The 115,343-nt window shown below is 26.9% G+C and carries 105 protein-coding genes, 3 riboswitches and 1 other annotated feature (1 of these 109 running past the window's edge); of the genes, 93 read left to right on the top strand and 12 right to left on the bottom strand.

The annotated features are described in order from the left end of the window. Positions 1 to 51: 51 nt before the first annotated feature. From ACYUEX_RS04410 to ACYUEX_RS04445, 8 genes are read left to right on the top strand one after another with little or no spacing between them, the layout of a single operon-like run. A complete protein-coding gene (locus ACYUEX_RS04410; protein ID WP_460286722.1) occupies positions 52 to 2,463 on the top strand; it encodes a hypothetical protein in 2,412 nt (803 codons plus the stop codon). Beyond that, positions 2,463 to 3,386 (top strand): ABC transporter ATP-binding protein, encoded by a 924-nt coding sequence (locus ACYUEX_RS04415; protein WP_460286723.1) that lies wholly within the window; start codon positions 2,463 to 2,465, stop codon positions 3,384 to 3,386. Before ACYUEX_RS04410 ends, ACYUEX_RS04415 begins: the two co-directional genes overlap by 1 nt. A 14-nt stretch (positions 3,387 to 3,400) precedes the next feature. Next, complete coding sequence (locus tag ACYUEX_RS04420; protein ID WP_460286724.1) at positions 3,401 to 4,294, top strand: ABC transporter permease; 894 nt, start codon at positions 3,401 to 3,403, stop codon at positions 4,292 to 4,294. 4 nt (positions 4,295 to 4,298) lie between these two features. Continuing rightward, positions 4,299 to 5,858 (top strand): pectinesterase, encoded by a 1,560-nt coding sequence (locus ACYUEX_RS04425; RefSeq protein WP_460286725.1) that lies wholly within the window; start codon positions 4,299 to 4,301, stop codon positions 5,856 to 5,858. A gap of 12 nt (positions 5,859 to 5,870) precedes the next feature. Continuing rightward, positions 5,871 to 6,854 carry an AAA family ATPase gene (locus ACYUEX_RS04430; RefSeq protein WP_460286726.1) on the top strand — a complete coding sequence of 328 codons (984 nt, stop codon included), beginning with the start codon at positions 5,871 to 5,873 and terminating at the stop codon, positions 6,852 to 6,854. Positions 6,855 to 6,857: 3 nt separating this feature from the next. Further along, positions 6,858 to 7,742 carry a DUF58 domain-containing protein gene (locus ACYUEX_RS04435; RefSeq protein WP_460286727.1) on the top strand — a complete coding sequence of 295 codons (885 nt, stop codon included), beginning with the start codon at positions 6,858 to 6,860 and terminating at the stop codon, positions 7,740 to 7,742. Between the two features lie 12 nt (positions 7,743 to 7,754). Continuing rightward, the gene (locus ACYUEX_RS04440) at positions 7,755 to 9,542 is read left to right on the top strand and encodes a BatA domain-containing protein (RefSeq protein ID WP_460286728.1); all 1,788 of its coding nucleotides are present in this window, start codon (positions 7,755 to 7,757) and stop codon (positions 9,540 to 9,542) included. A 14-nt stretch (positions 9,543 to 9,556) separates the two neighbouring features. Further along, the gene (locus ACYUEX_RS04445; protein ID WP_460286729.1) at positions 9,557 to 12,394 is read left to right on the top strand and encodes a VWA domain-containing protein; all 2,838 of its coding nucleotides are present in this window, start codon (positions 9,557 to 9,559) and stop codon (positions 12,392 to 12,394) included. Between the two features lie 46 nt (positions 12,395 to 12,440). Here the strand turns inward: ACYUEX_RS04445 and ACYUEX_RS04450 are convergent, their stop codons facing one another. Then, the gene (locus ACYUEX_RS04450; protein ID WP_460286730.1) at positions 12,441 to 13,190 is read right to left on the bottom strand and encodes a lysostaphin resistance A-like protein; all 750 of its coding nucleotides are present in this window, start codon (positions 13,188 to 13,190) and stop codon (positions 12,441 to 12,443) included. A 337-nt stretch (positions 13,191 to 13,527) separates the two neighbouring features. Between ACYUEX_RS04450 and ACYUEX_RS04455 the strand changes: the two genes are divergently transcribed. Next, the gene (locus ACYUEX_RS04455) at positions 13,528 to 14,235 is read left to right on the top strand and encodes a hypothetical protein (protein WP_460286731.1); all 708 of its coding nucleotides are present in this window, start codon (positions 13,528 to 13,530) and stop codon (positions 14,233 to 14,235) included. Between the two features lie 104 nt (positions 14,236 to 14,339). Here ACYUEX_RS04455 and ACYUEX_RS04460 read toward each other — a convergent pair whose 3' ends face one another. Continuing rightward, positions 14,340 to 14,495: a hypothetical protein gene (locus ACYUEX_RS04460; RefSeq protein WP_460286732.1), complete on the bottom strand. Its 156-nt coding sequence runs from the start codon at positions 14,493 to 14,495 to the stop codon at positions 14,340 to 14,342. Between the two features lie 322 nt (positions 14,496 to 14,817). On the opposite strand from ACYUEX_RS04460, the gene ACYUEX_RS04465 reads away from it, so the two are divergent. The 18 genes from ACYUEX_RS04465 to ACYUEX_RS04550 all read left to right on the top strand — a co-directional run bounded on the left by ACYUEX_RS04465 (position 14,818) and on the right by ACYUEX_RS04550 (position 37,386). Continuing rightward, positions 14,818 to 15,498, top strand: a complete 681-nt coding sequence (locus tag ACYUEX_RS04465) for a response regulator transcription factor (RefSeq protein ID WP_460286733.1) — start codon at positions 14,818 to 14,820, stop codon at positions 15,496 to 15,498. Continuing rightward, positions 15,485 to 17,038, top strand: coding sequence for a sensor histidine kinase (locus tag ACYUEX_RS04470; protein ID WP_460286734.1), 1,554 nt, complete (start codon positions 15,485 to 15,487; stop codon positions 17,036 to 17,038). The genes ACYUEX_RS04465 and ACYUEX_RS04470 overlap by 14 nt, the downstream gene beginning before the upstream one ends. Positions 17,039 to 17,141: 103 nt before the next feature. Beyond that, positions 17,142 to 18,041, top strand: coding sequence for an ATP-binding cassette domain-containing protein (locus ACYUEX_RS04475; RefSeq protein WP_411168749.1), 900 nt, complete (start codon positions 17,142 to 17,144; stop codon positions 18,039 to 18,041). Next, positions 18,013 to 18,816 (top strand): ABC transporter permease, encoded by an 804-nt coding sequence (locus ACYUEX_RS04480; protein WP_460286735.1) that lies wholly within the window; start codon positions 18,013 to 18,015, stop codon positions 18,814 to 18,816. Before ACYUEX_RS04475 ends, ACYUEX_RS04480 begins: the two co-directional genes overlap by 29 nt. Positions 18,817 to 19,152: 336 nt before the next feature. Further along, the gene (locus tag ACYUEX_RS04485; RefSeq protein WP_460286736.1) at positions 19,153 to 21,159 is read left to right on the top strand and encodes a YgiQ family radical SAM protein; all 2,007 of its coding nucleotides are present in this window, start codon (positions 19,153 to 19,155) and stop codon (positions 21,157 to 21,159) included. 48 nt (positions 21,160 to 21,207) lie between these two features. Continuing rightward, positions 21,208 to 22,005: a RelA/SpoT domain-containing protein gene (locus ACYUEX_RS04490; protein ID WP_460286737.1), complete on the top strand. Its 798-nt coding sequence runs from the start codon at positions 21,208 to 21,210 to the stop codon at positions 22,003 to 22,005. A gap of 234 nt (positions 22,006 to 22,239) precedes the next feature. Then, positions 22,240 to 22,587, top strand: coding sequence for an ArsR/SmtB family transcription factor (locus ACYUEX_RS04495; RefSeq protein WP_460286738.1), 348 nt, complete (start codon positions 22,240 to 22,242; stop codon positions 22,585 to 22,587). Further along, positions 22,584 to 23,912 carry an MATE family efflux transporter gene (locus tag ACYUEX_RS04500; protein WP_460286739.1) on the top strand — a complete coding sequence of 443 codons (1,329 nt, stop codon included), beginning with the start codon at positions 22,584 to 22,586 and terminating at the stop codon, positions 23,910 to 23,912. The genes ACYUEX_RS04495 and ACYUEX_RS04500 overlap by 4 nt, the downstream gene beginning before the upstream one ends. Further along, on the top strand, positions 23,896 to 26,202 hold the full coding sequence (gene gshAB, locus ACYUEX_RS04505; RefSeq protein ID WP_460286740.1) for a bifunctional glutamate--cysteine ligase GshA/glutathione synthetase GshB: 2,307 nt from the start codon (positions 23,896 to 23,898) through the stop codon (positions 26,200 to 26,202). Before ACYUEX_RS04500 ends, gshAB begins: the two co-directional genes overlap by 17 nt. Positions 26,203 to 26,397: 195 nt before the next feature. Beyond that, positions 26,398 to 27,435 (top strand): M42 family metallopeptidase, encoded by a 1,038-nt coding sequence (locus ACYUEX_RS04510; RefSeq protein ID WP_460286741.1) that lies wholly within the window; start codon positions 26,398 to 26,400, stop codon positions 27,433 to 27,435. 196 nt (positions 27,436 to 27,631) lie between these two features. After that, positions 27,632 to 28,234 (top strand): HAD family hydrolase, encoded by a 603-nt coding sequence (locus tag ACYUEX_RS04515; RefSeq protein ID WP_460286742.1) that lies wholly within the window; start codon positions 27,632 to 27,634, stop codon positions 28,232 to 28,234. 144 nt (positions 28,235 to 28,378) lie between these two features. After that, positions 28,379 to 29,827: a DEAD/DEAH box helicase gene (locus ACYUEX_RS04520; RefSeq protein ID WP_460286743.1), complete on the top strand. Its 1,449-nt coding sequence runs from the start codon at positions 28,379 to 28,381 to the stop codon at positions 29,825 to 29,827. A 91-nt stretch (positions 29,828 to 29,918) separates the two neighbouring features. Then, positions 29,919 to 31,985, top strand: coding sequence for a putative bifunctional diguanylate cyclase/phosphodiesterase (locus ACYUEX_RS04525; protein WP_460286744.1), 2,067 nt, complete (start codon positions 29,919 to 29,921; stop codon positions 31,983 to 31,985). 46 nt (positions 31,986 to 32,031) lie between these two features. Beyond that, positions 32,032 to 32,301, top strand: a complete 270-nt coding sequence (locus tag ACYUEX_RS04530; RefSeq protein WP_411168738.1) for an ATP cone domain-containing protein — start codon at positions 32,032 to 32,034, stop codon at positions 32,299 to 32,301. 94 nt (positions 32,302 to 32,395) lie between these two features. Beyond that, positions 32,396 to 33,202 (top strand): sugar-phosphatase, encoded by an 807-nt coding sequence (gene yidA, locus ACYUEX_RS04535; protein WP_460286745.1) that lies wholly within the window; start codon positions 32,396 to 32,398, stop codon positions 33,200 to 33,202. 430 nt (positions 33,203 to 33,632) lie between these two features. Beyond that, positions 33,633 to 35,471 carry an asparagine synthase (glutamine-hydrolyzing) gene (gene asnB / locus ACYUEX_RS04540; RefSeq protein ID WP_460286746.1) on the top strand — a complete coding sequence of 613 codons (1,839 nt, stop codon included), beginning with the start codon at positions 33,633 to 33,635 and terminating at the stop codon, positions 35,469 to 35,471. Positions 35,472 to 35,660: 189 nt separating this feature from the next. After that, the gene (locus tag ACYUEX_RS04545; protein WP_460286747.1) at positions 35,661 to 36,458 is read left to right on the top strand and encodes a DUF4037 domain-containing protein; all 798 of its coding nucleotides are present in this window, start codon (positions 35,661 to 35,663) and stop codon (positions 36,456 to 36,458) included. Positions 36,459 to 36,531: 73 nt separating this feature from the next. Next, positions 36,532 to 37,386, top strand: a complete 855-nt coding sequence (locus ACYUEX_RS04550) for a CorA family divalent cation transporter (protein WP_460286748.1) — start codon at positions 36,532 to 36,534, stop codon at positions 37,384 to 37,386. Between the two features lie 54 nt (positions 37,387 to 37,440). Here the strand turns inward: ACYUEX_RS04550 and alr are convergent, their stop codons facing one another. Further along, the gene (gene alr, locus ACYUEX_RS04555; protein ID WP_460286749.1) at positions 37,441 to 38,598 is read right to left on the bottom strand and encodes an alanine racemase; all 1,158 of its coding nucleotides are present in this window, start codon (positions 38,596 to 38,598) and stop codon (positions 37,441 to 37,443) included. Between the two features lie 122 nt (positions 38,599 to 38,720). On the opposite strand from alr, the gene pdxR reads away from it, so the two are divergent. The 5 genes from pdxR to ACYUEX_RS04580 all read left to right on the top strand — a co-directional run bounded on the left by pdxR (position 38,721) and on the right by ACYUEX_RS04580 (position 44,228). Continuing rightward, positions 38,721 to 40,115, top strand: coding sequence for a MocR-like pyridoxine biosynthesis transcription factor PdxR (gene pdxR, locus ACYUEX_RS04560; RefSeq protein WP_460286750.1), 1,395 nt, complete (start codon positions 38,721 to 38,723; stop codon positions 40,113 to 40,115). 77 nt (positions 40,116 to 40,192) lie between these two features. Then, positions 40,193 to 41,377, top strand: coding sequence for a pentapeptide repeat-containing protein (locus ACYUEX_RS04565; RefSeq protein ID WP_460286751.1), 1,185 nt, complete (start codon positions 40,193 to 40,195; stop codon positions 41,375 to 41,377). Between the two features lie 266 nt (positions 41,378 to 41,643). Then, positions 41,644 to 42,138, top strand: a complete 495-nt coding sequence (locus ACYUEX_RS04570) for a DUF2975 domain-containing protein (protein ID WP_460286752.1) — start codon at positions 41,644 to 41,646, stop codon at positions 42,136 to 42,138. Positions 42,139 to 42,152: 14 nt separating this feature from the next. Beyond that, entirely contained in the window at positions 42,153 to 42,359 is a 207-nt protein-coding gene (locus ACYUEX_RS04575; RefSeq protein ID WP_411170722.1) for a helix-turn-helix domain-containing protein, read from the top strand. A 15-nt stretch (positions 42,360 to 42,374) separates the two neighbouring features. Continuing rightward, positions 42,375 to 44,228: a DUF4153 domain-containing protein gene (locus ACYUEX_RS04580; protein ID WP_460286753.1), complete on the top strand. Its 1,854-nt coding sequence runs from the start codon at positions 42,375 to 42,377 to the stop codon at positions 44,226 to 44,228. 83 nt (positions 44,229 to 44,311) lie between these two features. On the opposite strand, the gene ACYUEX_RS04585 is transcribed toward ACYUEX_RS04580, so the two are convergent. Then, the gene (locus ACYUEX_RS04585; RefSeq protein WP_460286754.1) at positions 44,312 to 45,472 is read right to left on the bottom strand and encodes a glycoside hydrolase family 3 protein; all 1,161 of its coding nucleotides are present in this window, start codon (positions 45,470 to 45,472) and stop codon (positions 44,312 to 44,314) included. A gap of 230 nt (positions 45,473 to 45,702) precedes the next feature. Here ACYUEX_RS04585 and ACYUEX_RS04590 point away from each other — a divergent pair, with 230 nt between their 5' ends. The 8 genes from ACYUEX_RS04590 to ACYUEX_RS04625 all read left to right on the top strand — a co-directional run bounded on the left by ACYUEX_RS04590 (position 45,703) and on the right by ACYUEX_RS04625 (position 53,650). Further along, the gene (locus ACYUEX_RS04590; RefSeq protein ID WP_460286755.1) at positions 45,703 to 46,383 is read left to right on the top strand and encodes a hypothetical protein; all 681 of its coding nucleotides are present in this window, start codon (positions 45,703 to 45,705) and stop codon (positions 46,381 to 46,383) included. 59 nt (positions 46,384 to 46,442) lie between these two features. Continuing rightward, positions 46,443 to 46,669 (top strand) — a binding site (T-box leader). 61 nt (positions 46,670 to 46,730) lie between these two features. Then, entirely contained in the window at positions 46,731 to 48,392 is a 1,662-nt protein-coding gene (gene gltX / locus ACYUEX_RS04595) for a glutamate--tRNA ligase (protein ID WP_460286756.1), read from the top strand. Between the two features lie 381 nt (positions 48,393 to 48,773). Beyond that, positions 48,774 to 48,956: a MarR family transcriptional regulator gene (locus tag ACYUEX_RS04600; RefSeq protein WP_460286757.1), complete on the top strand. Its 183-nt coding sequence runs from the start codon at positions 48,774 to 48,776 to the stop codon at positions 48,954 to 48,956. 227 nt (positions 48,957 to 49,183) lie between these two features. Next, complete coding sequence (gene rsgA, locus ACYUEX_RS04605; RefSeq protein WP_460286758.1) at positions 49,184 to 50,218, top strand: ribosome small subunit-dependent GTPase A; 1,035 nt, start codon at positions 49,184 to 49,186, stop codon at positions 50,216 to 50,218. A gap of 1 nt (position 50,219) precedes the next feature. Further along, on the top strand, positions 50,220 to 50,672 hold the full coding sequence (locus ACYUEX_RS04610; RefSeq protein ID WP_460286759.1) for a GNAT family N-acetyltransferase: 453 nt from the start codon (positions 50,220 to 50,222) through the stop codon (positions 50,670 to 50,672). 144 nt (positions 50,673 to 50,816) lie between these two features. Continuing rightward, positions 50,817 to 51,389, top strand: coding sequence for a sigma-70 family RNA polymerase sigma factor (locus ACYUEX_RS04615; protein ID WP_460286760.1), 573 nt, complete (start codon positions 50,817 to 50,819; stop codon positions 51,387 to 51,389). Beyond that, positions 51,382 to 52,806, top strand: coding sequence for a DUF4179 domain-containing protein (locus ACYUEX_RS04620; protein ID WP_460286761.1), 1,425 nt, complete (start codon positions 51,382 to 51,384; stop codon positions 52,804 to 52,806). The genes ACYUEX_RS04615 and ACYUEX_RS04620 overlap by 8 nt, the downstream gene beginning before the upstream one ends. A gap of 334 nt (positions 52,807 to 53,140) precedes the next feature. Then, positions 53,141 to 53,650, top strand: a complete 510-nt coding sequence (locus ACYUEX_RS04625) for a hypothetical protein (protein ID WP_460286762.1) — start codon at positions 53,141 to 53,143, stop codon at positions 53,648 to 53,650. 95 nt (positions 53,651 to 53,745) lie between these two features. Here the strand turns inward: ACYUEX_RS04625 and ACYUEX_RS04630 are convergent, their stop codons facing one another. Further along, complete coding sequence (locus ACYUEX_RS04630; RefSeq protein WP_460286763.1) at positions 53,746 to 54,348, bottom strand: DUF445 domain-containing protein; 603 nt, start codon at positions 54,346 to 54,348, stop codon at positions 53,746 to 53,748. Between the two features lie 275 nt (positions 54,349 to 54,623). Beyond that, positions 54,624 to 56,282, bottom strand: coding sequence for a glutamine--tRNA ligase/YqeY domain fusion protein (locus ACYUEX_RS04635; RefSeq protein WP_460286764.1), 1,659 nt, complete (start codon positions 56,280 to 56,282; stop codon positions 54,624 to 54,626). A gap of 350 nt (positions 56,283 to 56,632) precedes the next feature. Between ACYUEX_RS04635 and ACYUEX_RS04640 the strand changes: the two genes are divergently transcribed. The 20 genes from ACYUEX_RS04640 (at position 56,633) to ACYUEX_RS04735 (ending at position 74,056) form a co-directional block, all read left to right on the top strand. Then, positions 56,633 to 57,526 carry a lysostaphin resistance A-like protein gene (locus ACYUEX_RS04640; protein WP_460286765.1) on the top strand — a complete coding sequence of 298 codons (894 nt, stop codon included), beginning with the start codon at positions 56,633 to 56,635 and terminating at the stop codon, positions 57,524 to 57,526. A 145-nt stretch (positions 57,527 to 57,671) separates the two neighbouring features. After that, positions 57,672 to 58,430 carry a DeoR/GlpR family DNA-binding transcription regulator gene (locus tag ACYUEX_RS04645; RefSeq protein ID WP_460286766.1) on the top strand — a complete coding sequence of 253 codons (759 nt, stop codon included), beginning with the start codon at positions 57,672 to 57,674 and terminating at the stop codon, positions 58,428 to 58,430. A 25-nt stretch (positions 58,431 to 58,455) separates the two neighbouring features. Beyond that, positions 58,456 to 59,241, top strand: coding sequence for an HAD family hydrolase (locus ACYUEX_RS04650; protein WP_460286767.1), 786 nt, complete (start codon positions 58,456 to 58,458; stop codon positions 59,239 to 59,241). Between the two features lie 18 nt (positions 59,242 to 59,259). After that, complete coding sequence (locus tag ACYUEX_RS04655) at positions 59,260 to 59,943, top strand: pseudouridine synthase (protein ID WP_460286768.1); 684 nt, start codon at positions 59,260 to 59,262, stop codon at positions 59,941 to 59,943. 196 nt (positions 59,944 to 60,139) lie between these two features. After that, on the top strand, positions 60,140 to 60,628 hold the full coding sequence (locus ACYUEX_RS04660; protein WP_460286769.1) for a hypothetical protein: 489 nt from the start codon (positions 60,140 to 60,142) through the stop codon (positions 60,626 to 60,628). Positions 60,629 to 60,769: 141 nt separating this feature from the next. Then, positions 60,770 to 61,879 carry a nicotinate-nucleotide--dimethylbenzimidazole phosphoribosyltransferase gene (gene cobT, locus ACYUEX_RS04665; RefSeq protein WP_460286770.1) on the top strand — a complete coding sequence of 370 codons (1,110 nt, stop codon included), beginning with the start codon at positions 60,770 to 60,772 and terminating at the stop codon, positions 61,877 to 61,879. Then, complete coding sequence (locus ACYUEX_RS04670) at positions 61,880 to 62,413, top strand: cob(I)yrinic acid a,c-diamide adenosyltransferase (RefSeq protein WP_460286771.1); 534 nt, start codon at positions 61,880 to 61,882, stop codon at positions 62,411 to 62,413. It abuts the gene before it with no gap. Beyond that, the gene (locus ACYUEX_RS04675; protein ID WP_411168710.1) at positions 62,410 to 62,961 is read left to right on the top strand and encodes a bifunctional adenosylcobinamide kinase/adenosylcobinamide-phosphate guanylyltransferase; all 552 of its coding nucleotides are present in this window, start codon (positions 62,410 to 62,412) and stop codon (positions 62,959 to 62,961) included. Before ACYUEX_RS04670 ends, ACYUEX_RS04675 begins: the two co-directional genes overlap by 4 nt. Next, entirely contained in the window at positions 62,958 to 63,719 is a 762-nt protein-coding gene (locus ACYUEX_RS04680) for an adenosylcobinamide-GDP ribazoletransferase (RefSeq protein ID WP_460286772.1), read from the top strand. Before ACYUEX_RS04675 ends, ACYUEX_RS04680 begins: the two co-directional genes overlap by 4 nt. 161 nt (positions 63,720 to 63,880) lie before the next feature. Beyond that, on the top strand, positions 63,881 to 64,282 hold the full coding sequence (locus tag ACYUEX_RS04685) for a bifunctional adenosylcobinamide kinase/adenosylcobinamide-phosphate guanylyltransferase (RefSeq protein ID WP_460287059.1): 402 nt from the start codon (positions 63,881 to 63,883) through the stop codon (positions 64,280 to 64,282). Continuing rightward, the gene (locus tag ACYUEX_RS04690; protein ID WP_460286773.1) at positions 64,275 to 64,892 is read left to right on the top strand and encodes a histidine phosphatase family protein; all 618 of its coding nucleotides are present in this window, start codon (positions 64,275 to 64,277) and stop codon (positions 64,890 to 64,892) included. Before ACYUEX_RS04685 ends, ACYUEX_RS04690 begins: the two co-directional genes overlap by 8 nt. After that, on the top strand, positions 64,889 to 65,833 hold the full coding sequence (locus tag ACYUEX_RS04695) for a cobalamin biosynthesis protein (RefSeq protein WP_460286774.1): 945 nt from the start codon (positions 64,889 to 64,891) through the stop codon (positions 65,831 to 65,833). Before ACYUEX_RS04690 ends, ACYUEX_RS04695 begins: the two co-directional genes overlap by 4 nt. Continuing rightward, entirely contained in the window at positions 65,833 to 66,906 is a 1,074-nt protein-coding gene (gene cobD, locus ACYUEX_RS04700; protein WP_460286775.1) for a threonine-phosphate decarboxylase CobD, read from the top strand. The genes ACYUEX_RS04695 and cobD overlap by 1 nt, the downstream gene beginning before the upstream one ends. Before the next feature lie 54 nt (positions 66,907 to 66,960). After that, positions 66,961 to 67,135, top strand: a riboswitch (cobalamin riboswitch). Positions 67,136 to 67,357: 222 nt separating this feature from the next. Then, positions 67,358 to 68,275: an ABC transporter substrate-binding protein gene (locus ACYUEX_RS04705; RefSeq protein ID WP_460286776.1), complete on the top strand. Its 918-nt coding sequence runs from the start codon at positions 67,358 to 67,360 to the stop codon at positions 68,273 to 68,275. Further along, positions 68,262 to 69,290, top strand: coding sequence for a FecCD family ABC transporter permease (locus ACYUEX_RS04710; protein WP_411168704.1), 1,029 nt, complete (start codon positions 68,262 to 68,264; stop codon positions 69,288 to 69,290). Before ACYUEX_RS04705 ends, ACYUEX_RS04710 begins: the two co-directional genes overlap by 14 nt. A gap of 10 nt (positions 69,291 to 69,300) precedes the next feature. After that, positions 69,301 to 70,056: an ABC transporter ATP-binding protein gene (locus ACYUEX_RS04715; protein WP_460286777.1), complete on the top strand. Its 756-nt coding sequence runs from the start codon at positions 69,301 to 69,303 to the stop codon at positions 70,054 to 70,056. Between the two features lie 15 nt (positions 70,057 to 70,071). Further along, entirely contained in the window at positions 70,072 to 70,737 is a 666-nt protein-coding gene (locus ACYUEX_RS04720; protein WP_460286778.1) for a Dph6-related ATP pyrophosphatase, read from the top strand. Beyond that, complete coding sequence (locus tag ACYUEX_RS04725; protein WP_460286779.1) at positions 70,730 to 72,235, top strand: cobyric acid synthase; 1,506 nt, start codon at positions 70,730 to 70,732, stop codon at positions 72,233 to 72,235. Before ACYUEX_RS04720 ends, ACYUEX_RS04725 begins: the two co-directional genes overlap by 8 nt. A 143-nt stretch (positions 72,236 to 72,378) precedes the next feature. Then, positions 72,379 to 73,086, top strand: coding sequence for a phosphatase PAP2 family protein (locus tag ACYUEX_RS04730; RefSeq protein ID WP_460286780.1), 708 nt, complete (start codon positions 72,379 to 72,381; stop codon positions 73,084 to 73,086). Between the two features lie 421 nt (positions 73,087 to 73,507). Next, positions 73,508 to 74,056, top strand: coding sequence for an NADH peroxidase (locus ACYUEX_RS04735; RefSeq protein WP_411168699.1), 549 nt, complete (start codon positions 73,508 to 73,510; stop codon positions 74,054 to 74,056). A gap of 35 nt (positions 74,057 to 74,091) precedes the next feature. Here the strand turns inward: ACYUEX_RS04735 and ACYUEX_RS04740 are convergent, their stop codons facing one another. Continuing rightward, positions 74,092 to 74,559, bottom strand: a complete 468-nt coding sequence (locus ACYUEX_RS04740) for a DMT family transporter (RefSeq protein WP_460286781.1) — start codon at positions 74,557 to 74,559, stop codon at positions 74,092 to 74,094. An 11-nt stretch (positions 74,560 to 74,570) separates the two neighbouring features. Then, complete coding sequence (locus tag ACYUEX_RS04745) at positions 74,571 to 74,993, bottom strand: DMT family transporter (RefSeq protein WP_460286782.1); 423 nt, start codon at positions 74,991 to 74,993, stop codon at positions 74,571 to 74,573. Between the two features lie 117 nt (positions 74,994 to 75,110). On the opposite strand from ACYUEX_RS04745, the gene ACYUEX_RS04750 reads away from it, so the two are divergent. The 3 genes from ACYUEX_RS04750 (at position 75,111) to trmB (ending at position 77,309) form a co-directional block, all read left to right on the top strand. Continuing rightward, positions 75,111 to 75,797, top strand: coding sequence for a cyclic nucleotide-binding domain-containing protein (locus ACYUEX_RS04750; protein WP_460286783.1), 687 nt, complete (start codon positions 75,111 to 75,113; stop codon positions 75,795 to 75,797). A gap of 89 nt (positions 75,798 to 75,886) precedes the next feature. Further along, positions 75,887 to 76,534: a hypothetical protein gene (locus ACYUEX_RS04755; protein WP_411168695.1), complete on the top strand. Its 648-nt coding sequence runs from the start codon at positions 75,887 to 75,889 to the stop codon at positions 76,532 to 76,534. 118 nt (positions 76,535 to 76,652) lie between these two features. Beyond that, positions 76,653 to 77,309: a tRNA (guanosine(46)-N7)-methyltransferase TrmB gene (gene trmB, locus ACYUEX_RS04760; protein WP_460286784.1), complete on the top strand. Its 657-nt coding sequence runs from the start codon at positions 76,653 to 76,655 to the stop codon at positions 77,307 to 77,309. Between the two features lie 95 nt (positions 77,310 to 77,404). Here trmB and ACYUEX_RS04765 read toward each other — a convergent pair whose 3' ends face one another. Then, positions 77,405 to 78,703, bottom strand: coding sequence for an aminotransferase class V-fold PLP-dependent enzyme (locus ACYUEX_RS04765; RefSeq protein ID WP_460286785.1), 1,299 nt, complete (start codon positions 78,701 to 78,703; stop codon positions 77,405 to 77,407). Positions 78,704 to 78,847: 144 nt separating this feature from the next. Between ACYUEX_RS04765 and ACYUEX_RS04770 the strand changes: the two genes are divergently transcribed. After that, positions 78,848 to 80,173 (top strand): hypothetical protein, encoded by a 1,326-nt coding sequence (locus ACYUEX_RS04770; protein ID WP_460286786.1) that lies wholly within the window; start codon positions 78,848 to 78,850, stop codon positions 80,171 to 80,173. 2 nt (positions 80,174 to 80,175) lie between these two features. Further along, positions 80,176 to 80,793, top strand: coding sequence for a DUF4397 domain-containing protein (locus ACYUEX_RS04775; protein ID WP_411168692.1), 618 nt, complete (start codon positions 80,176 to 80,178; stop codon positions 80,791 to 80,793). Between the two features lie 35 nt (positions 80,794 to 80,828). Here the strand turns inward: ACYUEX_RS04775 and zupT are convergent, their stop codons facing one another. Beyond that, entirely contained in the window at positions 80,829 to 81,605 is a 777-nt protein-coding gene (gene zupT / locus ACYUEX_RS04780) for a zinc transporter ZupT (RefSeq protein WP_460286787.1), read from the bottom strand. Between the two features lie 132 nt (positions 81,606 to 81,737). Between zupT and ACYUEX_RS04785 the strand changes: the two genes are divergently transcribed. From ACYUEX_RS04785 to ACYUEX_RS04810, 6 genes are all read left to right on the top strand, one after another. Continuing rightward, positions 81,738 to 82,568 (top strand): alpha/beta hydrolase, encoded by an 831-nt coding sequence (locus ACYUEX_RS04785; RefSeq protein WP_460286788.1) that lies wholly within the window; start codon positions 81,738 to 81,740, stop codon positions 82,566 to 82,568. After that, on the top strand, positions 82,556 to 83,584 hold the full coding sequence (locus ACYUEX_RS04790; RefSeq protein ID WP_460286789.1) for an acyltransferase family protein: 1,029 nt from the start codon (positions 82,556 to 82,558) through the stop codon (positions 83,582 to 83,584). The genes ACYUEX_RS04785 and ACYUEX_RS04790 overlap by 13 nt, the downstream gene beginning before the upstream one ends. 118 nt (positions 83,585 to 83,702) lie before the next feature. Next, positions 83,703 to 84,224: an ECF transporter S component gene (locus ACYUEX_RS04795; protein WP_411168688.1), complete on the top strand. Its 522-nt coding sequence runs from the start codon at positions 83,703 to 83,705 to the stop codon at positions 84,222 to 84,224. Positions 84,225 to 84,433: 209 nt separating this feature from the next. Then, positions 84,434 to 85,282, top strand: a complete 849-nt coding sequence (locus ACYUEX_RS04800; protein ID WP_460286790.1) for a patatin-like phospholipase family protein — start codon at positions 84,434 to 84,436, stop codon at positions 85,280 to 85,282. Positions 85,283 to 85,432: 150 nt separating this feature from the next. Continuing rightward, positions 85,433 to 86,602 carry an exonuclease SbcCD subunit D gene (locus tag ACYUEX_RS04805; protein ID WP_460286791.1) on the top strand — a complete coding sequence of 390 codons (1,170 nt, stop codon included), beginning with the start codon at positions 85,433 to 85,435 and terminating at the stop codon, positions 86,600 to 86,602. A gap of 1 nt (position 86,603) precedes the next feature. Then, on the top strand, positions 86,604 to 89,738 hold the full coding sequence (locus ACYUEX_RS04810) for an AAA family ATPase (RefSeq protein WP_460286792.1): 3,135 nt from the start codon (positions 86,604 to 86,606) through the stop codon (positions 89,736 to 89,738). Between the two features lie 52 nt (positions 89,739 to 89,790). Here ACYUEX_RS04810 and ACYUEX_RS04815 read toward each other — a convergent pair whose 3' ends face one another. After that, positions 89,791 to 90,678, bottom strand: a complete 888-nt coding sequence (locus ACYUEX_RS04815; protein WP_460286793.1) for a helix-turn-helix domain-containing protein — start codon at positions 90,676 to 90,678, stop codon at positions 89,791 to 89,793. 142 nt (positions 90,679 to 90,820) lie between these two features. Here ACYUEX_RS04815 and ACYUEX_RS04820 point away from each other — a divergent pair, with 142 nt between their 5' ends. The 15 genes from ACYUEX_RS04820 (at position 90,821) to ACYUEX_RS04890 (ending at position 105,805) form a co-directional block, all read left to right on the top strand. Next, positions 90,821 to 92,170: an MATE family efflux transporter gene (locus ACYUEX_RS04820; RefSeq protein ID WP_460286794.1), complete on the top strand. Its 1,350-nt coding sequence runs from the start codon at positions 90,821 to 90,823 to the stop codon at positions 92,168 to 92,170. 123 nt (positions 92,171 to 92,293) lie between these two features. Continuing rightward, a complete protein-coding gene (hcp, locus tag ACYUEX_RS04825; RefSeq protein WP_460286795.1) occupies positions 92,294 to 93,931 on the top strand; it encodes a hydroxylamine reductase in 1,638 nt (545 codons plus the stop codon). A gap of 85 nt (positions 93,932 to 94,016) precedes the next feature. Further along, positions 94,017 to 94,688, top strand: coding sequence for a Crp/Fnr family transcriptional regulator (locus ACYUEX_RS04830; RefSeq protein ID WP_411168681.1), 672 nt, complete (start codon positions 94,017 to 94,019; stop codon positions 94,686 to 94,688). Positions 94,689 to 95,056: 368 nt separating this feature from the next. Beyond that, on the top strand, positions 95,057 to 96,496 hold the full coding sequence (locus tag ACYUEX_RS04835) for an FAD-dependent oxidoreductase (RefSeq protein ID WP_460286796.1): 1,440 nt from the start codon (positions 95,057 to 95,059) through the stop codon (positions 96,494 to 96,496). 11 nt (positions 96,497 to 96,507) lie between these two features. After that, positions 96,508 to 97,761: an NAD(P)/FAD-dependent oxidoreductase gene (locus tag ACYUEX_RS04840; RefSeq protein ID WP_460286797.1), complete on the top strand. Its 1,254-nt coding sequence runs from the start codon at positions 96,508 to 96,510 to the stop codon at positions 97,759 to 97,761. 1 nt (position 97,762) lies between these two features. Further along, the gene (locus tag ACYUEX_RS04845) at positions 97,763 to 98,116 is read left to right on the top strand and encodes a DUF1667 domain-containing protein (RefSeq protein WP_460286798.1); all 354 of its coding nucleotides are present in this window, start codon (positions 97,763 to 97,765) and stop codon (positions 98,114 to 98,116) included. A 121-nt stretch (positions 98,117 to 98,237) separates the two neighbouring features. Next, positions 98,238 to 98,322, top strand: a riboswitch (cyclic di-GMP riboswitch). 49 nt (positions 98,323 to 98,371) lie between these two features. After that, positions 98,372 to 99,058, top strand: a complete 687-nt coding sequence (locus ACYUEX_RS04850) for a signal peptidase I (RefSeq protein WP_460286799.1) — start codon at positions 98,372 to 98,374, stop codon at positions 99,056 to 99,058. A gap of 6 nt (positions 99,059 to 99,064) precedes the next feature. Then, positions 99,065 to 99,148: riboswitch (cyclic di-GMP riboswitch) on the top strand. Positions 99,149 to 99,182: 34 nt separating this feature from the next. Then, positions 99,183 to 99,752, top strand: a complete 570-nt coding sequence (locus ACYUEX_RS04855) for a TasA family protein (RefSeq protein ID WP_460286800.1) — start codon at positions 99,183 to 99,185, stop codon at positions 99,750 to 99,752. A gap of 259 nt (positions 99,753 to 100,011) precedes the next feature. Next, a complete protein-coding gene (locus tag ACYUEX_RS04860; protein WP_460286801.1) occupies positions 100,012 to 100,677 on the top strand; it encodes an LPXTG cell wall anchor domain-containing protein in 666 nt (221 codons plus the stop codon). Between the two features lie 185 nt (positions 100,678 to 100,862). Continuing rightward, a complete protein-coding gene (locus ACYUEX_RS04865; RefSeq protein WP_411168674.1) occupies positions 100,863 to 101,132 on the top strand; it encodes an ACT domain-containing protein in 270 nt (89 codons plus the stop codon). 14 nt (positions 101,133 to 101,146) lie between these two features. Beyond that, the gene (locus ACYUEX_RS04870; RefSeq protein WP_460286802.1) at positions 101,147 to 102,502 is read left to right on the top strand and encodes a DUF711 family protein; all 1,356 of its coding nucleotides are present in this window, start codon (positions 101,147 to 101,149) and stop codon (positions 102,500 to 102,502) included. 346 nt (positions 102,503 to 102,848) lie between these two features. Continuing rightward, positions 102,849 to 103,694 carry a protein phosphatase 2C domain-containing protein gene (locus ACYUEX_RS04875; RefSeq protein WP_460286803.1) on the top strand — a complete coding sequence of 282 codons (846 nt, stop codon included), beginning with the start codon at positions 102,849 to 102,851 and terminating at the stop codon, positions 103,692 to 103,694. A 100-nt stretch (positions 103,695 to 103,794) separates the two neighbouring features. Beyond that, the gene (locus ACYUEX_RS04880; protein ID WP_460286804.1) at positions 103,795 to 104,550 is read left to right on the top strand and encodes a flavodoxin family protein; all 756 of its coding nucleotides are present in this window, start codon (positions 103,795 to 103,797) and stop codon (positions 104,548 to 104,550) included. Between the two features lie 20 nt (positions 104,551 to 104,570). Continuing rightward, positions 104,571 to 105,170, top strand: coding sequence for a hypothetical protein (locus tag ACYUEX_RS04885; protein WP_460286805.1), 600 nt, complete (start codon positions 104,571 to 104,573; stop codon positions 105,168 to 105,170). Between the two features lie 92 nt (positions 105,171 to 105,262). Beyond that, entirely contained in the window at positions 105,263 to 105,805 is a 543-nt protein-coding gene (locus ACYUEX_RS04890; RefSeq protein WP_460286806.1) for a hypothetical protein, read from the top strand. A 22-nt stretch (positions 105,806 to 105,827) separates the two neighbouring features. On the opposite strand, the gene ACYUEX_RS04895 is transcribed toward ACYUEX_RS04890, so the two are convergent. Then, positions 105,828 to 106,478 carry a TrkA C-terminal domain-containing protein gene (locus tag ACYUEX_RS04895; RefSeq protein ID WP_411168670.1) on the bottom strand — a complete coding sequence of 217 codons (651 nt, stop codon included), beginning with the start codon at positions 106,476 to 106,478 and terminating at the stop codon, positions 105,828 to 105,830. A 472-nt stretch (positions 106,479 to 106,950) separates the two neighbouring features. Between ACYUEX_RS04895 and helD the strand changes: the two genes are divergently transcribed. From helD to spoVAC, 7 genes are all read left to right on the top strand, one after another. Beyond that, a complete protein-coding gene (gene helD / locus ACYUEX_RS04900) occupies positions 106,951 to 109,230 on the top strand; it encodes an RNA polymerase recycling motor HelD (protein WP_460286807.1) in 2,280 nt (759 codons plus the stop codon). A 141-nt stretch (positions 109,231 to 109,371) separates the two neighbouring features. After that, positions 109,372 to 110,544: an FprA family A-type flavoprotein gene (locus ACYUEX_RS04905; RefSeq protein WP_460286808.1), complete on the top strand. Its 1,173-nt coding sequence runs from the start codon at positions 109,372 to 109,374 to the stop codon at positions 110,542 to 110,544. A 239-nt stretch (positions 110,545 to 110,783) separates the two neighbouring features. Beyond that, positions 110,784 to 113,093, top strand: coding sequence for an AAA family ATPase (locus tag ACYUEX_RS04910; protein ID WP_460286809.1), 2,310 nt, complete (start codon positions 110,784 to 110,786; stop codon positions 113,091 to 113,093). 207 nt (positions 113,094 to 113,300) lie between these two features. Continuing rightward, the gene (gene spoIIAA / locus ACYUEX_RS04915) at positions 113,301 to 113,636 is read left to right on the top strand and encodes an anti-sigma F factor antagonist (RefSeq protein ID WP_460287060.1); all 336 of its coding nucleotides are present in this window, start codon (positions 113,301 to 113,303) and stop codon (positions 113,634 to 113,636) included. Between the two features lie 13 nt (positions 113,637 to 113,649). Beyond that, the gene (gene spoIIAB, locus ACYUEX_RS04920; RefSeq protein ID WP_460286810.1) at positions 113,650 to 114,081 is read left to right on the top strand and encodes an anti-sigma F factor; all 432 of its coding nucleotides are present in this window, start codon (positions 113,650 to 113,652) and stop codon (positions 114,079 to 114,081) included. Between the two features lie 9 nt (positions 114,082 to 114,090). Further along, the gene (sigF, locus tag ACYUEX_RS04925) at positions 114,091 to 114,846 is read left to right on the top strand and encodes an RNA polymerase sporulation sigma factor SigF (protein ID WP_411168665.1); all 756 of its coding nucleotides are present in this window, start codon (positions 114,091 to 114,093) and stop codon (positions 114,844 to 114,846) included. A 359-nt stretch (positions 114,847 to 115,205) separates the two neighbouring features. Then, positions 115,206 to 115,343, top strand: the start of a protein-coding gene (spoVAC, locus tag ACYUEX_RS04930) for a stage V sporulation protein AC (RefSeq protein ID WP_322545759.1). The gene runs 333 nt beyond the window's last position; 138 of the gene's 471 nt are visible here — the first part of the coding sequence; its start codon is at positions 115,206 to 115,208; its stop codon lies beyond the right edge, outside the window.

Genomic DNA, 115,343 nt, shown 5'->3' on the forward strand with positions numbered 1-115,343 from the left:
TTAGGATATAATTATTACATATTATAAAAATTATGTAATCTAGGGGGAATAATGATGAAATCGTTTTTTAGAAATGGTATTATAACTACTCTTGTAGCTTTAATGATAACTAGTTTATTTTTTACTTCTGTAATAGTTGAAGCTAAAACTAATGATTCTGAGAATTATGAAGTGAAAATAAGTTATGGAATTCAAGGTAAGTATAGAGCTATGAAATATATACCTGTAACTGTCGAAGTTAATAGCTTAGAAAAGGATTTTACAGGTGAAATAGAAATAAGAGTGGCTAGTTCAAATATGGGAACTTATGATGCTTATAGTAATGAAGTTTCATTAACTAAAGGTGAAATAAGTAAAGTTGTAATACCTGTAAAAGTATTAGAAAATTCAAGCAAGATGACAGTTAATATCGTTGAAAATGGAAAGGTTTTAACTCAAAAGAAGGCATTAGTTTCAAGTGGAAGAGTAACAGAAACAAATATGTTTACAGGGATTCTAACAGATGATGCTACTTCACTTGGATATGTAGGAAGTGTAAAATTTAACACTAATAGAGGCTTTGATGGATTAATTGAAAATGTAACTTTAGATGAAAATATAATAGGCGAAAATAGTTTAAACATAGATGGATTAGATGTAATTATAATAAATAACTATAATATGTCTAATTTAAAAAAGGAGCAGTATGCTGCATTAAATTCATGGATTAATAAAGGAGGAACTTTAATTTTAGGTTCTGGGGCAAATGAAGCTAAAACTATAAGTGGAATAGATAAAGATTTCTTACAAATAAAATCTAATGGAGTTAAAGAAGAAAATGTAACTTTAGTTGAAGATAATCTAAAACTTATAACTTCTAATTTAGAAGTTAAAGGTGCAAAAATTAAAAGTGGGACATCAGAAAAACCATTAGTTTATTCTATTGAAAAAGGTAAAGGTGAAATATTAATAACAACTTTTGATTTAGGATTAGAACCATTAATATCGTCAAAGGATGCAAGTAAATTCTTAAGTGTAATGCTTACAGATACAGCAAATGGAATTTTTGATAAGAATATGAATGGTAAATATATGGGACAGGGATATTATAGAGCTACAGAGCTTGTTAGAAGTATCCCAATAAATGAAATAGTAGGAACAAAGCCATTAATTGTAGTATTTAGTTTATATGCTTTAATTATAGGAGTTGTACTTTATATAGTTTTAAAGAAGTTAAATAAAAGAGATTTAACTTGGATAGCTGTTCCAGTAATTTCAATTATATTTGCATTAGTTATTTATTTTATAGGTTCATCAACAAGAGTGAATGATGTAATTTTAAATCAAAATAATATAGTTTCAGTAGATAAAAATGGTAAGGGAGTAGCAAAGGGATATATAGGAATAGGAACAAAGTATAAAGAAGATGTAATTATAGAAAAGCCAGAAGATTTAACGATGAGTTATCTTACAGAGGATATGCATTATTACGGTGATCCAGAAGAAGAAATAAAGGATAGATTAAGGGTAAAAACAACTTATAAAGGAAATAATTCTTACTTTACATTTGCAGATAACGATGCACTAGATATTAAAGCCTTTGAGGTTGTAGGTAAAGAGCAAGTTGTGCCTAGGATTGATTCAAGCTTTAATTTATCTGATGGAAATTTAAATGGAACTATAAAAAATAATTTAGATACAAATATAAGTAAGTTAATTTTAGTTGCAGGACAAAATGTATGGGACTTTGGAGGACTATCTAAAGGAGAAGAAAAGAAAATAGAAGGAGCAACTGCAGCTGGAGGAGCTGGACTTCAAGCTTATTCAGATACTTTGAGGCAAAAGTACTATGATGCAAGATGGAATGATAAAGAAAAGATAAAAACAGAGGAATATAAAAATATTTTAAGAATATCAAGCTTACTAGCAACGATTTTTGAAGAGGTAAATATAAATAAAGAAATAAAGCTTATTGCTATTACTGATTTACCTATAGATTATGGAATGGATTTTGGTAAAAAATCTATATCAAAATTTGATACAACAGCAATACTACAAGAAGTAAATATTGATTTTAAGAGTAAAGATGGTATTTTAAACTTTCCTGATGGATTCTTCGCATATAAAGTTGATACTTCTAAATCATCTGCTAATGTTCATTTAGATGAATACAATGGCTTTATATATGGGCAAGGTGAAATGGTGTTTGACTATAAAATTGATGATAATATTGATGTTACAGAGATCATAGTAAAGTCTGGTGTTGATAGATATGGTTATAATGGTGGAGAAAACGGTGAAAAGTTTATATATAACTACAAAACTAGTGAATATGAAAAGATAACATTATCTCAAGGCTTTGAAAAGATAGAGGATATTGGAAACTACATTGAAAATAACACTGTGAAAATAAAGGTAGTTGTTGATGATATGAAAGGCCAGTCAATGGTTCCAAGAATAACTGTTAAGGGGAGGGAAAAATAATGCTAGTTATAAAGAACCTTGAAAAGTCCTATGGTAAGTTTAAGGCATTAAATGGGTTAAACTTAGAAATAGAAAAAGGTGAGATATTTGGATTTATTGGTCCAAATGGAGCAGGAAAAAGTACTACAATGAAAATAGTTTCTGGATTACTTTCCCCAGACAGTGGTGAAGTTTATGTAGATGGAATAGATGCAATAAAAAATAATAAAGTATTAAAGGATAAAATAGGGTATATGCCAGACTTCTTTGGTGTTTATGATAATTTAAGAGCTATAGAGTACCTAGAATTTTATGCTTCTATATACGGAATTGTTGGTGAAGAAGCTAGAAAGTTATCAATGGATTTATTAGAACTTGTTAACTTACAAGATAAATGGGATGCAAATGTAGATGGTTTATCAAGGGGGATGAAGCAGAGATTATGTTTAGCTAGATGCTTAGTTCATAATCCAGAATTATTAATATTAGATGAACCGGCTTCAGGTATGGATCCAAGAGCAAGATTTGAAATGAAGGGTATATTAAAAAATCTTAAAGAAATGGGGAAGACTGTAATAGTTTCTTCTCATATACTATCTGAACTTGGAGAAATATGTACTAGAATAGGAATAATTAAAAATGGATCTATAGTATGTGAAGGAACTGTTGAAGAAGTTATGCTTAGGGCATCAGGTACAGCCCCTATTAATATAACTGTTATGGAGGACCCTGAAAAAGCAATACAAGTTCTAAAGCAGATACCAGAGGTTAAAGAGATTTCCTTAGATGGAAATAAAATTACAGCAAGTGTAGCTGGAGGGGATAAAGAAGCTAAGGAAATATTAAAAGCTTTAGTTACACAAGAGATATCAGTTATAGGTTTTGCTAAAGCAGTGGGCAATTTAGAAGATGTATTTATACAAATAACAGAGGAAAATAATTAGAAGGGGGAGATAAAATGAGAGTAAATCCAGTTTTAAGAAATGAAAGTAAATTAACTGTAAGAACACCTAGATTTACAATTATGTTGTTTATTTATATAGCTATATTATCAGTAGGAACACTATTGTTTTACAATTCCTATAGTAATGAGATTTATGCAAGTGGATTGAATATGCAAGGTTCTGTAATGCTTTATATAGGTATGGCAGTAGCTCAAGCTGTACTTTTAATGTTTATAGTGCCATCATTAACATCAACTTCAATATGTTCAGAAAAAGAAAAGCAAACTTTAGATATATTACTTTCCACTAGATTAAGTCCATTTCAAATAATAATTGGTAAGTTATTAGCATCATCCCTTAAGGTAATAATGTTAATAGTATGTACAATACCATTATATGCAGTTTGTGCTTTAATTGGTGGAGTAAGAATAAGTAATATATTAGTGCTTATATTGTCATTTATAATTAACACAATATTTGTTGGAGCAATAGGAGTATTTGTTTCAACATATGTTAAGACATCAAAAGTTGCAACGGCTTTAACTTATGCAATAGTATTATTCTTATTTGTTGGTACTGTAGTAATAGCATATATAATTTGGATGATTACTATGATGAGATTAAATGGAGGCCCAATGTCTACAAGACCCACAATATCACCTATAGCATATTTAAGTCCAGCTATTGGTTTTATAAATATGTTATCAAATCAAGTAGGGTTTGGGGGAAGATTCTTTTATATGATTCCAGAACTAGGAATTTCAAAGTATGCTGAATATATATCAATAGGCATTCAAGGAGTGCTTAGTATTATATTGCTATATTTAGCATCAGTAAGATTAAATCCACTAAATAGAAAGAGAAATAAAAAGGTAAAGATTAAGACAAAGAATAAAGTAAAGGAGTAGAGCTATGAATTCTTTAAATAATGAAATATTAACCTTTATAAAAAAGGCGTCAAAAAGAATTAGAGCTGACTTTATAATAAATTTGAGCATAGTAGGTTTAAAATACCTACTATGCTTAATCTTATGTTTACTATTAATATCTTTATTTATAACATTTCCATATGTTGAAGAAGTTTCACTTAGTGTTTTAGTTGTAGGTTTAATTTCACTAATAATATATGGATTTATAAAATCACCTGATAAAAAGAGGGTTGCTTTAATAGTTGATTCAAAAGGATTAAAAGAAAGAGTTACTACTTCTTTAGAATTAATAAATGAAGAAGATAATATTTCAATTGCTCAAAAGAAGGATACTGTTTCCTTTATCAAAAATTTTAATATAAAAGATAATTTAAAGATAAAAGTAGATAGGAAGCAAGTACTTTTAGTTTTAGGGCTGGTTCTAACGTGTTTAATAACATCTTATATAGACACTACGGCAAAAAGGGCAGCGAATTCAATTAGAGAATTTAATAAATATCAACAAGAATTTATTAAAAAAGTTGAAGAAGAAAAGAAGTTAGTTGAGAAATCAGAAGAGTTAACTGAAGAAGAAAAAGAATCTATAAAAAAGATATTAGAAGATGCAAAAAAGGAATTAAAAGAAAGTGAGAAAAAGCTTGATATAAATAAAACTCTAGAAAGAATGGAAAAAAAGTTAGAGGATAAAAAGAATGAAGCTAAGAGTGATAAAAGTAAAGCTGCCATAGAAAAGACCCAGAAGAATTTATTAGATAAGTTTAATAAAGATAAAGAAGAAGGCGCAAAGAAGGACTTAAATAAATTAGTCAATGAGCTTATGAAAAAGAAAGAGGGAAAAGAGCTTTCAGATGCAGTATTGTCTAAGGATAAGGAAGCTCTAGAGAAGGCTTTAGGAAAGCTAAAAAAATCCCTGGGAAATATGAGCAGTAGTGAATTAAATAATTTATCAAAAGCTCTTGCAAATGCAGCTAATAGTGTAGATGATGAAAACCTTGCAGAAGCCTTAAGTGAAGCTTCAAATTCAGTTTTAGATGGAAAACTTGATGCAGAAAGCCTAAAGGATGCTATTCAAAATTCACAAAATAATAGTAGTGGAAATAAGTCAGGAGATAAAAAGGGTGAGGGTCAAGGTCAGGGAGAAGGTCAAGGTGAAGGCCAAGGGCAAGGAGAAGGAAATGGAGATGGAAGCGGAAACGGAAGTGGAAGTGGAAACGGGAATGGAAATGGAAATGGTCAAGGTGGCGGATGGAATACTGGAAGTAATGAAGGTACCGAAAATGATTTAGACAATAAAAAAGGAGAGCAAATATATATTCCAGGAAGAGAAGTTGGAAATGATGAGAATTTAACTGGAAATAAAAATCAAGACGGAAACTCTCAAACAATAGATACTCAAAATGGATTAAATTTAGATGGAAATAAAATTAATTACGATAAGGTAATAGGAGATTATACTAACAGTGCATTAGATGGGGCTAATAATAGTAATCTTCCAGAGAGCTTAAAGGATCTTATAAAAGATTATTTTGAAGGATTAAACTAAGAGGTGAGAAAGATGGAAATAAGTGAAAAAGAAATAATAGAAGTTTCAGAAAAAATAAGAAGATGTGAAGAAGAAATTTCTAAAGGAATAATTGGACAAAAAGAAATAATAAGAAGTGTTTTAATTGCTATTTTTGCAGATGGTAACGTGCTTTTAGAAGGTATGCCGGGAATGGGAAAAACTCAATTAGTAAAAACAATTGGAAAGGTACTGAACTTGAGTTTTTCTAGAATACAGTTTACACCAGATTTAATGCCAGCAGATGTAGTTGGAACAAACATAGTAGTTAAAGAAAATGATAAAACTTTATTTAAGTTCGAAAAAGGACCGGTATTTACTAACCTTTTACTAGCTGATGAAATAAATAGAGCAACTCCCAAAACTCAATCTGCATTACTTGAAGCCATGGGAGAAAAAACAGTAACAGTGGGTAAGACAACTTATGAAATGGCAAAACCATTTATGGTACTTGCTACTCAAAACCCAATAGAACAAGAAGGAACATATCCGCTTCCAGAAGCACAATTAGATAGATTTTTATTTAAGCTTAATGTAGATTTTCCAAATCTTCAAGAGCTTAAGGAAATTATGGATTTAACATTAACTAATAACAAAGTTGAATTTGATGCTGTTCTTGAAGGTGATGAAATATTAAAGATAAGAGAAACAATTAGAGAAATAAAACTTGCAGAAGCAGTTAAAGAATTTGCATTAAAGCTTATATTAGCAACTCATCCTGAAATTCCAGAAGGATCAGAGTTCGTTAAAAGATATGTAGAAGCGGGAGCTAGTCCAAGAGCTGCACAGGGGATTATAAGTGGTGCAAAAGTAAGAGCTGTTATGGAAGGTAGATTAAATGTATCCTTTGAGGATATAAAAGCATTAGCTTATCCTGTTTTAAGACATAGAATAATACTAAATTTTGATGCGATAACTGAAGGTTTAACAGAAGAAAGTATTATAGATAAGATACTAGAAGATTTAAAGGTTGTGTAGAGAATGAGCGAAAGGGTATTTAATGAAGACTTTTTTAAAAAGCTAAATAAAATAAATATGCATATAAATTTTAAACTTTCCTCAGGTACACAAGGGGGAAGAAAGTCAAAGGCAAAAGGAGTTTCTGTAGAGTTTTCTGATTATAGGGAATATGCTCCAGGTGATGATTTTAGACGAATAGATTGGAATGCATATGGTAGATTTGATAAGTTTTTTATAAAAGTTTTCATGGAAGAAAGAGAAGGAGTTTTTAATTTCTTTGTTGATAAAAGTAAATCAATGGATTATGGAAATGAAAACAAAAAAGATATTGCATTGAAAGTAGTTGCTGCTTTAAGTTATATTGCCTTAAATAATCTAGATAGAGTAAATATAAGCACTATGGATAGTGGTGATATACAAAGTATAAAATCAGCAGCTGGAAACAAAGCCTTTCAAAGAATATTAAGAGATCTAGAAAATATTGAATTTGATGGTAAAACAGATCTTACAAGTAGTATAAAGAAAAGGCCATTAACTCCAAGAGGTGTATCGGTAGTTGTATCTGACTTTTTAAATAATGAAGGATTAAAGGATTTAGAAGAGGCTCTTAAGTATTTAGCATTTAAAAAGCAAGATATAATATTAGTTCAAATACTATCAAATGAAGAAATTAATCCAGAGTTTAATAATGAAATTACCTTTATAGATTCAGAAACAGGAGAAAATGTGAAAATGAGCTTAACTCCAAGTTTAGTGAAAGAATATAAAAACACTTTGAAAGCTTATAAAAAATCTATTGAGGATATTACAAAAAAATATGGTGGTAAATTCATAAGTGTAAATTCATCTATGGAAATAGAGGAGATAATATTAGGTGAGTTTAGTAAGAAAAGAGTATTGTATTAGGGGGACGATGTTATGGGATTCACAAATTTATGGCCCTTATTCTTATTAATAACAATTCCTCTTTTAATAATACTTTATATATTAAAAAGAAAGTATAAAGAAGAGGTTATATCTTCAACACTTTTGTGGAATGAAGTTTATAAAAATACTAGAGCAAACACTCCATGGGAAAAGCTAAGAAAAAATATTATGTTACTTTTACAAATAATAATATTGCTTTTACTTATTTTTAGTTTAATGAGACCTTTTTTAAACTTTGGAGGTAAGAGTTATAAAAATATTATTTTAGTATTAGATAATACTGCAAGTATGAGTGCTGAATATGGCAATGATACTAGGTTAGATGAGAGTAAGGATTTAGCTAAAGAGTTTTTACAGTCAACCAAAGATGATACTAATACTTTTATAATAAGCTTTGATGGAAGTAGTAACCTACTTCAAAATGGAGACTTTAATAAAGAAATTTCTAATGAAATAATTGATTCAATACCTCAAAGTTATAATACTGGGGATATAAATGATACTTTATCTTTTATAAAAGCTATAGGTCAAGGTATTGAAGAAGAATATGAAGTTATATCTTTTACAGATAAAGAACTTTCATTAGGTGATATAAATGGTAAGGTTGTATCATTAGCTAATTCAGGAGTAAATGCATCTGTAGACAATGTATCTCATAAATTCCTAGAAGATAAGGTAAGAGTTATAGCAACTATAACAAATAGAGGATCAGGAGTTTATGAAGGTGATTTTTCTCTTTATGATGGAGAAGATCTTGCCGCTGTTGAAAGCTTACAATTGCAAGAGGGAGAAAATAAAACATTAACTTTTGATTTCCCTAACGTAAAGGGTGAAGTCTTAAAGGGCGAGTTATCTAGAAAAGATATGATTTATGGAGATAACACTTATAATCATGTTGTAGGAAAGAAAAAAGTAAATAAGGTACTTATAGTTACAGAACAAAATGTATTTTTAGAAAGATCCTTTGGTAGTATTGAAAATACAGAAGTGTACAAGACAAATAATATATCCAATTTAACAAGTGGAGATAATTATGATTTATATGTATTTGATAATGTTACTCCTGATATAATGCCATCTAAAGGAAGTATATTGTTTATTAATCCAACTTCTAATGAATTCTTTAATGTTGTTTCAGGTGGTGAAGGGGGAGAGGCTAAAGCTGTTATAGGAGAACTTTCAAAGTATCTAGAAGATACAACATTTACTGCAGCTAAGTATAATGCAATAGAAGTTCCTTACTATGGAAGAGGTTTCTTAAATATAGATGATAGTTATATAGGGTTTAAAGGAGAAGTTGATGGAAGAAAAATAGCTGCTTTATCCTTTGATCTTCATAATAGCGACTTTGCACTTAAAAAAGAATTTCCTATATTGATGTATGAGCTTGGAGAAAATTTAATATCAAGTGGAATGGTATATAAAAGTAATTTTAAAGCTGGAGAAAAGATAATAGCTAAAGGAGTATCATTAGATAACAATATTACTTTAACATATCCAAGTGGAAGTACATTAGAAATAAAATCAGGTGATGAGATAAAAGAAGAGAGTGAACTTGGGGTTTATAAGCTAAATGTTTTAGAAGAAAAGGAACTATTTTCAGTTAACTTTCCATCAGAAAAGGAAAGTAACACTAATATAAATAATATTGGTGAAAGTGAAAATATAAGTAATGAAAAAGCTGATTTAAAAAGAGGTTTTAATCTATCTCCATTACTTATAATATTAGCTATTTCAGTAGTAGCTTTTGAATGGATTATGTATAAGAGAGGAAATTAGGAGGCAAAGAAGAGATGAAGATAGAAATAGGAAATTTATACTTTTTAATATTGATTCCAATTATTTTTGCCTTTATGTATTATAGCTTTAAAAAATATAAACCATGGAGTAAAAATGAAATTGCAATATTTATAAGTAGAGTAGTAATTTTTACACTTTTAATATTAGCATTTGGGAATATAACTATAAATTTAAAGGGTAGAAATATATCAACGGTATTCTTACTAGATGTGTCAGAAAGTACAAGTGACTTTGAAGAATCAGGGAAGGATTTTATATCTACAGCTATAGAGTCAATGCCAAAAGGAAATAAAGCAGGAGTAGTTTTATTTGGTGATAACTCAAAAGTTGATAAGGTATTAAATAAGAAAAAAGAATATAAATCTATATATGATAAACCAATAAGGACAGCAACAAATATCCAAGAAGCAGTAGAAAGTGCTTTAGCTTTATTTGAAAGAGGTGGATCTAAAAGAATAGTTTTATTAACTGATGGTGAAGAAAATCAAGGTGATATATTAAAATCTATACCATTAATTAATGAACAAAAAATAGATTTTAAAGTTTATAAAATCACTGGAGAAAAAGGTGATGAAATTTATGTTGATAATGTAAAGGTGCCAGACAATATATCAGTAGGAGAGGAATTTTCAGTTTCTATTGATATAAAATCAAATTATGCAACAAAGGCTAAGCTCACATTGTTTTCAGGTAGAAATAAAGTAGGAGAACAACAAGTACAAATACAAAAAGGAAAAAACTCTTTTGTGTTTAAAGATAAGCAAAGTTCAGGAGGCTTTAAGGGGTATAGGGTATTAGTAGAAGCAGAAGGAGATACAAATAAAGTTAATAATGAATTTAGTACTTTTACAAATGTAATGGATAAGCCTAATATTCTTCTTATTAATGGAGTTAAAGGTGACTCGAAAGCTTTAGAAGAAATATTATCAAATTCAGGTGCTAATATTAAGAAAATAGTCCCAAGTTCAGCGCCAAGAACACTAAATGAGTTATTAGAATATAAATCAGTAATTTTAAATGATGCTCATAGAGATGATTTAAATAATGGGTTTATGGACAATATAGAAGCTTACGTAAAAGATTATGGCGGAGGATTAATTACCTTTGGTGGTGAAGATTCATATGCTCTCGGAGGGTATAAAGATACTTCACTTGAAAAAGTATTGCCTGTTTATATGGATAAGAGGGGGAAGAATGAAGTTCCTTCAATAAGTATTAACTTAATAATAGACAAATCAGGTAGTATGAGCGCTGAAGGTGGTGGAGTTAGTAAATTAACGTTAGCTAAGGAAGCTGCAATGAAGGCATTAGAAAATTTAAGAGAAGTGGATGAGATATCAGTAATAGCTTTTGATGATACTTATGACGAAGTTGTACCATTACAAAAGGTTGGAGATAAAGAAGCTATAAAGGAGCTTATTTCAGGTATTCAAATAAGAGGAGGAACTTCAATCTATCCTGCACTTGAACAAGGTTATAATATGCAAATGCAAAGTAGTGCAAAGATAAAGCACACAATATTATTAACAGATGGGCAAGATGGATATGGATTTGATAATTATGCTAATCTTCTTAAAAACTTTAATGATAATAATATTACTCTTTCAACAGTAGCAGTTGGGGAAGGAGCTAATGCAGATTTATTAAATCAATTAGCTTCAATAGGAAAAGGAAGAAGTTATTATACAGATATATATACTGATATTCCTAGAATATTTGCAAAGGAAGTTCTTTTATCAGCAGGGACATATATAATAAACGAAGAATTTACTCCTAAGATATTAAGTAACCATGAAATATTAGCAGGAGTAAAAACATCAGATGGAATTCCAAGTTTACTTGGATATATAGGAACCTCTATAAAAGAAAATGCAGTTGAAATATTAAGTTCTAATCATGATGAGCCAATACTTGCAGCGATGCAATATGGAATAGGAAGAACAGTAAGTTTTACATCAGATGTTAGTGGGCAGTGGAGTAAAAATTATTTGACATGGGAGCATGGACCACAACTTATAAAAAACATGGTTTACTTCACTATTCCGAAATACGGAGAAGAGGGAAAACTTAATATTAGCCAAGAAGGAAATGAAGCAAAAGTAGAGTTTTATAATGATAAGATATCTAAGGATGCTAAGGTTAAAGGGATATACAATGGGGAAAATGGAGAAGAAGGGGAATTCGAATTAAGTCAAGTTGAACCAGGAAAATTTGAAGCAAGGATACCTTTAAATTCATTAGGATTCTATAATTTTAATATAAGAGAAGAAGAAAGTGAAGAAATAAAAAATAACTATAAAGGAGCATTTGCACTTCAATATTCAGATGAGTATAAGTTTAATACTAATGGAGAAAAGTTAGATGTAGTAGTTAAGGAAACAAAGGGAAGCTTTATAAATAAGCCAGAAGAAGTTTTTGAAGGAAAGCTTCAAAGGGAATATAAAAAAATAAATTTAACTACTCCATTAATAATAATGAGTATTTTACTATTTATGATTGATATAGCTTACAGAAGGTTAAATATAGACTTAGTTAGATTCTTCAAAAGAAAAAAGAAAAATACATCTAAAAATAAAGAGCAAAAGAAAAAAATCAATGCTCAGGAGCTTAATGAAAATAGTAACATTTTAAGAGGTTTAAAAGATAAAAAATCTAAAAAAATAGTTACTAAAATTAAAAATCAAAGCCTTGAAAATAAAGTAGTTAATGAAGCTAAACCTGTTATTAAAGTGGATAATCTTAAGAAAGAGAATAAATTAAAAGAAAGTAAAAAGGAAACTTTAGATACTAGTGAACTTTTAAAGAAGAAAAGTGATAGAAAGAAAGTTTAGAAGAAATTTAGCCTTGGAGTTGAAAATAGGAAGTTAGAGTAAAATCTCACTTCCTATTTTTATTTTTAAAAAGTACTATAAATGATAGAAAGAATAATAAAGATATTATTATAAAGATAATTGGATTAATATCAAAAATAAAAGGTAAGAAATTTAATATAACTAATAAAAGGTTATAAAAGCTATGAATTAAAATTGATATTGTTAAATTATTTGTATAGTTATATATTAAAGCATAAATTATTCCTGAAAACATAGCTAGTAAGCTTTGAATAAGATGTCCAGAAAATGCTCCATGAACAATACCAAATAGAAAGCCTTGAATAATAAGGGCTAGGTATAGTGGCATTACTTCTTTGAGTTTTGAGAATAATATACCTCTAAAGAATATTTCTTCGCAGATAGGTGCTAAAAGAACTATATGAAGGATACTCCAAAAATATAGCGAAGTATTGTCATAAACATCAGTTGTAATAAATAGTTCTAGTAATTTACCAAGACTTAAGTCAAAGAATGTGATACTAATACTAAAAAGTAGTATTAATATAATGCAATTTAAATTTATCTTGTGTAAATTTAAAAATTTCAGTGGTGATTTATTTCCTCTTTTTAGTAGCAAAAGAAAACTAAATGTAGATAGTAATAATACTAGAGAAAATCCAATGTGATCATTAAATCCAATAGTATCTTGTAAAAAGAATATAAATATTAAGCTTATAAAAAAGGTAAAGAAATATTTAAATATATTTATAGCACAACTAATAGTTGTTTTTAGCTTGGAAAAAATATTTATCAATTATTACCACCTCTTATATAATTCTAGTTCATTAAATTATCTTACATTTAATTTATCTCCAAACTCATTAACGCTTAAAAGATATGTAAAATAATAACAAATAGTAGAATAACACACTTACAAAAATATGTAAATATATTAAAGGGTATATGTTAAAATAGGAGATGTTTTTATATAAATAAGAGTATATATAATAAACTTGATTGTGATAAATTAATTAATGAGTTTAAACTTCAACAAATTTAAAAATAATTTTTAAATAGTTGCTATTGGTGTATCAAAATACTATTGTTATAAATACTTATATAGTAACAATAATTTAATAGGAGAAAACCATATGCAAATGATGGACATGCTTTTTAAAGGGCTTATGGGAGGCGGAATGCCTAATATGGGTGGAGGAAATCCACTAGGTGGCTTAGGCGGAGGAAACCCACTTATGAATATGCTATTAGGATCTATAATGGGCGGACCTATGGGAGGTCAAAATCAAATGAATGGAGGCAATAACCCATTATCCATGTTAATGAATGGAATGGGAGGAATGAACGGTTCAGGCAATGGTATGAATGGACAAGGTAATGGAATGAATCAATTGTTAGGAATGTTAATGGGTGGAAATGGTATGAATATGCCAAATCAAAATAGAGGGAATATTAATAACAGAAATAATAGCAATAACCCAAACAATATAAATAATAATAATCCTTTAGCAGCGCTTATGAATGGAATGGGTGGAATGAATTCAGCAGGTGCTCAGCAAAGAAATTCTGGAAATGGTAGCGTAGATATGAACCAATTAATGAGTATGCTAATGGGTGGAGGTAGTCCTAATAGTTCCACTTCAAATAATAGTGCTAACAATATGGGTAATAGTGGAAACGGGGCTAATAATATGGGGAATAGTGGGAATTCACAAATGGATCCATTAGCTATGCTTTTTAATGCTATGAATGGTGGCGGTACGAATAATAATGTTAATTCTAATGCAAATAATAGTAAAAGACATTCTTCAAGTAGTAGGCATCATAGAAGTAGAAGATAATTTAATATTCAAGCATTAAAATAAGTATTAGCTCAAATTAGAGTTAATACTTATTTTAATTTACTTAACATAATATAAATAGGTATTAATCTAGGGATTTTATATTAAAATCCTTTTTTCTTAGCGTCAACACCACTTTCATTAAGAGCTGGTTCTTCAACAGTAAAATTATAATGATTATTAGCAAATTGATTTTGAGTTTTAGTACCGTTTTTCAAGTAATTTTCTTTAGAATGAACTTTTTTATTATGGTTTTTCATATTTTTGCCTCCTAAAATATATATGTTTCAATTAATAATTTATATAATTAAAAATAGTAGTATATTAAATAGTCGATATACTTATTTAAGTAAAATAGGAAAATTGAAATCATATATATTATTTAATATTACCTTTATAGTATTAGGAGATTAACAAAAATTATTAGTTAATTAAATTAAGAAGAAATGAACTAATAAAATAGAACTTATAAGTTAAAAAATTTCGATAATAAACTATATAAAGGTTATTTTTATATGAGAATTATTCCATTTACTGTATAATGATTGTATATAATTTTGTTTAGATACACTGGAGGTAAATATGATTAGAATATTATTTTTAGAAGATGAACCTAATATATTAGAAGTTACAACTGAATATATGAAGATGCAAGGATATGAAGTTACCTGTGTATGTAATGGAGAAGAAGCATTAGAAATTTTAAATAAGGAAGATTTTAATTTAGCGATATTAGATATAATGGTTCCTAAAGTTACTGGTTTAGAAGTGCTTGAATATATAAATAAAAGCAAAAAAAACATGGCAACAATTATGCTAACTGCACTTGGAGATGAACAAACTCAACTTAAAGCCTTTAATCTTAAGACTGATGATTATGTAATTAAACCATTTTCTCCATTATTATTATTAAAGAGAATTGAAGCAGTTTTAAGAAGAAGTTTTACAGAAAATACTACTGATAAAGAAAAAAATGGATTTTATATAGATGAGGATACTTATCAAGCTTATTATAATAATGAAAGTTTAAATTTAACATTAAGTGAGTTTTTGTTGCTACAAGCTTTAATGAAAGAGCCTAATAGAGTTTTTAATAGAGAACAATTAATAATGAAAATATTCAATGAGGATTATATTTCAAATGATAGAATAATAGATGCCCATGTTAAGAACTTAAGAAAAAAATTACCACACAATTATATTAAAACAGTAATAGGTATTGGGTATCAGTTTAACAAGGAGGCATTTGATGAATTTATCTAAAAAAACATTTACTTATAGTGCAATACTTTCGGGAATAATTATAACATTAATAATAGTTTATTTTGTACTTATGTTGCCTTCATTATATGTGGATTATATAAAAAAGAGCAATTTTAAATCTATGCAAAAAATTCAGGAAAGCTACATTAAAGATAAAAATTATAATAATGTGTATTCTCCTAATCCATCTGGAACAATGAGTATTAACATTCCTAAAGATGGAAATTATATATATGCATCTAATGGTTTTGGCACAGCAAAGCTTACTATTAAAGATGATGAGTTAGTTAAACTAATAGATAAAGTCAGATACTATTCAAATAATATTGATGAAGCTAAAGAACTTGAAAGTTATGATTTTAAATTTTTTGATGTCATAAAGGAAAGTTTTAATAAAAAAGTTTTTAATGAAGAGTTTCCTATAGAAGTTGAATTTACTAAAAGTAATAATAACAATATATTTAAAGATGGATCATATAAAATAAATGTTGTTTCAGAAGATACTATTATATATGAATTCAATAGCTTTGACGGAATAAATTATTATACAACATATTCTGCTATAAGTCTTAACAGTGGAGATATTGTACTTTCAATATTATCTGTGATGACACCTAAGATAGAGGAAGTTAGAGCTATAGTATTTCAAAGTTTACCAATGATTATATCTGTATCATTATTAATAATATTAGTATCGACTTATTATTTCTCCAGAAAGATTATAATACCTATTAAGAAGCTAGCAAATCATGCTGAATTTATTAAGAACAATAATATAGAGAATGTTTATCCTATAGATATTAAGGGTGAAGATGAGATAGCTATTTTAGGAAATACGTTAAATGAATTATATAGTAAGTTAAATGAAAGCTTTAAAAGTTTAGAGGAAAAAAATAAATTATTAATTGATGAAAATAAAAGACAGGATGTATTTTTAAGAGCTTCATCACATCAACTAAAGACACCGGTTGCAGCAGCATTATTACTAGTAGAAAGTATGATAGATGAAGTTGGTAAATATAAAAATACAAAAGAGCACTTACCAAAGGTTAAGGTTCAGCTTCAATCAATTAGAAAAATTATAGATGAGATATTGAATCTTAATAATAAAGAGATGAATAAGAAAATGATAAATATTAAAGAATTAGTAGATGAGATTTTAAGTCAGAATGAAATTCAGATGAAATCAAAATTTATAAGTATAGAAAAGGATATTAAAAACATTACTTTAGAGACAGATTATCATTTAATTTATAAGATTATAGACAATTTAATTACCAATGCTATAAATTATACAAATGAAAAAAATGCTATAGAAATAATATTAAATGAAAATAATATTAAAATTATAAATTATGGAGCTCATATAGACGAAGAACTTTTACCTAATATATTTGATGCTTTTGTATCAAGTAATTCAGAAAGTAGGGGAAGTGGCTTAGGGCTTTATATAGCATATTACTACTCAAATTTATTAGGATATAAAATAGAGATTAATAATATAAATAGTGGAGTTGAAGCAATAGTACATTTTATTTAAATATAAAATAAAGCTACAAAACATTTGCATATTAAATTCATAGGAAATTCATACCAAGATAATATACTTATAGTATAGAAGTCAGGAAAAAGGGGGAGCGATAATGCTTACTATAAATAATTTAGAAGTTAAATATGGAAAAGAGGTAGCTTTGTTAATAAAATCTCCTATTAAATTTGAAGAAGGAGATAGAATAGGAATAATAGGTTCAAATGGAGCTGGAAAAACTACTTTAGTAAAATCTATATTAGGACTTATAAACTATAACGGAACTATTCATACAAGTATAAAACCAGAAGAAATGTCTGCACATATGCAAAGTAATAATTATGTAGATACAATGCCAGTTAAGCATATTATTGAAGCTATTTTAGATACAAAAATTAAGAATAATAAAAAGTTGCAGGACTTAATTGACTTCTTCAATTTTAATGAGTGCTTAAATAAAAAGTATAGCGTACTTTCTGGAGGACAAAAGCAAAGGCTTACTATAATATTAGTTTTAATTCAAGATTCACCTTTAGTTTTCTTTGATGAAGTTACATCAGGCCTTGATTTTGAGACAAGACAGCAATTAATGAATAAAATTGAAGAATGGTATAGAAATAAAAAAACAACAATTTGTGTAGTATCTCATTATTATGAGGAACTAGAACAATTAACTAATAAAATATTAATATTAGAAAAAGGACGAGTTATTGATTTCGGAAGTAAAGAAGAATTGTTTAAAAAGTATTGTGGTAAATCAATAATAATTTTGGCTAATACAAGAGAAAATATTGAGATTACAAAAGATTTTAGAAAAATAAAATCACCAAAGCATTTAATAGCAATTTCTTGTTTAAGTGTAGAAGAAGAATTAGAAGTATCAAAGCTTTTAATTGAAAAAGATATAAGCTTTAAAAGAAGTAATTCAGATATAGAAATAATGAGTATTAATGCAAAGAATAAAAATGAGGTTTATAGTGAGGAGGATGAAAAACTTGAAAGCAAAATTAGTTAGATATAATTTAGTTAAATATGAATTTAGAAATTTAGTAGGAAATATATTTGCAGTAATATTTGGAGTTATCTTTCCAATATTTATGTCTATTTTTTTAGGAAATATAATTGGTGGAAAAGCTCCAGAAGAATTTAGAGAAATTATAATGACTAATATTTTTATAAGTAACAGTTTAATGATTCCTTTAGCTACTGTATTTATAGGATATTCAGCAACATTTTCACAAGAGCTTGAAAAAAGTATTCCTCTTCGTTTTAGGTTGTTTGGATATAGTGAAAAAAGCTTAGTTGCTTCCAAAGTATTGGCGTATTTAATTTTTATGACTATAGCATTAGCCATATATACAATAGCAACATTTTTAGCATTAAAAATACAAGTTCCATCATTAAGCTCAGCATTGATTTTAATAGTTTCATTATATTTTCTTGCTACGGTGTTTTTTGCATTGGCACATGGAATATCTTTATTTTTTAAAAAGTTTGGTCCAACCTATGCTATAACTATGATACTTTATTTTGCAATAATGATACTAAGTGGAATGTTTGGAGTTCAAGCAAAGGATTTTCCAGCTCCATTAATGAAGGTAGCATATTTATTTCCAACAACTTATATATGTGGTGAGTTCATAGATTTTTGGCAAAAGGGTAGTTATAATTTCATGCCATATATACAATCATTAGTATTATTTACTGCTATAGCTTTAATAATTTTATTTTTAGCTATAAATCATGATTCAAGATATAGCCATGGAGATAAAGTTTCAGTTAGTAAATAATGATGACTTTACTTTATAGTATGAAAATTTAAATGAAACTAAAAAAGGTTTTATTTATTAGATAAATATATAAAGATAATTTATGTTAATAAAGTTTGAAGAGAAGTGGATAATTGTTTTAATTACTCACTTCTCTTTAGTTTATTTAATTATATATAAAAATATAAATGTTAATTCTCTAGTAATATTATGTAATTTGATAAAATGCAAAAAAATAAATGATTTAATTGTTTTAAAATGTTATAATCATTAGACGTAATGTTAATATTGATATGTAGGGGATTAATACGAAGATTTCAAGTATCAATTGTCAATTTTTAAAAAGTGGGTGTTTAAATGTCAAATAACAGATTTTTACCAATCAGTAAAGAAGATATGCAAGAACGTGGATGGGAACAATGTGATTTCATTATAGTTACAGGGGATGCCTATATAGATCATCATAGTTTTGGAACAGCAATTATTTCAAGAGTATTAGAAGATGCAGGATATAAAGTTGGTATAATCCCACAGCCAGATTGGCATAGTACAGACGATTTTATGAAGCTTGGAAGACCAAGGCTTGCTTTCTTAGTTAATGGTGGAAATATGGATCCTATGGTTAACCACTATACTGTAAGCAAGCGAAGAAGAGAGAAAGATCTTTATACTCCTGGTGGAAAAATGGGAGCAAGACCAGATAGAGCGACAATAGTTTATTGTAATAAAATAAAAGAAGCTTATAAAAATATAGATATTGTTATAGGTGGATTAGAAGCAAGTTTAAGAAGATTAGCTCACTATGATTATTGGGATAATAATGTAAGAAATTCAATGCTTATAGATAGTGGTGCTGACCTTTTAATATATGGAATGAGTGAAAAGCAAATTGTAGAAGTTGCAAATGCTTTAAATGATGGATTTGAAGCAAAATACATAAGGCATATAAATGGAACTACATATACTATAGATTCACTAGATGAAATTTATGGTGATTATAAATTATTACCTTCAAGAGATGAAGTTACAAAAGATAAAATGAAATATGCTGAAGCTTTTAAAATACAATATGAAGAGCAAGATCCTGTAAGAGGAAAAGTTCTTGTACAAAAGCATGGGGATAGATATGTAGTTTGTAATACTCCAGAAATGCCGCTTACAAGAGAAGAGTTAGACAAGGTTTATGCTCTTCCATATACTAAAGAATGCCATCCTATATATGATGAATTTGGTGGAATTGCAGCTTTAGAAGAAGTTAAATTTAGTATAGTAAGCTCAAGAGGATGCTTTGGTAACTGTTCATTTTGTGCAATTACTTTCCATCAAGGGAGAGCTGTTCAAAGTAGAAGTGAATCATCTATATTAGATGAGGCTGTTGAAATAACTAATCTTAAGGATTTTAAGGGATATATACATGATGTTGGAGGCCCAACTGCAAATTTTAGAAAACCAGCTTGTAAAACTCAGCTTACTATAGGTGCGTGTAAGAGTAAGCAATGTTTAACTCCAAAGCCATGTAAGAATTTAATAGTTGATCATAGTGAATTCTTAGGACTACTAAGAAAGATAAGGAAGCTTCCTAAAGTAAAGAAGGCATTTGTTCGTTCAGGATTAAGATATGATTACATAATGGCAGATAAAAATGATACATTCTTTAGAGAGCTTGTTGAACACCATGTTAGTGGACAATTAAAAGTTGCTCCAGAGCATGTTGCAGATAATACTTTAAAATATATGGGTAAGCCTTCAGGTGATACTTACGATAGATTTAGAGAAAAGTTCTTTAAGATTAACAAGCAGTTAGGTAAAGAGCAATATTTAATTCCATACCTAATGTCAAGCCATCCAGGTAGTGGATTAAATGAAGCTATAGAATTAGCTGAATATTTAAGAGATACAAAATATCAGCCAGAACAAGTTCAAGATTTTTATCCAACACCAGGAACATTATCAACGGCTATGTTCTATACAGGTATAAATCCGATAACTGGTGAAGAAGTATATGTTCCAAAAACAAGAGAAGAAAAAGCTATGCAAAGAGCGCTTCTTCAATTTAAAAATCCTAAGAACTATAACTTAGTTTATGATGCTTTAGTAAAAGCAGGTAGAGAAGACTTAATAGGAAATGGTCCTAAGTGCTTAATAAAATCAAAAGCTGATAGATATATGGCTAAAATGAAAAAAGAAGAAGCAATATCTAGAGGAAATTCAAAATCAAGAAATTCAAATTCAAAACAAAATACAAAATCGAATTCAAAATCAAGTTCATCTTCAAAACCAAACTCAAAAGCTAAGTATGGAGATTTTAAAGGAAAAGGATCAAAGTCAAGAAGTAGCAATAGCAATAGTAGAAAAGGAAGATAAAAATTAAAACATATTATAATAATCCTATAGCCAAAGGAGAATAAGTAAATGAAGAAGAGTTTTAGAATAGATGAATTTATATTGAAATATCCACATGTAGAGGAAAAAATTAAAGATAATAATATAGATGTTGAAGTTTTAAAAGATATTTATAATGACTTTGTAGATTATGAGATGTCTTATGAGAATCAAGCAGATTTTATATCTAATATTTTACGTTCTCAGCCAATGATTCATTCAGTAAAATCAAGAATAAAGGAACCAGATAGATTAATAGAAAAAATTATAAGAAAAACTGAAGATAGAAAATTAAAATATGGTGAAGACTTCCAATTTGCTTTAGAGAATTATAAAAATCAAATAAATGATTTAATTGGGATTAGAGTTATACATATATTTAAAGATCAGTGGCAGGATATTCATGAATTTATAACTAAGACTTGGAAGGTTATTGAGGTTACTGCAAATGTTAGAGAAGGAGATAATACTAAGAAGTTTGAAGAACTTAATATTGAGGTTAGATCAAGAATATCAGGATATAGATCAGTTCATTATTTAGTTGAGTTTTATCCAACTAACGAAAAAGTTATAGCTGAAATTCAAGTTAGAACAATATTTGAAGAGGGATACGGGGAAATAGATCATAGACTTAGATATTCTCATGTGGAGATACCAGAAATATTAAAATCGAATCTTCTTTTATTTAATAGAATTGCAGGAAGTGCTGATGAAATGGCATCTTTAATTAATGATCTTAGTAAAGAATGGTTTAATAAAGAAGAAGAATTTTTAAAAATAATAAAAAAGCAAAAAGAAGAGATAGATAAACTAAAAAGTTTAAAGTAAAAAAATAAGCAGATTTGAATTATCAAATCTGCTTATTTTTTAATAATATATTACTATGTTATGAAAGAAGTGTATGAAGTTTATTTAATATTAAATAGGTATTTTTTCATTTATTACAAATTATATATTGACTAAATATAGATAATAATCTATATTAAAATGTGTTATAAATAGATAACTATCTATATAATTTATGTTTCATATATAGACAATTATCTATATAAGGAGGGTGTTATGATTAAGAACTATGAGAAGAATATAAAAATATTTAAAGCATTAGGGGAAATAAATAGAGTAAAAATAGTTGATATGTTAGCTACAGGGGAAAAATGTGCTTGTTTAATATTAGAAAGTTTTCATTTTACTCAGCCAACACTTTCTCACCATATGAAGGTCTTAATGGATTGTGGGTTAGTAAAGTGTAGAAAAGAAGGTACTTGGATCTATTATAGTTTAGATATTGATTTAGCTGATGAACTAATGAGGTTTTTAAATAGTATTTTAACTAATGAGAAAAAATGTATATGTAGTTCAAAATGTATAGATAAAAATAATGACTTTCAAATAGGGGAGTATAAATGAAGAAGGTAGATTTAACTCAAGGTAATGTACTAAAGGTGTTAATAACTCTAGCATTACCAATAATGGGAAGTTCTTTTTTACAATTTACTTATAACTTAGTAGATATGTTATGGGTTGGAGGATTAGGAAGTAATGCTGTAGCAAGCATAGGATCTTCTAGCTTTTTTATAGGATTAGGTTATTCAATTGGTTCCTTAGTAGTTATAGGAACAGGAATAAAGGTTGCCCACTCTATAGGAAGAAAAGATGATAAAGCTGTAGAAGAATATATAGCATCAGGAGTTATATTAAATGCAATTATAGGTGGAGTATACTGTTTAGTATTAATATTTTTTGGTAAGAACTTTATACAGTTCTTAAACTTAGATAATGCTATAGTTGAAAAAGAATCTTATATATATTTAGCTATAAGCGCACCAATGCTTTTCTTTTCATTTTTTAATACATTATTTATTAGAATTTTTAATAGTTTTGGTAATAATAAAAGTGCTTTTAAGATAAGTGCTATTGGAATAATAATAAATATAATTTTAGATCCTATATTTATATATACTTTTAAACTTGGAGTTACAGGGGCAGCACTTGCAACATTATTAGCAAACACAATAATGTTTTTACTATTTATTATAAAAGCAAAGTCTATATTTAATTTTAACTTCAAAAGTGGTATAGATTATATTAAGATTAAGGAAATTACAATATTAGGTCTTCCTATGACCTTTCAAAGAGTTTTGTTTACTTTAGTTAATATAATATTAGCTAGAATAATAGGTGGATTTGGATCAGATGCTATAGCAGCACAAAAAATAGGACTACAAATAGAATCTGTAGTTTATATGGTGGTAGGTGGATTAAATGGTGCTATTGCTGGCTTTGTTGGACAGAATTATGGAGCTAAAAGATATGATAGAATAAATAAGGGTTATAATACAGCTGTTGGAATAGGTATGGTTTATGCTTCAATTATAAGTATTATATTTATATTTATGCCTGAAATATTAGTTAAAATGTTTATTAGAGAATATAATACTATATTTATTGCAAGTAATTATTTAAGAATAATAGGATTTTCTCAAATTTTTGCCACTATGGAAATGGTATCTAACGGAGTGTTTACAGGAATGGGATATCCTAAGATACCTGCACTTATAAGTATTATTTTTACTATACTTAGAATTCCAATAGCATTAGTGCTTATAAATTATTTAAATGAAGATGGAATATGGTGGAGCATATCAATTTCAAGTATTTTGAAGGGAACTACAGCATATTTGATTTATAAATTGAAAATATGGAAGGAGTATAAAGATGTTAGATGTGATTAAATCACTTGAATATAAAAAGAGATTATTGAGAGGGAACTTCGGAGTTGAGAGGGAGACCTTAAGAGTAATAGAAAATGGAGAACTAGCTTTAACAAAACATCCTGAAGTATTTGAATGTAAAATTAGTCATCCATATATAACAACTGACTTTTCAGAAAGTCAAATAGAACTTATAACACCAACATTAAATACATTAGAGGAAGTTTATAGTTTTTTGAATTCTCTTTATGATATAACAGCATTAGAGCTTAAAGATGAATATCTTTGGCCACAATCAATGCCTTGTAGCATACCAGAAGATGATTTAATTCCTATTGCAGATTACGGAAAATGTGATAGTGGTGCAGGGGCAAGTGATTATAGAAAAAAGCTATTGAAAAAGTATGGTGGTAAAAAGCAACTAATATCAGGAATACATTATAACTTTTCATTTAATGAAGAACTAATAATGGACTTGTACAAATTAATTGGAAATGGTAAGGAATATAGAGAGTTTAGAGATGGAATATATTTAAAAGTAGTTAGAAATTACTTAAGATATAGATGGTTACTTATATACCTTTTAGGTGGCACAACTATAATGCATGAGACATTTGGTGAAAAGTGTGTAGTAAATTTAGATAAAATATCAAATGATAGCTTTACTAATGATGGAGCTATATCTTATAGGAATAGCGAATGTGGGTATAAGAATCCAATAGATTTATATCCAGATTACAATTCGGTTAAGGATTATGTTTCAAGTGTGTATAGATTTATAGATGATAGGCTAATAGATAGTCATAAGGAACTATATACACAAATAAGATTAAAAGCAATAGATAATAATAGATTTTTAGAATCTTTATTAGAGGATGGAATAAATTATCTTGAAATAAGAAGTATTGATATAAATCCATTTAGTAAAGCTGGAATATCATTAGATGATTTAAACTTTATAAATATATTTACTATATACTTACTTGCTAAAGAAGAAAGCGATTATAAGAACTGGCAAGAAGAAGCTCAAAATAATCAAAATATAATTTCTATGTATGGTCAAATGGATGTAACTTTATATAAAGACGGAAAAACTATATCTAAAAATGATTGGGCTATGAAAATATTAAATGAAATTAAGAACATGAATGATGATCTGTGTTTAGGAAAAGAAGAAATAATAAATAATATGATAGAAAAAATATTAAATCCTAAATTAACTTACGCAAATAGAATATCAGAAATGGTGAAAGAAGAAGGATTTATTGAAAGTCACATTAAGCTAGCTAAAAAGTATCGTGAAGATGCTTATAAAAATAGATTTAAATTAGAAGGTTTCGAAGATTTAGAACTTTCAACACAAATATTAATGAAGGAAGCTATAAAAAGAGGAGTTAAGGTAGATATAATAGATAGAAGTGAGAATTTTATTTCTCTTAAGAAGAATAATCATATAGAGTATGTAAAGCAGGCTACTAAAACATCTAAAGATAGTTATATATCTGTTTTAATGATGGAGAATAAAGTTGTCACAAAAGAAATTTTAAATAAAAATAAAATAAATGTTCCTAATGGATTTGAGTTCTTTTCTTTAGAAGATGCTTTAGAAAACATCCATAAATTTATTGATACACCTATAGTAGTAAAGCCAAAATCAACTAATTTTGGAATTGGTATATCTATATTTAAAGAGGGAGCAAAGGAAGAAGATATTAAAGAGGCTTTTGAAATAGCTTTTGCAAATGACAACACAGTTTTAGTCGAAGAGTTTATTAAAGGAAAAGAATATAGATTTTTAGTTGTAGGAGATAAGGTGCCAGGAATTCTTCATAGAGTTCCAGCTAATGTTATAGGTGATGGAAATAGTACAATTAAAGAACTAGTAGAAATAAAAAACACTAGCTCTCTTAGAGGAAAAGGATACAAAACCCCATTAGAAAAAATAAATTTAGATAATAATGCTAAGTTATTCTTAAAGCAAGAAAATAAAGACTTTGATTATATTCCTAAGCAATATGAAATAGTATATCTTAGAGAAAATTCAAATATTAGTACTGGCGGAGATAGTATAGATTATACGGATTTAATTCCACAAAGATTTAAAGACATAGCTGTTGAATCAGCTAAAGCAGTAGGAGCTAATATTTGTGGAGTTGATATGATGATTGAAGATTACAATGATGAAAATTCAAATTATTCAATAATAGAATTAAATTTTAATCCTGCAATTCATATACATTCATACCCATACAAAGGTGCTGAAAGAGAAATTGCCAAGGAAATATTAAGTTTATTAGAATTAATAGAGTAAATAATATTAATTTATTTTAAATAGTAAAAGTATCTTATTATGTTAAAATTATAATAATAACATAATAAGGTATTTTTATTTTATGCAAATACTATACCTAAAATATATCTATAGAAATGTTATTAGTAAATATAGTAAAATAATCAATATGTAAAATAAAAAATATATAAATTTTTTATAAAAGGAGTGAAAAAAATGAAATATAAAGTTAATAAAGAATTTGTATTAAGTACTGCTAAAAGAATATTAGAATTTGATAGTCCAACAGGATTTTGCTTTGATATTATTAAAGTAATAGAAGAAATCTCAACTAATTTTGGTTATAAGTTTGAAACTACAAACAAAGGGTGTGGAATAATAACAATTCCAGGAGAAAAAGATGAAAAGGTTATAGGTCTTTCAGCCCATGTTGATACATTAGGTGCAATGGTTAGGTCAATAACTAATTCAGGAACATTGAAGTTCACATTATTAGGAGGGCCAATTCCAGCAACTTTAGATAGTGAATATTGTAAAATAAGAACTAGGGACGGAAAAATATATACAGGGACTTTTTTAAGCACTAGCCCAGCAGCACATGTTTATCCTGATAGTAAGGAAAAAAAGCGTGATCCAGAAAATATGGAAGTAAGGATTGATGAAAAAGTACTTTCAAAGAAGGATGTTGAAAATCTTGGGATATGTCCAGGGGACTTTATATTTATTGATCCGAAGACCACTATAACAGAAAGTGGATTTGTAAAATCAAGATTTATAGATGATAAAGGTAGTGTAGCAGCTTTAATGGGGCTATTAGAAATTTTTAATAGAGAAAATATAATACCTAACTATACAACGAAAATATTTATATCTACATATGAAGAAGTTGGACATGGAGCATCATATATTCCAAAAGATATAACTGAAATGATAGCTGTAGATATGGGATGTATTGGTGATGATTTAAGTTGCACAGAATATGATGTTTCAATTTGTGCTAAGGATTCAGGTGGACCTTATGATTATAATATGGTAACAAAGCTTATAGATCTAGCAAAGAATAATGATATAAAGTATGCAGTAGATATTTATCCTATGTATGGATCTGACGTTGGAGCAGCATTAAGAGGTGGCAATGATATAAGAGGAGCTCTTATAGGGCCAGGAGTTCATGCATCACATGGAATGGAAAGAACTCATTATGAAGCATTAGAAAATACAATAAAATTACTAATAGAATATTTAAGAGATTAGTATATTTTAGAATATAATAAAGTTTTCTATATATTCAACTATAGGTATAGCAATTTGGAACGCTGTTTTCATATATGCAGGATATGACTTTGGAAATTTATTTATTTAAAAACTATCATTAATAATGTGGATTTTTCATATCTTGACTTTAAATATATAAAAATGTTAACAAATAATACAGGGGAGCAGAGAATTTATGTATAAAAATATAATATTTGATATTGGGAATGTATTGTTAAGCTTTAATCCCAAAGAATATCTTAAAGAAAAAATTCAAGAAGAGAAATTAGAAAATTTATATAAGGAAATTTTTCAGAGTGAAGAATGGGTTATGTTGGATAGAGGTACAATTAAAGAAGAAGAGGCAATTAATAATATAATAAAAAGAAATACAGATTATAGTAATGATATAAAGTTAGCCTTTAAGGATTGGTATGATATATTAAAGCCAATTGATAAAACTATAGAAATTTTGCAGGATTTAAAAAATAATGGGTACAATATATTTTACTTATCTAATTTTCATGATTTAGCCTTTAATCATGTGAAAATGAAAAATGAATTTTTTAATCTTTTTGATGGAGGAGTAGTTTCCTTTGAAGAAAAGATTATTAAACCAGAAGAAGATATATATAATTTGATTTTAAGTAGATATAAATTAATAGCAAAGGAATCAATTTTTATTGATGATACTAAAATAAATCTAGAGGGAGCAGAAAAGGTAGGTATAAACACCTTATTATTCAGTACACCAGAGAATTTAAAGAATGATTTGAGAGAATTAAATATAAATATTTAATAAATTACTTAGAGATTGTATTTAAATACAATCTCTATTTTTAATGTTAATTGTTAAATACAATGTCATAGGGTAAAATAATATTACTATAATATAAGTTTTCATGCTTTAGTAGATGATATTTTGAAGAAACGAGGTAAACTAATGAATATAAATAAATTTGAAAATATGAATTTAAGCAAAGAAATTCTTAAGGCTTTAAATAACTTAGGTTTTGAAAATCCTTCAGAGGTTCAAGAAGAGGTTATTCCACATATATTAGATAGAAAAAATTTAGTTGTAAAATCACAAACTGGTAGTGGAAAAACTGCAAGTTTTGGTATTCCATTATGTGAATTAACAAATGTTGAGGAAAATAAAATTAAGGCATTAATACTAGTTCCAACTAGAGAACTTGCAATGCAAGTAAAGGAAGATATATCTGATATAGGGAGATTAAAAAAAGTAAGATGTGCAGCTATATTTGGTAAGCAACCATTTAATGAACAGATAAGAGAGCTTAAACAGAGAGTCCATATAGTATGTGGAACTCCAGGAAGAGTAATAGATCATATAGAAAGAGGAAACCTGAATATAGACAATATAGAGTTTGTGGTAATAGATGAAGCAGATAAAATGTTGAATATGGGATTCATAGATCAAATATCAGAGGTTTTAAGTAAGCTACCAAAGTCTAAAAATACATCATTATTTTCAGCAACGATACCTAAGGAAATAGAAGAATTATATTTAAATTATATGAGTAATCCAACTGTACTTGATATAAAATCTAAGGTGTTTAATAGAGATAAAATATCTGAAAGATATCTGAGAGTAGAAAAAGAAGATAAATTTAAATATTTATTAAAAACCCTTTATTCTTGGACTGATGAATCCGCAATAATATTTTGCAATACTAAGGATTCAGTAAGAAGCTTAAGCTCATTATTAAAAAAAGAAAAAATTAATGTTAAAGAATTGCATGGAGATATGGAGCAAAAAGAAAGACTAACAACTATGAACGACTTTAAAAATAAGGAGTTTAAGGTTTTAGTTGCTACTGACATAGCAGCAAGGGGAATTCATATAAGCCATATAACAAATGTTTTTAATTATGATATTCCTATGGAAAAAGAGAGCTATGTACATAGAATAGGAAGAAGTGGGAGAGGGGAAAAAAAAGGTCTTGCAATATCTTTAGTTTCAAATTCTGAAAAGAGATTTTTAGATGAAATAGAAGAATATATAAATTATAAAATAGAAGAAGCAAAACTTCCTTCTTATGATGAAACGATAAATGGTAGAAAAGAGTTCTTTGAAAATCAAAAAAATGATTATGGAAACAAAATAAAATCTAAAAAGAATATTCATAATGAAGTAACTAAGATTCATATAACGGCTGGGAAAAAGAAAAAAATTAGAAATATTGATATCCTTGGAGCTCTAAGTAATTTAGATGAATTAAGTGGAGAAGACATAGGAATAATAGATGTTCAAGATGGACATTCATTTGTTGATATTCTTAATGGAAAGGGAAATTTAATATTAAAGAAATATAAAGAGATAAAATTAAAAGGAAAATCAGTTAAAATAAGCAAGGCAAAGAATAATTAAAATAGGTATTTAAATTACTTGAATGATATGTTGAAAAAAATGTATAATTATGATAAGGAAAATCTTTATAAATGTGGGGATGGTGAGCAATTTGAAGCTTTCAAAAAAAATAGCTACACTTTTACTATATTCCACGGTAACAATATCTATTATTATTAGCATGATGTTTATATTCATAACATATCATTTTAAAAATAACTCAAACCAGGTTATTATAAACTATAAGTTAATACTTTTCGCTATTATTAGTTTGATATCTTTTGCTAATATAGGAGTTTATATATTTATAAATGAAAAAATTATAAAAAGATTAGGATTAATAGAAAAATCCATAAAAAAGCTAATAACCTCTACAGATATACATGATGAAAGCTTAGAAGTAGATGAAATAAGTAAACTTTATAATGAAATGAATACAGTAATGAATAAACTTATACATACAGAAAGTTATTTGCAGCAAGAAGAAAAAAATTATACAAATATATTAGATGCAATGTCAAATTCCTTTTTCCATTTAAAAGCAATAGTTGATGATGATGGGGAATATATAGATGGAATAATTGTTGATGTTAACTTAGCAGGGGTAGAGCTTTTAGGGCTTTCAAAAAAGGAAATTATAAATAATAAGTTTTCAGAAGTATATAAAAACTTCTCTAGGTATAAAATGCAGATATTGCAAATATTAAAAAGAATAAAAGAATCAAAATCTGAATGTGTTGCAAAAGAAATAAATATTGGAAATGATAAGTGGGGAGTAGTATCGATATACTCACTTAAAAAGGGATATTTTTCTATAATAATAAATAATGTAACGGAAATAAAAAAGTATGCTGAAGATATGACTTATTTAGCGAACTATGATACTTTAACAAAGTTATTAAATAGACATAATTTATTAGAATATTTAATGGGGTTAGTAAGTCAAGAAGAAGAGTTTAGTATATATTTTATAGATTTGGATAACTTTAAAAACATAAATGATACTTTAGGTCATAATACAGGAGATGAAGTTTTAAGGATTGCTGCTGATAGATTAACAGAATTATATTCAGATAATATAAAGGTTGGAAGATTAGGTGGAGATGAGTTTATAATAGTTAAAAAAGGACAAAATGATATAAATAATATAGAAAATTTAGCTAGAAATACACTAGACCTTTTAAATAAACCTTTTCAATTTAGTAGATATAGTTTTAATTTAAAAGCAAGCATAGGTATAAGCAATTATCCTAATCATGCAAAAGATGTATTTACTTTATTAAAATATGCAGATATATCTATGTATGAGGGTAAAGAAGAAGGCGGAAATACATTCAAAATATTTTCAGAGGAAATGTTAGAGAAGCTAAACCTTGAGAGTAGATTAAGCTTAGCAATAGATAATAATGAGTTTGAAGTTTATTATCAACCTATTTATGATGTGAAAAAAGACAAAATAGTAGGTGCTGAAGCCTTGATTAGATGGATGAGTCCAAGTGGTATAATTCCCCCTATTAAGTTTATACCTATAGCAAAGAAGAATGGAGATATAGTAAGAATAGATGAATTTGTATTAAAGGAAGCTTGTAAATATTGCAATAAAATAATAAGCCTTGGAGAAAAAGACTTCAAAATGTCAGTGAATATTTCCCATGGATTGTTAAATAAAACTGATTTTGTAGATAAAATTATTAGTATAGTAAATGAAGCCAATGTAAACCCTACATCTATAAAATTAGAAATTACTGAGGATGAAATAATAGATGATACTGAATTTACAGTTAATATCTTAAATAAACTTAGAAAGCTAGGTTTTAGGATAGCTTTAGATGATTTTGGAATTGGATATTCTTCATTTAATCACATAAAAACATTACCATTAGATACAATAAAAATAGATAGAAGTTTATTAATTAGCTTAGAGAAAGATGCTAAAACATTTTCTATTATAGAAACCTTAATTAATTTATCTCATAGTTTAGAGTTAGATGTAGTATGTGAAGGAGTAGAGCTAAAAAGTCAAGTAGATTTACTTAAAAATATAAATTGTGATAGGATACAAGGGTTTTATATAAGTAGACCTTTGAATTTAAAGGATTTCGATGAATTTTTACTGGAATTTAATAATATAGATATAAAAGATATAGATGTTAATAAGCAAACTAGTATAAATTTTTAAGATTTAAATAAAGTTAAAATAATCTAGATAGAAAGAAGGGTTTTTTATGAAGATAATAAAAAAAGATGGAAGACTAGAAGAATTTAATGTTAAAAAGATAAAAACCAGCATAGAAAATGCGGCAAGAGATTCAGGAACAATGTTAAATGAATCAGATTTGAAAATACTAGTTAATGATGCTGAAAAAACTTTACTAAAGACAAGGAAGGATTCTTTAATTACTTCAAGTTATGAAGTAATAGGAGTAATTTTTGACATATTAAAAAGAGACGGATTTAATTCTATTTTAAGATCTTATTTAGAATTTGATAAATAGAGTAACTAATTTGATACATTAACACAATAAATTCATTTATAATTAATGTTATGTTATAATCTAATTAGCTTTAATTATAAACGGAGGATTAAGAATGTATAAGTTAGTAGCAATAGATATGGATGGGACTTTACTTAGAGAAGATAAGAGTATATCAGAAAGAACTAAGAAAGCCATTCAAGGAGCAAGAGAAAAAGGTGTTACAGTAGTTTTAGCTACAGGAAGACCAATAGAAGGTGTTTTGAGATATTTAGAAGAATTAGAAATGTTTACAGATAATGATTACGTACTTAGTTATAATGGAGCTTTAGTTCAAAAGACGAAAAGTAAAGAAATAATAACTAAGGTTGCATTAAGAGGAGCCGATTTACATTATTTAAAGAAGCTTAGTGATGAATTAGGTGTAAATATTCATGCATTTTGGGAGAATAAGGGCTTGATTGCTCCTAAGAATAGTAAATATACAGAAGTTGAGGCACAAATTAATAATATAAATATTCATGAAATTGATATAGATCCTATAGCAGATGATGAAGTTATGATAAAAATAATGATGATAGATGAAGCTGAAATATTAGGACCAGCTATAGAAAAATTACCTAAAGATGTATATGAAAAGTACACAGTTGTAAGAAGTACACCATACTTTTTAGAATTTTTAAATAAAGACGCTAATAAAGGTGTAGGAGTAGAATTATTAGCTAAACATTTAGGAATAAAAAGAGAAGAAGTAATAACTTTAGGTGATGCAGGGAATGATTTGCATATGATAGAATATGCAGGGCTTGGAGTTGCAATGGGTAATGCCTTCGATGAAATAAAAGAAATTGCTGATTATATTACTGATACCAATGAAAATGATGGTGTTGCAAAAGTAATAGAAAAATTTATCTTAGAATAAAATAATTAGTATTAAAGGAGCTGTCGACCAATGATTTTTAAATCGTTGGTCGACGGCTCCGTTTTTGTTTTATTTAAATTTATATGAATTTTCTCTCAAAGTGTCATTTTTGAATATTTCTAGTTTCTCAATAATATAAACCTCTCTTTATAAATTATTATTTTTCTATTTTCAAAGGACCTCACGAAACGTTAGCCCCTTGTAAATCCTTGATTTTACTAGGTTTATTAAGGGTTTTATCAGATAAAAAATATCTATCTACTGTTTAAATATGCAGAAATCTATAGTTTTTAAAAAAATTTTACGTAAATTGAACTATAATATAACCTATTTCATTTTTCTAATTGCTTTTAAGTATTTTTAATGAACTATTGTCAAAATATAATCATATAAGTATATATAATAGATAAATACAGAAAGAAGGATGATTATGTGTGGAATAACAGGATTTGTGAATTTTAAGGAAAACATTAAAGATAATATTGGAATATTAAAATCTATGACTGATACACTAATTAATAGAGGACCAAATGCAGAAGGAACTTATATATCTAATAATGTAATGTTTGGACATAGAAGATTAGTTGTAGTTGATCCAGAAGGTGGAAAACAGCCTATGAAGAAGGTTGTTAATGGTAAAGAATATGTAATTGTATATAATGGAGAATTATATAATACTGAAGATTTAAGAAAAGAGCTTATCAAAGATGGATTTATTTTTGAGGCATATTCTGATACTGAGGTGTTATTACTTTCATATATTAGATGGGGAATGGATTGTATTAAGAAATTTAATGGTATTTTTGCATTTGCTATATATGATGAGAAGGAAAAGAGAGTTGTACTAGCAAGAGATGCAATGGGAGTTAAACCATTATTTTATACAGTTAAAAATGGAACATTTATATTTGGATCAGAAATAAAGGCTTTATTTAAACATCCATATGTAGAGCCAATAGTAGATAAAGATGGATTAACAGAATTATTTGCATTAGGACCAGCGGTTATTCCAGGAACAACAGTATATAAAGGAATAGAGGAAGTTAAACCAGCTCAGTATATACTTGTTAGGGAAGATAGTATAACTAAAGATATGTATTGGGAACTTAAAGCAGAAGAGTTTAATGAAAGTAAAGAGGAAGCGGTAGAGCATGTAAGAGATTTGCTTATTGATTCTATAAAAAGACAATTAGTTGGAGATGTTCCATTATGTACATTTTTATCAGGAGGATTAGATTCATCAGCTATATCAGCTATTGCAGCAGAGGAATATAGAAAGAAAAATAAAATTTTGACTACTTATTCAATAGATTATGAGGATAATGAAAAGTACTTTAAATCATCATTATTTCAACCAACTTCTGATCAACACTTTGCAGAGATTATGGCAGAATATATAGGTAGCAATCATAAAAATGTTGTATTAAATCATAGGGATTTAGTAAATTCATTAAATAATGCAGTTTTAGGAAGAGATTTGCCGGGAATGGCAGATGTAGACTCCTCTTTATATTTATTTTGCAGAGAAGTAAAAAAAGACTTTGTTATAGCTCTATCTGGAGAATGTGCAGATGAGTTATTTGCTGGATATCCATGGTTTACTAATGAAGATATGATAAATGCTAATACATTTCCTTGGTCTAGATTTATAGGTGAAAGAAAAGCAATATTAAGTCCAGAGCTTAAAGATTTAAAGATAGAAGAAGTTGCAAATCAAGCTTATTCAGATACTTTAAAAGAAGTTCCTCATTTAAGTGGAGAAAATAAACTAGAGCATAGAATGAGAGAATTATTTTACTTAAATTTAAGATGGTTTATGGTTAATTTATTAAACAGAAAAGATAGAATGAGTATGGCAAATAGTTTAGAAGTTAGAGTGCCATTTGCTGATTATAGATTAGTAGAGTATGCATTTAATATACCATCAAATATAAAGCTATTAGATGGAAGAGAGAAGGGACTATTAAGAAAATCATTAGAAGGAATATTACCTGATAATATAATATATAGAAAAAAGAGTCCATATCCAAAGACACATAATCCTATATATACAGATATGGTTTGTAATATAATGACTAAAGTTTTAAATGATAAGTCATCTCCAATATTAAATATAATAGATGAAAATAAAGTAAGAGAAATAGTTAATACAAAGGGAGAGTCATATAAGACTCCTTGGTATGGACAATTAATGACTGGACCACAAATGATTGCTTATTTAATACAAGTAAATAACTGGTTAGAGACTTATAATGTAAAATTGATATAGTTTTTTATAGGATCATGTAATTTATTTTAATTATATGATCTTATTTAATTGGTTCTGTTAGACATTTTCCTATAATAGAGACATTTAATTAAATCTACATATAAAAGGACTATTTTTTGGATACTTTGCCAATTTATTTATATTTATATAAGGAGTAAAATTTAATAAGGAATAAAGGGGGAAAGACTTATGGGAAAAGAATTAGATTTAATTTTACAAGAAATAATAAATGATTTTAAAAGTATAGATGAGATAGCTGGAATAAGTTTCGCAGGTTCATCAACTTCAAAAAGGGATGATAAACTGTCAGATGTGGATATAGATATCTTTACTTATTCAGATATTTCAGTGGAAGTGAGAGAAAAAATAATTAGTAAATATGCTGGTTACAAAGAAGTGGGCAATGATTATTGGGGACAAGGAGATGAATTTATATTAAGCGATAAAAATACTCCTATTGATATAGCTTATTTTGGAATTGATTGGATAGAAGATACAATAGAAAATATCTTAGTCAAATATAATGCTTCAACAGGATATACAACATGCTTTTGGCATAATATAAAAAATGCAAAGATTATTTTTGATAGAGAAGGAAGATTGAATAAATTAAAGGATATGACAAATATTAATTATCCTAAGACACTTAAGGAAAATATTATTAAAAAGAATTATCCATTATTAAAGAAAAATATTTCTTCTTATTATAATCAAATAAGTAAAGCAGTAAGTAGAGGAGATTTAAATAGTGTTAATCATAGATTAGCAGGATTTTTAGCAAGTTATTTTGATATAATATTTGCTATTAATGAAATTCCTCATCCTGGTGAGAAGAGACTAGTGAGTATTATAAAAAATTCCTGTACTAAAATACCAATGAACTTTGAAGAAGATATAAATAATATTTTAAAAGCTTCAAGTAGTTTAAATAAAGATTTATTATTGCACTTAGATTCATTAATAATTAATTTAGAGGAAATTTTATAATTAAAATTCAGTTGTTGTATGTTTAATTTATCAGAATTATAATATATATAAATAATTTAGTTAGGATGATATTATGGCAACAGCAATTTATAAAAATGGAATTATAAAAGAAAATATAGATATAAATGAAAAATCAGAAAATGTAGTTGGTTATTTATATAATTCAAGTAATTTTAAAAAAATAAGTGAAGAAGTTTTAACAAATATTCATAAAGATATAATAATAAAAAGTAAGGATATGATATTTTTAAAAATACCATTTATAGTGGAAGGAAATAAGGTTTTAATAGATGCAGTTATAGAAAATGATGAGTTTATAGTAAATTATGAAGATGATACCTTAATAGAGTTTTTAAATGAAAAAATATCTTTACATAAAAAGGTCGATAAGAATATGCTTTGCTTATTTTTATTCCAATATTTTTCATATGCATATACAGAAGAATTATTAAGTATAGAAGAGAGAATAGATAATTTATTTGAAGAAGCAGTTTATAAAGGAAATGTAGATAATAAGGAAATACTAGAAATGAAACGAATAGTTTCATTAATAAAAAGATTTACTTTATATTACAAATCTATGATAACTTATTTAGATGATGAATTTAGCGGATTAGATCTTTATGATAAAGTTTTATTAGTTTTAGATAATACACTAAGCTTAGTTGATAATATTCAAAGCTCTATATATTCCTGCATAGATATATATAACTCAGAATTATCAAATAAGATGAATAAAACTATGCAATTATTAACTGTAATAACAGTATCAACTTTACCACTAACAGTAGTGTCAGGAATATTTGGAATGAATTTTTCAAATATGCCATTGCTATATAGTAATAATGGTTTTTATATTTCTATGGGACTTACATTAGTGATTATAATCTTAGAAATAATATATTTTAAAGGAAAGAAATATTTATAAAGATAATAAGCATATACTAAATATAACTAGCATATGCTTTCTTTAATTTTTATATTACATTAAATATCTAATTCCTATTGTTTTATAATCTTTAATATATATTCTTGGAGCTCTTCTTCCTATAAGGCAAAGAACTTCATAGCTAATTGTATTTAATAAACTTGCCATATCCTCAGCATCAAACTTAACATCACCATCTGATCCTAATAATATAACTTCATCTCCAAGAGAAACATTTTCTATATCAGTTATATCCACCATAAATTGATCCATGCAAACATTTCCTATAATAGGAGCAAGTTTTCCATTTATAATAACTTTTCCTTTATTAGAAAGATCTCTTGAATATCCATCAGCATAACCAACAGGCAAAGTTGCAACTGTAGTTTTTCTTTTAGTTTTAAAAGCCTGACCATATCCTATATATTCATTTTCCTCAACTTCTTTAATATGAATAATTTTTGTTTTCCATGTTAAAACAGGCTTTATATTAAAGTGTTCTTTATCTACATCATTTGAAGGGTAGTAACCATATTGAATTATTCCAGGTCTTACACAATCATAATGACTTTGAGGTAAATCAATTATTGCTGCGCTATTAGATAAATTTTTCTTATTAATATTAACACCATTTTCAAATAACTTATCTAAGAATGAGTTATAAATTTCAATTTGATTTAATGAATAACTTTTATCTTTAGAATCAGCAGTAGAGAAATGAGAAAAAATACTTTCAATTTTTAAATTGCTTAAATTAGAAATATTTAGTATATCATTTATACTAGCATCATTTTTTCTAAAACCAATTCTACCCATTCCAGAATCTATGGCTATGTGTATAGGTATTATTTTGTTTAAGGCTTTTGCTTTATTATTAAGGTTTATAGCAAATTCATAGGATGATACAGTTGGTTCTACATCACATTCAAGTAAAGCGTCTATAGCATAATTTTCGCTAATTCCAAGTAGCATTATAGGAGATTTTATATCATTTTCTCTAAGCTCTATAGCTTCAACTATATTTGCAACAGCAAGCCTTTTAATACCATTATTAATTAAAACTTTAGATATTTCTACAGCTCCATGACCATAGGCATTAGCTTTAACAACTCCAATTATCTCACTACCATGTGATTTATTTTTTATTTGCTCTATATTATATATAAAATTATTTAAATTAATTTCTGCCCAAATTGGATGTAATAAATTCATATCTAAAACTCCTTACTATTATTTGACTTATTAGCAATACTGTTGATATTATTATATCACAGACTGGTTCTTTGGTAAGTATCAGTTTTTGTATAATTAATAGTATCAGATGGAGAATGAAAATGGATATTTTAACTATAGCTTTAGATAACAATAATAGTGTTCCTTTATATATACAATTATATAATTTTATAAAAAACGAAATACAAAATGGGAATATAGAATCTAAAAGTAAGCTACCTTCAAAAAGAAAGTTATCTAAGCATTTAGAAATTAGTCAAAATACAATAGAATCAGCTTATGAGCAGCTTATTGCAGAAGGGTATATCATATCTATTCCAAAGAAGGGTTATTATGTATCAGAATTGCAAGGAGTTATTAATATAAATAATAATATTAAAAGAAAAGATAACAAAAGTACATTTAGAAAAAAATATAAGTATGAATTTTTTTCAAGTAGAGTAGATTTAGAAAGCTTTCCTTATACGATATGGAGAAAAATAAATAAGGATATTATTAATGAAGAAAACAGAAATTTATTACAAATAGGTCATTCTCAAGGAGATAGAAACTTACGAGAAGTTATTTCTAATTATTTGAGATTTTCTAGAGGAGTTAATTCAACTGCAGATAATATAGTTATTGGGGCTGGAACTGAATATTTAGTACAACTTTTAATAAATATTTTAGGAAATAGCAAAATATATGGAATGGAAGAACCAGGATATTATAAAATAAGAAAAATATTAAAGAGTCATAATATAGATGCTAAAGCTATAAAAATAGATAATCAAGGGATTAATGTAGAAGAACTATGTAATAGTAAAGCTGATATAGTTCATATAACACCTTCTCATCAGTTTCCAACAGGAGTTATTATGCCTATAAGTAGAAGGATGCAAGTATTAGCTTGGGCTAAAGGAAAAGAAAATAGATATATTATAGAAGATGATTATGATAGTGAGTTTAGGTTTGAAGGAAAACCAATTCCTGCACTTCAAAGTTTAGATACAGACGGAAAAGTTATATATTTAGGTACTTTTTCAAAATCCTTTGCTCCTTCTATTAGAATAGGGTATATGGTATTGCCAGATGAGTTAATAAAAATATATAGAGAAAATTTTAGTTTTTATGCTTGCACAGTTTCTAGAATAAATCAACAAGCATTATATAGGTTTATAGAAGAAGGGCATTTTGAAAGACATTTAAATAAAATGAGAAATATATATAAGAAAAAAAGAGAGTTTTTAGTAGCATCAATAAAAAGATATTTATTAGGAACAGAAATAATAGGAACAAACTCTGGGCTACATTTACTATTAAGAGTTAATAATGGTATGAATGAAGAAGAATTAATAAAAAGAGCAGAAGAAAAGGGAATTAATATTTTAGGTTTATCAAGGTCGTATTTTAATGTTAAAGTTGATACGGCTACAGTTTTTTTAGGATACGCAAGTTTAACTTGTGAGGAAATAAAAGAAGCTATAATCCAATTAAAAGAAGCATGGAATTTATAATATATATATATGTTTAATTAAAATATAATTAGGAATAATAATATAAGTAATAATAGCAACTAGAAGGAGTTTATATTATGTCTTATATTAACTTTAAAGAAGAAGTAAATGTTTCAAATATACAACTAGAAAAAAGAATTAAAAATAATGAAAAATTGTTTAATGAAATTAGATTAAACAAAAACTTACCAAAAGAATATGTTCCAAATGAAAAGTACAGTTATAAGGATTTTAATGAATCAGTTTTTGGTGGTGGACATCCAAAATCGGAAGATGAATTTGAAGAAATAAGTAATACTGATATAGTGTGTTCTAAATTTATTAATTGTAGATTTTCTAATATAAAATTTAAATCCTGTAGATTTATTGGATGTCAATTTATTAATTGTGATTTTATTGGTGGAGGGGCAGTTTTTGAAGAATGTATTTTTATCAAAGAGGAAAGTGATGTAATACCAAATCTTAATAAAGAAGATAATTTTTCATGTGAGTTTAATCAATGTAAAATATATGCAAAATTCTTAAGTTGCAACTTAAGCCATTTAGTGTTTAACAAATGTGATTTAAATGATACTAATTTTGAATTAAGTGATATGACAGGTGTTATGATTTTCTATTCAGATTTAAAAATGATAATAATTATAGATGTCGATCTATCAGGAGCCAAAATAGTAGATTCATATATAGAGGATTTAGAGTTTAGAGATAAATATAAAAGTAAATTAGATGAAAAATCTTTTATAGACAAGATACGACCAAAAAAGAAAACAAGAGATGAATATGAAGGAATTTATACTGTATATGAAACTATAGCAAATAAATTTAAAGAAAATACTTTAAATAATAACTTTGGTGAGTATTATTATCTATGTAAAAAAACACAGATGAAGACTTTAAAGCCATTACCTAAAATAGGTTCATTTATTAGCTTAGTATCATGTGGATATGGTGAAAGACCTTCATATGCTGCATATTTTTCGTTATTTATAATATTTGTATTTTCAATTTTATACTTAATATTTGGAATTAAAGTAGATGAAGAAATAATAAGATATAGCTTAGGAAATAAACCTACATTAACAGAGTTTTTAAAAGACTATAACGAATCCTTAAATTTAAGTACTGGAATGTTTGCAGGAGTAGGACTTAACGAAGCACAGCCAGCTCCTATGTCCTATATGCTTAGCAATATAGAAATGTTATTGGGCGTACTTATGATGGGAATTGGAATAGGGGCATTAGTTAAAAAATTAGTAAGATAAAAGTTAAAATATAAAAAGGGGTGTATCAAGCACCTCTTTTTATATTCTAACTTTTATTCAATCTAGCTCCCCATTAATTAAATTTTTCTTATATACATAATTAATAATAATTCTTCGAAATTTTTATGTAAAATAATTGAATAAAAGTATTATAATGAAATGTTTCATTAATAAAGAATAAAAAAATATTGTTTTTCAATAAGAAACTCTTGATAAATAAATTTTGAAATGATAATATATATTTAATTGAGGAAGGAGAGATTAAAGTGGAATTAAAAGAAGAGAAATTTTTATCTAAGATATTATCAATAGTTCTTAATATTAGTATTTTATTTGGAATAATCCTTACAATTATTTTGTTTTATACAATTTTTTATAAAGGAGGAATACAAGATTCTATTATAAATAAGGGATTAATAATAGCACTATTAGTGATAGGAATAAGTAGTTTATTTTATATAGTCTTTCAACTTAGAGGTATAATAAAAACTTTAATAAAAGGAGATCCATTTGTTAGATCAAATGCAGCAGCTTTCAAAAGAATTTCATTAGCATCATTAATTATATCATTATGTTATTTTTTAAATTTATTTATAAATTCTAACCTTAAAGAATTTAAGTTTATATATGTTGATAATATGGGGATTCATACAGATATGGAAGTTTTCATATTCTTATTTGCATCAGCATTTATATTTATATTAGCAAAGGTTTTTGATAAAGCAGTTACTTTTAAAGAAGAAAATGATTTAACAATATGATGAAGGAGAAGAGTATGGCTATAATTGTGAACTTAGATGTTATGATGGCAAAGAGAAAAATATCCTTAAATGAATTAGCTGAAAAGGTTGGAATAACAAATGCAAATCTTTCTATATTAAAAAACAATAAAGCTAAAGCAATTAGGTTTTCAACTTTAGAAGCTATTTGCAAGGAACTTAATTGTCAGCCAGGAGATATCTTAGAATATATAGATGAATAAAAAGGAGGAGCATAGATGGTCAATGCTGTTTGTTTAGTTTTAATGAAGGATGAAAAGATTCTTTTATTAAAAAGGTCAAAAAATAGATTACCAGTTATAATAATGAAAGGAGAAGAAACTCCAGAAGAGTGCGTAAATAGGTGGAAAAAAGGAACTATTGAAGTAGAAGATGCACAAATTATTAATTATAACAAAAAAATTAATGTAGATGAGTATAATATTAGTTTAATATTTATGGATGCTACTAATTTAGATGTGAATTTAGTAGATGAAAATTTAACTTTTGAAGAATGTAGATGGGCAAATAATATCAACAAAATTGAAAATGAATTTTTAAAATATATAGTATTACAGTGTAATCTAAATAATTATACTTCTATTGCAGTAGAAGCATTAAAAGATTCTATTAACATGAAAAAAAATTACAAGATAAAAAATTCCATACTAAATATTGAAAAAGAGAATATGGATACAAAAAAGGCATTAATGCTTATAGCACTTTCTTTATTGTTTGGAATATTATTTTCTAAATTTATTTTTGGATATTTAGGTATTTCTTTAGTAATTTTAAATATTTTGATGATAGAAATTTTCTTTGTTACAGTTGGAGCAAAAAATAGAAATTTATTAGGATATTTTTTCATATTATCAAGCTTTCTTCTGTCTTGTAGTTACGCAATTTTTACAAATGATTTATTTAGAACATTAAATTTATTTGTAGTTCCAATATCATTATTTTCAGGATTTCTATTATTAAGTTATAACAATATTCCCTTTAAGCTATTAAGTTTTGGAACTGTTTTTCTTGAAATAATAGTAGGGCAATCTGTAGAGAATTCATTTAAACTTCCTAAAGTGGTTAAAGCTTCCTTGAAGAAAGATACTTCGAAAAAAGAAAATAATAATATTAAATCAATATTAACAGGTATATTAATATCAGTACCTTTAATTATAGTATTGGGAAGCTTACTAGCTGGAGCAGATGAAATTTTTAATTATTATTTAAGAAATATATGGATATATATAAATATAGAAAATTTTTATGAATTAATATATAAAGTTATCGTAGCACTAATAGTAATGTTTTTAATCTTTGGTTTATATTATAGTTTAAATTCTACTAAAATAAAGGAAATAGATAACAATACTACAAATAAGCCTTTTAATTCAGTTACTGTAATAACAGTCTTGATATGCATAATTGCTTTATATTTAATATTTACTAAAATACAAATTTCTTATTTATATTTAAATAAGGAGTTGCCAAATGGATTTGACTTTGCAAATTATGCAAGAAAAGGTTTCTTTCAATTAGGTACTTTAGTAATAATAAATTTAGCTATAATAACATTAATGATTTTTAAAACATCTACTAACAGTAGTATTATGAAAAAATCTTTAAATTCTTTATATAGCATAATAACATTGTTAACTATAAACATGGGAGCTTCAGCTATATACAAAATGAATTTATATATAGAAGCATTTGGTTACACTAGATTAAGAATTTTAGTGCAAGTTTTTACAGTGTTTTTATGTCTAGTGTTAATAATATTAATGATATTTATATGGAGCAAAAAAAGTTTGTTTAAACCAATATCTATTGTTGGGTTATCTATGTATTTATGTTTAAATTATTTTAATATAGATAATTATATAGCAAAAAAGAATATGGAAATTATGAATTCAAATAATGAAATAGACGTATGGTATCTTATTACATTATCACAAGATGCATATGATTCTATAACAGAAGGATATAAGCAAGGAACGATAGAAGATAAAGATTATAAATATTGGAAGAATAGAAGGATTGATAAAAAATTAAAGTGGTATGAATACAACTATTTTAACAGTAAAGGAAAATAAAGAAGAATAAAATAAGTAAATTATAAAAAGGAGTTCTATAAAAATAATCTTTCTATTATTTTTATAGAACTCCTTTATTTTGTTTAAAGTATTCCTAAATCAAATTTCCAATTAAGAATTCTTAATACAGATTCATTTATACGATCTTCTGTAATTACTCCATTTTTAAAAGCTTCTAATACAGAGGAAATTTGAATATGAAAATCTGATGCAATTATTAAATCATTGCCAGCAGTTATTGCAAGTACTGCCGAAGTAGAATCTCCTATATACTCCTTTATAGCATCCATTTGTAAATCATCAGTCATAATAATTCCATCATAATTCAATTCATTTCTAATAATTTTATGAACATTAGGTGAAAGAGATGCTGGAAGATTTTCATCCATAGATTTTACTATATTATGAGAAACTAATATACTTTCAGATCCTGCTTCTATGCCTGCTTCAAATGGTAGAAAATCAGAATTTTTGAATGTATCATAGCTTCTTTCGTCAATAGATATACCTGTATGAGTATCTATATTATTACCGTAACCAGGAAAATGCTTTAAAGTAGAACCTATTTTATTTTCTTTCATAGTACTAACTACTGTTTTTGTATATTGAGCTGTTTCTAATGCATTTTTACCAAAGGTTCTTGGATAAATATAATCATCTGGATTTATAGATACATCACAAACAGGAGCTAGATTAACGTTGATTCCTAAACTTTTTAGTAAAGTGGCTTTTTCTTTTGTGTCACTAATTATTAAAGGGTATCCTCCTTCATTATATAAATCCCGAGGAGAATAGAAGGGAATAGCTCTAAACTCAGAGTATTTGCTTAATCTATTAACTATTCCACCTTCCTCATCTATTCCAATAAGTAGCTTTATCTTAGATGAATTTTGATATTCTTTTATGGTATTAGTTAAAGATTCTTTTGTTTCGTTATTTATGTTAGCATCAAATAAAATATATCCACCAATATAATATTTTTTTAAATCTTCTAATGCACTATCTTTTCTACATCTAACGAAAAACATTTGTCCAACTTTCTCTTCTAAGGACATTGTTTTAAGTAAATTAGAAGCTTTTTCTCTATTTGATAATGAATTTTTTTCAGGTATAGAATAGGGATTTGACTCATTGTTAGAGTCTTCATTTATTATATTATAATTATTATTTAAGAGTTTATTTATTAAAAATCCTGATAAAATTGATAAGATTATAAACATTAGAACTAATAAAAATTTTTTCATAATTAAATTCTCCAAGTGTTATTTTAATATATTATAAATAAGAATTTTATTAATATATTTCTCTGTATACTATGATTATAACCCAAATTAATTGCTTTATATTCAATGTAGTAAGCTTTAAATCTGAATATGAGTCTTAGAAAGTTATTTATAAGATTATTAACTATATGAAATGGTAAAGAACTTCCAAATTGAAACGATAGTATAATTAAAGCTAAGGGGGAGATTTTATGCAAATTCAAAGACTAAATAATTGGAATAATCCAATATATAATAAGCTTAAAGAAGCTTCAGAAAATCAAAAGAAAGAAAAAGTAGAGGATGGAAAAAGTATCACTATAGAAAAATCCTCAAATCAAATAATAAAAAACTTACAGAGACTAAAAGAAGATTTTAAAGAACAAAAAAGAGAGCTTCAAGAAACTGAAATGGACCCTAAAGAAAAAAGAATGAAGCTTGAAGAACTAAATAAAAAAATTGCTGAAATAGAAGCAGAAATACAACAAATGAGATTAATAGAAAAAGAAAAAGAGGCCTTAGAGAAACAACATAAGCTAGAAGAAAAAAATAAAAAGGATGAAATTATTAATTCTAAAAACAAAATGAACTTTAATGAAAATATTGATGGAATAATAATTGAAGACAGCCTAAAGAAGTTAATAGCAGCTAAACATAAATTAAGAAATGCAAATGATTTTGGTAAAACTAAAGCAGCACTAGAAGTAGAAAGAGGGTACTTAAAGCTTACAGGAGATGAAAATTCTTTTGTTGATAAGCAATATGGTAAATTAACTAAAGGAATAAGAGGTATAGAAAATAGGATTTTAAATGAAGTAGGAAAAGTTAATAAAGAGGTTAGTGAGATAAACAAAGATAAAAAGGATAAGAAAGAAGAAAATAGCAAAGAATAAAGTATAAAATATTTACAAAGGGGAAATGTAAAGTTATAATGTTACTGGTAACAAATTAATAAATGGCATTGAAAGAGAAGAGTATATAGAAATTTAATTTAAAGAGATCTAGGGATGGTGTAATCCTAGAAGTTAAATCTATAGAAAGAAGCTCTGGAGCTATAAACTGAAAAAGCATAGTTTTGCAAGTAGGTTTATGGGATTCTCCCCTTAAAGAGAATGAGTGGATTAATTTTTAATTAATCAATTTAGGTGGTAACGCGGAACTTTGTCTTTCGTCCTAAGGTTTTTAGGATGGAAGACTTTTTTATTTATATAAAATTTTAAACTACGGAAGGAAGATGAATATGAGTTTTGAAAAATTAGCAGAATTAATATTTCCAAATGTTGATAAGACAATAGAAGATTATAATTCACAATACCCAAAAAGAAATTTAAAAGAAGGTGCGGTAGTTTCTAGATATGCGCCATCACCAACAGGGTTCCAACATATTGGAGGGGTTTTTGCAGCATTAATTAATGAAAGATTAGCAAGTCAAACAGATGGTATTTTTTATTTAAGAATCGAAGATACTGATCAAAAGAGAGAAGTAGAAGGCGCAATATTAGATACAATTCAAACAATGCATAACTTTGGAATGGATTTTAATGAAGGAATGACTGGAGATAAAACATCTAAGGGAGAATATGGTCCATATAGACAAAGTGAAAGAGCTGAAATATATAAAGCTTTTGCAAAAGATTTAATTAAAAAAGGATTAGCTTATCCTTCTTTCGCTACACCAGAAGAGTTAGCAGAGCTTAGAGAAAAACAAATTGCAGCTAAAATAACTCCAGGATATTATGGAGAATTTGCTAAGGATAGAGATTTAACTTCTGAAGAAGCTATGGAAAAAATAAAAAATGGTGAAAGTTATATAATTAGATTTAAATCACCTGGAAATATCGAAAATAGAGTAGAGTTCCATGATTTAATAAAAGGAGATATAAGTTTTCCAGAAAATAATCAAGATATAGTTATAATAAAGGGAGATGGACTTCCTACATATCATTTTGCACATGCTGTGGATGATGCTTTAATGAGAACCACTCATGTTATTAGAGGAGAGGAATGGTTATCATCTTTACCTATACACGTTCAATTATTTGATGTATTAGGATTAGATAGACCTAATTATGCACATATACCAACAATAATGAAAAATGATAATGGGTCAAAAAGAAAATTATCAAAGAGAAAAGATGCTGAAGCAGCAGTTTCATATTACAAAGAAGTTGGATATCCAATGGTATCAGTAATAGAATACTTATTAAATATAATAAATTCAACATTTGAAGATTGGAGAGCTGAAAATCCAACAATTGACTATCATGAATTCCAAGTTGCTTTAGATAAGATGAGTAAATCAGGAGCTTTATTTGATATAGTTAAATTAAATGATGTAAGCAAAGAAGTGATCTGTAAAATGAAAGCAGATGTAGTTTATGACTATTATATAGCTTGGGCTAAAGAGTACGATAAAGAAATGTATGATTTAGTAACAACAAATGAAAAGATGTCAAAAGAAATCTTCAATATAGATAAAGAAGGTCCAAAGCCAAGAAAAGACTTTGCAAAGTGGGATGAAGTAAGAGAGAAGGTTGATTATTTCTTTGATGAATTATTTAATAAAGAAACATCAGAAAATGTTGAACTTCCAAAGACTTTAAGCTTAGAAAATGCAAAAGAAGTAATAAAAGTATATAAAGATAAATTTAACTTTAATGCAGGAAGTCAAGAAAATTGGTTTGAAGATTTAAAGGTTATTGGAGCAGAACTTGGATATTGTGCTAATAGAAAAGAATATAAAGCAAATCCAGATGCCTTTAAGGGAATGATTTCTGATGTGGCTGGAGCTGTAAGAGCTGCTCTATCTCATAGAAGTAATACTCCTGATCTTTATACTATTATGCAAATATTAGGTGAAGACAAAGTAAGAGCTAGATTTGAAGCATTTATAAATCTATAATACAAAAAATAGTGTAGTGTATTAAAATAAATTTTGATAACTACAACAAGAAAAGGAGAATTCTTAATGAATTCTTCTTTTTACATATTATTGAGAATTAATTTATTGATTATATTTATATCAATCAGAATATGAATTGATGCTACAGAAATCTATTTAATAATCAAGTTCAAAAGTGATGTAATCTACAGATGTAATAATTAATTCTCAATACCATGAAACTATATAAGCAATTATTAAAATCAAGGAATTAACTAGTTTGCTTTAAGTAATATAAGAAGGAATATTACTTAATAATATAGAAAAATTAAAAATAATTATTGAAATTGATATATATTATTATGTAAAATTATAGTAACGAAATTAAAAGGAGATGAACTTATGGATAATTATAATGTAGTACTTGAATGTTTTGAAAAAAATGATGAAGCAATGAATGCGACTGCAGTTGCAGAGAAAACAGGAATAGACAAAAAAGAAGTTTCAAAAGTTATGGATAAACTTAAAAAGGAAGAAAAAATTTATTCTCCCAAAAGATGTTACTGGCAAATAAAGAGAGACTAATAAAAAGCTGAGGAAACTCAGCTTTTTTGTATACAACAATCTATTTTTGTAATACTATAATTATAGTGGTTTAACAAAATTAACCATTAATTATCTGAAAGGATGTGATGTTTTATGATGAGTTTAGTAAGAAGTAATAAAAATTATATTGTTGTTAATGGGAAGGTGACTACAGTATAGCAATAAATTAAATATCCTTCCCAATAAGTTATATTTCGGGAGGAAAAATGAATAATAAAAACTTACTAGAATTAGGATTAAATGAAGGATACATTAAGGAAGCAAGTATTTATAATGAAAACTTGTATATAGGAAGAATTTCAGTACAATACAAAGATATTTATAAAGTCTTTACAGAAGAAGGAGAAGTATTTGCAAGGGTATCTGGTAAATTATCATATTCTTCAAATAGTATCTTAGATTATCCTGTAGTAGGAGATTGGGTATTATTAGATAGATCAGATAATAAAAATGGAGATGCTATAATTCATAAAGTTTTATCTAGAAAAAGCTATTTTTCAAGAAAGATTGCTGGAAGTAGGTTTGATACGCAAGTTGTTGCAGCGAATATTGATTATATATTTATTTGCATGGCTTTAAATAATGATTTCAATATCAACAGGCTTGAAAGATATATATCTGTAGCATGGGATAGTATGGCAATACCAGTTATAATATTGACTAAGTCAGATTTATGCGAAGATATAGATGAAAGACTTAGGGAAGTTGAGGAAGTAGCTGTAGGTATAGAAATATTAGTAACTTCAAGTTTAAATGGAAATGGATATGAAAAAGTTAAAGAATATATTAAAAGTGGAATAACAATAGCTTTTATAGGTTCATCAGGAGTAGGAAAATCTACTTTAATTAATAATCTTCTAGAGAAAGATTTATTAAAAACTAATTCAGTAGATGAAAATGATAAAGGAAGACATACAACTACTCATAGAGAATTATTTTTATTAAAGGATGGGGGAGTAATAATAGATACTCCTGGAATGAGAGAACTTGGATTAATGTCTGCCGACGTAGATAAATCCTTTAGCAACATTGAAGAGCTAGAAAGGAAATGTAAATTCTCAGATTGCACTCATAGAAATGAACCTAAGTGTGCAGTAAGAGAAGCAATTGAAAATAGAGCTCTAGATCCAGATAGATTAGAGCGATATAGAAAGCTTAAAAGAGAAGAAGAATACAATTTATCAAAGTCTAAGCAACAAGAGAAGCAAAGAATAAAAAATATGATGAGGGGTAAGAGATAAAATGAGTATATATTTAAAAGATATTAATGAAGATTATTTATTACAATGTGCACTCTTAACCACTAATAAAGATGGGAAAAATTATGTTTTTGAAGAATTTGTTGCTTCCAATGCTTTTTCCATTGCACAGTCTAAAATACAAAAAGGTTGGACTGTAAAAGCAATATATAATGAAGATTTAATGATTGGGTTTACCATGTATGGATATTGTTATGAGTATGATTTTTATGAAATATGCAGGTTTATGATAGATCATAAATATCAGGGCAAGGGATATGGAAAAATTTCATTAGGTAAAATAATTGATGAAATGAAGAAGCTTAAGGATTGCAAAGATATATATATTTCCTTTGATCCAAAGAATAATATTGCTCAAAATCTTTATGAAAGTCTTGGGTTTAAAGACACAGGAAGAATTATAGAAGATGAATTATTATTTAAATTAACAATATAAGAAAATAAATAAAAAGAGTTGCGTAAGCAACTCTTTTTTACAATAATTATTATAAAGTTTAATTGAACCTTTAAAGTGACATATACGTCTAATTAAGTGAAGGGAAATTAACATAGCTATGTAAGATGGGGAAGGAGAAATAGAATGGGGATATCTAATATTATTCCTATAGGAGTATTTAATAAATTTAAACATGAAAAGCTTAAGAAAAGTAATGTTAGATTGGCTATAGAGGGAGAGAAAGAGGCGTTTAATAGTCTAATTAAAGAAAACTTAAACTCTTTATATATTGTAGCTAGAGGGATTTTAAATAGTGAATATGATATAGAAGATGCTATTCAAAGCACTATATTAAAAGCTTATGAGAAAATTTTATATTTAAAAAATGAAGAATTTTTTAAAACATGGATAACAAGAATTTTAATAAATGAATGTAACAACATAATAAGAAAAAATAAAAAGATTACTTATATTGAATATTCACAAATCAATAATGAAATTTATGAGGATAAATATAAAAATTTAGATTTAATTAAAGCAATAAATTCATTAAATTCTGATTTAAAGATAACTATGTGGCTATTTTATTTCAATGATATGTCCATAGAGGAAATAAGTAATACTTTAAAAATACCTAAGGGAACTGTAAAGTCGAGATTAAATAGAGGGAGAGAAAAGATTTATAATATTATGAGTGAGGGTGATAATCATGAATAAGTATGATAAAGATAAATTTAATAAAGTTATTAAAGATAAAATAAGGGACATTAAAATAGATATGCCAGATACACTTAAAAGTAATATATTAAAAACTTTACAAAATTTACCGGATAGAAAAGCAAAAAGAAAAAGTAAATTTAGAAAAGTATCTGGATTAGTATCTGGAGTTATAATTTGTATGTTAGCCTTTAATGTATTTATGCCTGCATATGCAGAAAGTTTACCACTTATAGGACCTACTTTTAAAAGTATAAATGATGCTATAGGTGTTGGTGATAAATATGTAAAAGGATCTAAGGATATAAATATAACAAAAAAGTACGAAGATACTACAATGACGATTAAGAATATTTACTATGATGGAGTTGAACTTGCCATAGCATATGAGCTAAAGTCAGAAAAGGGATTTGATGATAAACCTATAATATTCCCTATTATGAAAAGTGGATTTAAAGATATAAATTATAAAAATGAAGAGAATGACGGTGAGTTCATAGATGAAAATACTTATGTTGGACTAGCATCTTATGCACTTACAGAAAATGAATTATCAGATAAGGCAAAAATAGAATTTATAGTTAATGATTTATATGGAAATTGGGCTGGATATTATCCTGAAAAGTTCAAATTTAAGTTTTCTATAGATTCTAGGGATATGGGAAAAGAAACATATGAAGTAAATAAAGAAATAAAATATGATGATAGTATATTTAAGATTAAGGAGCTAATTACATCAAAACTAAATACTATTATTTATTTAGATACAGATATACAGCTTGTAAAGGATGATGAAAATAATTCAAAGAATTTTTGGGGAAAGTACACATTGAAATTTTGTGTGCAAGATGATAAGGGATTTCCTATAAGTATGATAGGTGGATCAGGTAGGGGAAAAAATGTAAATGATGAAAGAGTTAAAGGGAATTATAATTGGAGATATGAAGGAGTTCCTGAAGAAACAAAATCAATAACTCTTATACCTATTATAAATGAAAGCAATTATAATAGACAATTAATGATAGAGAAAATTAATAAAAATAGTGAAACAATAATGAAATTAGAAACAGGAGAAGAGTATATTATAAAAAATATTGAATTTAAGGATGATAAAACTGTAATAGATGTAAAAGTTAAAAAATATATAGATAGGTCTGATAATATAGAAGTTGAAGTTTGGGATGAAGATAAAGTAGAAAAATATAAAAACTCTAATAATGGGCAAGAAGAAAATTGGTATAAGGATACAAGAGATATAGAAATTATAGAAACTAAATTTAATGGGATAGATGATGGTTACAACTTTACCCTAACATTACCAGCATTGGATAAGAATAAAGAGTATTTTATCACTAAGATGAGTAGTGGAGATAAAATATTAGAAAATGAAAAAATAACTATTAATTTATCTAAGTAATAAAATGTAGCGATATTTGAATTAAAATGACATTCAAATATCGCTTTTCTATTAAAAGAAAATAACTAACATCCCTTGAAGTAAATCAATAATAGCTTCTAAGACTAGTCCTAAAATTTTAATATAAAATATATTATATAAATAGCACCTAATATAGATTTTGTTTTTATATGTATGTCATTAAACAATGATTTTAATATAAATAGATTAGAAATATATAGAAAATATAATAATTTATTCAAAATATTGTAAAATTAATTGAAGTTGTTTATGATAGATGTATAAACTGATTAACCATAATTAGTTATCTAATACTATAAAAGGGGGGATATAAATGAAAAATTTTACTAAAATCATTTTACTTATGGGAATATCATTGGTTTTACTAATAGGATGTAGCTCAACAAAACAAGAAAAAACTATAGATAATTTCATCAATAAATTGATATCTACAAAGACCTATGAAAATATTACTTCTTCTGAGGACTCTGATAAGTTTATAGATGAATCAAAAGCAATTTTTGCAGAATATTTAACAGAAGATGCATTTAATGTTCTAATGACTAATAGAATTCCTTATATTTATTATACTGTTATTATTGAGAATGATATTACGGATACAACAGATATTAAAATAGTAAAAACTAAAGAAACAAAAAATGATACCTATATTCATTATGAGTATGAAGTGTCTTATAAATTAAAAGCAGCTGATAAATCAATAGATATGACAGATTATATGGTTTTTAAGGTGATGAAAGATAATAGTTCTATTATTGATGAGGTATATGTAGTAGATAAAACAAGTAGCATCTTTAGTGAACATAAAAATATATTTCAATAGTAAAAATTGTTAAAATAAATTAGCTTTACATTAGAACTAGAATAATGTTTATAAATTATATAGCAAGGTAGTTCAATTGAACTACCTTATTTCTATTAAAGGAAAATAATTAAAACCCCTTGAAGTAAACCAATAATAGCACCTAAGACTAGTCCTAAAATTTCTATATGTTTCAATTCTTTTTTTGCAACTTTAATTATTATATCTTCAAGTTGCACTAGGTCTAATTCATTAATTTTTTCTTCAACAATTTTTTGAATATCTACCTTTTCTTTTGCTTTTAATAATAAGTCATCACTGATTTCATTAATTGCAATTGGAACTTCCTTATTTAAAATTTCATCAATATAAGGAGAAGCCATCATTCTAAAAGGCATAGGAATAATATTTAATTTCTCGTTTATTATATTTTTTATTTTATCTGTTATGTAGGAATTAAAATCTTCCCCATCAGAACTTCTAAGAGCTTGGTTTAATATATCATCCATGGAGAGCAATTCATTAGAGATTACTTCACCTATATTAGCAGCAATTTCATTTTTTCTTTTAGGAATTAATCCTAAAATTTCAATATTTAAAATTGGAATTTTAACTGGAGTAATAGGTCTAAATAAAAGTTTAATTGCTAAAATATTAGTTATCCAACCAATTAATCCCCCAACTATAGTTAACATTGAAATAGTAAATAAAGTATTCATTTAAGTAAGCCTCCTAATATGTAAAACTTATAATCAATAATGCTAAATTATATATAAATAATTTAGCATTAAATAAAATAATAAAACCTATAGATAATTTTATAAGCAATATATAAATTTTTCAAGGAAAATTTGACTAATTAGTATAAAAAGTTTCTGATTTAAGTTATAAATTAAAAAGGTTGCTTTTGAGCAACCTTTTTACAAAAATATATTAATTTAGTTTTCATCAATTAGTATACACTTTTTTATTATTTCAATTTAAAATTCTTTAATTATAGTTTAAATGAGCTTTTTAATGAAACTATTCTATTAAATACTAACTTATCATCAGTAGTGTACTTAGGATCTACATTAAAGAAACCATTTCTTACTAATTGGAATTTATCTTGTGCTTTAGCTATTGTAGCAGTAGTAGCTTCTATGAATCCCTCTAATATTTCTAATGAATTAGGATTTATTTGTTCTAAGAAGTGCTTACCCTCATTTTCAGGAGCATCATCTAGTATTAATGGCTCATAAAGTCTAAATTCAGCAGGCTTAGCACTGTTAGCATCTACCCAATGAATAGTTCCTTTAACTTTTCTTCCAGTAAATCCTGAACCACTCTTAGTTTCTGGATCATAAGTACAATGCAATTCTATAACATTGCCATTTTCGTCTTTTATAACATCATTACATTTTATAAAGTAAGCACCGATTAATCTAACTTCATTACCAGGGAATAATCTAAAGTATTTTTTTACAGGTACTTCCATAAAATCATCTTGCTCTATATATATTTCTCTTGAGAATGGAACTTCTCTAGTACCAGCTTCTTCATTTTTAGCGTTATTTGGAACTGGTAACATTTCTGTTTCACCTTCTGGGTAGTTTGTTATAACAACCTTTAAAGGTCTCATAATAGCCATAGCAGCATTAGCTTTTAGTTGAAGATCTTCTCTTATAAAGTATTCAAGCATTTGTGAATCTACAACTGAGTTTGCTTTTGAAACACCAATAGCACTACAGAAGTTTCTTATAGCTTCAGGAGTATATCCTTTTCTTCTTAATCCTGATACTGTAGGCATTCTTGGGTCATCCCAACCATCAACAATCTTTTCATCTACTAATTGCTTAAGTTTTCTTTTACTCATAACAGTATTAGTAATGTTAAGTCTTGCAAATTCTATTTGTCTTGGAGTACTTTCCATTTCACATTCTCTTACGAACCAATCATAAAGTGGTCTATGATCTTCAAATTCTAATGTACAAATAGAATGAGTTATTCCTTCAATTGCATCTTCAAGTGGATGAGCGAAATCATACATAGGATATATGCACCATTCATCACCAGTATTGTGATGAGTAGCATGTGCTATTCTATATATAATAGGATCTCTCATATTTATATTAGGAGAAGCCATATCTATTTTAGCTCTTAATACCTTTTCTCCATCTTTAAATTCACCTTTTTTCATTTTTTCTAATAAATCAAGGCTTTCTTCAGCAGTTCTGTTTCTATAAGTGCTTGCTTTACCTGGCTGAGTTAATGTACCTCTGTGTTCTCTTATTTCTTCAGGTGTTAAATCACATACATAAGCTAATCCTTTTTTTATTAAAAGTTTTGCTTTATCGTACATAATATCAAAGTAGTTAGAAGCAAAGTAAATATTATCCCAGTTTCCACCAAGCCATTTAACATCCTCTTTAATTGAATCTACATATTCAGTATCTTCCTTAGTTGGATTAGTGTCATCAAATCTCAAGTTAAACTTTCCATTAAATTCTTTTGCAAGACCTGAATTTAAAACTATTGATTTAGCATGACCTATATGTAAATAGCCATTTGGTTCAGGTGGGAAACGAGTGATAATTTTATCATGTTTCTTGCCTTCTAAATCTTCAATTATTATGTTTCTTATAAAATTAGATGAATTAATTTCATTTGACATATGCATACCTCTCCTGTACAAATTTATCTTTTTATTAGGTTTATATAATTAGTTATATACTATTTTTTACTTTTAAATCAGTTACTATATTTATTAGTGATTATTAATAAAATTATGTATATATCTATATAATAACACTTTAGTTTTACTTTTAATTTTAAACCAAGGAAGAAAAAAAATAAAGATATAAGTATGGTAAAATAAAGTTTTTTATGAGTATTTAACCAAAGGTTATGATATTTTAAGTTATTTTTCCTTATATTAGAATAAAAGTAAATATAGTGAAATGAGCAATTTTAGTATATAATTATATTTATAAGAAATAAAGCTATTATTTAAGGGGGAAAAGGATGAAGGGAAAATTTAAAAGTTTTTTTGCTGCTGTAGGATATTTACTTTTGGCTTTTGTTATTCAGATAGCTGTTTTTGTAATTGGGGGAATAGCTATAGGAGTATATTATGTTGTAAAAAGTCTGACACAAGATGGAGCCGAATTAGTAAGTAATTTAGACAATATGGATGTGATGATTAATCAAATAGTAGGATTAACAAGTACCATGTTATTAATTTCTTCTATAGCAACTGTATTAGTATTTATGCTAATTTATAAAATAAGAAAGAAAAAGTTAAAAGAAGAAATTCTTTTAAGAAAAACAAATAGCACAAATATAATTATTGCAGTTGGATTAGGACTATCTGTATGGCTTTTTAATTCAGGAGTATTAACTTTAATTCAAAATAATGGACTTTTACCATCATATTTTGCAAAGATGGAGGAAATGCTTTCACCTTTAAGTGAGGGAAGTGTATTTATAGCAATATTAACTGTAGGAATAGTTGCTCCATTTGCTGAAGAATTTTTATTTAGAGGGGTAGTATATAAAACCTTAAGTAAAAATATATCTTTAAAATGGACAATAGTAATACAAGGAATATTATTTGGAATTTATCATGGAAATCTTATTCAAGGTATTTATGCAGCGTTTTTAGGTATTATATTTGGATTTGCAACCTATAAAACTAAATCATTGATACCAGCTATAATAATGCATATGGTAAATAATACAATTGCAGTAATATTGCCAGCATTTATATCTGAGTATCTTATGTCAACTGGTACTAATATAGGTTTTATTGTAGTTGGAAGTATAGGTATGATAATATCACTTTTCTTTATTACAAAGAAAAATATTATTAATGATAATGAAATAGAAAGCTTTGATAACTATGGCAATTTAAGTTAATTTTTGAAAGCTAGTATGAATTTGAGAAAATTTATACTAGCTTTTTAACTTGAAAAAAAGCAGTCAATGATATAAAATGATAATAAATAATAATAAATGATAATATGTAGTTATTTGAAATTATGAGAGGGTGATCGATTTGTTTATGGAAGAAAGACTAGAGGATATATTAGAATTGTTAAAGAAAGATGGAAAAGTTAAAGTTAAGGATTTAAGCGAAAAGTTTAATGTATCAGAAGGAATGATTCGTAAAGATTTATGTAAATTAGAGAAGTATGGTAATATTAAAAGAACATATGGAGGAGCAATTTTAGAAAGAAGAATAATTCATAATGACAATACAACTTCAAGAATTATAAGTAATATTAAAGAGAAAGAAAAAATTGCAAAGCTAGTTATAAATGAAATAGAGGAAAATGATGTAGTATTTATGGACATTTCTAGTACAAATTATACTGTTGTAACTATGATGTATTCATTTAAAAAGAATATAACATTAATAACAAATATGAATAGAATTGCTATGGCTTTTGATTCAATACCAAATGTAGAAGTAATACAACTAGGTGGTATTTATAATAAGAAAATAGGGGGAACTGTAGGAGCTTTTACTGTAGAGGAGATTAAAAAATTTAGAATAGATAAAGCTTTTATTGGAGTTGGAGGAATTAATATAGAGGATAATTTTGTTAGTAACTTTAATTTAGATGAGGTAAGTACTAAGGAAGCACTTATAAAAGCAAGTAAAAATAGGTATTTAACTACAATTAATGAGAAATTTTATAATGATGGATCATATAAATTTTCTACACTAGATGAATTTGATTATATAATTACAGATAAGAAACCAGATGATAATATAATAGAAGGTTTAGATAAGCATAATGTAAAAATAATATTTTAAATAATAATTGGGAGTGATAAAGCATATGATAAAATTTATAGCATCAGATATGGATGGAACATTATTAAATGAAAAAAACGAAATAAACAAAGAATTTTTTGATGTTTTTAATAAGCTTATTGAAAAAGAGATAATATTTGCAGCAGCAAGTGGAAGACAATATTACAATTTACTAAAAAGATTTGAAAATATAAAAGATAAAATGATGTTTATAGCTGAAAATGGAACCTTCGTTGTATATAAAGGGGAGGAAATATTAGTTAATTCACTGGAGAAGAAAGTTGCAATGGATCTTATAGAAATAGGTAGAAAGATAAAAAATTCATATGTTATAGTTTGTGGTAAAAAATCAGCTTATATAGAAAATGCTGATGAAAGGTTTGTAAAGGAAACAAAAAAATATTATGAAAGATATGAAGTAGTTGATGATTTAAATAAGATAGAGGATGATATACTTAAGGTAACTATATGTGATTTTTCAGGCTCTGAATTCAATAGTAATAATTACTATAATGAATATAGAGACAAGTTACAAGTTACAGTATCAGGTGAAATTTGGCTTGATATAACTGCTAAAGGTGTTAATAAAGGTGTAGCTATAAATAAAATACAAGATATGTTAGGGATAAGTCATAAAGAAACTATGGTATTTGGTGACTACCTAAATGATTTAGAAATGATGGGAAGTGCTTATTATAGTTATGCTATGGAAAATGCACATGATGATTTGAAAAAAGTGTCTAGATTTATTGCAAAAAGCAATAATGATAATGGGGTAGTAGAAGCTATTAAAGAAGTTGTTGGAATATAAGGGAAGGATATTTACACTGTGAGAATAAATAAATTACTTAGTAATTATGGTTATTGTTCTAGAAAAGAAGTAAATAGATTAATTGAAGATAATAGAATAAAAGTGAATGGAAATATATGTGAAAAAGGTCAATGGGTTGAAGAAAGTGATGATATATTTTTAGATGATAATAAAGTAAAGCCTAAGGAGAAGATATATATAGTTTTAAATAAGCCACCAGGAATAATATGTACAGCATCAAAGGAAATAGATAATAATATAATAAGTTATTTAAATTATAGCGAGTATGTATTCCCAGTTGGTAGGCTAGATAAGGATTCACAAGGATTAATTTTAATGACAAATGATGGTGAAACAGCAAATAAAATATTATCTTCAGATAGCTATCACGAAAAGGAATATGTTGTGACCTTAGATAAAGATTTTGATGATAATTTTATTGAAAAGATGTCATTAGGGGTAGAAATATTAGGGGGAGTGACAAGACCTTGTAAAGTAAAAAGAATAGATGGTAATGTATTTAGGATAATTTTAACTCAGGGATTAAATAGACAAATTAGAAGAATGAGTAAAGCTTTAGGATATAATGTTATTAAATTAGAAAGAATAAGAATTATTAATATAGGAATACAAGGCTTAGCATTAGGAGAATGGAGAATTATAAATAAGGAGAAAATTAACGAATTAATTGAGCAAATTTAATTAAATGTATAATTAATTCACATAAAATAAAAAAATATTTCCAAAATAGGACTTTAGTCCTATTTTTTTATGACTATTTTTGAAGAATATAGGACTTTAAAGTTGTAGAAAAAAGTATGAAAATATAAGTATAGGGTATTTTGTTATAATTTAGGTAAATTTAGGGGCTTTTAATTTAGATTAAAGGAGGCTTAGTATGAGTTGTATTGAAATAGATGAAGTTCTATCAACTACAGTGTTGTATGAAGGTTTTTTTAATTATAATGAATTCTTTAAAATTTCCAAGGAAAAAATACATAAGCTTTTATCTATAGCTAGTAAGTATAATGAAGATTATTGCAGTGATTCGGACTTAGAGAAGAATGAAGTATATTTAAAAAATGTAAAAAATTGCTTTTCCAGAGAGTTTAGATATAAATTCAATGACTATATTTCAATTAATAAAATTAAATACTCATCATTTAATAGAGAAGTTAGTTATTATGAAATTTATGAAATAGTAGATGAAGAAAATGATATTGATAAATTAATATTATTTGGATCATATACAGGGAATAATAAAAATTTTATTGAAATATTTTTAAATGGGGCTCTAGTAAAGAACATAAAAATAAAGCTTGTAAGTAAAAAGAATATTTGGCCTAATTCTTCAGAAATAATATTTGAGAAAATGAGTAACAATTGAATTGCAAAGATATTAATGGTAAATCCGTAGATCAGTATGCTTAATCTATGGATTTTTTGCATGTATAAAAATAAGCTTTATTGACTTTTAGATAAAAATTAATATATTATAACAAAAAGAAAGAAGTAAGGGGGAAGGGGCATGAATCATAAAGAAATAGTAGATAATGTTATAAAACATATAAAAGAAATAGATTATAAAGCTAAGGAAAAAGCGAGGATTAGGGTCGATTCTTTAGCAAAGCCCTTAGGAAGTTTAGGAAAGCTTGAAGATATTTCAATTAAGCTATCTGGAATAACAGGAAAAGTAAAAAATAAAATAGAAAAAAAATGCATAGTAATATTTTCATCTGATAATGGTGTAGTTGAGGAGGGAGTTGCTTCAGCTCCACAATATGTTACATTAGCACAAACTATTAATTTTTCAAAAGGGCTAACAGGGGTAGCTGTTCTTGCAAAGGAAAATAATACTGATTTATTAGTAGTTGATATTGGGGTTAACTGTGAAGGTGAAATTCCAGGAGCTATTAATAGAAAAATTCGTAAAGGAACTAATAATATAGCAAAAGAAGCAGCAATGACTTATGATGAGTGTATTGAGTGTATTTATATAGGGATTGATATGGCTAGAGAAGCTAAAGAAAATAGATATCATATACTTGGCGTTGGGGAAATGGGAATTGGAAACACAACAACTAGTAGTTCTGTTTTAGCTTCATTAATAGGATGCGAAATTGATGAGGTTGTAGGAAAAGGTGGTGGCTTAACAGATGAAGCCTTTGAGAAGAAAAAATTGGTTGTTAAAAGAGCTATAGAAATAAATAATCCTAATACTGATGATCCTATTGATATAGTATCTAAAGTAGGGGGATTTGATTTAGCGGCAATGGTAGGATTATTTTTAGGAGGAGCATATTATAAAGTTCCTGTTGTAATAGATGGATTTATATCAGCAGTTGCAGCTTTGGTTGCAATTAAATTAAATATACTTGTTAAAGAGTATCTTATACCATCCCATTGCTCAAAAGAAATAGGTTATAATATTGCAATGAAACATATGGATTTAGAGCCTATGCTGAATCTAGATATGAGATTAGGGGAGGGAAGCGGGTGCCCAATAGCCTTTTCTATAGTTCAGTATGCTTGTGCTATGATGAACAACATGGCAACTTTTAGTGAGGCAGAAATAGATCCATGTTATTTAGAAAAGGTTAAAGAAGAAAGAAATTATATTGTAGATAGGAGAATTTAAATGAAATTAGGACTTATTCATATATATTGTGGAAAAGGAAAAGGAAAAACTACAGCAGCTATGGGACTAGGAATAAGAGCAGCTGGTAGGGGATATAAGGTTTTACTTACTCAATTTTTAAAGGATAATGATACAGGTGAGTTAATATCTATAGAAAAATTAGGTGAGAATTTTCATGTATTATTTGGAGAACCTATGAAGAGATTTTTTAAATATTTAAGTGAAGAAGACAAGAATTCTGTAATTAAGGAACATAGAGAAAGATTTGAAAAGGTTACTAAAAAGGCCGTAGAAGAAGGCTATGATTTATTAATTATGGATGAAATCATGGCATCATTAACTTATGGAATATTAGAACTTGATAAAGTGGTTGAATTCTTAAAAAATAAACCAGAGAATTTAGAAGTTGTTTTAACAGGAAGAAATCCAGATAAGGCTTTAATTGAACTAGCTGATTATGTTTCAGAAATCAATCCTATAAAGCATCCATTTGTAGATAAAAAAATTCCTGCAAGAGTTGGAATTGAAAAATGATTGTTTTAATAGTAGGTGGTGCTAAAAGTGGTAAATCAATGCTAGGACAACATATAGCTAAGGAAATAGAAAGTATAAATGGCAAGCTATATTATGTTGCAACTATGAAACCCTTTGATAAGGAAGATTTAAAGAGAATAGAAAATCATTTGCTTGAAAGAAAAGACTGGGGATTTGAAACTATAGAGCAAGATAAAAATATAGAAAATATATTAAAATATATAGAAAAAGAGGATACTCTATTAATAGATAGTTTAACATCACTAGTAACAAATGAAATGTTTATAGATAATAATTTTGTATTAGAAGTTCAAGAAAAAATTTTAAATGAAGTAAAATTGATTTCAAACAAGACATCTAATGTTGTTATAGTAACAGATTATTTATTTAGTGATAGCATAGTATATGATAAATATACAGAAGCCTTTAGAAGGGAACTTGGAAAGTTAAATAGAGAAATAGCAGAAATATCTGATGTTGTTATCGAGTGTTCATTTAATAATAAAATAGTACATAAGGGAAAGGATTATATAGGAAATTTATTATGAAAAAGTATATAAATGCTTTTATAATGGCAATAAGTATGTTTACCATAATACCTGTACCATATAAAAATTGGGATGATGAAGGGGTAAGGCATATGATGAAGCTTTATCCCTTAGTAGGGTGTTTAGTTGGTTTAATATGGTTTAGTATCTATAAGATAAGTAGTCTTTTAGGACTATCACTTATATTAATTAGCGCAATTACAATGGTAACACCTTTTATAATAACTGGAATGTTACATTTAGATGGATATATGGATGTATGTGATGCTCTTTTATCAAGAAGGGATCAAAAAGAAAAAATAAGAATATTAAAAGACCCAAACACAGGTGCCTTTGCAGTAATTTCTTTAGGAATACTTTTTATAATTAATTTTGCATCAATATATACTTTAGTTGAAAAAGGAATAAATGTTATTGCTTTAATTATTATACCAATAATTTCAAGAAGTCTTATGGGACTTATGCTTTTGAAAAAGGAATCCATGAAGGAGAGTTCTCTTGGATCATATTTTAAAAAGGGAACAGGAAATATAGATATAATAATAATATACATTTTATTAATTATATCAAGTATGACATTAGCACTTCTTATAGGCATTAATGGAGTTATAGTTTCAATAAGTATGATAATTTCGGCTATAGTTTCAGTAAATAAAAGCACGAAGGAATTAGGTGGAATGTCTGGAGATAGTGCTGGGTATGGACTAGTTATATCAGAAGCAGTAGGTATATTGATTTTAGCAATTTTAGGCATCTGAAAATAAATAACAAGTCAAAGATGGGAAGTATATTTTGAGTTAGACAAGGAGACAGGTTCCGCAGATAGTAGCACTATATAAGGGTTCTGTTGACGCAGCATAACACAAAATAGACGAGCGTTCTGACTTATCTATTTTTGAAGATGCCTTATAGTTTGGAGGTGTTAAGTTTGGTACTTGTATTTGGTGGGGCTTATAGTGGTAAACTTCATTGGGTTAAAGATAATTTTAATATAAAAGAAGCAGAAGTATATTATTGTGGAAGCTCAAACAATAGTAAAGAAATAGATTTTTCAAAAAAAGTTATAAATAACTTTCATAAATTTACTTATGAAATGATTTTAGATGATAAAGATCCACTTGAGTATATTATAGATAATGAAAAACTTTTTGATGATAAGATAATAATATGTGATGACATATCAGAAGGTATAGTTCCACTTAAAAAGGAAGAAAGGTTATGGAGAGAAAATACAGGTAAGTGCCTTCAATATCTAAGTAAAAAATCTAATAAGGTATATAGAATGTTTTGTGGAATACCAATGGTGATTAAGGATGAATAATATAGAGGTTTACTTAATAAGGCATGGAAAAACTCTTTGTAATGAAAAAAAATTATATTGTGGAAAAACTGATATACGATTAAGTGATAATGGAATAAAGGAGCTCAAAGGATTAAAGTCAGATATTTCATACCCAATTTGTGATAAATACTTTACAAGCGGAGCAAAGAGAGCAAATGAAAGTTTTGAAATACTGTATCCTGGTGAAAGCTTTAATGAGTTAAGAGGTTTTTTTGAATATGATTTTGGTGACTTTGAAATGAAATCCTATGAGGATCTAAAAAATAATAAAAATTATATAAAATGGATTACAGATGAAATAGGAAATGTAAGTTGTCCAAATGGAGAAAGTAAAATTAATTATAGAAAGAGAATAAAGAAAGAGTTTAAAGATTTTATAAATATGCTTATAAGTAATGGATATAAATCAGTTTTAGTAGTTTCTCATGGAGGAACAATAGGAACTATTTTAGAACTATTTTTTGATAATAGTAAGAATTTTTATAGCTGGCAACCTAATTGCGGTGAAGGTTATAAGCTTAGTATAGAAGTAGAAAGCAATAAATTTACTATAAATGAAGTTTTAAAATTAAAAGAGGGAATAACATGATTGAATTAACAATAGGATATATATTAGATTTAATAATAGGAGATCCTCAAAATCCAATTCATCCAGTAAGATTAATAGGAAGTCTTTGTAAGAATATTGAAAAGTTATTTAGAAAGCTATTTAAAAGTTCTCTAAAAGTTGCAGGTGGGTTAACTTGGATTTTTTCTGTAGCTATAGTATTTTTTATAAATTATATAATTGTAATTTCCAGTTTTAATATTAATAGAGTTTTTGGAATAATTATAAGTGGAATAATAATTTATTTTTCTATTTCAACTAAAGCTTTAAAAGTAGAAGGATTAAAGGCAGTATCCTATATTTTAAAAGATGATATAGAGGGAGCTAGAAAACAATTATCATATATAGTTGGGAGAGATACAAAAAGCTTAGATGAAAAAGCAATTTTAAGAGCAGTTGTAGAAACAGTTGCAGAGAATATGTCAGATGGAGTTGTAGCACCTATATTTTACGCTGGACTTTTTGGAGCTCCAGGTGCAATGGTATATAAAGCTATTAATACTATGGATTCAATGTTTGGCTATAAAAATGATAAATATAAAGATTTCGGTTTTTTTCCTGCAAAGTTAGATGATGTATTTAATTATATACCAGCTAGATTAACAGGATTACTTATAGTTTTTGTATCATTATTGCTTAACCTTAATTATAAAGAAAGCTTTAAAATTTATTTAAGAGATAGAAATAATCATAGTAGTCCAAATAGTGCTCATCCAGAAGCAGCAGTGGCAGGAGCCTTAGGACTTAGGCTTGGTGGAGCAAATTATTATTTTGGTAAACTAGTAAAAAAGCCAACTATAGGGGATGAGTTAAAGGAAATAGAAGTTAGGGATGTTTATAAAACTAATAATATTTTATACTTAGTATCATTTTTTAGTTATTTATTAGCACTTAGCTTAATAGTAATAGGGAGGATTTTGTAATGAGTAAAGTAGTTCATGGTGGAAATATAGAGGAGCTATCAAGACAGTATAAATTAGATAAAGATAAACTTATAGATTTTTCAGCTAATATAAATCCAATCGGAATAAATACTAATATTAAGCTAGAAATGATAAAAGCTTTAGAAGAAGTTGAAAGATATCCTGATATAACTTATTATGATTTAAAATTATCAATAAGCGAGTTTGAAAAAATAAATATTGAAGACTTAGTATTAGGTAATGGTGCAGCAGAGGTAATATTTAATTTAGTAAGAGCACTAAAACCTAAAAAGGTACTTATTCCAGCACCAACCTTTGGAGAATACGAAGAAGCTATTTTAAGTATTAATGGGGATATAGAATATTATATTTTAGAGGAACATAATAATTGGAACATAAGTGAAGATATATTAAATTACATAAAAGAAGATATAGATATGATATTTATATGTAATCCTAATAATCCAACAGGAGTCTTAACTAATAAAGATTTAATAAGAAATATTGCAAAAAAAGCACTAGAAACTAATACAACAGTAGTAGTAGATGAATCTTTTTTAGATTTTATTGAAGCTAGCGATAACTATACTTCTTTAGATTTAATAGAGGAATATAAAAACATATTTGTAATAAAGTCAATGACTAAAATTTTTGCAATACCAGGAATTAGAATTGGATATGGAATATCTAAAAATGAAGAGATATTAGAAAAAATAGTTGAGGTATCAGTACCTTGGAATGTTAATGTAGTGGCAGAGAAAGCAGCTATAATAGCTTTAAAAGAAGAGGAATACATAAAAGAAACCATAAATTATATAGGAAAAGAAAAAAACTATTTATTTAGTGAGCTAATGAAAATAAATAAGATAAAGGTTTTTAAACCATCAGTTAATTTTATAATGTTTAAAACTTTAGAGAATATAGATTTAAAGAAAATTATGCTGAAGGAAAATTTAGTAATAAGAAGCTGTGGTAATTATAAAGGTTTAAGTGATAACTATTATAGAATTGCTGTTAGAACAAGAAAAGAAAATGAAAAGTTTATTTGTACCTTAAAAAGTCTAATAAAATAATATTTTTAATTGACATATTATTTTATTAATAATATAATCAATTTGAAATTTAGGCTATATTTAGATATATTAGGTGCTTTTTAAAGCTTAATAGGGAATCAGGTATTATTCCTGAGCTACCCCAGTAACCGTGAAATGGACGAAATCTATTAATGCCACTGCAAAAGCGGGAAGGTTAGAAAGTAGGATGAAGTAAAGCCGGGAGACCTGCCTTTTATATGCGAACTGTTATCTTCTGAGGGTGAGATAATAGGAATACTATTATAGTTTTAAATTATATTTAATGGATTATACAAGCTATTTTTCTATTAGTTTATAATTTAGAATTAATGAATATGTATTTTAGGCATACTCTTAGTATGTCTTTTTATTTTGTGGAAAAAATAAGCTAATTAGAGCTATTTTTTCTATGAAGTGCAAGCCCTAATAACAAAAATTAGGAGGAATAATAATGAAAAGAAGAAGTAAAATTCTTTCAGTAGTTTTAGTTATGTTGTTTTCTTTAGCTTTATTTGCAGGCTGTACAAAAACTACAAAAACTATGACAGACAGAGAAGGTAATGAATTTACGTTACCAAAGGAAGTTAATAAAATAGTATCAACTGCACCATCAAATACAGAGGTATTAACAGCATTAGGATTAGCAGATAAATTAGTTGCAGTAGATAAATATTCAAAAGGTATAGAAGGTGTAAAGGATGATTTAACTAAGATAGACTTTAGAAATCCAGACGCCGAAACTATAATATCATTACAACCAGATATAATTATTGCATCAGGTCATAATAAAACCGGTGACAATGATCCTTTTGCTCTAGTTAAAGAAGCAGGAATACCAGTAGTATATATTCCAAGTAGTTCCAGTATTGATGGAATATATAAAGATATAGAGTTTATAGCACAAGTAACTAAGTCAGAAAAAAAGGGAAAAGAAATTGTTGAAAACATGAAAAAGGAAGTTGATGCTATAAAAGCTATTGGAGATAAAATAACTGACAAGAAGAAGGTTTATTTTGAAATAGGTTCAGGATCAAAATTAAGTAGCTTTGGTCAAGATACTTTCTTAAATGAAATGATCCAAATAGTTGGAGCTGAAAATATATTTGGAAATGAAAAATCATGGATATCACCTACTCCAGAATCAATAGTTGCAGCAAATCCAGATGTTATATTAACAAATATGCCAGATATGAATGGAATAAAAGCAGTCGATGATATAAAGAGTCGTGATGGATGGGATAGTATAACTGCTATAAAAGAAGGTCAAGTTTATGCAATAGATCAGAATTCATCAGCAAGACCGTCTCAAAATGTAATTAAAGCTTTAAAGGAAATGGCTAAGGCTATTTATCCAAATGAATACAAATAAAAAGAATAAAACATTGATGATACTATCAATACCTGTAGTATTTTTAATAATATGTATTGGAACTTCCATTGGAAGTTCCAATATTAGCATTATGGATATTATATCAATAATATCTCATAAAATTTTCAACACTCAATTATTACAGGGTATTGAGGCAAAGGATGTATCTATAATATGGAATATCAGATTACCGAGGGTTTTACTAGCATTTTGTGTTGGAGGATCCCTTGCAGCAAGTGGAGCTGTAGTGCAATCTGTGTTGAAAAATCCATTAGCTTCACCTTATACATTAGGAGTATCATCAGGAGCTTCACTTGGAGTAGGACTTTTAGTAGTTTCAGGAATAGCTATCCCCTTCCTAGGAAACTTCTCATTACCTTTAGTTGGATTTATATGTAGTTTATCAACTATGGGAATAGTACTAACCTTTGCAAGTAAGGTAGATAAAGAGTTATCTAATAATACAATTATTTTAACAGGTATGGTATTTTCTTTATTTTTTAATGCTCTATTAACAACATTAACAGCTTTATTTACAAACAAGATTGAAGCTATAACTATGTGGCAAATGGGCTCTTTTTCAATGAGAGGATGGAGCTATGTAAAGGCTGGGCTACCTTTTTTTATAATAGGGATAATTGGCGTTATGTTTTATGCTAAGGAAATGGATGTATTAACTTTTGGAGAAGAGCAAGCAAAGTCAATAGGAGTAGAAGCAGAAAAAGTAAAGAAATATCTTTTTATATTCGTAGCAATATTAACAGGTGCAGCAGTTGCCATAAGTGGTACAATAGGCTTTGTTGACTTAATAGCGCCTCATATAGTGAGAAAGATCTTTGGTTCAAAGCATTCTTATGTGATACCTATGTCAGTTGTATTTGGAGGAGTATTTATGGTAATAACTGATTTAATTTCAAGAATTATTATAGTTCCTTCAGAGCTCCCAGTTGGAGCAGTAACAGCTATGATAGGCGCGCCATTTTTTGCTTATTTATACTTTAAAAAATCAAAGTAGGTGACTTAGTATGTTAGAAATAAAGAATGTTAGTTGTGGATACAATGGGATTGATGTAATAAAGAAAGTTAGCTTCAATATAAATAGAGGAGAAAATATATGCATAGTTGGGCCAAATGGATGTGGAAAAAGTACTTTGTTAAAAGCTATTTCAAATTTAATTTTATTTAATGGGAATATATCATTAGATGGAAAAGATATAAAAACCTTGAAAAGAAAGGACTTAGCAACTAAAGTTGCTTTAATGACACAAGCTTCTAATATACAGTTTCCTTATACTGTATTTGAAACAGTAGCACTAGGAAGATATGCCCATATAAATAGCATTTTTTCTAGATTAAATAAAAGGGATGAGGATATAGTAAATAATTGTATAGAAAAGGTTGGACTATTAAACATAAAGGATAAGTTAATAAGTCAGTTATCAGGTGGTCAGCTTCAAAGGGTTTTTTTAGCAAGAGCTTTTGCACAAGATCCAGAAGTTATACTTTTAGATGAGCCTACTAATCACTTAGATTTAAGATGCCAAATAGAAATATTAGATTATTTAAAAAAATGGGCTAGAGAAAATAATAAGATTGTTGTAGCTGTTTTACATGATTTAAACTTAGTTCAAAACTTTGGGGATAGAGCTATTATGCTAAAAGATGGAACTATTAAAGGTGAAGGAAATCCAAAAGAAGTTTTAAATAGCAATGATTTAAAAGAAGTTTATGGAATAGATATAAAGCACTTCATGTTAAGAACTTTAGAAAAATGGAACTAGAAGGGGGAGATTTAAATGAAAAAGAAGTTTGTGATGTCTTATAGTTGTGGAAAGGATAGTACTTTATCTTTATATAGAATGATAAAAGAAGGACATGAACCAGTAGCTTTATTAATAACAGTTGATAAGAAGGTTTTAAGATCATGGTTTCATGGAGTACCAAAGGATTTATTAAATCAAGTATCAAAATCTTTAAACATTCCTCTTTTATTAGTAGAGTGTCAAGGAGAAAAATATGCAGATGCTTTTAAAAATGCCTTGATTAAAGCGAAAAATGAATTAGGAGCAGAAGGGTGCGTATTTGGAGATATAGATTTAGAAGCGCATAGAACTTGGTGTACTGATAGGTGTAATGAAGTAGAAATAGATGCTATATTCCCACTTTGGCTTGAAGGTAGAGAAGAACTAACTTATGAATTTATAGATACTGGGTTTAAAACAGTTATAAAAAATGTTAGATTAGATGATTTATCTACTGAGTTCTTAGGAAAAGAACTTACTCATAAAGTTGTTCAAGACATAATTAAAACTGGATCAGATGCTTGTGGAGAAAATGGAGAATATCATACCTTTGTATTTGATGGTCCACTATTTAAGTTTCCTATAAGATTTAAGGAAAATGGAATAATTACAAACGAAACCCATGGATTTTTAGACATAGTGGGTGTTATTAATGAGTAATAATATAATGTTACTTGGAACAGCTTCATCTGTAGGGAAAAGCACTATAGCTACAGCTTTTTGTAGGTACTTTAAAAATAAAGGTTTAAATGTAGCACCTTTTAAAGCCTTAAATATTTCATTAAATTCCTATGTAACAGAAGAAGGATTAGAAATGGGAAGGGCACAAGTTGTTCAAGCTGAAGCCTGTGAAATTAAACCAAGGGCTTGGATGAACCCTGTACTTTTAAAACCTAGTGGAAATATGAAGACTCAAGTAATTGTTAACGGAAAAGTAAAGTGTAATATTGATTCTTACAAGTATAAGGATTTAAATAAAGAGTTGAAGGAAATAGTTAAAGAGACATTTCATAAAGTTTCCAAAGAGTACGACTTAATAGTTCTTGAGGGTTCAGGAAGCTGTGCAGAAATAAATTTAAAAGATAAAGATATAGCAAATATGTCTATGGCTGAGGCAAGTGATTCACCTGTAATATTAGTATCTGATATAGATAGGGGAGGGGTATTTGCTTCAGTATTAGGAACAATAATGCTTTTAGATGAAGATGAAAGAAAAAGAGTTAAAGGTGTTATAATAAATAAATTTAGAGGTAATACAGAATTTTTTAAGCCTGCAATGAAGCAGTTAGAAGATATAATAAAAATACCAGTACTTGGAGCTATGCCTTACTTTGATTTAGATATAGAAGATGAAGATAGTGTAACTGAAAGATTAAATAATAATAAAGAAGGAAAGTTAGATGTAGCAGTTATAAGACTTCCTTACATGTCTAACTTTACTGATTTTAATGCTATAGGTAGATTAAAAGATGTTTCTATAAGATATGTAAAAGAAGTTAAAGATATAGGGAATCCCCACCTTTTAATAATCCCAGGAAGTAAAAATACAATAGAAGACTTAAGAGATATAAAGAAAAGTGGATTGTTTGATAAAATTGCAGAATTAAAAGAAAATGGAACTATAATATTTGGCATTTGTGGAGGGTATCAAATTCTTGGTAACACTATAGAAGACGGTCTAGGAGTGGAAGGAGATATTACTTCAGAAGGTGGGTTTGGATTTTTAGATATAGATACTACTTTTAATAAAGAAAAAACAACCAGACAATCAAATGGGAAAATAATTTCTAATATAATCCCTGCTTTGCAAAATATAGATGTTTTTGGATATGAAATTCATAATGGAGTTAGCAATATAGGGAGAAATTCAGTTCCATTTATCGAACTAAACAATAATGAAATAGCAGGAGTTTCTAATGAAACAGGAACAGTTTTTGGAACTTATATTCATGGAATATTTGATGAAGGAGAATTCTTGAATTCATTTATTAAATACTTAATAAAACTTAAAGAATTAGAAAATATAGAAGAAGAAACTTTAAATTATAAGGAATATAAGTTGAAACAATATGATGAACTTACTAAAATACTTGAAGGAAATATAAATATGAAAAAAGTAGAAGAAATAATTATAAATAATTTAAAAAGAAAAGCTTAAGAATCTTATAAATTCCTTAAGCTTTTCTTTTTAAGAGTACAATAGAATTAAAATGTTATAGAATAAATATTAAGGTATGTATTTATGATTAATAAGACGATTTTTATATGAGATAAGATAAAATTATGGGGGAGGTATTAAGAGTGAAGGAAAGGTATAGGATATTTATAGAAAAATATAATTTAAGTGATTTAAAAGGATTGGATTTAATATGGTGTGCATTATTTCCACTATTAAATATAAATTATGTTATAGCTAGCTCAATTGCTGAAAATGGTAAAAATCTGAGTATAGCTCTAGATAAAAAAATACCATTTTTATCTATTTTTATCTTTCCATATATATATTGGTATATATATATTTTTGTAGGATTGATATTCATTTTATTAAAAAATCGTAGAAACTACATGAGAGCTCTTTTAGCTATATCTATAGGTATGTGCGTATGCTATTTGATTTATTACTTATTTCCAGTTGAGATAGTAAGACCAACTATTATAAGTAATAGTTTACCAAATAAACTTATCAGTATAATTTATGAGAATGATAGGCCATTTAATTGTTTTCCTTCAATACATGTATTAAATACCTATATCATTATGAGATATACAAGTAAAAAGGATAATAAATCATGGTTTTATTATACACAAGCTATAGGAATCCTAATAATTCTTTCCACTTTGTTTATAAAACAACATTTTATCTTAGACGGAATAGCAGGTATATTTTTAGGTGAAGTTGTTATATTAGCTTCTAGAAAAATAGAAGACAAGCATTTAGATAATATATTATTATTGCCATATAAATTTATAGAGAAAATTAAAAAGAAAAACGACATACCTATAAATTAAAATATATGGTAACAGTTTTATTTTAGATTAATAATATATAATTAGATTAATATGAGATGAGAATTTATAAAAGTAGATTCTCATTTTTAAATATCTAGGAAAGTATAACAGTTTAAAGTTTTGAAAATGTGATTATATAATGCTTTTAGTAATTCAATGTGGAAAAGTAGGTTTATTTTATACTTTCCTTACCTTCAGTTTGTACGTGGACATATGTAAGTTTGCGTTAACTTGGAGCGGAGCGACGGAATAAGTAAACTTACATATGTCCACTTTTTTATTATAAAGTTATAAAAATTATTTATAAAATTATAAAAAACTATTTACAACTAATAATAATTATTATATAATAAAAGCATCAAATAAAGTTTATATAAAATTAAATATATAAATAATGTGGAATTTAGGAGGAGTTTAAATTATGAAGAAATTTGTTTGTACAGTATGTGGATACGTTCATGAAGGGGATATGGCACCAGCACAATGTCCAGTATGTAAGGTTGGAGCAGATAAGTTCGTAGAACAATCAGGAGACTTAGCATGGGCAGATGAGCACAGAGTTGGAGTAGCAAAAGATGTAGATCCAAGAGTAATGGAAGGATTACAAGCTAACTTTGTAGGAGAATGTACAGAAGTAGGAATGTACTTAGCAATGTCAAGACAAGCGGACAGAGAAGGATTCCCAGAAGTAGCAGAAGCATATAAGAGAATAGCATTTGAAGAAGCAGAACATGCAGCTAAATTTGCAGAATTAATTGGAGAAGTAGTAGTAGCAGATACAAAGGCTAACTTACAAGCTAGAGTAAATGCAGAGCACGGAGCTTGCCAAGGAAAGAAAGATTTAGCAACATTAGCTAAGCAATTAAACTTAGATGCAGTTCATGACACAGTTCATGAAATGTGTAAAGATGAAGCTAGACATGGTCAAGCATTCAAGGGATTATTAGACAGATATTTCGGACAAAACTAATATATAAATAACAAAAAGGTTTAGTACAAGATGTACTAAACCTTTTCTATTTTATTTGCATCTTCAATATTTTTATCTAGAATCATATTATAGGATAAGCCAAATAAAATTAATAAACCACCAATTAGTTTGCCTATAGAAACTGTACTATAAGAAAAGTAATCTATAAGAATTCCTATAGAAAGTTGACCAATGAATACTAATAGAGATAAAGAAAAAGATGATACCTTGGGAGTTGTATAGTTAGATAATAAAACTACTAATATTCCAATAGCACCACCTAAGTATGCATAGAATGGAACTGATGAAAAAGATGAAGTTCCAATATTTATATAATCTCTAGTTAGTATGAAAAACGAGAATGATGTAATTAAACCAGTTAAATAATTTATGAAAGTGCCCTGAAATGTTCCTATTTCCTCTGCTATTCTAGAGTTAAATATTCTTGATATAACTACTGAAACTCCAGCAAGAATTGCTAATAAAATATAAAAATAAAACATAAATCCTCCTTTTATAAAACAGCCATAATGACTATTCCAAGTATAATAATAGAAACTCCAAATATCTTTTTTCTTTGAAATTCTATTTTTTGCATTTTCATTAGTCCAAAACTATCTATAACAAGTGATGAAACAGTCTGCCCAAGCAAGCCTAGTGAAATAGTTAAAGATGCTCCTAAAGCACTAAAGCTTATAGTATTAAATAAAACTGTAAATACTCCTATAACTCCAGCACTATATAAAATAATTGGAATGTTTTTAGATAATTCAATTTTATATTTCTTAAAAAGTAAGACTAAAGTTAATATGATAAACCCAACAATATGAATAATTAGAGTGGAGGTGTAATTACCAATGTAACTTGATAAAATACCATTAAAGCTAATCATTATAGTTATTAGTACTCCAGTAAATAAAGATAGAAAATTATACATACTATTTTCCCCCTAAGCTTTTTAGATTAATTTATCATAAATGAATTAATTTTTATTAGGACATATGTCATAATTAAGATATAATATATAATTAATTTGATTATTTAAGGAGTTTATATGAATAAAGTAAAAGATTTAAGCTTATTAGATAAATATATATGTACTCATAATATAGGTAATTTGTTTAATGATTATATAAAAGAAAACTCAGAGATTCTTCTCTTTGATAAAAGAGAGTTAATATTCAAAGAGGGGGAGGAGATTACTTATCTAATGTTCTTTGTTGAAGGAAAAGCTAAAGTTTATATGACGCTTAAGAGTGGGAAATTACTTCTACTAGACTTTTATAAAGAACTAGATACATTAGGAGATTTAGAATTAATAACAAATGATATATCTAGTTGTAATGTTGAAGCTCTGGATCCTTGTGTTTGTATAGGAATACCAATAAGGTTTCTAAGAAATAATTATAATAAAGATATAAATCTGCTGAATTTTTTATGTAATTCTTTAGGGAAAAAATTAAAGAAATCATCTAAAAACTCAACTATTAATTTGCTTTATCCTTTAGAAAATAGAGTAGCAAGTTATATTATTTCTATAGGGATTAATAAAGAAAGTAAAGCTTTTAGGTTTGATGAAACACTAACTATAATTTCAGAACTTTTAGGTACAAGCTATAGGCACTTATCAAGAACATTAAATAAATTATGTGATAAAAAAATAATTTGCAAAAAAGAAGATTTTTATATTATTTTAAATTATGATAAGCTTGAAGCTCTATCAGCTGATGTTTATAGATGATTATTTACATAGATTTTACAGAAATTATATATAAGAAATTTACATATGATATAATTAAAATATTCAATTGCAAGAGGAGAGATAAACATATGAAAATAAAGAAAATATCTGTACTTTTAGCAGCTTTAGCTTTAACAGCAGGGCTAGTAGGATGTACTGCACCTAGTACAAATCTACCTGAAGGAGATGTTAAAATAGTAAATCAACAAACTCAAGGAGTAGTACAATTACTATTAGAGTCTACTGATTATGGGAAAGATAAAAGTACTGTAGCATCAATGTTATTACCAAAAGATTCGCAATATGATATAGATTTCTATATTGAAAGATATGAAAATGGACAATTAATAGAAACAAAGGAGCTTATTAAATATACTACAGATACTATAGATAAAAATTCACTAGTTAATATAATAATGAATACAGCTAAGGCTAATGATGGTGAAGCAGATAGATCTATATACTCAATTGCAGAAGTAGATAAGGAAAAGACAACAGATGAAAAAAATCCAGAGTATAAAATGACTAAAATCTATGAGAAAAGTATAGATTTTGACTCAAAATCAGAATTAACTAAAATAGGTAAAAACTTAGGTGAGGAAGTTACATTAGTTGGGTTAGTTAAATTTAAGGAAGATGACTCGGAAAAATCAAGTATAAATTTAGATTCATATAAAGATGAAGTAGGAAAATATCATTCAGCAGACATAATTAAAGTTAAGGTTACTAAGAAATAATAAGCATTAGAATTAGGTATTAATATATATATAATCTTATAAATTTAAAAATATAGTTTGATAGAATTTCTATAAATCTGTATAATAGTTATGAATTATAATAGATGGAGTGAATTACATGAGATTAAGGAAAAAAACATGGGCTAGACCAGAATTAGAAAGTTGTGATTTTTTTGTAATAAATCCAAGTGAGTATAAAGGAAAGTGGAATGGCTTATTTAGCAATGATAATCCTATATATTTAGAACTAGGATGTGGTAAAGGTACTTTTATAGCTGTACATGGATCAGAAAATGAAGATATAAACTATATGGCTATTGATATTAAAGATGAAGTACTAGTGTTAGCGAAAAGAAATATAGAAGAGGCATATAAAGATAAAAATATAGAAATAAATAATTTAAAGTTAATGGCACAAGAAATAGCTTTAATTAGTGATATGCTGAGTGCAGAAGATACAATAGATAGAATATACATAAATTTTTGTAATCCATGGCCAAAGGAAAGACATAAAAAAAGACGACTTACGCATACTAGACAACTAGAAAATTACAAGAAGTTTCTAGTTGAAGATGGAGAAATTTATTTTAAAACAGACGATGATGAATTGTTTGATGAATCTATAGAATACTTTAAAGAGGCTGGATTTAATATTGAATATATTACTTACGATTTACATAAAAGTGATTTTATAGGAAATGTTCAAACAGAACATGAAAGAATGTTTAGTAATCAAGGAATAAAAATTAAATTCTTAATAGCAAGAAAAGGATAAATTAAAGAAGAAAGAGTTAAGTGAAAGAAAATATTATTGGATATTTTTATAATTAACATTTGGTTATTTATTAACACTTAACTCTTTTATTTATTTTAAATTTTTAATCTAGTAATTAAATCTACTGTATTTAAAAATATATCCACTTCTTTTACTGAATTATATAATCCGAAGCTAGCTCTTACCATACCTGGCATTTTACAATTTGGATCAACTAAATGCCTAGTTGCTTCTAAATCACTTAATTTTAATAGTCTTTTTACATAAGGATGTGCACAAAAGGCACCTTGCCTTACTGCAATAGCTCTAAGGTTTGCTAAGAGTTTTGCAACTTCAGCATTGTACATTCCTTCTATATTAAAGATTACTATACCTAATCTATCTGATATATATTGACTATCTCCATAAGTTACAACTCCTTTTATAGAGTTTAATCCATTTAAGGTTCTTTTTAATAACAATCTTTCATTATCTTCAATATCCTCAAATCTAATGTTTTCCAATTCTTTCATTGCTTGAACCAATGCAATGGCGCCAAAAAAATTAGGACTCCCAGCTTCATTCTTTTCTGGAGTAGATAATAAGATTTCTGAGTCATCTAATACAGAGTCAACAGTTCCACCACCTTTTAAGTCTGTATCTAGTCTTTCAAAAGTTTCCTTAAGTCCAACTATTGCACCACTTCCAAATGGTGCATACATTTTATGGGCAGAGAATACTAAAAAATCTATTGACTCATCTTTAGAATTTCCGGAGATATTAATCTTTTTATGAGCTACTATTTGTGCAGCATCAACTATCAACTTAGCATTATAACTATGAACAAGTTTTGAAATATAGGATAAGTCATTAACATATCCTGTTACATTTGAAGCAGCAGTGATTGTCACATATTTTACTAATCCATTATATTTTTCTAGTAAGTATTGTAACTCATCTAGTTTTAATCTACCATCATTATCGACTTCTATATATTTTAAATTACATTTTCCTCTCCATGGGAGGTCATTAGAGTGATGCTCCATTCTTGTAGTTATAATTACATCATTTCTATTTTCTATTAATATATTTGAGAGTCTATTAATCCCTTCGGTAGTATTGTTTACGAATATTACAGTGTACTTATCTTTTGGAGCATTTAAAAATTCTAGGATATAATCTCTACACTGACAATATTGTTTTGTTGAATACTCTGATTTCTGTCCAAGACCTCTACCTATAGAACCATATAATGTACATGCTTCAGTTATTTTATTTATAACACTTTTAAAAACAGGAGTTGTAGCAGCATTATCAAAATTTATTGGTATTATTTTATTTTTATCTAATATAGGAACTTTTTCATCAAGACCTATAAATAAATCTCTTAAAGAATTATTTGTTGAATTACACATAGCATTACCTCCCATATATTCTATTCATTTGACTGAGGTATGGTGATATTAAAGTAAAAAACTAGATGGTTATAATCTTATATTAGGTAACATATATAAATATAAAACATATACTTATAATGAAATATTTTTTGGAGGAAATATATGTATTATAATAATTTAAACAGACAGCAAGATGATGATGATTTAAAATTTATGCCTTTAAATATAAAAGAACCTTTTTTAGATAAGGATTCTAATTGGTTTCCTATAGTAAATATGACTTCACCAAATATAGGTGGCATGACAAATAATTTTATGTTAGGATTTGCAACTCCTATGGCTAATGGAAACATTGACGACAATCTTTTAAAAACTATTGAGTATACACCAAATATTAAATATAGCTACACAGATGAAGATGGACTTAATACTTATTATACAAATAATACTTCAAATAACATGAATGGAAGAAATAATAATCTCAACAATACTTTAAATAATATGTCAGAAAGTAGTTATAATCAAAATGACTTACAAGGTAGTATTGATGGATATATGTCCAACACTATGTTATCAAGAAATTCATTTAATAGTATGAGCAATGTTACACCACAAAATACTCCTGGAAATAATAATTATAATAATCAAAGTAATTTTAATTTAAATTATCCATCAGAAACAGAGTCAGGAGAATTATATTCATATAATAAGGATATTAGTTGTAATAAAAATTTAAAGAATATGCCTCCAAGTGGAATGGGAACAAGTCCAGGAAGTCCAGGAATGGCTCCAAGTGGAATGGGAACAAGCACAGGAGGCGCAGGAATGGCTCCAAGTGGAATGGGAACAAGCACAGGAGGCACAGGAATGCCTCCAAGTGGAATGGGAACAAGTCCAGGAAGCACAGGAATGCCTCCAAGTGGAATGGGAACAAGTCCAGGAAGCACAGGAATGCCTCCAAGTGGAATGGGAACAAGTCCAGGAAGCACAGGAATGCCTCCGAGAGGAATAGGAATAAGTCTAGGAAGCATAGGAATGACTCCAGGAGGAATGGTAACAGGTAAAGGAAGCTCAAGTGGTACTATTAGTGAAATAAGTATGGGTTATGGCGATATGTATAATTTATCAGGTGATATGATTAATAGTAATCAAAATATAGATTATACTTATAATTCAAGTAAATATATGAAAAGTTATACAAATGTAAATGAAGAAAATAAACAAAATACTAGTGACAGGGATAATATAATAGAGCCACTTCATATGGAAGTATTAAGGCAATTAAATTTAGGGGATGACCATGATAGTATTTCTAGAGATGTTAAGGAAAAAGAAGTAAATAAAATATTCAAGAAAATAGAAGGAGAGCATGGTTTTATACTAGGAACATTAAAAATATATAGAATTCCTTATTCAATTAGTAGTTTATTAGTTAAAAAAATAATTAAATTGACTTTAGAAAATTGTAGGAAAGATGGAGGTGAATAAATTTGTTGTTTCGTCAGAACTTACCTAATTTACAAAGTAAAGTAAGGTTCTTACATGCAATTCCTTCTGGACCAGCTGTAGACTTGTATTTAAGTGGAATCCTATTAGGGAAAAAATTATCTTTTTCAGATATATCATGTTATGAAAATATAGCACCTGGAAATTATAAAGTTCAAATATATATATCAGGCACTTATGATATGCCGCTATTTACAAGTGATATAGATATTTTACCTGATACTAGTTTAACAATTAATATAACAACTTTAGGGGGAAATATTAATATATTTGTCTTAAATGATGCAAATATGCCTGCAAGTTTAACAAATTGCTTTTTAAGGTTTATTCATTTATCACCTAATTCACCATTGTTAACATTATCTTTGCCTAATGACATAGCCCTTTTTGAAAATGTAGAATATCTAGAAACTACTGGTTATTACACTCTATCTCCAGCTATATATGATTTTAAATTAAGTTTTGCCGCTATATATGGTCTTGCTAAATATATAAGTCAAAAAACACTTAGAAATGGAAAGTTTTATACAATTTATATAATAGGATTATTAAATAACGAACCACCTATTGGATATCTTATGGTTGAAGATGGGGCAGACTAAAAAAATGACTGTATCTTATTAGATACAGTCATTTTTTAATGAACATAAATATGACTTAGTGGGATTATACATATTCCTAAAAATATTGAAAAAATATATATTTTGTTATACCCATATTGCCTTGAGGATGGGATAAGTTCTGCAAAAGAAATATAAAGCATTATACCTGAAACCATAGCAAATATTATAGCTAGTATTATCTCATTTATATATGGTCTTAAAAATAAAAAAGCTAATAAAGCACCTATTGGCTCTGCAAGCCCTGAAAAAAGAGTATATTTAAATGCTTTATATTTGCTTTTAGTAGAGTAGTATATTGGCATAGCAACAGATATTCCTTCAGGAATATTGTGAAGAGCTATAGCTAAAGCTATTGATATTCCAAGAGTAGTATTTTCATATCCAGAAACAAATGTTGCAATACCTTCTGGAAAGTTATGTATCATTAAAGCTATCATTGAAACAAAGCCCACTCTATATAATTTTCCAGAGGGTGCTGAAGGAGAAGGCCTTGGTTCATCAGGAATGAACTTATCTATTAACATTGCTATAAATACACCAGATAATAAGAAAATTATTGAAAAAATAACTCCGTTAAGTTTGCCATTAGATTTACTAAGGGTTTCTTCAGCGGACATAAATAAATCTGTAAAAGAAACAGTGATCATTACTCCAGCAGAAAATGCTAAAGCAAATGTAATAAGTTTTTTGCTTTCACCTTTAGAGAAAAATACAATAAAAGCTCCAATAACTGTTGACATTCCAGCCATTAGTGAAAGTAATAGTGGAATAAAAGAGTGATAATCAAACATAAAGTACCTCTCATAAAAATTAATAGTTTAAAATATATTAATAAATATATTAGACTAGAAAATAGACTATGCAATATATACAAAATTTTATAATATATAATAGAAGAAATATTTTAATTTAGGAGAAAGAAGATGAGGAACTATAGAATAGAAGAAAAAATTGAAATGATTCCTGTTATGTATAAGATTTTAATTGGAAATTTAAAAAGCAGAAAAAATAATTTTAAGAATTTAAAGTATGGGGAAAATATAAAACAATATTATAGAATTTATAACGGAGATAGGGATAAGCCTATAATATTTTTTATACATGGAGGAGGATGGTGGCATGGAAGTCCTAAAACCTCTAGCTGTATAGGGAAATTTTTTAATGATTTAGGTTATACAGTAATTCTGCCAGCCTATAGACTAGTTCCATTATATAAATACCCAATACAAATAAATGATATATTTAAATCTATAAAATGTTATTTATCTAGTGAAGAAAGTTTAGAAAGTAGAAAATTTATAGTTGTAGGATTTTCAGCAGGTGGAGAGCTTGCAACAAATCTAGTTTTTAATTCTAAAAAACAATTAGAGTTTGGAATAGATAAGAGTATTTTTAAAGGTATGATTACATTAGCTGGTGTTCTTGATTTTGAAAAGTGTATTTCAAAACATTCTATAAGATTAATCGAAAATTATGTTGGAAAAGAAATTGATTTTAGTGAAAGTAATCCAATAAATTTATTAAATGAGAATATTGATATACCAGTTTTATGTTTACATGGGGATAAAGATCCATTAATAGATATAGATAATTCCATTAGTTTTATTAATAAAATAAATAGTTTAAATGGAAGTGGAAAGCTAAAAATATTAAAAGGAAAGCATCACTCTGATATTATATCATTAGTAATTAATAAGGGAGAAAAAGAATCTAAAGTAATTTTAGATTTTATAGAAGATGTATGGAGAAAATAAAAGAAAGAAATTATCTATTAGATAATTTAAAAGTTATATTAATATTTTTTGTAGTCTTTGGTCATGTGATAGAGTATTACATAAAAGACAATGATATATTAATGAGTATATATATTTTTATATATATCTTTCATATGCCACTTTTCATTTTTATATCAGGATATTTTTCTAAGAATTTTTATAGAATGAAGAGAAAGTCAATTAGAAATTTACTAATACCTTATATAATATTTAATATGATTTGGTATTTAGCTGTGTATATAGGCACAAAAAAGGCTATGTTTTCTGTTTTATATCCAGGATGGACTCTTTGGTATTTATTAAGTCTATTTTTTTGGAGAATAACTTTAAAATATATAATTAAATTTAAACATATTTTACTAGTTAGTTTTATAATAGGAATTTTAGTAGGATTAATACCAAGTGTAGGAAGTGTTTTATCTTTTTCTAGAACAATAGTATTTTTACCATTTTTCTTAATGGGATACTATACAAAAGAAGAGCATTTAGAAAAGATTAAAACATTTAATAAGGGATTTTCTATTGTTGGAATATCAATATTTTTAGTACTTGCAGTTTATATTGTAAAGAGTAATTTAATAGATTATAAGTTTTTATATAATTCTTATTCTTATAGTGCTCTTGAAATATCTTTATTTAAGGGAACTTTATTTAGAATATTTTTTTATATGTCTGCTATAATATTTAGTATATGTGTAATAAATTTAGTACCCAAAAAAGAAAAGTTCTATTCAAATATAGGAAAAGCAACTATGAATATATATGTTTTTCATATATATTTGGTTATGATAGTGTACTTCTTTATTCCTAAGTGGAATATGGGAATTACAAAAAATATATTAATTATAATAAGTCCATTTATTATAATATACATTTTATCTCGAAAGAGAGTAAATAAAGTATATGATGGAATATTTTATCCTGTAAATATAAGTATAGATACAGGAAAAAAATCAATTAAAAAATATAAAGATATAAATAAAAAAACTCATTAAATTGTTTAATGAGTTTTTTATTTTATAAGTTTGTAAATTAATAAAATAAAAAATATTTACAAATGAAATTAAAGATACTATACTAGTGTATATACACTAGTATTAAGGGGGATTTTATATGGACAGCAGAGAAAAAATTAGGAAAATGGTCTTTGCAGCAGTTCTAACTGCAATTGCAATTATAATTCCAACACAATTTGGATTTTTAAAAATAACAATAGGTCCATTTACAGCTACAATTGCATCACATGTACCTATGTTTTTAGCAATGCTAATATCACCATCAGTAGCAATATTTGTAGGATTAGGATCGGCATTAGGTTTTTTTATAACAACTCCATTAGTGGTTGCAGCAAGGGCATCTATGCATATAATAGTAGGTTTTGTAGGTGCGTTAATAGTAAATAAGGATAAAAATTTCAAAAAGTCTATTGCTATAACAGCGCCTATTCATGGGATATTAGAAGGGCTTATAGTTATACCATTTGGTTTTTCATTCTACCAATTTATAGTTGTAGTAATAATAGGAACTATAATTCATCACTTCGTAGATGGTGCTATATCATATGCTTTAGTTAAATCTTTAGCTAAAGCAAGAAGAAAAGATTTATACGAGGTATTTTCAAGTGAAGCTGCATAATATATTTAATATAATCAGTAATAATAAAAAGTCTGTTTATAAAAGTTAAACAGACTTTTTATTATGAAAAACTATATGAAGTTTTTATATGCTATTAGTTTTATTTTAAAATAATTAAGAAACATATATTTTTATTTTAGATAAAGTGATATAATTTTTAATTAATGGGAAATAATTGGAATAGTATTATATAGTTTGGAGGAATTAGCATGGAGAGTACATCACTTATTCTAGAAGGTGGGGGAATGAGAGGCGTTTATACTGCAGGTGTTCTAGACTTACTATTAGATAAAGAGATAGATATAAAATACTGTATAGGCGTATCAGCAGGAGCATGTAATTGTGTTTCATACATATCTAAGCAGCATAAAAGAAATTATAGAGTAAATATAAATTATGTAAATGATAAGAGATATTTAAGCTTTAATAATCTAATTAAGACTGGATCAGCTTTTGGGATGGATATGCTTTTTGATATTATACCAAATCAATTAGAACCTTTTGATTATGAAAAATTTAAGAGTTCAGGAGTAAAATTTTTAGTAGGAGCAACAAATTGTGAAACTGGTAAACCTGAATTTTATAATATCAAGGATTTTAGTGATGGATATGATGCATTAAAAGCTTCTATTTCATTACCATTAGTAGCAAAGATAATTGAGTTTGATAATAAAAAATTATTAGATGGTGGAATAGCAGCACCAATACCAATACAAAAAGCCATAGATGATGGAATAGAAAAACATGTAGTTATTTTAACGCAACATAAAGGATATACCAAGAGTAAGACAAAGATGATGTCTATAATTAAGAGAAAATATAAAAAACATCCAGCTCTTATTGATGTTATGGAAAATAGATATAGAATATATAATGATACATTAGAAAAGTTAGATAAATTAGAACAGGAAGGGAAATGTTTCGTTATAAGACCAAGTAGTCCTCTAGATGTTAGTAGATTTGAAAGAAATAAAGATAAATTAGAAGCTATTTATAATAAAGGATATGAAGATGCAGAGAAATTATCAGAAGAGTTAATAAAGTTTCTTAAAAAATAACAATTAAAGAAAAGTATAAAATTATTATTTAAAAAGGAAAGTAATTATATAATTACTTTCCTTTTATATTTATTTATATATAAAATTAATGAAATTACCTTACTATGATATAATTATTCTATATTATGTAAAATATTTTGAGGTGATGTAATGAAGATTTTTCATATGGGAGATTGGCATATAGGAAAGCTTGTTAATGGATTTTATATGACAGAAGACCAAAAATTTATAATAGAACAAATTTATAAAGCAATTGAAGATAAAAAACCTGATGTTGTTGTGATTGCAGGTGATTTATATGATAGATCAGTTCCACCAGTTCATGCAGTTGAATTATTAAATAATACTATGAAAAGAATAGTTAAAGATTTAAATACTAAGGTAATAGCGTTAGCAGGAAATCATGATAGTAATGAAAGAGTTGAATTTGCAAGTTCATTATTAAGTGATAGTGGACTATACATAGTGGGAAATCTAAAAAGAAAAATAGATAAAATAGTTTTAGAAGATAAATATGGAAAAATTAATTTTTATCCAATACCATATGCAGATGTACCAGTTGTTAGAGACTTATTTGAAGATGAAAATATAAAAACACATGATATGGCAATGAAAAAAATAGTTTCTGAGATATTAAATGATTTTAATGAAGAGGAAAGAAATATTGCAATAGCTCATGGATATGTAACTCAAATGAAGGAGGATAATTTTGAGGTTTTAGAAGAAAGCGATTCAGAAAAGCCTCTTTCTATAGGGGGGACCGAGTATATTAACTCAAAGCATTTTGAGAAGTTTAATTATACAGCTCTTGGACATCTGCACGGACCTCAGAAGGTAGGAAGTGATAAGATAAGGTATTCAGGATCTCTTATGAAATATTCATTTTCAGAAGTGAATCAAAAAAAGGGAATAACTATTGTAGATATAAATGAAAATGGAGATGTAGATATAGAAATTTACGATTTAAAGCCTAGAAGAGATTTTAGGGTTAAGACTGGTACATTAGGTGAAATTATTAAAGGGTTTGATAATTCATCTGAAAATTATGAGGATTATATTAAAGTTATACTAAAAGATAAGGGTGAGCTTTTAGATCCTATGGCAAAGCTTAGAAGCATATATCCTAATGTCATGGAGCTTACTAGAGAGGAAAGAGTTTCAAGAAATAGTAGTAGAAGTGTGGCAATTAATATAAAAGAAAAATCTAAAACAACTTTATTTAAGAATTTTTATGAAGATATAATGGATGAAATTTGTAGTGAAGATGAGATAAATATCATTGAAAAGATAATAGAAGTAGCAGAAAAGGGGGAAGAATAAGGTGAAGATAAGAAAGCTTATAATAACAGGTTTTGGACCATATGCTGAAAAGCAGGAATTAGATTTTGAAGCAAATCTTGATGGAAAGAATATGTTTGTTATAACAGGAAATACTGGAGCTGGAAAAACTACAATTTTTGATGCTATAAATTTCGCTTTGTATGGAGAAGCAAGTGGTAGTGAAAGAGATGGTAAAAATTTAAGAAGTGACTTTGCTGATAAATCAACTCCAACAGAAGTAGAACTATGGTTTTCACTTAGAAATAAAGATTATTATATAAAGAGATCACCACAATATTTTAGAGCTAAGCAAAGAGGTGATGGCTTTACAGAAAGTAAGCCTTCTGCTGAAATAAAAGTTGGAGATAAGACAGTATCAGGACCAAAAGAAGTTACTAGGTTAGTTGAAGAAATATTAGGAATTACATGTGAGCAATTTAAACAATTAGTTATGATTCCACAAGGTGAATTTAAAAAGTTATTAAATTCAGATAGTGATAAAAAAGAAGAAATTTTTAGAAAGATTTTTGGAACTAAGATTTTTTCAGATATACAACAAAATATAAAAATAGAAGCTAATAATCTTAAAAAGTCTATAGAACAAATACAAAGAGATAGAGAAAATAGAATCAAGGCATTTTCATGCAAAGAAGATGATGAAGATTTAAGAAGAAATATAAATGCTAAGGATTTGAATATAGAATTAATACTTTCAAAATTTAAAGATACCATAGATAAAGATGAAGTAGAGGAAAATCTAATAAAGGAAAAGTTGAAAGATATTAATATAGAAATTAATAATATTTCAAAAGAGATAGTTTTAGCTAATGATATAAATAAAAAGATAGGTAATTTAGAAAATTACAAATATGATTTGGATAAATTAAATTTATTAAAGCATGAATATGAAGCTAAAAGTATAAAATTAGAAAGTGGTAAAAAAGCTGTAACAGCTTTAGGATTTGAAGAAAAATATAAAGAAAAGAAAATATCATTACTCAAAGCAGAAGAGAGCTTAAGAAAAAGTGTAGAGAATTTAAGTAGATATAAAAAAAATTTTGATGATGCAGAAATAAAATTGAAAATAGAAAATGAAAAAGAAGATTTGAAAAATGATTTAAGAAAAAAGCTTGATGAGATTGAGAAATTAAAGGAAAAGGCTTCAAACTATCAAATTAATAAAGAAAAGTTTGATGAGTTAAAGAGACAATCTCAATATATTATTGAAAGAATTAAACAAATCGATTTAGAGAGAAATAAGAATAATGATTTAATAAAATTATTGTTAGAAGAGCTAGAAAATATAAATAAGTTAAAAGAAGAAAAGAATACTTTGGATATAGAAGAAATAAAGTATATATCTAAACAAGAAAAGCTTAATAAGCTTTTAAGCGCTTTGGAAAAATGTAAATTAGAAAGTCAAAGACATGTAAAAGGAACAGCATTTTATGAAAGTGCAGATAAAGAATTCAATGAAAAGAAAAACAATTATGAGCAGCTAGAAGAAGCTTTTAGAAGAAATCAAGCAGGGATACTAGCTAAAGATTTAATGGAGGGTGAAAGTTGTCCTGTTTGTGGTTCTACTCATCATCCAAAGCTTGCAGTTATTGAAGTTGATAGTATAAATGAATCAGCAGTAAAAGAAGCAAAAACAATAGCTGATAAATTCTATGAAAAAAGAGAATCTTATTATAGAGAACTTACTAAGATACAAGCAGAAATAAATTCACTTAAAGAGGGAACGATAAGGCCTATATTTATAGAAATATTTAGTGAAGAAGATTTTAAAGATGATATTGAAAGGTCTATAGAAAATGTTAATACTGAACTAAAAAATAATTATAGTTATTTAGATAAAATAATTAATAGAAAAAAAGAAATTGAAAAAGTAGAGTCATTAGAATCAACTAAACTAAAGCAAAAGCAAGAAATAGAAAAATATACTGAGGAGTTAAGAGTTGAGTTAGAAAATAAAAATAAAGAGCTATTAGCAAAAGAGGGAGAATTAAAAGCTCAAGAAGCTAATTTACAAAATATAGTTAATGAGTTTAAAGGAACTATAAGAAGCGTTAAAGATTTAGAAGAAGAACAATGCAAAGTAAATAATAATCTTGAAAAGCTAAAAGAGGATTATGTAAAGGTAGAGAAAGACTTTAATAATATAAAAACTATTTATGATAAAGAAAATGGTAATAAGAGCTCTTTAGAAGTAATGACTGAAAATGTAAAGGTAGAACTAGATGAAGCTTTGAAATTGTTTAAAGAAAAAGTTTTACAGTTAGGATTTAAAGATTATAATGACTATTCTTCAAGTAGAATGACAGAGATAGAAATTGATGTATTAGAAAAGGATATAAATAAGTTTAATATGACATTGTCTAATGCTGAAAAAGTTTATAGCTTGTCTTTAGAAGAATGTAAGAATTTAAAGAAAATTGATATAAGAAGCATAGAAGAAGTTTTAGAAATTAAAAATAGAGAAAAGATTAGTTTAGAAAAGGCTGAAAAAGAAATTTATTTAAGAATAAGTCAAAACAAAAAGATCATTGGAGAATGTATTAACTATAATAAACTGATAGAAGAAGATGAGGATAAATACAAGACCGTAGGTAAGTTATCTAAAATAATAAATGGAGATAATCCAAGAAAGATAAGTTTTGAAAGATATGTTTTGGCAGCATATTTTGAAGATATAATTGAAGCTGCTAATATTAGATTTTCACAAATGACATGTAATAGATTTGAACTTTTAAGAAAAGAAGAGTTAGGAGATAAGAGAAAAGGTCAAGGCTTGGACTTAGAAGTATTCGATAACTATACAGGTAAATCCAGAGATGTAAAGACTCTATCTGGAGGAGAATGTTTTAAAGCATCATTATCTATGGCATTAGGGTTAGCAGATGTAGTTCAAAGTTACTCAGGAGGAATACAACTAGATACTATGTTTATAGATGAAGGTTTCGGAACATTAGATCCGGAATCCCTTGATTCAGCTATTGAATGTTTAGTAGATTTACAAGATGATGGAAGAATTGTTGGAGTAATCTCTCATGTTCAAGAGTTAAAAGATAGAATAGAAACTAAACTTGAAGTAAGTTCAGCAAATAAAGGCAGTAAAGCTGTTTTTAGAGTTTAAGTATTAAAAGCAATAAATAGATTTGTTTTATATAAATCTATTTATTGCTTTTTTATAAATTTGTTTTTCTATATTTAGTAGGAGATATTGATAAAAACTTTTTAAAGGTTTTAATGAAATATGATACATCACCAAATCCAACTTCGTAAGCAATTTCTGTTATAGATAAATTTGTATTAAATAAAAGTAAGGTTGCCTTTTGAATTCTAAAGTAATTAATATATTGAGTGCAAGTTTTACCTGTTTGAGATTTAAAGAATCTTAAAAAATGATATTCACTATACTGTGCTATATCAGCTAATTCTTTAATAGTTATAGGGTTTTTATAATTGGTTTGAATATATTTAATAACTTCTTTTAATTTTCCAACTTTAATTAAATCACTATAGTTTTCAGAGCTTACATTTAGGCTAACATAACCTTCTTTAAAGATAGTAGAAAAAATTGAAAATAATTCTCCTTTAATTTCTAGTTGAAACCCATAAGCTTTATTACCGTAGCTTTCTATTAAATTATTAAAAGCATTAACTATTTTAGCATGTCCTACATTTGATATGCTTATAACATTTTTAAAAAATAGTTTATTTTGTACTATAGGTGTTACAAAATTAATTTGAGAATAGTCTAAAGTATTTCCTTCTATTAAAGAAAGGTTAAATACAAGTGCTATATAGGAAATCTTAGTATTTTCTTTACCTATCATATAATGAATAGCTCCTTTAGGAATAATGATAAAATCTCCATTAGTTACACTAAATATTTTAAAATCTATACAAATTTCTGCAGAACCATTAAGTATGTATATAAACTCCATTTCATCATGCCAGTGGGAATAAAAATCAGCTGAATTTGTAAACTCTACATGATAGACCTCCATCGGTAATTGCATGTTTCCATGATTGACTTGTTCTTTAAGTTGCAAATAACTTTTATTATCCATAATATCTCCTTCAAATAAAAAACAGCAGAATTGTTATAACTATAAGCAATTTTCAACGAGAAAAATAATTCTAATAACAGTATAATACAAAAAGAAATAAATTTCATTATGGCAGAACATCTTTATGATGGTGGAGGTGACTATGAAAGTTGAAGCGAAATTAAGAGGAGAGTTAAAGAGAATAACATGGCCTTTATTTATAGAAAGTGCACTTTTTTCTTTATTGGGTAGTGTGGATACAATAATGTTAGGAAGATATTCTGATAACTCTGTTGCAGCTGTAGGAGTAGCTAATCAGATAATATGGATGCTCAACCTTATGTTTGGAATAATAACAGCTGGGACATCTATTTTGATTGCGCAATATTTAGGCGCTAAAAGTAAGAAAAAAACTATAATTCAAGTTGCAGGAATATCTATTGGTGTAAATACAATTATAGGTGTAACTATAAGTTTTATAATGTTTTTTGGTGGAACTGGAATGATGAAATTATTAAATAGTCCACCAGAGTTAATAGATTTAGGAAATCAATATTTAAAGATAGTTGGTGGATTTATATTTATTCAAGCAATAACTATGACTTTTACAGCTATATTAAGAGCTCATAGTTTAACAAAGATATGTATGAATGCAACTATTATTATGAATATTGTAAACGTAATACTAAATTATATACTTATATTCGGTAAGTTTGGTTTTCCTAGTATGGGAGTTTCGGGTGCAGCTTTAGCAACTACTTTAAGTAAAATTATAGGATTAATAATTTTAGGAAGGGCAACTTATAATTTAATTTTAAATAAGTTTAAGATGTCTATGTTTAAGCCTTTCCCGAAAATTCATCTTATTAATATACTTAAAATTGGAATTCCATCAGCTGCTGAACAAATTTCATATAATTTATCTCAATTAGTTATAACAAGTTTTATAAATCTTATAGGGGTAAGTAGCATGGCTGCCAAAAGTTATGTAGGGACAATAGTTTGTTTTAGCTATATATTTGCATCAGCAGTAGGTCAAGGTGGAAGTATATTAATAGGGAATTTAGTAGGAAATAAAGAAGATAATAAAGCATATAATTTATGCATTTATACATTAAAAAAAGCAGTAGTAGTATCAATAGTTATGAGTTGTCTAATAGCCATTTTAGGAGAAGGTATTTTAGGATTTTTAACAAGTAGCTCAGAAATAATATCAATAGCAGTAACAGTATTTATAATAGAGATAATACTAGAACCGGGAAGATGCATAAACATAGTTGGAATTAATGGATTAAGAGCAACAGGAGATGTTAGATTCCCAGTATATATAGGAATATTTTCAATGTGGACATTTGGAGTTGGGCTAGCATATATCCTTGGAGTAAAATTTAATTTTGGACTTACGGGAATATGGATAGCATTTGCTATAGATGAATGGTTTAGGGGAATATTAGTATTAATAAGATGGAAAACTGGAAAATGGAAGGGGAAAGGATTCGTTAATAACTTATAAATTGTATTTTTAAATTTTTTATTATATATGTAACGATTGTTACCGAATTCCGATTAAAATCCTCATATAATGTAATCATAAAAGAAATAAATTAAGATTTAGATTATCAAGGAGGATTTTTCAATGGAAAATAAAATGTTTTGTTTCCAATGTCAAGAAACAGCAGGATGTACTGGATGTACAAAATTTGGAGTTTGTGGTAAATCACCAGATTTAGCTAGAATGCAAGATCTATTAGTATATACAACAAAAGGATTATCAGAAGTTACAACAAGATTAAGAAAAGAAGGAAAAGAAATTTCAAGTGAAATTAATCACTTTATAACATTAAATTTATTTACAACTATAACTAATGCTAACTTTGATGATGAAATATTCTATGCAAGAGTAAAAAGAACTTTAGAAATAAAAGAAGAGTTATTAAATAAATTATCAAATAAAGAAGGTTTATCAGAAGCTGCGAAATGGACAGCAACTACAAGAGAAGAATATGATGCAAAATCAGTAAATGTAGGTGTATTACAAACACAAGATGAAGATATAAGAAGCTTAAGAGAACTTATAACTTATGGATTAAAAGGATTATCAGCTTACATGAAGCACGCTAATGAATTAAGCTATGATGATGAAGAAGTAAATGCATTTATGCAAGAAACTTTATCAAAGATGTTAGATGACACTATGGGAGTAAATGACCTTGTAGCTTTAACTTTAGAAACTGGTAAGATTGGGGTAAGTGGTATGGCTATACTTGATAAAGCTAATACAGAAACTTATGGACATCCAGAGGCAACAAAGGTTAATATAGGAGTAGGAAATAATCCAGGTATATTAGTATCAGGACATGACTTAAAAGATTTAGAACAATTATTAAAGCAAACAGAAGGTACAGGAGTAGATGTATATACTCACTCAGAAATGTTACCAGCTCACTATTACCCTGCATTTAAAAAATATACTCACTTTGTAGGTAACTATGGAAATGCATGGTGGAAGCAAGCTGAAGAATTTGAAAGCTTTAATGGACCAGTATTAATGACAACTAACTGTATAGTTCCACCAAGAAATAGCTATAAAGATAGAATCTATACAACAGGAGCAGCTGGCTTTGTTGGATGTAAGCATATAGAAGGTGTAGATGGAGCAGCTAAAGATTTCTCAGAAATAATTGAACATGCTAAGAAGTGTCAAGCACCAGTAGAAATAGAAAATGGAGAAATCATAGGAGGATTTGCTCATAACCAAGTAATGCAACTTGCTGATAAAGTAGTAGATGCTGTTAAATCAGGAGCTATAAAGAAATTCTTTGTAATGGCAGGATGTGATGGAAGAGCTAAATCAAGAAACTACTATACAGACTTTGCAAAAGCATTACCAAAAGATACTGTAATATTAACAGCAGGTTGTGCAAAATATAAATATAACAAATTAGATTTAGGTGATATTTGTGGAATTCCAAGAGTATTAGATGCAGGACAATGTAATGATTCATATTCATTAGCATTAATAGCATTAAAGCTTAAAGAAGTATTCGAACTAGAAGAGATTAATGATTTACCATTAGCATTTAACATTGCATGGTATGAACAAAAAGCTGTTATAGTTTTATTATCACTATTATACCTAGGAGTTAAGAATATCCACTTAGGACCAACACTACCAGCATTCTTATCACCAAATGTTGCTAAAGTACTTGTTGAAAACTTTGGTATTGGTGGAATAACTAACGTTGAAGATGACTTAGAGATGTTTTTAGCATAAAATATATATAATAGATAAATTTAAGAGAAGTAGTTATAACTATTTCTCTTAAATTGCAATATATATTTTAGGAAGGGAAACTTTTATGATAGATGTTTTAAAAAATACCTGTTTTTTTAAGGGAATTTCAGAATTGGAAATAGAGGAAATATTAAAGAGTGAATCTTATATAATAAAATCATATAAAAAAGGAGAAGTAATAGCAAATCAAGGAGAAAAATGTAATAGTTTATCTGTAATTATTGAAGGTAAAGCTGTTATTCAAACTATATATGAAAATGGGAAAGTATTAACATTAGCAAATTTTAATGTAAGTGATGTTTTTGCAGAAGCTCTATTATTTTCTAAAGAAAAAGAATATCCTGCAACTGTTATGGCCGGTGAGAATTGTAAGGTATTATCCTTTCCCAAAAAAAGTGTTTTAGGAATAATACAGAAGAATACTAAATTCACAGAAAATATATTGGAGCTTTTATCACAAAAGATAGTTATATTAAATAAAAAGATTAATCTTATAGAACTAGACTCTATAAGAAGAAAAATATGCAAAATATTACTTGATAATTATAAAAAGAATAATACATTTTCTTTTAAAATATCATCTAAAAAAGATATGGCTGAAGAACTAGGAATCCCTAGACCATCTCTTTCAAGGGAACTTATAAATATGAGAGATATGGGGCTTATAGAATTTACTTTAAAAGAAATAATAATTAAAGATCTTGAAGGATTAGAAGATGAATTTTTTATAGAATAGTAAAATAATTAGGCAGACTCTATTTATAGAAGTCTGCCTAATTGCTTGGTATATATAAATTGTAAAGAGATAACTTAAATTAACCTGTGTAATAAATACATTATAATAGAAATTTTTAAGTAATTAAATACGATTTTTGAAAAAATATTATAACAAATTAGTGAAGTAATAAAATTTGTATAATTTTGACGAGTTTAAATCAAAAAGATTCTGAAAATTCCATATACATAAAGAAAACTATATGATATAATTTTAGCATAATGTATTTAATGTGCTAAGGAGAACTAGAGTTAAGCACAAAAATAAGAATTGCATTCTTATTTTTGTGCTTTTTTGTTATTAAAATATATTTTAATGGGGGTATATATATGTATGATGTTGCCATAATTGGAGCAGGAATAATAGGAGCTTCTATATTTAGAGAGTTGACTAGGCATAATTTAAAAGTAGTAGCCATTGAAAGAGAAAATGATGTAGCAATGGGGACTACTAAAGCTAATTCAGCTATAATCCACTCAGGATATGATCCTGAAAATGGAACATTGATGGCTAAGTATAATGTGAAAGGAAATGAAATGTTTGAAAAAATATGCGATGAGTTATCAGTTCCTTTTATAAGAAATGGTTCATTAGTATTGGCTTTTAATGATGATGAAATGAATTTAGTACAAGAGCTATATAACAATGGCTGTAAAAATAAAGTTAGAGGATTGAAAATATTAAATACTCAGGAAGTTTTAGAAAAAGAGCCTAATTTAAATTCAAGTGTGTTAGGAGCATTATATGCTCCAACGGGAGGAATAGTTGGACCATTTGAATATACTATAGCTTTAATAGAGAATGGTATTGCAAATGGAGGAGAAATTAAATTAAGAAGTGAAGTTGTAGGAATAAGTAAAGATGATTTAGAAAATGATGTATTTAAAATTAAAATAAATGATGGAGAAGTTATAGAAACAAAATATATAATAAATGCAGCCGGGGTTTATGCAGATAAAATTCACAATATGATTTGTGAAGAAGAATTTAAAATAACTCCAATTAGAGGAGAATATTATGTAATTGATAAAAATCAAGGAAAGCTATTTAATAACACAGTATTTCAATGTCCATCAAAGCTTGGTAAAGGTGTTCTTGTTACACCAACTGTGCATGGTAATTTAATAGTTGGACCAAATGCAGAAACAATTATTGATAAGGAATCCGTAAAAACAACAGATGAAGGCTTAGAATATGTAAAGGAAACGTGTTTAAAAACAACTGATAAAATTAATTTTAGAAATGTAATAAGGAATTTTGCAGGTCTTAGAGCTCATCCTGATAGTGGGGATTTTATAATTGAAGAAAATAAAAAAGTTAAGGGTTTTATAGATGTAGCAGGTATGAAATCTCCAGGACTATCATCGGCACCAGCTATAGCAATAGATATAGTAGAAATGTTAAAAGTAAGTGGACTTGAAATAAGCAAAAAACAAGAATTTAATCCATATAGAAAACAAATTAGATTTATGGAATTATCAGAAGAAGAAAAGATTGAGTTGATTAAAAAAGATAGCAATTATGGAAAAATTATATGTAGGTGTGAACAAATAACTGAAGGTGAAATTATTGATGCTATTAAAAGATGTTTTGGAAGTGTTTCCTTAGATGGTATAAAGCGAAGATGCAGACCTGGAATGGGAAGATGTCAAGGTGGTTTTTGTGGTCCACGTGTTCAGGAGATAATATCTAGAGAACTTAATCTACCTTTAGAGGATATTGTTTTAGAAAAAGATGGTTCATATATTTTGACTGGGAAATCAAAATAGGGGGGAGAAGTATGAGATATAATTTAATTGTAATAGGTGGAGGGCCAGCAGGACTGGCAGCTGCATATGAGGCTTACTTAAATGGTGTAAGAAATATTTTAATAATTGAGAGAGATAGAGAGCTTGGAGGAATATTAAATCAATGTATCCATAATGGATTTGGGCTTCATACTTTTAAGGAGGAACTTACAGGACCAGAGTATGCGGATAAGTTTATAAACATGGTAGAGGACGTAGATATTGATATAAAACTAGATACTATGGTATTAGAAATAGAGGAAAGTAAAAGAGTTCATTCAATAAATTCTAAAGATGGATATATGATATTAGAAGCAGAAGCAATTATATTGGCTATGGGTTGTAGAGAGAGAACAAGAGGAGCTGTGAGTATACCCGGTGATAGACCATCAGGGATATTTACTGCAGGGGCAGCTCAAAGATATGTAAATATTGAAGGATATATGCCTGGTAAAGAGGTAGTTATTTTAGGATCTGGAGATATAGGATTAATAATGGCTAGAAGAATGTCTTTAGAAGGGGCTAAAGTAAAAGCAGTTGTTGAGCTTATGCCATATTCAAATGGACTTAATAGAAATATAGTTCAATGTTTAGAAGATTACAATATACCATTATATTTATCTCATACAGTTGTCGATATAGTAGGAGATAAAAGATTAGAAAAAGTAATAATATCAAAGGTAGATGATAATAGAAAACCCATTAAAGGAACTGAAATAGAGTTTGATTGTGATACATTATTATTATCAGTTGGTTTAATACCAGAAAATGATTTATCTATAAAGACAGGTATTGAATTAGATAAAAGAACTAATGGTTTGATAGTAACAGAAAATATGGAAACAAGCGTAGATGGGATTTTTGCTTGTGGTAATGTAGTTCATGTACATGATTTAGTCGATTTTGTTACTGAAGAATCTAAACATGCTGGAAAGGCTGTTTCAAAATATTTAAATAATAATTTAAAAAAGAAAAAATATTTAAATATAAAAAATGGTAACTCTATAAATTATACAGTACCACAAAAAATTTCTATAGAAGATATGGATGATAAATTAACTATTTTTATGAGAGTAAATAATGTTTATAAAAATAAAGTTTTAGTCGTTAAGTCAGGAGATATGATAATATCAAAATTTAAAAGAAAACACTTAGCACCATCAGAAATGGAGAAAGTTATTTTAACAAAGAAGCAATTAGAAAATATCGAAGAGGATTTAATAATTTCTTTAGAGGAGGGTGAATAAAGTGGAAAAGGAGCTTATTTGTATTTGTTGCCCTATAGGATGTCATTTAAAGGTGGATGTAGAAAATAAGAAAGTCACTGGAAATGGTTGTAAAAGAGGGGAAGCTTATGGAATTGATGAAATAACTAATCCTGTTAGAATTATTACAACTACTGTGAAAATATTAAATGGAGAATTACCTGTTATTTCTGTTAAAACTAAATTAGCAATACCAAAAGCTTTAACATTTAAAGCTATGGAAGCTATTAATGGTTTAACTCTTGAAGCACCTATAAAAATAGGGGATATAATTTTAGAAAATCTACTAGGAACAGGAGTAGATGTAGTAGCGACTAAAACTATAAAAAAAGCATAATTATAATATAAATTAAAAAAAGAGTAAAATATTAAAATTACTCTTTTTTTAAAAGTAAATAAGTAATAAAATGGTAAAATATACAAAAAATGGTTGACAATCTATTTTGGCTATAGTACCATATGTATATGGATGCAAAGAAGTCTATTCTGTAATTTGGTCACTTGGAATAGATGGAGCCAGTAGTGAACCCACTCCAATTTATATATTATAGATTGGAGTTTTTTTATTTTAATTATTAGGAGATAAATATATATGATTAATATTATTTTAGAAAACAAAAATGAGAGCAGCATTATAGAAAAAAATGAATTAGAAGATGAAAATATTGTAAATGATAAAGAAGCAAGTGAAACTTTTAAAAGAAGAAGTAAGAAGAATAAAGAAAAATCCTTTTTAAAGAGGGCATTATCATTGAAAATGATAAAAAATTATATAATATTTATTGTATTAACAACAATATTTGTTTTAACTTTTCAAAGTATAAAAATAAGAATTAACACTGATTATATACCTACTTTATTTGGAAATACCTATTTAAATGTATTAAGTGAAAGTATGGTACCAGAGTTTAAATTAAATGACTTAGTAATTGGAAAAGTAGTTAAGGATACAAAGGAAATAAAAGTAGGAGATATAGTCACTTATAGAGATGGTAGGATGCTAGTAACTCATAGAGTTGTTGAAGTAAAAAATGGAGGCGAAGCCTTTATAACAAAAGGTGATGCAAATGAAGCACTAGATGCTAATATAGTTCCCAAAGAAAACTTAGTTTCTAAATATAAATTTAATATCCCTTATCTAGGATATATAATAGCTAAATTTCAAGATTTAAAATTTTTGGCTATTATGGGAATAGTATTTATGTACTTTATAATAAAGGAATTAATAATAGAGATTAAAAAGGTAAAGAAAAATAAAAATTTTCAATTAAATAATTAATAAGTCAATCTTAATGGGACTTTGAAGCATAATCTGTATATGGTCACTTGGATTATGTGGAGTTAATAGTGAATCCACACCATTAATATTATATAAAAAATATATTTTAATGGAGGATTGTTTTATGAATAAGAAAATTGCAGCTTTACTATTAGCTGCCGCTTTAACAACTGGTATGGGGGGATTTGGTACTTATGCATATTTCACAGATAGTGATACATTAACTGATAATGTAAACATCACTATGGGTACATTAGATGTAGATGCATATTGGGCTACAGATGCTGGAAAAGATACATGGAAAGCAACATCAAAAGCTACAGAAGTAAAATCAACTACTGCAGAAACACTAACATTTGAAAATGTTAAGCCTGGAGATACATTTGAGAGAGATGTAGTTATAGCTAACCAAGGTTCTTTAAAAGCTGATACTACAGTGGAATTAAAGAAGAATTTACCACAAGGTTTAAAGGTTGAATTAGTAGATGTTACTTCACAAACTGGAAAGGTCTCAATAGATCCAAATTATGCAAATAGATGGTACGAAAATGGTGTTGGAGCTCATGGTGGATTTATAAGAGCAACAGTTAAAGTTACAGTAGAAGAATCAATGAGTAATGAGTGGATGGGGAAAGCCTTTGAGCTAGGTGCACAAGAATTCATAGTTGTTGGTGCTCATCAAACAATTTATTAATATAAATAAGATAAGGATGCAGGTTTTGCATCTTTATTTTACTATATAGGAAATTATATTTTTAAAATCTGTGGATAAATTATTTATAGCATATAAGTTATTAAAGTTAGCCCTTGTGATTACGCAACTATTATATCAACAAAAATATCTAACAGAGACTATTATCTAAAATATATTTCTCAATATTTGAATAAAATCTATCTTTATTAAATAATTTGGTAAAATGGGTAAAAAATATAAATATTTAAGAGGGGTGAATATGTTATTTAAGAAGTTATTAAATAGTGTGTGCTTAGCTTTAGTTATTGTTAGTTTAAGTAAGAATATTTATGAAACAAAAGCTTATTCTTTACAAGATGGTGTAGTATTAGAAGTTGTTGGAGAAGGTTATGAAAGCATATTTAATGAAGAAAAAGATGGGCTATGGGCTCCAGGGGATACAAAGACAAATTCATTTATAGTATATAATAATTCTTCAAATGATATAAAGCTAGAGATGATTACTTTTGAAAATAACATAAATTATGAAGGAAATGATGATAAGAATATATTAGTAAAAAATTCATCAATAAAAATTACTGATGAAAATGGCAAGGTTTTATATACAGGAAGTTTAGAAAATCTATTTAATAAATATGAGATGATAAATGATGATGTAATAATACTATCAGGAGAAAATAAAAAATTAAATATGACAATTAATATAAATGAAAATTTAGGTAACGAAGCACAAGATGTATATAAAAACTTAAAGTTTTTAATAAATTATAGTAACTTAAATAGATATACAAATAAAAATGATAGAACTAATAAAAATTTACCTGAAACAGGAAGTGAAATTAATTCAAGTCTGTTACTAGGTATAGGGAGTTTATTATTAGTTGAAGGTATATTTATTTTAAAGAGAAAAAAAACACAGGTATAAGTTGTTAAAATATATTGAATTATTTAAGATTAAGATACTAAATATAATTTTAGTATCTTATTTTTTACAACAAATACGAATAATGATTATGTATAATTGACAAATTTACGTACTAGGGATAAAATTATAATAACTTTTTAGGTTATATAAAAAATTATAATGAATTTTGATAGGAGTTGAAGTTAATGAAAGCCATTTTAACAGTAATAGGAAGAGACAAAGTTGGAATAGTAGCAGGAGTTAGCAATGAGTTGCTAAGATTAAATATAAATATCTTAGATGTAAATCAAACTATAATGGATAAGTATTTTACTATGATAATGATGTTGGATTTAAAGGAAGCTAATTCAGATTTTGATAAAATTAAAAGTTCACTTCTAGATAAAGGAGAAGAACTTGGGGTAGATGTTAAAATTCAAAGAGAAGAAATATTTAACTCAATGCACACTTTATAATTGGGGGAGAAGTAATGAAGAGTAATAATATATTAGAAACTATAAAGATGATAGAGGAAGAAAAGCTTGATATTAGAACAATAACAATGGGAATTTCTTTATTAGATTGTATAGATTCAGATGGAGATAAGGCGAGAGAAAAAATTTATAATAAAATAGTTACATCTGCTAAGGATTTAGTTAGAGTTGGAAAGGAAATCGAAAATGAATTTGGTATTCCAATAGTAAATAAAAGAGTTTCTGTAACTCCGATATCAATAATTGCAGGAGCAAGTGATGAAGAAGATTATGTAAAGTTTGCACAAACTCTAGATAAAGCTGCTGAAACCTTAGGAATAGACTTTATAGGAGGATTTTCAGCACTAGTACAAAAAGGTTATACAAAAGGTGATAAAATCTTAATAAAATCAATACCAGAAGCTTTAGCTAAAACTAGTAAGGTTTGTTCTTCTGTAAATGTTGGATCAACAAGATGTGGAATAAATATGGATGCAGTTAGAGAAATGGGAGAAATTATAAAAGAAACTGCAGAATACACCAAAGATACAAAAGGTTTTGGATGTGCTAAATTAGTAGTATTTTGTAATGCTGTTGAAGATAATCCTTTTATGGCTGGAGCATTTCATGGAGTTGGAGAAGCTGATAAGGTTATAAGCGTCGGTGTAAGTGGCCCTGGAGTTGTACAAAGAGCATTAGAAAAGGTTAAAGGAGAATCCTTTGATGTAGTTTCAGAAACTATAAAGAAAACTGCATTTAAAATTACAAGAATGGGACAATTAGTTGCACAAGAGGCCTCTCAAAGATTAGGAGTGCCATTTGGTATAGTAGATTTATCTTTAGCACCAACACCTGCTGTTGGAGATTCTGTTGCACATATATTAGAAGAAATGGGACTTGAAGTAGTTGGAACTCATGGGACCACAGCAGCTCTTGCATTATTAAATGATGCAGTTAAAAAAGGTGGAGTTATGGCATGTAGTCATGTAGGTGGACTAAGTGGAGCATTTATACCAGTTTCAGAGGATGCAGGAATGATAGATGCAGTTTTAAATGGATCATTAAACTTAGAAAAATTAGAAGCTATGACTGCTATATGTTCAGTTGGATTAGATATGATTGCAGTACCTGGAGATACGCCAGCAGAAACAATAGCGGCTATGATTGCAGATGAATCAGCAATAGGAATGATTAATAATAAAACTACAGCAGTAAGAGTTATACCAGCACCAGGTTGCAAGGTAGGAGATTTAGTTGAATTTGGAGGACTACTAGGAACTGCTCCTGTAATGCCTGTAAATAAATATTCATCCTCTCTATTTATACAAAGAGGTGGAAGAATACCTGCACCAATTCACTCATTTAAAAATTAATAGATATTTATGGATAATTATAATTTTAAAATATAATTATCCATTTTTTATTATTAAAAGTTAAAATATAACTTTACTAAAAATATATTGTATAGAATTTAATAAATATGTAGATTAATAATCTATAATAGATTTATAAAAATGATTATAGCGGTTATTTGAATATGTATTATTATAAAAAACTAAATATTATAGTCTTAACTCTTTTATTTAAGTTAGATTAATATTAATTTTACTTATATCAATAAATATAGTACTATTTAATTGAATTTATAATACTAATTAAAAATTGTATAGAGGAGTATTATAAATAAAATGTTTTAAGGTATATACGGGGGAATATTATATGAGAAATTTAAAGGCTTTATCAAAGCAAGGGTCTAATATTAAACCCAATGAAGATAAATTAACTATAGTTGATGGTGCAGCATGGATATTAGATGGAGCAACAGGATTGACAGGTAAAAGGATTACTGAAAAGGAAACTGATGCATTATGGTATGTTGAAGCTTTAGATGATTATTTAAGAAATAATATAAATAGTTCTATGGATATTAAAGAGATAATAAAAAATGGAGTCAAAGAAGTAAAAGCAAGGTATTCAATGTATAATGGATTTAGTGATTTAGATGAGGTAGATTATCCTTGCGCAGCATTAGCTTTAGTAAGATTTAATGATAGAGAATTAGAGTATTATGTAATTGGTGATTGTACTTTAATTTATATTGAAGATAATGGTCAGATAAAAGAGGTTGTCGATAAAAGATTAATAGAATTAGAAGAAAATATATTAATAAAAATGTGTGAAGTTAGTAAAATAAATAATATATCAGTTTTAGAGTCAAGACAATACTGTAATGATGAGGTAATTAAAGTAAGAAAATTAAAAAATAAATTAAATGGATATTATATATTAGAGTTAAATGAAGATATCGTAGATAATGGCATATTTAGTAAAGTACCTATAAATAGAGAACTTAATATTTGTATTACTTCAGATGGATTTTCGCAGTATTATGATACACTTAACTTAACAAAGGATTATAAAGAATTTATAAGATTGGTAAAAGAAAATAATATAGAAGATTTATTTAAAGGTTTAAGTGAAGAGCAAGAAAAGTATAGTGAGTGTACGCGTTATCCAAGGTTAAAGAAAAAAGATGATTCAAGTATCATTTATTTTGAACTATAAAATTTACAATTTGGATAAATGTGGTGTATAATTAATAGGGAATAATTAGCAAAAGAGAAGGCGATAAATAATGCTTTCTCTTTTATTTTAGGGGGAAATTATGAGGTGCGTTGTAATACACGGTAGTCCAAGAAGAGGTAATACTTGGACTGTATTAAACTTAGCGAGAGATGAAATGAAAAAGTATAGTGAAATTGAGTTTGTAGATATTGAATTAAGGAAAGAAAATATACCATATTGTAATGGTTGTTTTGCATGTATTTATAAAGGTGAAGATAAGTGTCCACACAATGAAAAAATAAATAACATAGTACAGGAAATTGAAAATTCAGATGCTGTTATAATGACTTCACCTGTTTATTCAATGCAAGTTAGCGGACTTTTAAAAACATTCATAGATCATATGTCTTATAACTTTCATAGGCCAAAATTCTTTACAAAAAAGGCTTTAGTGATTACTACTACTGCAGGGGCAGGACATAAAGTTTCAGCAAAATACATTAAGGATGTTTTATATTATTGGGGATTTAATTTTGTAGAAATGATACCAATAGCATATAGGGGAACAGAACTAAGTAATAAAAATATAGAAAAAATAAAATATATATCTAGAAATTTTAGTAAAGACTTAGTATCTAAAAAAATACACAAGCCAAAAGTAAAATCTATCTTTATGTATAATTTATGGAGAAGATATAGTGAAGTACCTTTTAAAGAAGGAGATGCAGATTATAGATATTGGGAGAATTCAGAGCTTTCAAAATTTGTTTATCATCCAGATATTGAAATTGGAATTTTTAGAAGAGTAATAGGTAACTTTACTTATAATATTATTGGAAGTAGCAATAAAAAGTAGTATAATTTGGGGGCTTAGTAATGGATATAATAAACGAAATATATTTAGAATGTAGTAAACTATGGTGGCAAGCTGATAGAAATTTCAAGTTAGATATGAAGAAATATACAAAGATAGATAAGAAAAATAAAGAAAATAAATTAGATAAATATATAGATTTAATAATTCAAAAAATAAAAGAATTTCCACAGGAAGATAATAAAAAGGAAAAGTGGAAAAATGATTTTGATAAAATAATAGATGATTTCATTGAAAGTGAAGAAGATGCTTTTAAACTTGGAATAATAAATAAAAATCTAAAGAATGATTTCTTTAATAGTACTAAAAGCTTTATAAAAGAAGCAAAAAAGTTTAACAAGAGCTTAAGTTATAGTGATATAGGACAGGCTATGAGGAATGTTTGGATAATAAATATTCTTCAGGCATCATTTGGGCAAAAGGTAGAATTTTCTAAAGCTATCTTTGGATATAGTATGCTGTATCCATATACAGATAATTATTTAGATAATATAGAAATAGATATAAATAAAAAAGAAAAATTTAATTATAATTTAAAAAAACGCTTGAAAGGAGAGCTTATAGAAGATAAAAATTCTTATGAAGAATCGTTTATACATTAGTTAGTTGTATAGAGGAAATATTTAAAAGAGATGTTTATACTGAGTTATATGAATCTTTACTTTTAATTCATGAAGGGCAAATAAAAAGCCTAATGCAACAAGAAGGGAATAGTATTCCTTATGAAGATGACATTTTAGGTATATCTATTGAAAAAGGTGGCTCATCAGTATTAGTAGATGGATTTTTAACAAAGGGAAAACTTGATAAAGAGGAAGTATCATTTTGTATTTTTTATGGATTTTTACTTCAGATTGCAGATGATTTACAGGATTTAAAATTAGATATAAAAAGTAAGCATATAACTATAATGTCACAGTTAGCACCTAAATATAAATTAGATAAAATATCAAATAAATTAATAAATTTCACAGTAAAACTATTAAGAGATGCTAATTGCTTCAAGGGAGAGAATATAGTTGAATTAAAGGAGCTTATAAAAACAAATTGTATAATGCTTATATTATTTTCAGTAGTATTAAGTAAAGATTTTTTTACAAATGAATATATAAATATTATAGAAGAATATCTTCCGTTTTCAATTAAATATATAGAGAGTATAAAATTTAAACTTAGAAAGAAATTTAGAAAAATAGAATTTGAAGAAGCAGTTAATTATATATTAGATATTAATTAAAAAGCAGCTAAAGTAATTTACTTTAGCTGTTTTTGATTTTGTCATCAACTGATGGCAAAGCAATATAATTTTTAACTGTCTCAAGAACTGAATCTTCTCCAACATAAACAATTATATCTTGTGAATGTATTTTAAAGTAAGGCCCTGGAGATAAGAATAAATCACCATCTCTTTTTACAGCAATTATTGTTGCCTTTGTATTATGCCAAAAGTTAAGTTCACCTATACTTTTATCTACTGCAAAACTATCTTTTTCTACTATACTTTCAAATGGAATAATAGAACCTACATTTCTTAATTGAGTAGCAAATTCTATTATTGAATTAATATTTTTTTCAAGCTTCGCATCAATTTCTTTTCTTTGTTTTATTAAGTCAAAGGTTTCACTATTTAAGTAAGTAAAATCAGATTTTGTTTTGAATTTATTTAAAAATTCTTTAGCTGAATATTTATCATTTATAATAATGCCACTTTTTTCATTTATAGTAACAACATTCATATCTTTTAATAATGCTAAGGATCTTCTGATAGTTTCAGGAGACACATTATATATACTAACTAAAGTTGTTCTTCCTGTGATTTTACTGCCCTCTAAAAATTCATTATTAATTATTCTATAAGCTATATCCATGGCTATTTTTATATAGTTAGGTGTTTTTGTTTGCTTAGACAATACTAACATCTCCTTCCAGTAAAGATTCTAACATACAATATAAGAAAGTAAAATACTTATAGAGAGTTATAATTTATAAATATGTATATAAGTTCTATTAAAGTTTCTAAATTTAATATAGTATTTCAATTTTTGTAAGTTATATAGTTATAAGATGAGTTTAAAGAACCTATATATGCAAAATTAAAAACTATATTATTCTAATTCACTATTAAACTTGTATTTTGAATTTTAATTATTGATTTTAATTTAAATATAGATAATGTAGAATATTAATTAGAACATATATATAACCTATTTCTATAAGTAGAATAAATACTAAATTTATAGTAAATAATTGGAATATAATATATTTTAAAGTGTTGATCGGACTAAATATTTTAAAATATATTAATTTATAGGTTTTATATAATTGAATTTAAAATTTAATTAGCCTATAATTAAGGCATTAGTTGAATTTAGAGGTACTGCTATGAATAAAAATTTAGAGTTAGAAAAAAATATATTAAAGGGAAAAAGGGAAAAGATAACAAATGAGCTTTTAGAGAAAAGAAAAAATCATGAAATTATAGAAAAGAAATTAAGAACTTTAACAAAAGAGTCAAAAGGAAATTATAATGAAGAAAAAGAAACTACAGAAAAAATATACTCTGTATTAAAAAAAGATATAAAGAATTATGAGGAAGCTTTAAAGGTTCCTTATTTTGGCAGAGTTGATTTTAGAGAATTAAGAGGGGAAGACGAAAGTATATATATAGGCAAACAAGCTGTAAGTTCAACTTTAGATGGCGAGGAAATAGTTGTTGATTGGAGAACACCAGTAGCAGATTTATACTATAGTGGAACTGGAGGTTACGCATATTATAAATCTCCAGTTGGAATTATAGAAGGTAAATTGTCTTTAAAAAGAAAATTCCTATTTAAAGAAGATTCATTAACAGATATATTTGACGAAGGAATAAATGAAATAATAATAAAAAGTAGTGATGAAGGTAGTGACTTAGTAGATGAATTTTTAAAAATAAATCTTGAAGAAAGTAGAGGGAAAAAACTTAAGGAAGTTGTTGCTACAATACAGAAAGAACAAAATGATATTATAAGATGGCCTAAAAATCTGCCAATCATAGTCCAAGGTTCAGCTGGTTCAGGGAAAACTACCATAGCTTTACATAGATTAGCATATTTAATATATAGGTATTCTGAAACTATAAAAGGAAAGGATATATTAGTTTTAGCACCTAATAAACTATTTTTAGATTATATTTCTGATATATTACCTAACTTAGGTGTAGATGAGGTAAAACAAACAACTTTTCAGGAATTAGTATTAAAATACTTAAAGCTTAAAACAAAGGTTAAAGGAAAAGACGAGAAGTTAAAAGAACTTATAGAATCTACTGATAGTGAAAGATGTAAGTTTATAGCAAACTCATCTAAAATAAAGGGAACATTAACTTTTAAAACAATTATAGATAGATATATTGCTTTATTAGAAGGAGATTCTGTTGACATAACAGATATAGTTATATGCGATTATATATTATTTAATAAAAGGGAAATAATGAGGCTTTATCTTAAGGATTTAAAAAGTTATCCAATAAATAAAAGAAAAGATGAAATTAAAAGGTATCTAAGTTTAAAGCTTAAAGAGAAGATAGAAATACTTTGTCTTCAAATTGATTTAGAGTGGGATGCTAAAATTAAAAATATAAAGCTTAAGTTAGAGGATGGGGAAGAGAGAAGAAAGAAATTAATAGAAGTATATGCTAAAAGAGATGAAATAAAAAATAACATAAGAAATAATTCAAAAAAAGAAATTAATGAGTACTTTAAAAAATGGAGAGGAATAACTTCTAGAGATATATATATAGATTTATTTAGAAATAAAGAGTTTTTTGAACTTGCAACTTTAAATAAAATACCTAAAGAACTATCTGAATTTATGAAAGATGAAGTTATAGGTAATTATGAAAAAGGTATTATGGATGAAGATGATTTAGTACCACTTTTATATATCAATATGCTATTAGAGGGAGTCGAAGAAAAAGATAAATATACTCATATAGTAGTTGATGAAGCTCAAGATTATAGCCCATTTCAAATTTACTTAGTAAATCATTTTACTAAGGGAAATTCTCTTACGTTAGTTGGTGATATAGCTCAAGGAATATACTATTATAAGGGAATAAAAAATTGGAGTGATATAGTAGATAAAGTCTTTAATGGTAAGGCAACTTATATGCAGTTAACACAGAGCTATAGATCAACCGTTGAAATAATAGATTTTGCAAAGGGTGCTTTAAGTTCACAAAAATTAGACTTAAAGAGTGCAAAGCCTGTATTAAGACATGGAGAAGCACCAAAAATTATTAAATGTATTAATGAAAAAGAAGCAGTACAAAATATAAATAATATAATTACAGAGATTATAAATAGTGATAAAAGTAGTATAGCTATTATTACAAAGGGATTAGAGGAAGGAAAAATATTAGAAAAGCTTATAAAAAAACATTCAACATATAAAGCAACTCTTATAAAGGGGAATGAAAAAGAGAATAAAGATAATATTTTAATAATTCCATCCTATTTAACAAAAGGCTTAGAATTTGATGCAACAATTATATATAATCCAAGTGATACTAACTATAAGGATATTCTTTTAGATCAAAGACTATTATATGTTGCTTTAACAAGAGCATTGCATTATGAATATATAATAGAAATCGATAATATAACAGAAATGATAAAATAGAAAGTTTTTTGTAGAGTAGTTTAAAGTTTAGGCGAAAGTATATACTAAATCGTCAAATTTGATAATTGTTTGACAAAACTCTTTATGATAAAATATTTCTAGAATACATGCACAGAAAAGATTAAACTCGGAGGTAGGTATATGTTACAAGAAAAATTAAAAAATAATATTTATTGGATAGGTGTAAAAGATCCAGAGTTAAGAGTATTTGATATAATAATGGAAACAAAAAAAGGAACAACCTATAACTCTTATGTAATAAATGATGAGAAAGTAGCCATAGTTGATACAGTAAAGACTGGTTTCTATGATGAATTTAAAAAGAATTTAAAAGATATAATTGGAGATAAAAAAGTAGACTATGTAATAGTTCAACATACTGAGCTAGACCATAGTGGTTCATTAATAAAACTAATAGAAGATTATCCAGAAATTAAGGTAGTAGGATCTAAAGCAGCATTAAATTACTTAAAGAATATATTAAACAGAGATTTTAATACTTTAGAAGCAAAAGAAGAAATATCTCTTGGAGAAACAACACTTAAATTTATAAATGCTCCGAACTTACATTGGCCAGATACTATATTCACATATGTAAAGGAAAGGAATTTATTATTTACATGTGATTTTACAGGTTCTCATTATTGCCCAGAAGGTGGAATAACTGAAAGCTTAAATGAAGAATATTTTGTAGAAATGGAATATTACTTTAATTGTATTATGGGACCATTTAAGAGATTTGTTTTAATGGGACTAGAGAAAATAAAAGATTTAAATATTGAAGTTATAGCACCAAGCCATGGACCAGTTCATGTTGCAAATATAGATAAAATATTAAACTTATACAGAGCATGGGCAACAGAAGCACCTGTAGATAATAAAAAAGTAGAAATTTTCTATATTTCTGCTTATGGAAATACAGAGGTTATAGCTAACTTTATGAAAGAGAAGCTAGAAGAAAAGGGATTTAAAGCTGATGTTACAGAGATAACAAGTATTCCTCTAGAAGAAAGTATATCAAAAATAGAAAAAGCAAAAGGATTTATGGTTGGTTCTCCAACTATTAATCAAGATGCAGTAAAGCCTTCTTGGGACTTACTATCATTAGTTAATCCAATTATAAATAGAGGAAAAGCAGCTGTAGCTTTTGGATCTTATGGTTGGAGTGGTGAAGGAGTTAAGATGCTAACTGCAAGATTAAAGGATTTAAAGCTTAAAGTTGTAGATCCAGGATTATCATTCTGCTTTGTACCATCAGAACAAGATTTTAAAAATGCAGAGGAAATGGTAGATAAATTTATAGAATTAATGTAATAATCTTAAGGACGTATGATTTTGAAATCATACGTCCTTTATTTTTAGAATAAGATTAAAGTGCTAGTATAAATAAATTCTCATATACATCTAATAGGTTAAATGTATAGAAACTAAATTAAATTTAAAAAACTATTCCCTAAACAAACACATTAAGAATATCTATATAATAAATACTAAAAAAGGGGGGAAACTGCTTCTTAATAATTGCATTATGCAATTTGTAAGATAGGAAATATATGAGAAAAGAATTGACTTCACAAGATGTAAAATTTAATTTTAATTTTAAAGAAGGGAATTTCAAGGGGAGTGTAACAAAAATTCCTGAAATAGATAGTGAGTATGAAAAAATCGGAAGAGCTCTTAGTATAGATAAAGAAGGATACAATCTTTATTTAATAGATTCATTTTCTAAAGAAAAACTAAAGAAGCTAAAAGATTATATAGAGGAGCAGTATAAATATCTGAAACCTCCAAAGGATATTTGTTATGTTACAGTAGAGGATGATAAGAAGCCAGAAGTTTTATTTGTTAATAATGGAAGAGGTAAAAAATTAAAAGATACTGTTGAAGAAATAAGAAAGTATTATATAGAAATAGTAGAAGAATTCTATAATTCTTCTACAGACAATGAAAAAGACGAGATTATAGAAGAAATACAAGGGAAAAGAAATGATTATATAAGTGAACTAATTGAGATGGCAAAAAAAGAAGATTTTGAAGTTAAAGTTACAAGTAAAGGATTTGCTTTTATTCCTTTAATAAATGAAAAAGTGATTAGTGAGAGAGAATATGATAACTTAGAAAAAAATAAAAAAGAAGCTATAGTTGCAAAAGCATCAATTTTAAAGAAAAGAGCAGAGATAGTCCTAGGAAAGCTTAAGGATATAGAAAATAAATCCATTAAAAAACTTAAAGAAATATATAGTAATTTTTTAGCAAGTGAAATGGAAGTCTATAAGGATGAAGCTTTAATGGGATTTATAGATGATGATAATGCATATGAGTATTTAGAAAAATTATTTATATCTATTGAAAAAGATATTATAAATTGTTATACAATGGATATAGATGAAGATGAAGAACAACTTTATGAAGTTATAAACAAATATAATATACATTTGTTAGTAGATAACAGTTTAAGATATACTCCACCAGTTATATATGAAGAAGACCCAAATGTAAATAATTTAATGGGACTTATAGAATACGAAAATCGTAATGGAGTTTATACTACAGATATATCTTTAATAAATGCAGGTACCTTATTAAAAGCAAATGAAGGTTGTTTAATATTAAGAGTAAATTCTCTTGCTAACAATGCGTACGCATACTATCATTTAAAAAAGGCATTAATGTCTAATAAAATAACATATGATATATCAAAATCATATGTTGAATTAATATCAATTAATGGATTAAAGCCACAACCTATATCTATAGATGTTAAAGTTATATTAATTGGAGACCAAGAAACTTATGACACATTGTATAGTTTAGATGAAGACTTTGGAAAATTATTTCCTTTAAGAGCAGAATTTAATCCTATAGTTGAAGTAAACGAAAATGCTAGTTCTTATATAAATAAGTCAATATTAAGAAAAATAAAAGAAAATAATCTTATGCCTATTACAGAAGATGGAGTAAATGAAGTAATAAAATATTTATCCAGAATGGCAAGTAGCAAGACAAAAGTAAATATAGATACTATGGAAATAGAAAAATTAATAATTTTATCAAACGATAATGCTAAAATTAGAAAATCATCAATGATAGAATCGAGAGATATAATAGAAATTGCTTATGCTACAGAAAGAATAGAAGATGAATATGATACGCTTTATAAAGACAATAAGATCTTAATATCCGTTGTTGGTAATCGAGTTGGAGTTATAAATGCTTTGGCTGTTCTAGACACTGGTTACCATTCTTTTGGAAAGCCAATGAGAATAACTTGTATTGCCCAAAAGGGAAGTGGAAGAATTATAGATATCCATAAAGAGAGTAGGTTAAGTGGAAAAATACATGAAAAATCAATAAATATACTAAAGGGACTTTTAAATAATATATTAAATCCATATGAAGAGCTTCCTATAGACTTTTATTTAAGCTTTGAACAAACTTATGGTTTAATAGATGGTGATAGTGCATCAGTTGCAGAAGTTATATGTATTCTGTCCGCTTTAAGTAAAAGACCAATTAAACAAAATATTGCAGTAACAGGATCTATAAATCAATTAGGAGAAGTCCAAGCAATAGGTGGAGTAAATGAAAAGATAGAAGGATTTTTCAGGGTTTGTAATTTTTTAGATAGGGTTAACAATAAAGGTGTGTTAATACCTTCATCAAATAAGAACGAACTAATATTAATTCCAGAAATTGAAGAAGCCATAGAAAAAGGGGATTTTCATATTTATATAATGGATGATTTAAATGATGCAATAGAAACTTTAATCTTGAATAAAGATGAAACCTTAGAAGAGTTTTATTTAAGTATAAAATTAGAAATTGAAAAATATAAAAAAAATAAAGACAAAAAAGAAGAATAGGATTAATGAAAGAAGAATTAACAATGATTAATATATGTTAATTCTTTTTTATATATAGAAAGAATTATAAATTTGTAAAAAATGTATTATTTCATTTGACTATGAATAAACTAATATGTTAAAATTATGGAAAAAGAAGGAAAAACAAAACAGAATACATTTGAGGAGGTGAAATACTCTAAAGTAAATAACTTTAGGGTGATTTATATGTATCTAAAATTCGACAAAAAAGAAGACAAACTAATTGTTAGCTTAATGGGAGAATTGGACCACCATAGTGCCGAAGAGGTAAGAGTTAAGATAGATGATAGAATAGATAGAGATAACATAAAAAAAGTTATATTAAATTTTAATGGCGTAACATTTATGGATAGCTCAGGTATAGGTGTTGTAATAGGAAGATATAAGAAAATGCAAAATAGAAATGGAAAGCTATGTGTAGTAGAAATTAATAGGACTGTAAATAAAGTTTTTGAAATATCAGGTATGTATAAAATTATTGATATATACAGTAATTTAAATGAAGCAGTAATAAGTATTTAATGGAGGGTTTAAAATGGTAGATAATAAAATTAGTATAGAATTAATGAGTAAATCCCAAAATGAAGGATTTGCAAGGGTTGCAGTTGCTGCATTTGTATCCCAATTAGACCCAACCTTAGAAGAATTAACAGATGTAAAAACAGCGGTATCAGAAGCTGTAACAAATTGCATAATACATGGTTACGAAAGTAAAAAAGAGGGAACAATTAAAATAGAAGCTAGTATAAGTAGAGATGAAATAACTATAAGCGTCGAGGATTTTGGTAGAGGAATAAAAGATGTAGAAAGAGCAATGGAGCCATTATACACTTCAAAACCGGAATTAGAAAGATCTGGAATGGGATTTACAGTTATGGAAACATTTATGGATAGCTTAGAAGTTAAAAGTGAAGAAGGTAAAGGAACTAAAGTTGTAATGAAGAAGAAATTCAACATAGTAAGTTAGGTGAAGTATATGGAGAATGGAAGTGTAAGAAAAGGGGTATATAATTATGAAGAAAATTCACAATTGATACCTCTAGCCAAAGCAGGTAATCAAGATGCAATGAATAAAGTCATTGAAATGAATTTACCTCTTGTATCATCCATTAGTAAAAAATTTCTTAATAGGGGGTATGACTACGAAGATATTTTTCAAATAGGATCTATAGGACTAGTTAAAGCTATAAATAACTTTGATGATAAGTTTAATGTTAAATTTTCTACCTATGCAGTTCCTATGATAATAGGTGAAATAAAGAGGTTTATAAGGGATGACGGAATAATTAAAGTTAGCAGAAATGTAAAAACCTTGGCAAGGAAGTTACATTTTGATAAAGAACAATTAACTAAAAAATTAGATAGAGAACCAACAATTGAAGAATTATCTGAATTTTCAGGTGTTGATAAAGAAGAAATATTATTTGCAATAGAATCTTCAGCTAGTATGCAATATTTATATGATACTATTCACCAAGATGATGGAGCGCCTGTTTTACTTATAGACAAACTAAGCGAAAAGGGTGAAGACGATAGTGATATGATAAATAAAATTGCACTAAAAGAAGCTTTAAGAAGTCTTGATAGTAAGTCAAGGCAAATAATAATGCTTAGATACTTTAAAGATAAAACTCAAGTACAGGTAGCAAAAATGCTTGGAATAAGCCAAGTTCAAGTATCTAGAATAGAGAAAAAAGTGTTAGTTTTGATGAAGCAAAAGCTACAAGAATAAAAAAATAAAAATACTAATGACAATAAAGGAATAAAAAAATGAATAAAGTATATTAAAAATCTTTTGAAATAAAAATCAAAAGATTTTTTGTTTTTAATGTTTAGGAAAGTATAAAAGTTTAAAACTTTGAAAATGTTAATATATAAGACTTTTATCAATTTGATTTGGAAAAGTAGATTTATTTTATACTTTCCTTACCTTCAGCTTGGAAGTGGACATATGTAAGTTTGCGTTGACTTGGAGCGGAGTGACGGAATAAGTAAACTTATATATGTCCACTTTTTTCAAAGATATTCCAGTGTTATATTCGTAATAATTGGAATAATAAAATTATACATATTTAGAAAGGAGTAATAAATATGGCTAAAAAGAAGACACCTAATGAACAACAGATAATGGATAAATTTCAAACTATAGCTAATCAGACTAATCCTAAACCTAAGCTAGTTAGAAATTGTGTAAGAGCATTTTTGGTTGGAGGTGCAATTTGCACAATT

It is taken from the genome of Clostridium sp. CTA-7 (genome assembly GCF_054768095.1).

What these genes read in the sequence shown, in the direction of transcription:
- ACYUEX_RS04410 (WP_460286722.1), top strand. Translation starts at nt 52, where the DNA reads ATGATGAAATCGTTTTTTAGAAATGGTATTATAACTACTCTTGTAGCT.
- ACYUEX_RS04415 (WP_460286723.1), top strand. Translation starts at nt 2,463, where the DNA reads ATGCTAGTTATAAAGAACCTTGAAAAGTCCTATGGTAAGTTTAAGGCA.
- ACYUEX_RS04420 (WP_460286724.1), top strand. Translation starts at nt 3,401, where the DNA reads ATGAGAGTAAATCCAGTTTTAAGAAATGAAAGTAAATTAACTGTAAGA.
- ACYUEX_RS04425 (WP_460286725.1), top strand. Translation starts at nt 4,299, where the DNA reads ATGAATTCTTTAAATAATGAAATATTAACCTTTATAAAAAAGGCGTCA.
- ACYUEX_RS04430 (WP_460286726.1), top strand. Translation starts at nt 5,871, where the DNA reads ATGGAAATAAGTGAAAAAGAAATAATAGAAGTTTCAGAAAAAATAAGA.
- ACYUEX_RS04435 (WP_460286727.1), top strand. Translation starts at nt 6,858, where the DNA reads ATGAGCGAAAGGGTATTTAATGAAGACTTTTTTAAAAAGCTAAATAAA.
- ACYUEX_RS04440 (WP_460286728.1), top strand. Translation starts at nt 7,755, where the DNA reads ATGGGATTCACAAATTTATGGCCCTTATTCTTATTAATAACAATTCCT.
- ACYUEX_RS04445 (WP_460286729.1), top strand. Translation starts at nt 9,557, where the DNA reads ATGAAGATAGAAATAGGAAATTTATACTTTTTAATATTGATTCCAATT.
- ACYUEX_RS04455 (WP_460286731.1), top strand. Translation starts at nt 13,528, where the DNA reads ATGCAAATGATGGACATGCTTTTTAAAGGGCTTATGGGAGGCGGAATG.
- ACYUEX_RS04460 (WP_460286732.1), bottom strand. Translation starts at nt 14,495, where the DNA reads ATGAAAAACCATAATAAAAAAGTTCATTCTAAAGAAAATTACTTGAAA.
- ACYUEX_RS04465 (WP_460286733.1), top strand. Translation starts at nt 14,818, where the DNA reads ATGATTAGAATATTATTTTTAGAAGATGAACCTAATATATTAGAAGTT.
- ACYUEX_RS04470 (WP_460286734.1), top strand. Translation starts at nt 15,485, where the DNA reads ATGAATTTATCTAAAAAAACATTTACTTATAGTGCAATACTTTCGGGA.
- ACYUEX_RS04475 (WP_411168749.1), top strand. Translation starts at nt 17,142, where the DNA reads ATGCTTACTATAAATAATTTAGAAGTTAAATATGGAAAAGAGGTAGCT.
- ACYUEX_RS04480 (WP_460286735.1), top strand. Translation starts at nt 18,013, where the DNA reads ATGAAAAACTTGAAAGCAAAATTAGTTAGATATAATTTAGTTAAATAT.
- ACYUEX_RS04485 (WP_460286736.1), top strand. Translation starts at nt 19,153, where the DNA reads ATGTCAAATAACAGATTTTTACCAATCAGTAAAGAAGATATGCAAGAA.
- ACYUEX_RS04490 (WP_460286737.1), top strand. Translation starts at nt 21,208, where the DNA reads ATGAAGAAGAGTTTTAGAATAGATGAATTTATATTGAAATATCCACAT.
- ACYUEX_RS04495 (WP_460286738.1), top strand. Translation starts at nt 22,240, where the DNA reads ATGATTAAGAACTATGAGAAGAATATAAAAATATTTAAAGCATTAGGG.
- ACYUEX_RS04500 (WP_460286739.1), top strand. Translation starts at nt 22,584, where the DNA reads ATGAAGAAGGTAGATTTAACTCAAGGTAATGTACTAAAGGTGTTAATA.
- gshAB (WP_460286740.1), top strand. Translation starts at nt 23,896, where the DNA reads ATGTTAGATGTGATTAAATCACTTGAATATAAAAAGAGATTATTGAGA.
- ACYUEX_RS04510 (WP_460286741.1), top strand. Translation starts at nt 26,398, where the DNA reads ATGAAATATAAAGTTAATAAAGAATTTGTATTAAGTACTGCTAAAAGA.
- ACYUEX_RS04515 (WP_460286742.1), top strand. Translation starts at nt 27,632, where the DNA reads ATGTATAAAAATATAATATTTGATATTGGGAATGTATTGTTAAGCTTT.
- ACYUEX_RS04520 (WP_460286743.1), top strand. Translation starts at nt 28,379, where the DNA reads ATGAATATAAATAAATTTGAAAATATGAATTTAAGCAAAGAAATTCTT.
- ACYUEX_RS04530 (WP_411168738.1), top strand. Translation starts at nt 32,032, where the DNA reads ATGAAGATAATAAAAAAAGATGGAAGACTAGAAGAATTTAATGTTAAA.
- yidA (WP_460286745.1), top strand. Translation starts at nt 32,396, where the DNA reads ATGTATAAGTTAGTAGCAATAGATATGGATGGGACTTTACTTAGAGAA.
- asnB (WP_460286746.1), top strand. Translation starts at nt 33,633, where the DNA reads ATGTGTGGAATAACAGGATTTGTGAATTTTAAGGAAAACATTAAAGAT.
- ACYUEX_RS04545 (WP_460286747.1), top strand. Translation starts at nt 35,661, where the DNA reads ATGGGAAAAGAATTAGATTTAATTTTACAAGAAATAATAAATGATTTT.
- ACYUEX_RS04550 (WP_460286748.1), top strand. Translation starts at nt 36,532, where the DNA reads ATGGCAACAGCAATTTATAAAAATGGAATTATAAAAGAAAATATAGAT.
- alr (WP_460286749.1), bottom strand. Translation starts at nt 38,598, where the DNA reads ATGAATTTATTACATCCAATTTGGGCAGAAATTAATTTAAATAATTTT.
- pdxR (WP_460286750.1), top strand. Translation starts at nt 38,721, where the DNA reads ATGGATATTTTAACTATAGCTTTAGATAACAATAATAGTGTTCCTTTA.
- ACYUEX_RS04565 (WP_460286751.1), top strand. Translation starts at nt 40,193, where the DNA reads ATGTCTTATATTAACTTTAAAGAAGAAGTAAATGTTTCAAATATACAA.
- ACYUEX_RS04575 (WP_411170722.1), top strand. Translation starts at nt 42,153, where the DNA reads ATGGCTATAATTGTGAACTTAGATGTTATGATGGCAAAGAGAAAAATA.
- ACYUEX_RS04580 (WP_460286753.1), top strand. Translation starts at nt 42,375, where the DNA reads ATGGTCAATGCTGTTTGTTTAGTTTTAATGAAGGATGAAAAGATTCTT.
- ACYUEX_RS04585 (WP_460286754.1), bottom strand. Translation starts at nt 45,472, where the DNA reads ATGAAAAAATTTTTATTAGTTCTAATGTTTATAATCTTATCAATTTTA.
- ACYUEX_RS04590 (WP_460286755.1), top strand. Translation starts at nt 45,703, where the DNA reads ATGCAAATTCAAAGACTAAATAATTGGAATAATCCAATATATAATAAG.
- gltX (WP_460286756.1), top strand. Translation starts at nt 46,731, where the DNA reads ATGAGTTTTGAAAAATTAGCAGAATTAATATTTCCAAATGTTGATAAG.
- ACYUEX_RS04600 (WP_460286757.1), top strand. Translation starts at nt 48,774, where the DNA reads ATGGATAATTATAATGTAGTACTTGAATGTTTTGAAAAAAATGATGAA.
- rsgA (WP_460286758.1), top strand. Translation starts at nt 49,184, where the DNA reads ATGAATAATAAAAACTTACTAGAATTAGGATTAAATGAAGGATACATT.
- ACYUEX_RS04610 (WP_460286759.1), top strand. Translation starts at nt 50,220, where the DNA reads ATGAGTATATATTTAAAAGATATTAATGAAGATTATTTATTACAATGT.
- ACYUEX_RS04615 (WP_460286760.1), top strand. Translation starts at nt 50,817, where the DNA reads ATGGGGATATCTAATATTATTCCTATAGGAGTATTTAATAAATTTAAA.
- ACYUEX_RS04620 (WP_460286761.1), top strand. Translation starts at nt 51,382, where the DNA reads ATGAATAAGTATGATAAAGATAAATTTAATAAAGTTATTAAAGATAAA.
- ACYUEX_RS04625 (WP_460286762.1), top strand. Translation starts at nt 53,141, where the DNA reads ATGAAAAATTTTACTAAAATCATTTTACTTATGGGAATATCATTGGTT.
- ACYUEX_RS04630 (WP_460286763.1), bottom strand. Translation starts at nt 54,348, where the DNA reads ATGAATACTTTATTTACTATTTCAATGTTAACTATAGTTGGGGGATTA.
- ACYUEX_RS04635 (WP_460286764.1), bottom strand. Translation starts at nt 56,282, where the DNA reads ATGTCAAATGAAATTAATTCATCTAATTTTATAAGAAACATAATAATT.
- ACYUEX_RS04640 (WP_460286765.1), top strand. Translation starts at nt 56,633, where the DNA reads ATGAAGGGAAAATTTAAAAGTTTTTTTGCTGCTGTAGGATATTTACTT.
- ACYUEX_RS04645 (WP_460286766.1), top strand. Translation starts at nt 57,672, where the DNA reads ATGGAAGAAAGACTAGAGGATATATTAGAATTGTTAAAGAAAGATGGA.
- ACYUEX_RS04650 (WP_460286767.1), top strand. Translation starts at nt 58,456, where the DNA reads ATGATAAAATTTATAGCATCAGATATGGATGGAACATTATTAAATGAA.
- ACYUEX_RS04660 (WP_460286769.1), top strand. Translation starts at nt 60,140, where the DNA reads ATGAGTTGTATTGAAATAGATGAAGTTCTATCAACTACAGTGTTGTAT.
- cobT (WP_460286770.1), top strand. Translation starts at nt 60,770, where the DNA reads ATGAATCATAAAGAAATAGTAGATAATGTTATAAAACATATAAAAGAA.
- ACYUEX_RS04670 (WP_460286771.1), top strand. Translation starts at nt 61,880, where the DNA reads ATGAAATTAGGACTTATTCATATATATTGTGGAAAAGGAAAAGGAAAA.
- ACYUEX_RS04675 (WP_411168710.1), top strand. Translation starts at nt 62,410, where the DNA reads ATGATTGTTTTAATAGTAGGTGGTGCTAAAAGTGGTAAATCAATGCTA.
- ACYUEX_RS04680 (WP_460286772.1), top strand. Translation starts at nt 62,958, where the DNA reads ATGAAAAAGTATATAAATGCTTTTATAATGGCAATAAGTATGTTTACC.
- ACYUEX_RS04690 (WP_460286773.1), top strand. Translation starts at nt 64,275, where the DNA reads ATGAATAATATAGAGGTTTACTTAATAAGGCATGGAAAAACTCTTTGT.
- ACYUEX_RS04695 (WP_460286774.1), top strand. Translation starts at nt 64,889, where the DNA reads ATGATTGAATTAACAATAGGATATATATTAGATTTAATAATAGGAGAT.
- cobD (WP_460286775.1), top strand. Translation starts at nt 65,833, where the DNA reads ATGAGTAAAGTAGTTCATGGTGGAAATATAGAGGAGCTATCAAGACAG.
- ACYUEX_RS04705 (WP_460286776.1), top strand. Translation starts at nt 67,358, where the DNA reads ATGAAAAGAAGAAGTAAAATTCTTTCAGTAGTTTTAGTTATGTTGTTT.
- ACYUEX_RS04710 (WP_411168704.1), top strand. Translation starts at nt 68,262, where the DNA reads ATGAATACAAATAAAAAGAATAAAACATTGATGATACTATCAATACCT.
- ACYUEX_RS04715 (WP_460286777.1), top strand. Translation starts at nt 69,301, where the DNA reads ATGTTAGAAATAAAGAATGTTAGTTGTGGATACAATGGGATTGATGTA.
- ACYUEX_RS04720 (WP_460286778.1), top strand. Translation starts at nt 70,072, where the DNA reads ATGAAAAAGAAGTTTGTGATGTCTTATAGTTGTGGAAAGGATAGTACT.
- ACYUEX_RS04725 (WP_460286779.1), top strand. Translation starts at nt 70,730, where the DNA reads ATGAGTAATAATATAATGTTACTTGGAACAGCTTCATCTGTAGGGAAA.
- ACYUEX_RS04735 (WP_411168699.1), top strand. Translation starts at nt 73,508, where the DNA reads ATGAAGAAATTTGTTTGTACAGTATGTGGATACGTTCATGAAGGGGAT.
- ACYUEX_RS04740 (WP_460286781.1), bottom strand. Translation starts at nt 74,559, where the DNA reads ATGTTTTATTTTTATATTTTATTAGCAATTCTTGCTGGAGTTTCAGTA.
- ACYUEX_RS04745 (WP_460286782.1), bottom strand. Translation starts at nt 74,993, where the DNA reads ATGTATAATTTTCTATCTTTATTTACTGGAGTACTAATAACTATAATG.
- ACYUEX_RS04750 (WP_460286783.1), top strand. Translation starts at nt 75,111, where the DNA reads ATGAATAAAGTAAAAGATTTAAGCTTATTAGATAAATATATATGTACT.
- ACYUEX_RS04755 (WP_411168695.1), top strand. Translation starts at nt 75,887, where the DNA reads ATGAAAATAAAGAAAATATCTGTACTTTTAGCAGCTTTAGCTTTAACA.
- trmB (WP_460286784.1), top strand. Translation starts at nt 76,653, where the DNA reads ATGAGATTAAGGAAAAAAACATGGGCTAGACCAGAATTAGAAAGTTGT.
- ACYUEX_RS04765 (WP_460286785.1), bottom strand. Translation starts at nt 78,703, where the DNA reads ATGTGTAATTCAACAAATAATTCTTTAAGAGATTTATTTATAGGTCTT.
- ACYUEX_RS04770 (WP_460286786.1), top strand. Translation starts at nt 78,848, where the DNA reads ATGTATTATAATAATTTAAACAGACAGCAAGATGATGATGATTTAAAA.
- zupT (WP_460286787.1), bottom strand. Translation starts at nt 81,605, where the DNA reads ATGTTTGATTATCACTCTTTTATTCCACTATTACTTTCACTAATGGCT.
- ACYUEX_RS04785 (WP_460286788.1), top strand. Translation starts at nt 81,738, where the DNA reads ATGAGGAACTATAGAATAGAAGAAAAAATTGAAATGATTCCTGTTATG.
- ACYUEX_RS04790 (WP_460286789.1), top strand. Translation starts at nt 82,556, where the DNA reads ATGGAGAAAATAAAAGAAAGAAATTATCTATTAGATAATTTAAAAGTT.
- ACYUEX_RS04795 (WP_411168688.1), top strand. Translation starts at nt 83,703, where the DNA reads ATGGACAGCAGAGAAAAAATTAGGAAAATGGTCTTTGCAGCAGTTCTA.
- ACYUEX_RS04800 (WP_460286790.1), top strand. Translation starts at nt 84,434, where the DNA reads ATGGAGAGTACATCACTTATTCTAGAAGGTGGGGGAATGAGAGGCGTT.
- ACYUEX_RS04805 (WP_460286791.1), top strand. Translation starts at nt 85,433, where the DNA reads ATGAAGATTTTTCATATGGGAGATTGGCATATAGGAAAGCTTGTTAAT.
- ACYUEX_RS04815 (WP_460286793.1), bottom strand. Translation starts at nt 90,678, where the DNA reads ATGGATAATAAAAGTTATTTGCAACTTAAAGAACAAGTCAATCATGGA.
- ACYUEX_RS04820 (WP_460286794.1), top strand. Translation starts at nt 90,821, where the DNA reads ATGAAAGTTGAAGCGAAATTAAGAGGAGAGTTAAAGAGAATAACATGG.
- hcp (WP_460286795.1), top strand. Translation starts at nt 92,294, where the DNA reads ATGGAAAATAAAATGTTTTGTTTCCAATGTCAAGAAACAGCAGGATGT.
- ACYUEX_RS04830 (WP_411168681.1), top strand. Translation starts at nt 94,017, where the DNA reads ATGATAGATGTTTTAAAAAATACCTGTTTTTTTAAGGGAATTTCAGAA.
- ACYUEX_RS04835 (WP_460286796.1), top strand. Translation starts at nt 95,057, where the DNA reads ATGTATGATGTTGCCATAATTGGAGCAGGAATAATAGGAGCTTCTATA.
- ACYUEX_RS04840 (WP_460286797.1), top strand. Translation starts at nt 96,508, where the DNA reads ATGAGATATAATTTAATTGTAATAGGTGGAGGGCCAGCAGGACTGGCA.
- ACYUEX_RS04850 (WP_460286799.1), top strand. Translation starts at nt 98,372, where the DNA reads ATGATTAATATTATTTTAGAAAACAAAAATGAGAGCAGCATTATAGAA.
- ACYUEX_RS04855 (WP_460286800.1), top strand. Translation starts at nt 99,183, where the DNA reads ATGAATAAGAAAATTGCAGCTTTACTATTAGCTGCCGCTTTAACAACT.
- ACYUEX_RS04860 (WP_460286801.1), top strand. Translation starts at nt 100,012, where the DNA reads ATGTTATTTAAGAAGTTATTAAATAGTGTGTGCTTAGCTTTAGTTATT.
- ACYUEX_RS04865 (WP_411168674.1), top strand. Translation starts at nt 100,863, where the DNA reads ATGAAAGCCATTTTAACAGTAATAGGAAGAGACAAAGTTGGAATAGTA.
- ACYUEX_RS04870 (WP_460286802.1), top strand. Translation starts at nt 101,147, where the DNA reads ATGAAGAGTAATAATATATTAGAAACTATAAAGATGATAGAGGAAGAA.
- ACYUEX_RS04875 (WP_460286803.1), top strand. Translation starts at nt 102,849, where the DNA reads ATGAGAAATTTAAAGGCTTTATCAAAGCAAGGGTCTAATATTAAACCC.
- ACYUEX_RS04880 (WP_460286804.1), top strand. Translation starts at nt 103,795, where the DNA reads ATGAGGTGCGTTGTAATACACGGTAGTCCAAGAAGAGGTAATACTTGG.
- ACYUEX_RS04885 (WP_460286805.1), top strand. Translation starts at nt 104,571, where the DNA reads ATGGATATAATAAACGAAATATATTTAGAATGTAGTAAACTATGGTGG.
- ACYUEX_RS04890 (WP_460286806.1), top strand. Translation starts at nt 105,263, where the DNA reads ATGCAACAAGAAGGGAATAGTATTCCTTATGAAGATGACATTTTAGGT.
- helD (WP_460286807.1), top strand. Translation starts at nt 106,951, where the DNA reads ATGAATAAAAATTTAGAGTTAGAAAAAAATATATTAAAGGGAAAAAGG.
- ACYUEX_RS04905 (WP_460286808.1), top strand. Translation starts at nt 109,372, where the DNA reads ATGTTACAAGAAAAATTAAAAAATAATATTTATTGGATAGGTGTAAAA.
- ACYUEX_RS04910 (WP_460286809.1), top strand. Translation starts at nt 110,784, where the DNA reads ATGAGAAAAGAATTGACTTCACAAGATGTAAAATTTAATTTTAATTTT.
- spoIIAA (WP_460287060.1), top strand. Translation starts at nt 113,301, where the DNA reads ATGTATCTAAAATTCGACAAAAAAGAAGACAAACTAATTGTTAGCTTA.
- spoIIAB (WP_460286810.1), top strand. Translation starts at nt 113,650, where the DNA reads ATGGTAGATAATAAAATTAGTATAGAATTAATGAGTAAATCCCAAAAT.
- sigF (WP_411168665.1), top strand. Translation starts at nt 114,091, where the DNA reads ATGGAGAATGGAAGTGTAAGAAAAGGGGTATATAATTATGAAGAAAAT.